Annotated in this window: 99 protein-coding genes, 2 tRNA genes and 1 riboswitch; of the genes, 52 read left to right on the top strand and 49 right to left on the bottom strand. The window is 61.3% G+C overall.

Features of this window, described 5'->3' with window-relative positions; translation table 11 throughout:
- Positions 1-402 precede the first annotated feature (402 nt).
- The 13 genes from mraZ to ftsZ all read left to right on the top strand — a co-directional run bounded on the left by mraZ (position 403) and on the right by ftsZ (position 17092).
- The gene (gene mraZ / locus BUE15_RS08170; RefSeq protein ID WP_073283036.1) at positions 403-876 is read left to right on the top strand and encodes a division/cell wall cluster transcriptional repressor MraZ; all 474 of its coding nucleotides are present in this window, start codon (positions 403-405) and stop codon (positions 874-876) included.
- Positions 873-1820 carry a 16S rRNA (cytosine(1402)-N(4))-methyltransferase RsmH gene (rsmH, locus tag BUE15_RS08175; protein ID WP_073283039.1) on the top strand — a complete coding sequence of 316 codons (948 nt, stop codon included), beginning with the start codon at positions 873-875 and terminating at the stop codon, positions 1818-1820. The genes mraZ and rsmH overlap by 4 nt, the downstream gene beginning before the upstream one ends.
- 44 nt (positions 1821-1864) lie before the next feature.
- Complete coding sequence (locus BUE15_RS22325; RefSeq protein WP_244535917.1) at positions 1865-2578, top strand: FtsL-like putative cell division protein; 714 nt, start codon at positions 1865-1867, stop codon at positions 2576-2578.
- A gap of 9 nt (positions 2579-2587) precedes the next feature.
- Positions 2588-4984, top strand: a complete 2397-nt coding sequence (locus BUE15_RS08185; protein WP_084548911.1) for a penicillin-binding protein — start codon at positions 2588-2590, stop codon at positions 4982-4984.
- Between the two features lie 63 nt (positions 4985-5047).
- A complete protein-coding gene (locus BUE15_RS08190; RefSeq protein WP_073283042.1) occupies positions 5048-6535 on the top strand; it encodes a UDP-N-acetylmuramoyl-L-alanyl-D-glutamate--2,6-diaminopimelate ligase in 1488 nt (495 codons plus the stop codon).
- Between the two features lie 129 nt (positions 6536-6664).
- Complete coding sequence (gene mraY, locus BUE15_RS08195) at positions 6665-7885, top strand: phospho-N-acetylmuramoyl-pentapeptide-transferase (RefSeq protein WP_073283045.1); 1221 nt, start codon at positions 6665-6667, stop codon at positions 7883-7885.
- 10 nt (positions 7886-7895) lie between these two features.
- Positions 7896-9257, top strand: coding sequence for a UDP-N-acetylmuramoyl-L-alanine--D-glutamate ligase (gene murD / locus BUE15_RS08200; RefSeq protein WP_073283048.1), 1362 nt, complete (start codon positions 7896-7898; stop codon positions 9255-9257).
- An 88-nt stretch (positions 9258-9345) separates the two neighbouring features.
- Positions 9346-10539: an FtsW/RodA/SpoVE family cell cycle protein gene (locus BUE15_RS08205; RefSeq protein WP_073283051.1), complete on the top strand. Its 1194-nt coding sequence runs from the start codon at positions 9346-9348 to the stop codon at positions 10537-10539.
- Between the two features lie 100 nt (positions 10540-10639).
- Positions 10640-11734, top strand: coding sequence for an undecaprenyldiphospho-muramoylpentapeptide beta-N-acetylglucosaminyltransferase (gene murG / locus BUE15_RS08210; protein ID WP_073283054.1), 1095 nt, complete (start codon positions 10640-10642; stop codon positions 11732-11734).
- Positions 11735-11798: 64 nt separating this feature from the next.
- Positions 11799-13235: a UDP-N-acetylmuramate--L-alanine ligase gene (gene murC / locus BUE15_RS08215; protein ID WP_262987460.1), complete on the top strand. Its 1437-nt coding sequence runs from the start codon at positions 11799-11801 to the stop codon at positions 13233-13235.
- Positions 13219-13983 (top strand): cell division protein FtsQ/DivIB, encoded by a 765-nt coding sequence (locus BUE15_RS08220; protein ID WP_073283060.1) that lies wholly within the window; start codon positions 13219-13221, stop codon positions 13981-13983. The genes murC and BUE15_RS08220 overlap by 17 nt, the downstream gene beginning before the upstream one ends.
- 96 nt (positions 13984-14079) lie before the next feature.
- A complete protein-coding gene (gene ftsA, locus BUE15_RS08225; RefSeq protein WP_073283063.1) occupies positions 14080-15465 on the top strand; it encodes a cell division protein FtsA in 1386 nt (461 codons plus the stop codon).
- A 124-nt stretch (positions 15466-15589) separates the two neighbouring features.
- Positions 15590-17092 (top strand): cell division protein FtsZ, encoded by a 1503-nt coding sequence (ftsZ, locus tag BUE15_RS08230; protein ID WP_073283066.1) that lies wholly within the window; start codon positions 15590-15592, stop codon positions 17090-17092.
- Positions 17093-17374: 282 nt separating this feature from the next.
- Here ftsZ and BUE15_RS08235 read toward each other — a convergent pair whose 3' ends face one another.
- From BUE15_RS08235 to BUE15_RS08275, 9 genes are all read right to left on the bottom strand, one after another.
- Entirely contained in the window at positions 17375-18493 is a 1119-nt protein-coding gene (locus BUE15_RS08235; RefSeq protein ID WP_073283069.1) for a cytochrome-c peroxidase, read from the bottom strand.
- Positions 18494-18644: 151 nt separating this feature from the next.
- Positions 18645-19643 carry a hypothetical protein gene (locus tag BUE15_RS08240; protein ID WP_073283072.1) on the bottom strand — a complete coding sequence of 333 codons (999 nt, stop codon included), beginning with the start codon at positions 19641-19643 and terminating at the stop codon, positions 18645-18647.
- A gap of 69 nt (positions 19644-19712) precedes the next feature.
- Entirely contained in the window at positions 19713-20771 is a 1059-nt protein-coding gene (locus BUE15_RS08245) for a cytochrome-c peroxidase (protein WP_073283075.1), read from the bottom strand.
- 21 nt (positions 20772-20792) lie between these two features.
- Positions 20793-21554: an MbnP family protein gene (locus BUE15_RS08250; protein WP_073283078.1), complete on the bottom strand. Its 762-nt coding sequence runs from the start codon at positions 21552-21554 to the stop codon at positions 20793-20795.
- A 113-nt stretch (positions 21555-21667) separates the two neighbouring features.
- On the bottom strand, positions 21668-22078 hold the full coding sequence (locus tag BUE15_RS08255) for a hypothetical protein (RefSeq protein ID WP_139252183.1): 411 nt from the start codon (positions 22076-22078) through the stop codon (positions 21668-21670).
- Positions 22079-22124: 46 nt separating this feature from the next.
- Entirely contained in the window at positions 22125-22652 is a 528-nt protein-coding gene (locus BUE15_RS08260) for an NADPH-dependent FMN reductase (protein WP_073283084.1), read from the bottom strand.
- 126 nt (positions 22653-22778) lie between these two features.
- Positions 22779-23534, bottom strand: a complete 756-nt coding sequence (locus BUE15_RS08265; protein WP_073283087.1) for a succinate dehydrogenase/fumarate reductase iron-sulfur subunit — start codon at positions 23532-23534, stop codon at positions 22779-22781.
- A gap of 130 nt (positions 23535-23664) precedes the next feature.
- Positions 23665-25599, bottom strand: coding sequence for a fumarate reductase/succinate dehydrogenase flavoprotein subunit (locus BUE15_RS08270; RefSeq protein WP_073283089.1), 1935 nt, complete (start codon positions 25597-25599; stop codon positions 23665-23667).
- 19 nt (positions 25600-25618) lie between these two features.
- The gene (locus tag BUE15_RS08275) at positions 25619-26290 is read right to left on the bottom strand and encodes a succinate dehydrogenase cytochrome b subunit (protein WP_073283092.1); all 672 of its coding nucleotides are present in this window, start codon (positions 26288-26290) and stop codon (positions 25619-25621) included.
- 255 nt (positions 26291-26545) lie between these two features.
- On the opposite strand from BUE15_RS08275, the gene BUE15_RS08280 reads away from it, so the two are divergent.
- A complete protein-coding gene (locus BUE15_RS08280) occupies positions 26546-29422 on the top strand; it encodes a T9SS type B sorting domain-containing protein (RefSeq protein WP_084548913.1) in 2877 nt (958 codons plus the stop codon).
- A gap of 116 nt (positions 29423-29538) precedes the next feature.
- The gene (gene fabD / locus BUE15_RS08285) at positions 29539-30426 is read left to right on the top strand and encodes an ACP S-malonyltransferase (protein WP_073283095.1); all 888 of its coding nucleotides are present in this window, start codon (positions 29539-29541) and stop codon (positions 30424-30426) included.
- 80 nt (positions 30427-30506) lie between these two features.
- On the opposite strand, the gene BUE15_RS08290 is transcribed toward fabD, so the two are convergent.
- The 3 genes from BUE15_RS08290 to BUE15_RS08300 form a co-directional block, all read right to left on the bottom strand.
- Entirely contained in the window at positions 30507-31352 is an 846-nt protein-coding gene (locus tag BUE15_RS08290; RefSeq protein WP_073283098.1) for a class I SAM-dependent methyltransferase, read from the bottom strand.
- 176 nt (positions 31353-31528) lie between these two features.
- A complete protein-coding gene (gene folK, locus BUE15_RS08295; RefSeq protein ID WP_073283100.1) occupies positions 31529-32011 on the bottom strand; it encodes a 2-amino-4-hydroxy-6-hydroxymethyldihydropteridine diphosphokinase in 483 nt (160 codons plus the stop codon).
- A 7-nt stretch (positions 32012-32018) separates the two neighbouring features.
- Complete coding sequence (locus tag BUE15_RS08300) at positions 32019-32885, bottom strand: alpha/beta hydrolase family protein (RefSeq protein WP_073283103.1); 867 nt, start codon at positions 32883-32885, stop codon at positions 32019-32021.
- Between the two features lie 137 nt (positions 32886-33022).
- Here BUE15_RS08300 and BUE15_RS08305 point away from each other — a divergent pair, with 137 nt between their 5' ends.
- Positions 33023-34003 carry a polyprenyl synthetase family protein gene (locus BUE15_RS08305; protein ID WP_073283106.1) on the top strand — a complete coding sequence of 327 codons (981 nt, stop codon included), beginning with the start codon at positions 33023-33025 and terminating at the stop codon, positions 34001-34003.
- Positions 34004-34108: 105 nt separating this feature from the next.
- Here BUE15_RS08305 and BUE15_RS08310 read toward each other — a convergent pair whose 3' ends face one another.
- Positions 34109-34408 (bottom strand): hypothetical protein, encoded by a 300-nt coding sequence (locus BUE15_RS08310; RefSeq protein WP_073283109.1) that lies wholly within the window; start codon positions 34406-34408, stop codon positions 34109-34111.
- Between the two features lie 152 nt (positions 34409-34560).
- On the opposite strand from BUE15_RS08310, the gene BUE15_RS08315 reads away from it, so the two are divergent.
- Positions 34561-35979 carry a cytochrome P450 gene (locus BUE15_RS08315; RefSeq protein ID WP_073283112.1) on the top strand — a complete coding sequence of 473 codons (1419 nt, stop codon included), beginning with the start codon at positions 34561-34563 and terminating at the stop codon, positions 35977-35979.
- A gap of 67 nt (positions 35980-36046) precedes the next feature.
- Entirely contained in the window at positions 36047-36616 is a 570-nt protein-coding gene (locus BUE15_RS08320; protein WP_073283115.1) for a GNAT family N-acetyltransferase, read from the top strand.
- Positions 36617-36792: 176 nt separating this feature from the next.
- On the opposite strand, the gene BUE15_RS08325 is transcribed toward BUE15_RS08320, so the two are convergent.
- Positions 36793-38124 carry a TlpA disulfide reductase family protein gene (locus BUE15_RS08325; RefSeq protein ID WP_084548914.1) on the bottom strand — a complete coding sequence of 444 codons (1332 nt, stop codon included), beginning with the start codon at positions 38122-38124 and terminating at the stop codon, positions 36793-36795.
- A gap of 255 nt (positions 38125-38379) precedes the next feature.
- Between BUE15_RS08325 and BUE15_RS08330 the strand changes: the two genes are divergently transcribed.
- From BUE15_RS08330 to BUE15_RS08340, 3 genes are all read left to right on the top strand, one after another.
- Entirely contained in the window at positions 38380-40674 is a 2295-nt protein-coding gene (locus tag BUE15_RS08330) for an aconitate hydratase (protein ID WP_073283118.1), read from the top strand.
- 210 nt (positions 40675-40884) lie between these two features.
- Entirely contained in the window at positions 40885-42798 is a 1914-nt protein-coding gene (locus BUE15_RS08335; RefSeq protein WP_244535918.1) for a TonB-dependent receptor, read from the top strand.
- Between the two features lie 9 nt (positions 42799-42807).
- The gene (locus BUE15_RS08340; protein ID WP_073283123.1) at positions 42808-43359 is read left to right on the top strand and encodes an AAA family ATPase; all 552 of its coding nucleotides are present in this window, start codon (positions 42808-42810) and stop codon (positions 43357-43359) included.
- Positions 43360-43442: 83 nt separating this feature from the next.
- Here BUE15_RS08340 and BUE15_RS08345 read toward each other — a convergent pair whose 3' ends face one another.
- Positions 43443-43853 carry a hypothetical protein gene (locus BUE15_RS08345; protein ID WP_211617608.1) on the bottom strand — a complete coding sequence of 137 codons (411 nt, stop codon included), beginning with the start codon at positions 43851-43853 and terminating at the stop codon, positions 43443-43445.
- Between the two features lie 95 nt (positions 43854-43948).
- On the opposite strand from BUE15_RS08345, the gene BUE15_RS08350 reads away from it, so the two are divergent.
- Together BUE15_RS08350 and BUE15_RS08355 are read left to right on the top strand one after the other, a co-directional pair.
- A complete protein-coding gene (locus BUE15_RS08350; protein ID WP_073283126.1) occupies positions 43949-44647 on the top strand; it encodes a TIGR02117 family protein in 699 nt (232 codons plus the stop codon).
- 63 nt (positions 44648-44710) lie between these two features.
- Positions 44711-45421: a carbonic anhydrase gene (locus BUE15_RS08355; RefSeq protein ID WP_084548915.1), complete on the top strand. Its 711-nt coding sequence runs from the start codon at positions 44711-44713 to the stop codon at positions 45419-45421.
- A gap of 78 nt (positions 45422-45499) precedes the next feature.
- On the opposite strand, the gene BUE15_RS08360 is transcribed toward BUE15_RS08355, so the two are convergent.
- On the bottom strand, positions 45500-45748 hold the full coding sequence (locus tag BUE15_RS08360; protein WP_073283129.1) for a hypothetical protein: 249 nt from the start codon (positions 45746-45748) through the stop codon (positions 45500-45502).
- Between the two features lie 218 nt (positions 45749-45966).
- On the opposite strand from BUE15_RS08360, the gene BUE15_RS08365 reads away from it, so the two are divergent.
- The 3 genes from BUE15_RS08365 (at position 45967) to BUE15_RS08375 (ending at position 47627) form a co-directional block, all read left to right on the top strand.
- On the top strand, positions 45967-46359 hold the full coding sequence (locus BUE15_RS08365; RefSeq protein ID WP_073283132.1) for a LexA family protein: 393 nt from the start codon (positions 45967-45969) through the stop codon (positions 46357-46359).
- A 93-nt stretch (positions 46360-46452) separates the two neighbouring features.
- Entirely contained in the window at positions 46453-46977 is a 525-nt protein-coding gene (locus BUE15_RS08370) for a Y-family DNA polymerase (protein ID WP_073283134.1), read from the top strand.
- Between the two features lie 23 nt (positions 46978-47000).
- Positions 47001-47627 carry a DinB/UmuC family translesion DNA polymerase gene (locus tag BUE15_RS08375; protein ID WP_073283137.1) on the top strand — a complete coding sequence of 209 codons (627 nt, stop codon included), beginning with the start codon at positions 47001-47003 and terminating at the stop codon, positions 47625-47627.
- A 59-nt stretch (positions 47628-47686) separates the two neighbouring features.
- Here the strand turns inward: BUE15_RS08375 and BUE15_RS08380 are convergent, their stop codons facing one another.
- Positions 47687-50500: a S8 family peptidase gene (locus tag BUE15_RS08380; RefSeq protein ID WP_073283140.1), complete on the bottom strand. Its 2814-nt coding sequence runs from the start codon at positions 50498-50500 to the stop codon at positions 47687-47689.
- Positions 50501-50747: 247 nt separating this feature from the next.
- On the opposite strand from BUE15_RS08380, the gene paaN reads away from it, so the two are divergent.
- Positions 50748-52415, top strand: a complete 1668-nt coding sequence (gene paaN, locus BUE15_RS08385; protein ID WP_073283144.1) for a phenylacetic acid degradation protein PaaN — start codon at positions 50748-50750, stop codon at positions 52413-52415.
- Positions 52416-52484: 69 nt separating this feature from the next.
- Here paaN and BUE15_RS08390 read toward each other — a convergent pair whose 3' ends face one another.
- The 5 genes from BUE15_RS08390 to BUE15_RS08410 all read right to left on the bottom strand — a co-directional run bounded on the left by BUE15_RS08390 (position 52485) and on the right by BUE15_RS08410 (position 56283).
- Positions 52485-52748: a hypothetical protein gene (locus BUE15_RS08390; RefSeq protein WP_073283147.1), complete on the bottom strand. Its 264-nt coding sequence runs from the start codon at positions 52746-52748 to the stop codon at positions 52485-52487.
- 79 nt (positions 52749-52827) lie between these two features.
- A complete protein-coding gene (locus BUE15_RS08395; RefSeq protein ID WP_073283150.1) occupies positions 52828-53583 on the bottom strand; it encodes a LytR/AlgR family response regulator transcription factor in 756 nt (251 codons plus the stop codon).
- A gap of 36 nt (positions 53584-53619) precedes the next feature.
- The gene (locus BUE15_RS08400) at positions 53620-54702 is read right to left on the bottom strand and encodes a sensor histidine kinase (protein ID WP_073283153.1); all 1083 of its coding nucleotides are present in this window, start codon (positions 54700-54702) and stop codon (positions 53620-53622) included.
- Between the two features lie 108 nt (positions 54703-54810).
- Entirely contained in the window at positions 54811-55758 is a 948-nt protein-coding gene (locus BUE15_RS08405) for an alpha/beta fold hydrolase (RefSeq protein WP_084548917.1), read from the bottom strand.
- Positions 55759-55962: 204 nt separating this feature from the next.
- Positions 55963-56283 (bottom strand): sll1863 family stress response protein, encoded by a 321-nt coding sequence (locus tag BUE15_RS08410; RefSeq protein ID WP_073283155.1) that lies wholly within the window; start codon positions 56281-56283, stop codon positions 55963-55965.
- Between the two features lie 169 nt (positions 56284-56452).
- Here BUE15_RS08410 and BUE15_RS08415 point away from each other — a divergent pair, with 169 nt between their 5' ends.
- Positions 56453-56905, top strand: coding sequence for an energy transducer TonB (locus BUE15_RS08415; protein ID WP_073283158.1), 453 nt, complete (start codon positions 56453-56455; stop codon positions 56903-56905).
- A gap of 49 nt (positions 56906-56954) precedes the next feature.
- Here BUE15_RS08415 and BUE15_RS08420 read toward each other — a convergent pair whose 3' ends face one another.
- Positions 56955-57509: a hypothetical protein gene (locus BUE15_RS08420; RefSeq protein ID WP_073283161.1), complete on the bottom strand. Its 555-nt coding sequence runs from the start codon at positions 57507-57509 to the stop codon at positions 56955-56957.
- A 128-nt stretch (positions 57510-57637) separates the two neighbouring features.
- Between BUE15_RS08420 and BUE15_RS08425 the strand changes: the two genes are divergently transcribed.
- Positions 57638-58195, top strand: coding sequence for an NUDIX hydrolase (locus tag BUE15_RS08425; protein WP_073283164.1), 558 nt, complete (start codon positions 57638-57640; stop codon positions 58193-58195).
- A 218-nt stretch (positions 58196-58413) separates the two neighbouring features.
- Here the strand turns inward: BUE15_RS08425 and dctA are convergent, their stop codons facing one another.
- From dctA to BUE15_RS08440, 3 genes are all read right to left on the bottom strand, one after another.
- Entirely contained in the window at positions 58414-59694 is a 1281-nt protein-coding gene (gene dctA, locus BUE15_RS08430; RefSeq protein ID WP_073283166.1) for a C4-dicarboxylate transporter DctA, read from the bottom strand.
- A gap of 169 nt (positions 59695-59863) precedes the next feature.
- A complete protein-coding gene (locus BUE15_RS08435) occupies positions 59864-61090 on the bottom strand; it encodes a PQQ-dependent sugar dehydrogenase (protein ID WP_073283169.1) in 1227 nt (408 codons plus the stop codon).
- Positions 61091-61584: 494 nt separating this feature from the next.
- Complete coding sequence (locus BUE15_RS08440) at positions 61585-61815, bottom strand: hypothetical protein (RefSeq protein ID WP_073283171.1); 231 nt, start codon at positions 61813-61815, stop codon at positions 61585-61587.
- Between the two features lie 341 nt (positions 61816-62156).
- Here BUE15_RS08440 and BUE15_RS08445 point away from each other — a divergent pair, with 341 nt between their 5' ends.
- Positions 62157-64301, top strand: a complete 2145-nt coding sequence (locus tag BUE15_RS08445) for a TonB-dependent receptor family protein (protein ID WP_073283174.1) — start codon at positions 62157-62159, stop codon at positions 64299-64301.
- Between the two features lie 108 nt (positions 64302-64409).
- A complete protein-coding gene (locus tag BUE15_RS08450; protein WP_084548918.1) occupies positions 64410-64934 on the top strand; it encodes a GNAT family N-acetyltransferase in 525 nt (174 codons plus the stop codon).
- 6 nt (positions 64935-64940) lie between these two features.
- Here BUE15_RS08450 and BUE15_RS08455 read toward each other — a convergent pair whose 3' ends face one another.
- The 3 genes from BUE15_RS08455 to BUE15_RS08465 all read right to left on the bottom strand — a co-directional run bounded on the left by BUE15_RS08455 (position 64941) and on the right by BUE15_RS08465 (position 66842).
- On the bottom strand, positions 64941-65762 hold the full coding sequence (locus BUE15_RS08455; RefSeq protein ID WP_170865218.1) for a universal stress protein: 822 nt from the start codon (positions 65760-65762) through the stop codon (positions 64941-64943).
- Positions 65763-65993: 231 nt separating this feature from the next.
- On the bottom strand, positions 65994-66275 hold the full coding sequence (locus BUE15_RS08460) for a hypothetical protein (protein ID WP_073283182.1): 282 nt from the start codon (positions 66273-66275) through the stop codon (positions 65994-65996).
- Between the two features lie 36 nt (positions 66276-66311).
- Positions 66312-66842 (bottom strand): hypothetical protein, encoded by a 531-nt coding sequence (locus tag BUE15_RS08465; RefSeq protein ID WP_073283185.1) that lies wholly within the window; start codon positions 66840-66842, stop codon positions 66312-66314.
- A 178-nt stretch (positions 66843-67020) separates the two neighbouring features.
- Between BUE15_RS08465 and BUE15_RS08470 the strand changes: the two genes are divergently transcribed.
- Positions 67021-67305: a GNAT family N-acetyltransferase gene (locus tag BUE15_RS08470; RefSeq protein WP_073283187.1), complete on the top strand. Its 285-nt coding sequence runs from the start codon at positions 67021-67023 to the stop codon at positions 67303-67305.
- 184 nt (positions 67306-67489) lie between these two features.
- Here BUE15_RS08470 and BUE15_RS08475 read toward each other — a convergent pair whose 3' ends face one another.
- From BUE15_RS08475 to BUE15_RS08485, 3 genes are all read right to left on the bottom strand, one after another.
- Positions 67490-69817: an endonuclease gene (locus tag BUE15_RS08475; protein WP_073283189.1), complete on the bottom strand. Its 2328-nt coding sequence runs from the start codon at positions 69815-69817 to the stop codon at positions 67490-67492.
- A gap of 212 nt (positions 69818-70029) precedes the next feature.
- Positions 70030-70536 carry a fasciclin domain-containing protein gene (locus tag BUE15_RS08480; RefSeq protein ID WP_244535921.1) on the bottom strand — a complete coding sequence of 169 codons (507 nt, stop codon included), beginning with the start codon at positions 70534-70536 and terminating at the stop codon, positions 70030-70032.
- Between the two features lie 481 nt (positions 70537-71017).
- A tRNA-Arg gene (locus tag BUE15_RS08485) sits at positions 71018-71089 on the bottom strand.
- A 145-nt stretch (positions 71090-71234) separates the two neighbouring features.
- Between BUE15_RS08485 and BUE15_RS08490 the strand changes: the two genes are divergently transcribed.
- Entirely contained in the window at positions 71235-71717 is a 483-nt protein-coding gene (locus BUE15_RS08490) for an Ohr family peroxiredoxin (RefSeq protein ID WP_073283191.1), read from the top strand.
- Between the two features lie 74 nt (positions 71718-71791).
- On the opposite strand, the gene sucC is transcribed toward BUE15_RS08490, so the two are convergent.
- Positions 71792-72994: an ADP-forming succinate--CoA ligase subunit beta gene (gene sucC / locus BUE15_RS08495; RefSeq protein ID WP_073283193.1), complete on the bottom strand. Its 1203-nt coding sequence runs from the start codon at positions 72992-72994 to the stop codon at positions 71792-71794.
- Positions 72995-73152: 158 nt separating this feature from the next.
- The gene (locus BUE15_RS08500; protein WP_073283195.1) at positions 73153-74286 is read right to left on the bottom strand and encodes a glycoside hydrolase family 113; all 1134 of its coding nucleotides are present in this window, start codon (positions 74284-74286) and stop codon (positions 73153-73155) included.
- Between the two features lie 167 nt (positions 74287-74453).
- Between BUE15_RS08500 and BUE15_RS08505 the strand changes: the two genes are divergently transcribed.
- The 4 genes from BUE15_RS08505 (at position 74454) to BUE15_RS08520 (ending at position 79039) form a co-directional block, all read left to right on the top strand.
- On the top strand, positions 74454-75116 hold the full coding sequence (locus tag BUE15_RS08505) for an ABC transporter ATP-binding protein (RefSeq protein WP_073283197.1): 663 nt from the start codon (positions 74454-74456) through the stop codon (positions 75114-75116).
- 395 nt (positions 75117-75511) lie between these two features.
- Entirely contained in the window at positions 75512-76306 is a 795-nt protein-coding gene (locus BUE15_RS08510) for a hypothetical protein (RefSeq protein ID WP_073283200.1), read from the top strand.
- A gap of 170 nt (positions 76307-76476) precedes the next feature.
- Positions 76477-78396, top strand: coding sequence for a RecQ family ATP-dependent DNA helicase (locus BUE15_RS08515; RefSeq protein WP_084548921.1), 1920 nt, complete (start codon positions 76477-76479; stop codon positions 78394-78396).
- Positions 78397-78424: 28 nt separating this feature from the next.
- Complete coding sequence (locus tag BUE15_RS08520) at positions 78425-79039, top strand: DUF4304 domain-containing protein (protein WP_073283202.1); 615 nt, start codon at positions 78425-78427, stop codon at positions 79037-79039.
- A 77-nt stretch (positions 79040-79116) separates the two neighbouring features.
- On the opposite strand, the gene BUE15_RS08525 is transcribed toward BUE15_RS08520, so the two are convergent.
- The 8 genes from BUE15_RS08525 to BUE15_RS08560 all read right to left on the bottom strand — a co-directional run bounded on the left by BUE15_RS08525 (position 79117) and on the right by BUE15_RS08560 (position 88138).
- Positions 79117-79797 (bottom strand): type 1 glutamine amidotransferase domain-containing protein, encoded by a 681-nt coding sequence (locus BUE15_RS08525; protein ID WP_073283205.1) that lies wholly within the window; start codon positions 79795-79797, stop codon positions 79117-79119.
- 36 nt (positions 79798-79833) lie between these two features.
- Entirely contained in the window at positions 79834-80829 is a 996-nt protein-coding gene (locus BUE15_RS08530; protein WP_073283207.1) for an NADP-dependent oxidoreductase, read from the bottom strand.
- Between the two features lie 140 nt (positions 80830-80969).
- Entirely contained in the window at positions 80970-81410 is a 441-nt protein-coding gene (locus tag BUE15_RS08535; RefSeq protein WP_073283210.1) for an organic hydroperoxide resistance protein, read from the bottom strand.
- Between the two features lie 35 nt (positions 81411-81445).
- Positions 81446-81892, bottom strand: a complete 447-nt coding sequence (locus tag BUE15_RS08540; RefSeq protein ID WP_073283213.1) for a MarR family winged helix-turn-helix transcriptional regulator — start codon at positions 81890-81892, stop codon at positions 81446-81448.
- Positions 81893-82045: 153 nt separating this feature from the next.
- Entirely contained in the window at positions 82046-82345 is a 300-nt protein-coding gene (locus BUE15_RS08545) for a rhodanese-like domain-containing protein (RefSeq protein WP_073283215.1), read from the bottom strand.
- 96 nt (positions 82346-82441) lie between these two features.
- On the bottom strand, positions 82442-84340 hold the full coding sequence (locus BUE15_RS08550) for a T9SS type A sorting domain-containing protein (protein ID WP_084548922.1): 1899 nt from the start codon (positions 84338-84340) through the stop codon (positions 82442-82444).
- 163 nt (positions 84341-84503) lie between these two features.
- On the bottom strand, positions 84504-85289 hold the full coding sequence (locus BUE15_RS08555) for a PASTA domain-containing protein (protein WP_073283219.1): 786 nt from the start codon (positions 85287-85289) through the stop codon (positions 84504-84506).
- 80 nt (positions 85290-85369) lie between these two features.
- Complete coding sequence (locus BUE15_RS08560) at positions 85370-88138, bottom strand: D-alanine--D-alanine ligase family protein (RefSeq protein WP_073283222.1); 2769 nt, start codon at positions 88136-88138, stop codon at positions 85370-85372.
- A gap of 296 nt (positions 88139-88434) precedes the next feature.
- Between BUE15_RS08560 and BUE15_RS08565 the strand changes: the two genes are divergently transcribed.
- Positions 88435-89625: a phosphoglycerate kinase gene (locus tag BUE15_RS08565; RefSeq protein ID WP_073283225.1), complete on the top strand. Its 1191-nt coding sequence runs from the start codon at positions 88435-88437 to the stop codon at positions 89623-89625.
- Between the two features lie 121 nt (positions 89626-89746).
- Here the strand turns inward: BUE15_RS08565 and BUE15_RS08570 are convergent, their stop codons facing one another.
- From BUE15_RS08570 to BUE15_RS08580, 3 genes are all read right to left on the bottom strand, one after another.
- Positions 89747-90388 (bottom strand): hypothetical protein, encoded by a 642-nt coding sequence (locus BUE15_RS08570; protein ID WP_073283227.1) that lies wholly within the window; start codon positions 90386-90388, stop codon positions 89747-89749.
- Between the two features lie 70 nt (positions 90389-90458).
- A complete protein-coding gene (locus tag BUE15_RS08575) occupies positions 90459-91682 on the bottom strand; it encodes a site-2 protease family protein (RefSeq protein ID WP_244535919.1) in 1224 nt (407 codons plus the stop codon).
- Positions 91639-92313 carry an HAD family hydrolase gene (locus BUE15_RS08580; protein WP_073283230.1) on the bottom strand — a complete coding sequence of 225 codons (675 nt, stop codon included), beginning with the start codon at positions 92311-92313 and terminating at the stop codon, positions 91639-91641. Before BUE15_RS08580 ends, BUE15_RS08575 begins: the two co-directional genes overlap by 44 nt.
- A 159-nt stretch (positions 92314-92472) precedes the next feature.
- On the opposite strand from BUE15_RS08580, the gene BUE15_RS08585 reads away from it, so the two are divergent.
- From BUE15_RS08585 to BUE15_RS08605, 5 genes are all read left to right on the top strand, one after another.
- Positions 92473-92546 (top strand) — tRNA-Ile (locus BUE15_RS08585).
- Between the two features lie 125 nt (positions 92547-92671).
- A riboswitch (Fluoride riboswitch) is annotated at positions 92672-92745 on the top strand.
- A 45-nt stretch (positions 92746-92790) separates the two neighbouring features.
- Entirely contained in the window at positions 92791-94086 is a 1296-nt protein-coding gene (locus tag BUE15_RS08590) for a chloride channel protein (RefSeq protein ID WP_073283232.1), read from the top strand.
- Between the two features lie 125 nt (positions 94087-94211).
- Positions 94212-96542, top strand: a complete 2331-nt coding sequence (locus BUE15_RS08595; RefSeq protein ID WP_073283235.1) for a heavy metal translocating P-type ATPase — start codon at positions 94212-94214, stop codon at positions 96540-96542.
- Positions 96543-96597: 55 nt separating this feature from the next.
- Positions 96598-96972, top strand: coding sequence for a cupredoxin domain-containing protein (locus tag BUE15_RS08600; RefSeq protein WP_073283238.1), 375 nt, complete (start codon positions 96598-96600; stop codon positions 96970-96972).
- A gap of 126 nt (positions 96973-97098) precedes the next feature.
- The gene (locus tag BUE15_RS08605) at positions 97099-98130 is read left to right on the top strand and encodes a LacI family DNA-binding transcriptional regulator (RefSeq protein ID WP_073283241.1); all 1032 of its coding nucleotides are present in this window, start codon (positions 97099-97101) and stop codon (positions 98128-98130) included.
- A 108-nt stretch (positions 98131-98238) separates the two neighbouring features.
- Here the strand turns inward: BUE15_RS08605 and BUE15_RS08610 are convergent, their stop codons facing one another.
- From BUE15_RS08610 to BUE15_RS08625, 4 genes are all read right to left on the bottom strand, one after another.
- Complete coding sequence (locus BUE15_RS08610) at positions 98239-99927, bottom strand: sodium/sugar symporter (protein ID WP_073283244.1); 1689 nt, start codon at positions 99925-99927, stop codon at positions 98239-98241.
- A 71-nt stretch (positions 99928-99998) separates the two neighbouring features.
- Complete coding sequence (xylA, locus tag BUE15_RS08615; RefSeq protein WP_073283246.1) at positions 99999-101327, bottom strand: xylose isomerase; 1329 nt, start codon at positions 101325-101327, stop codon at positions 99999-100001.
- Positions 101328-101369: 42 nt separating this feature from the next.
- Positions 101370-102896 (bottom strand): xylulokinase, encoded by a 1527-nt coding sequence (locus BUE15_RS08620; protein WP_073283249.1) that lies wholly within the window; start codon positions 102894-102896, stop codon positions 101370-101372.
- A gap of 45 nt (positions 102897-102941) precedes the next feature.
- Positions 102942-104531, bottom strand: coding sequence for a glycoside hydrolase family 43 protein (locus tag BUE15_RS08625; protein ID WP_073283432.1), 1590 nt, complete (start codon positions 104529-104531; stop codon positions 102942-102944).
- Between the two features lie 516 nt (positions 104532-105047).
- Between BUE15_RS08625 and BUE15_RS08630 the strand changes: the two genes are divergently transcribed.
- From BUE15_RS08630 to BUE15_RS08670, 9 genes are all read left to right on the top strand, one after another.
- Complete coding sequence (locus tag BUE15_RS08630; protein ID WP_084548923.1) at positions 105048-105353, top strand: DUF983 domain-containing protein; 306 nt, start codon at positions 105048-105050, stop codon at positions 105351-105353.
- Positions 105354-105485: 132 nt separating this feature from the next.
- Positions 105486-106349: an AraC family transcriptional regulator gene (locus tag BUE15_RS08635; RefSeq protein ID WP_073283255.1), complete on the top strand. Its 864-nt coding sequence runs from the start codon at positions 105486-105488 to the stop codon at positions 106347-106349.
- 384 nt (positions 106350-106733) lie between these two features.
- Positions 106734-108131 carry an undecaprenyl-phosphate glucose phosphotransferase gene (locus BUE15_RS08640; RefSeq protein WP_073283258.1) on the top strand — a complete coding sequence of 466 codons (1398 nt, stop codon included), beginning with the start codon at positions 106734-106736 and terminating at the stop codon, positions 108129-108131.
- Between the two features lie 52 nt (positions 108132-108183).
- Positions 108184-108966, top strand: a complete 783-nt coding sequence (locus BUE15_RS08645; RefSeq protein WP_073283261.1) for a WecB/TagA/CpsF family glycosyltransferase — start codon at positions 108184-108186, stop codon at positions 108964-108966.
- 148 nt (positions 108967-109114) lie between these two features.
- A complete protein-coding gene (gene rfbF, locus BUE15_RS08650) occupies positions 109115-110005 on the top strand; it encodes a glucose-1-phosphate cytidylyltransferase (RefSeq protein ID WP_084548924.1) in 891 nt (296 codons plus the stop codon).
- Between the two features lie 115 nt (positions 110006-110120).
- Positions 110121-111212: an NAD-dependent epimerase/dehydratase family protein gene (locus BUE15_RS08655; protein WP_073283264.1), complete on the top strand. Its 1092-nt coding sequence runs from the start codon at positions 110121-110123 to the stop codon at positions 111210-111212.
- Positions 111213-111267: 55 nt separating this feature from the next.
- Positions 111268-111825, top strand: coding sequence for a dTDP-4-dehydrorhamnose 3,5-epimerase (rfbC, locus tag BUE15_RS08660; protein ID WP_073283435.1), 558 nt, complete (start codon positions 111268-111270; stop codon positions 111823-111825).
- Between the two features lie 74 nt (positions 111826-111899).
- Positions 111900-113252, top strand: a complete 1353-nt coding sequence (locus tag BUE15_RS08665) for an NAD(P)H-dependent oxidoreductase (RefSeq protein ID WP_073283266.1) — start codon at positions 111900-111902, stop codon at positions 113250-113252.
- A 42-nt stretch (positions 113253-113294) separates the two neighbouring features.
- Positions 113295-114632, top strand: a complete 1338-nt coding sequence (locus tag BUE15_RS08670) for a class I SAM-dependent methyltransferase (RefSeq protein WP_084548925.1) — start codon at positions 113295-113297, stop codon at positions 114630-114632.
- Positions 114633-114694: the final 62 nt, after the last annotated feature.

Below are 114694 nucleotides of genomic sequence, written 5' to 3' on the forward strand. Positions count from 1 at the left end.
TGCCGGGGCCGCTCGCGTAAGGCACGGTAATCCATGCCCAAATCTACGGCTGCTCCTCGCGGATTAACTTAGCCACCTTTTCCGAATTAGGTCTACTATTTCAACCACTGTTCTGCTTTCTGCGGCGCCTGATAAACGAGCCGCTGGAACAAGCGCCTACCTTTTGGGGCGGCAGAATTCAGAGCAACACGGACCGTCTACTGGTACTACTGACATTCTGTCAAACCCTGCGGTGTTATCAAAATCGGAGAGTCTAATTGCGTTAGTATTTGCCCAAAAACTGCTTTTGCATCGCAGAAACGGCATTTTTGAATAGTGGTAGAAAATGGTAAATAGTGGTTGCCTTTTCTAAGGCATTGTGTACTTTTGCTATCATCCCTCTCCCGTGCCCTCCCCATATCCATGAACCTGCTCTCCGGCGAATACGAATGCAAGCTGGACCCGAAAGGGCGGCTGGTGCTGCCGGCCAAGGTGAAGGGCAGTCTGCCCCAGGCCTCGGCCGGGCAGCTCGTGCTGGTGCGTGGGTTTGAGCCCTGCCTCGTACTCTACCCGCTGGAGGCGTGGCGCGTGATTCATGACAAGGTGATGGCGCTGGATGAGTTCAATGAGGAATACCGGCAGTTTCAGCGCAACTTTTTCCGGGGTATGACGGAGGTAGAGCTCGACAGTATCGGGCGGTTTATGCTGCCCGGTTCCATGCGCCGCTATGCCGGCCTGGAGAAGGAGGCCATCATTGTAGGACTCGGCAACCGCTGCGAAATCTGGGACACGGCCCGCTACGACGAATACCTTATCAAGGACCAGCAGAGCTTCTCGAAGCTGGCCCAGAAATTCCTGACCAACGAAACCGGGCCTGGCGGCTCCCTTGCCGCATGAGCACGACCCCAAGCAACGACTACCAGAACGATACTGCCTACCACCGCCCCGTGATGCTACGCGAGTGCCTGGAGGCGCTGGACCTGCAGCCCGGCGGCCGCTACGTTGACGTGACCTTTGGTGGCGGCGGCCACTCGGCCCGGATTCTGGAGCACCTACGCGGCGAAGGCCACCTCTACAGCTTCGACCAGGACGCCGATGCCGAACAGGAGGCCGCCAAACTGGCCCGGCCGCAGTTCACGTTCATCCGGGCCAACTTCCGCGACCTGCACGCCGAGCTGCAGCACCACGGGGCCCTGCCCGTAGATGGCCTGCTGGCTGATCTGGGCGTGTCGTCGCACCAGTTTGATACGCCGGAGCGGGGCTTCAGCACCCGGTTTGATGGGCCGCTGGACATGCGCATGAACGCCGAAGACGGCCCCACGGCCGCCGACATCATCAATGAGTATCCGGAAGCCGACCTGCACCGCATCTTTGGCATGTACGGGGAAGTAACCAACGCCCGCACGCTGGCCCAGACCGTGGCCGCCGCGCGGCGCGGGCAAACCATCCATACCATTGCCGGCCTGAAAAAGGCCATTGCCGGCTGCACGCCGCGCGGCAAGGAAAACAAATACCTGGCCCAGGTATTTCAGGCCCTGCGCATCGAGGCCAACGACGAGATGAAGGCGTTGCAGGAAATGCTGGAGCAAACGGCGCAGGTGCTGCGTCCCGGCGGGCGGCTGGTGGTCATGAGCTACCATTCGCTGGAAGACCGGCTGGTGAAGAACTTCATGGCCAAAGGCAAATTCTACGGCGAAGCCGAGAAGGACCTGTTCGGCCGCACCAACACCCCTTTCGAGGTGCTGACCCGCAAGCCGGTGGAAGCTTCCGCCGACGAAGTAGCCCTGAACAGCCGCGCCCGCTCGGCCAAGCTGCGCGTGGCGATAAGACGACCGGAATAAACGCCGTTCGTCGCCCGATTATCACTCAGAAGAACTCCACGCCTGTGGCACTCAATACCATAAAACCCGTCGCCAGCCAGCCCCGCGCCAACGTGCCCCGTGCCGTGGAGCCGGAGCCCGTGGTGCTGCCCGAGGCCGATATGGCTCCGGAGCCCGCGCCCCGGCCGCCCAAGGCCCCGAAAGCAGCGCGTCCGGAACGGCCGGCTGCGCCGCGCAGCTCCTGGAGCGTGTTTTCGCTGCTGGAGCGCCTTACCCGCATGGACGGGCTGTTTCGGGAGGGCCTGCCGGTGCGCTACCTGCCGCACGTGCTGTTCGTGATGTTCCTGATTCTGGTTTACATCGGCAACACGCACTACGCCTCGCGCATGAACCGCAGCATCCAGAAGCTGAAAATCGAAACCGAAGACCTGCGCGCCGACTATACCACCCTGAAATCGGACTACATGGAGGCCAGCAAGCAAAGCGAAGTGGCCCGCAAGGTAGCCGCCTATGGGCTCGTGGAAAGCTCGTCGCCGCCGTTCCGGATTGAAGTGCCTGCAGGCCGCCTCGATGAAGCTGCGCTGGACCTGGTGCCTGTGCTGACCGCCGACTCTTTGGCCGCCCGCGCCCTGCGCGACTCCCTGCGCCGTGCCGGCCCTGTCGTGCCGCTCGACTCTACTACTATTGAGGTGGGCGCCCCGCCCGTACCCATCGGGACGGACGCCACCGGCGCCCCGGCCGAACCGGCGCCTCAGCCCGCTGCCACCCGTCGCCGTTGATCAGTGAAGATGAAAGGAAGCGTTAAAAAATCCATCGTTACCCGCGTACGGCTGGCGTTTTTGGGCGTCTGCCTGTTTTCGTGCGCAGTAGTCTGGAAGATTTCCAACATCCAGTTCAAGGAAGGGGAGCGGTGGCGCGCCCTGGAGCAGGAGCGCCGCGTGGTATACCAGCCGGTATTTGCCACGCGCGGCACCATTCTCGCCGACGACGGCCGCAGCATCATGGCCACTTCGCTGCCCTTTTTCCGGGTGGCCTGGGACCCGAGCGTAGTCGATTCGGAAACGTTTAACAAAGGCGTTGACTCTCTGGCCATTCAACTGGCGCATTTCTTCGGTGACCGGAGCATATCGGAGTACAAGCGCAAGCTCAAGAACGCCAAGCTGGCCAAACCCTCGGTGCGCTACATTCGTCTGAATTCCCGGCAGATCAACTACCAGGAGAAGAAGGAGCTGGCGCAGTGGCCCATTTTCCGGGAAGGCAAAAACAAGGGCGGCGTCATTTTCGAGAAAGTCGATAAGCGGTTCCGGCCGTTTGGCGGGCTGGCCCAGCGCACCATCGGCTTCGTGAACGAGGATAAGAACGGCGCGGGTCTGGAGTTTACCTTCAACCGACACCTGGCCGGCAAAGACGGCGAGGCGCTGTTTGAGCGGCTGCCCGGCGGCAACAAGCCCATCTACGACGGCACCGAGGTCAAGCCGATTCCGGGCTACGACGTGCAAACCACGCTCGATATCAACCTGCAGGACGTGGCCGAAAATGCGCTGTACAAGTCGCTGGTCGACAACAATGCCCAGTACGGCTGCGTGATTCTGATGGAAGTGCAGACCGGCGAAATCAAGGCCGTGGCCAACCTGGGCAAGGTAGCCGACGGCGTGTACCGCGAAGACTACAACTACGCCATTGCCGACCAGGGCCGGACCGAGCCGGGCTCCACGTTCAAGCTGGCCTCCATGATGGCGCTGTTCGAGGAAAATCCGAACGTCACGCTCGACGACATCGTGGACACCGGCAACGGCCGCATGTACATCGGCGGAGCCGTGAAAACCGACTCGCACGGTTACGGCAAAATCACGGTGAAGCAGGTGTTCGAGAAGTCGTCGAACATTGGTATTGCCGTGCTGGTCGATAAGCAGTTTGGCAAGAACCCCAGCCGCTACACCGACCATCTGAAAAAGTTCGGGCTGCACAAGCCGCTGGGCTTCCAGATGGCCGGCGAAGCCCGCCCGTACGTGAAAGACCCGCAGGACCGGTCCTGGAGCCGCACCTCCCTGACCACCATGAGCATCGGCTACGAGCTGAAGCTGGCTCCTTTGCAGACGCTGGCCTTCTACAATGCCATAGCGAATGGCGGCGTGAAAGTGCAGCCCATGATTGTGCGCGAAATCAAGCAGGCCGACAAAGTGCTGGAGCGGTTTGAGCCGGTTATTCTCAATCCCAAAATCTGCTCCGATGAGACGCTGGAAAAGGTGAAAGCCATGATGGAAGGCGTCGTGAGCCAGGGCACGGCCCGTAGTATCCGGTCCGAGGACTTCACGATGGCCGGCAAAACCGGTACCGCCTGGAAATTCAAGAACGGCGCCTACACGAAGGTGTATTCCACCAGCTTCTGCGGCTATTTCCCCGCCGACAAGCCCAAGTACAGCTGCATCGTGGTGGTCGATTCGCCGAAGAAAGGCCGCATTTACGGCGCCGACGTGGCCGCGCCGGTTTTCCGCGAAGTGGCCGACAAAGCCATGGCCCGCGACGCCGCGAGCCAGCGGCCGCTGCTGGCCCGCGCCTCGCTCAACAAGGCCAAAGTGCCCTTCGTGCAGGCCGGTATGCAGGACGAGCTGCGGCTGGTGTGCGAGCAGATTGGCGTGAAAAACGAAGCCCCTTCCCCCGACGAGGATTGGGTGCGGATAGATGCCAAAAAAGACAGCGGGGCCGAAGCACTGGCGCTGCAGCCGTTGCCGGTTCGGCCCGGCCGCGTGCCCAACGTCACGGGCCTCACCCTCCGCGACGCCCTGTTCCTGCTCGAAAACCGCGGCCTGCGCGTGCGCACTCAGGGCACGGGCCGCGTAAAGGCGCAGTCGGTGGCGGCGGGCACGGCCGTGCGGCGTGGCACGATGGTCACGTTGGCGCTGGCGCCCATCGGGCAGCGGCCCGGCGGCCCGGCGGCGCCGGTAGTGGCGCCGGCATCCAGCCAGCTGGAAGAAAACAAGCTGCTGACGCCCGTGGATACCGACCTCGACGCCAAAGCCCGGGCGCTGGCGGCCAAAGCCAAAGCCCGGCTGGCAGCTACCAGTCCGGCGCCCGCCGCACCTCAGCCGAAGAAAAAGCCTGAGCCCAAACCCAGCGCCAAGCCGGCCAAACCTGCCAAGCAGCTAAGCCAGCAGGCCACTGGCGCCAAGCCTAAAAAGGCCTAGAGCCATTCCGTCAACCGCCACGCACCTTTCTTAAGGCCTTCGCGAGAAACCTGCCCCCCGACCTTGTCTGAATCCAACGAAATAACGCTTCCGCTTTTTTCCCTGCTCGCCGATGTGCGCATAACGGCGCAGCATGGCCCCGCCGATGTGTCCGTGCGGGCGCTTACGCTCAACTCGCGGCAGGCCGCGCCCGGCTTTGTGTTTTTCGCATTGCGCGGTGCCGCCACCGACGGGCACCAGTTCATTGCGAAAGCCGTGGAACAGGGCGCATCTGTGGTGGTGTGTGAAGACCTGCCGGCCACGCTCAGCCCGGGCACGGCCTATGTGCAGGTGCCCGATTCGGCGGAGGCTATGGCGCATATGGCAGCGGCTTTCTACGGGCATCCGTCGCGGAGCCTGCAGTTGATTGGCGTGACGGGCACCAACGGCAAAACCACCTGCGCCACGCTGCTGCACAAGCTGCTGCGCGAGCTGGGCTACCATACCGGCCTGCTCAGCACGGTGCAGAACCAGATTGACGAGCTGGTGATTCCGGCCACGCATACCACGCCCGACGCCATCCGGCTGAATGAGCTGCTGGCCCGCATGGTGGAAGCCGGCTGCACGCACGCCTGCATGGAAGTGAGCAGCCACGCCGTCGTGCAGCACCGCACCACGGCGCTGCGCTTCGCGGGCGGCATCTTCACCAACCTCACCCACGACCACCTCGACTACCACGGCACGTTCGACAACTACCTGAAGGCCAAGAAAGGCTTCTTCGACCAGCTGCCCAAAACGGCCTTCGCCCTCTCCAACGCCGACGACAAGCGCGGCATGGTGATGCTGCAGAACACGCCCGCCCGCCGCGAAACCTACTCGCTGCGCAGTGCCGCCACGTTCCGGGCCAAGCTGATTGAAAATGCCGTGCATGGCCTGCACCTCGAAGTAGACGGCCACGACACGCAGTTCCGCCTGATTGGCGTCTTCAATGCCTACAACTTGCTGGCCGTGTATGGCGCGGCCGTGCTGCTGGGCGAGGAGCCGCTGGAAGTGCTGACCGTGCTGTCGGGGCTGCTGTCGGCGCCGGGGCGGTTTGAGCCGGTGGTGTCGGAGAAAAGCCGCGTGACGGGCATTGTGGACTACGCGCACACGCCCGACGCGCTGGAAAACGTGCTGCAAACTATTGCCGACATCCGCCAGCCCAGCCAGCAGGTTATTACGGTGGTGGGCTGCGGCGGCAACCGCGACGGGGCTAAACGCCCCATTATGGCCGGTCTCGCCTGCCAGGGCTCCGACCGGGTCGTGCTGACGTCCGACAACCCGCGTTTTGAAGACCCCAACGATATTCTGCAGCAGATGCAGGCCGGCGTGAAGGTGCAGGACCTGGCCAAAGTCCTGACCATTCCGGACCGGCGCGAAGCCATCAAAACCGCCGTGGCGCTGGCTGGCCCCGGCGACATTGTGCTGGTAGCCGGCAAAGGCCACGAAACCTACCAGGAAATCAAAGGCGTGAAAACTGACTTCGACGATAAAAAAGTACTGACCGACATGTTTGACCTGCTGGGTAAGTAAGACAGCCGCGCCGTGTGGGGCTTGGTTCTACACCAAAATCTGCACAAACGCAACGCTTGCCGAACCCTGAAAAACCCGAACCTTTGCAGCTTGCCTACCTTCTGACCGCAACCTGCTGAACCCGCGCCCATGCTGTATTACCTCTTTAACTACTTGTATAAAGTGCACCACCTGCCGGGAACCGGGGTGATGCAGTACAGCTCGTTCCGCGCGGCTCTGGCCATCGTCACTTCGCTCATCATTGCGCAGTTTTTCGGCGCGCCCCTGATCCGGGTGCTGCAGCGCCAGCAAATCGGGGAAACCATCCGAGACCTTGGCCTGCAGGGCCAGATGGAGAAGAAAGGTACCCCCACCATGGGCGGCCTCATCATTCTGCTGGCCATTCTGGTGCCGGTGCTGCTCTTCGCCAAGCTCGACAACATCTACATTGTACTCATGATTCTGAGCACCGTGTGGCTGGGCCTGATCGGCTTCGTGGATGACTATATTAAGGTAGTGAAGAAGGACAAGGAAGGGCTGGCCGGCCGCTTCAAGATTATGGGCCAGGTGGGCCTGGGGCTCACGGTAGGCTGGGTGCTGTTTTTCTCCAATGACGTGACCGTGCGCCAGTATCTGCTCAGCAACGGACAGTCGTCGGCGGTGGATGCCAGCACCATCTACCAGGACGTGAAGCTGATGATTACGACCATTCCCTTCGCTAAAAACAACGAGCTCAACTACGGCGACCTGTTTGCCACGGCCGGCGACTTTTTCAACGAGTACTACGCCTTCTTCTACATTCCCATCGTGATTCTCATCATCACGGCGGTGAGCAACGGTGCCAACATTACCGACGGCCTCGACGGACTGGCAGCGGGCACCTCGGCCATTATCGGCACTACGCTGGCCATTTTCGCTTTCGTGAGTGGCAACGCGCTGTTGGCTGACTACCTGGATATTATGTTCATTCCGAACTCCGGGGAGCTGGTAATCTTCTGTGCTGCCTTCGTGGGGGCCTGCGTGGGATTTCTGTGGTACAATAGCTACCCGGCGCAGGTGTTTATGGGCGACACCGGCTCGTTGGCCATCGGTGGCATCATTGCGGTGCTGGCCCTCATTGTGCGCAAAGAGCTGCTGATTCCGGTGCTGTGCGGGGTGTTCCTGGTTGAAAACCTGTCGGTGATGGTGCAGGTGAGCTACTTCAAGTACACGCGCCGCAAATACGGCGAAGGCCGCCGCCTGCTGCGCATGTCGCCGCTGCACCACCACTACCAGAAGCTCGGCTACCACGAGTCCAAAATCGTGTCGCGCTTCTGGATTGTGGGCATCATGCTGGCCGTTCTGACGCTGGTTACTCTGAAACTTCGCTAACACTCAAGCTATGCACTACGTCATCCTCGGAGCCGCAGAAAGTGGGGTAGGGGCCGCGCTGCTGGCGCAGGCCAAAGGCCACACGGTGTTCGTGTCCGACAAAAGCCCCATTCAGCCTGTCTATAAGCAGAAGCTGACGCAGGCCGGCATCCGGTTCGAGGAGGGCACGCACACGCTGCAGGAGGTGCTGCGCGCTGATGAAGTGGTGAAAAGCCCCGGAATCCCGGAAAAAGCGCCCGTCATTCAGGCCCTGCGGGAGAAGGGTATTTCCATCATTTCGGAGATTGAGCTGGCCGGCCGCCACACCAAAGCCAAATGCATCTGCATCACGGGCACCAACGGCAAAACCACCACCACGCTGCTCACCTATCACCTGCTGAAGGAGGCCGGCTACAGCGTGGGCCTTGCCGGGAACGTGGGCTACTCGCTGGCCGAGCAGGTGATAGAAGACCAGTTTGAGTACTACGTGGTGGAGCTGAGCAGCTTTCAGCTCGATGACACCTACGAGTTTCAGCCCTGGGTTTCGGTGCTGCTCAACATCACGCCCGACCACCTGGACCGCTACGGCTACTCCCTGAAAGAATACGCGCTGGCCAAGCTGCGCATCATGCGCAATCAGGACAGTTCGGGCTGGTTTATCTACAACGCCGACGACGAGAACATTCAGCGCTACTTCCAGGCGGCGCTGCGGCCCGTCAACCAGCTGCCCTTCAGCCTGCACCGCCGCCCCGATTACCAGCTAGCGGCCTACTACACGCAGGAAGAACGGCTGTGCTCCAACCTCAGCCCGGGCCTGAATCTGGCGGAGGAGGAAGTAAGCATCAGCGCCTCGCCGCTCATTGGCCAGCACAACCGTCAGAACATGCTGGCCGCCGTGCTCTGCGCGCGGGTGACCGGCCTGAGTACCGAGCAGATTGAAACCGCGCTGGGCACCTTCCGCAACGCCGACCACCGGCTGCAGCCGGTGGGTAGCATCAACGGGGCGCGCTTCATCAACGACTCCAAGGCCACCAACGTGGAGGCCGTGTGGTACGCGCTGGACGGCATCCGGCAGCCCATCATCTGGATTGCGGGCGGCACCGACAAAGGCAACGACTACTCGACGCTGGTGCCCCTGGCCAAGTCGCGCGTGAAGGCGCTCATCTGCCTGGGTGTTGATAATGAGAAGCTGAAAGCCAGTTTCGGGGGCGTGGTACCGCTGCTGGAGGAAACCCAAAGCGTGGAAACCGCCGTGCGGCGCGCCGCCGAACTGGCCGAAGCGGGCGACGTGGTGCTGCTCTCGCCCGCCTGCGCCAGCTTCGACCTGTTCAAAAACTACGAAGACCGGGGCCGGCAGTTTGCTGCCGCGGTGCAGAACGTAATGAGTGACTGAGTGACTGAGTGGATGAGCGAAATGCTCATCTGCCCTGCCAGAACGCTCAGTTACTTAGTCACTCATCCACTCATTCACTCACTCACCGATGGAACCCGTCAAACTCTGGCTACAGCGCAACCTCAAGGGTGACCCGGTACTATGGGGCATCGTGATTCTGTTTTCGCTTATCAGCATGGCCGTGGTGTATTCGGCTACCGGCACGCTGGCCTACAAAAACGAGCTGCGCGGCCGCTCCGGCACCACCGAAATGATTCTGTTCAAGCACACCAGCCTCATTTTCGTGGGGCTGGCGCTGATGTGGCTGGCCCACCGCATCGACTACCGCTACTACTCGCGCCTCTCGCTGTACGCGCTGCTGCTGTCGGTGCCGCTTTTGCTGTTCACGTTCTTTATGGGCGGCACTACCCTTAACGATGCTTCGCGCTGGCTTACTATCCCGGTCATCAATCAAACCTTTCAGCCGTCCGACTTAGCCAAGCTGGCCCTGATTTCGCACCTGGCTTCCATGCTCAGCCGCCGCCAGCAGCACGTGCAGGACTTCAAAACCACGCTGCTGCCCGTGATGCTGTGGGTGGGACTGATCTGCGGTATTATCATCATGAGTAATGCCTCCACGGCGCTGCTGCTGTTTGCTACCTGCCTGCTGCTGATGTTTATCGGGCGCGTGCCGCTCAAGCAGATGGCTGTGATGGTGGCCATTGGGCTGGTGGTGGGCGGCGTGGGACTGGCTTCGGGGCAGCGCTACAAAACGGTAGTGTCGCGCATTGAAAGCTTCACCGACAAAAGCAAGCCGGTGCCGTTTCAGCTGGAGCACTCCTACATTGCCATTGCCACGGGCGGTATTACGGGAAAAGGCCCCGGCAATAGCACCGAGCGTAACATTCTGCCCCACCCGTATTCCGACTTCATCTATGCCGTAATCATCGAAGAATACGGCATGGTAGGCGGCGTAACGGTGTTATTTCTCTACCTGGCTTTCCTGTATCGAGGGCTGCTGACGGTGGTGAACAGCCACGGGGCCTTCGGCGGGCTGCTGGCGGCCGGTCTTACGTTTAGTCTGGTGCTGCAGGCCATGGTGAATATGGGCGTGGCCGTGGGGCTGGGCCCGATTACGGGGCTGCCGCTGCCGCTGCTGAGTATGGGCGGCACCTCGCTCATTTTCACCGGTATCAGCGTGGGTATTATTCTGGCCGTGAGCCGGGGTGAGCGGGAAATCCGGCCCATGGTGGGCGAGCCCGCCGACACTGCCCGGATTCCCAAAAAAACGGCGTATGCCTAATGATGGCTACCTGCTGATAGTTGATTGATGCGCTATCGAAAGCGTAACTAACCAGCAATCAACACCTAACAGTCAGCCATCAATACTCAACAACCAGCACATGAAAGTTATCATCAGCGGCGGCGGTACGGGCGGGCACATCTTCCCGGCGGTGGCAATTGCCAATGAGCTGCGCCGCCGCCAGCCCGATGCCGAAATCCTGTTTGTGGGCGCCAACGGCCGCATGGAGATGACACGCGTGCCCGAAGCCGGCTACAAAATCGTGGGCCTCGACATCAGTGGGCTGCAGCGTCGCCTCACGCCGCAGAACCTGCTGTTCCCGATTAAGGTGATGCGCGCCGTACGCAAAGCCGGCAAGCTGCTGGAAAGCTTCCGCCCCGATGCCGTGGTGGGTGTGGGCGGCTACGCGTCGGCGCCGGTGTTGCTGGCGGCCACGTCGCACGGTATTCCGTCGCTCATTCAGGAGCAGAACTCCTACGCCGGTCTCGTAAACAAGCTGCTGGCCCGCCGCGTGAATAAAATCTGCGTGGCCTATGAGGGCATGAACAAGTTTTTTCCGGCGGAGAAGCTGGTGCTCACCGGCAACCCCGTGCGCACCGAAATAGCCACCGGCGACCGGGCTGCTGCCCTGGCCTTCTTCGGCCTCGATGCCAGCCGCCCGGTGCTGCTGGTAATCGGGGGGAGCCTCGGTGCCCGCACGCTCAACCAGGCCACCGCCGCCGCCCTGCCGCGCCTGCAGGCGGCCGGGGTGCAGGTGCTCTGGCAAACCGGCAAGCTCTACTACCCGCAGGCGCAGGAGCAGGCCGCCCCCTTTGCGGCCGCAGGATTGCACGCCCTGGAATTTGTGCAGCGCATGGATCTGGCCTACGCCGCCGCCGATGTGGTTGTCAGCCGGGCCGGGGCACTGTCGGTTTCGGAGCTGTGCCTGACCGGCAAGCCCAGCATTCTGGTGCCCTCGCCCAACGTGGCCGAAGACCATCAGACTAAAAACGCCATGGCCTTGGTGAAGCACGATGCCGCACTGTTGGTGAAGGACAGCGAAGCGGCCACACGCCTCTACGACGAGGCCCTGGCGCTGCTTCAGGACCCGGCCCGCCAGCAGCAGCTCAGCGCCAATGTGCGGCAGCTCGCTCATCCGGAGGCCACCAGCACGATTGTGGATGAGCTGCTGAAGCTCATAAAAACACGTTCCTGATTAAGTTCTGGCAGTAAAGTGGGCAGCAGGCCTACTAATCCCTACTCTGTAATTCCTCTTTCCTTTGAACCCAGTCGCCGCCTTTCCTTACGTCTACTTCCTCGGTATCGGAGGCATTGGTATGTCGGCGCTGGCGCGCTGGTTCCAGGCCAATGGCCACCAGGTATCCGGCTACGACAAAACCCGCACGCCGCTCACCGACGCGCTGGAAGCGGAAGGCATTGCGGTGCATTTCGATGATGCCGTAGACAGCATTCCGGCCGCAGTGCGCCAGCGCCGTGACCAGACACTTGTTGTGCTGACCCCGGCCATCCCCAAAGACCATCGGGAATGGGCGTGGCTGCGCGAAAACGGCTACGACATCCGCAAGCGCAGCCAGGTGCTGGGCGTACTCACGGCCGGCCACCGCACCATTGCCGTGGCCGGTACGCACGGCAAAACCACTACCAGCAGCATGGTGGCGCACCTTCTGCACCACGCCGGGGTGCCCTGCGCGGCATTTCTGGGCGGCCTCTCCGTCAATCTGGGTTCCAATCTGCTCCTGCCGCCGACCGGTGAAGCCCACGTGCCCATCGTGGTAGAAGCCGACGAATACGACCGGAGTTTCCTGACCCTGCACCCCGAAATTGCCATTGTTACGAGCACCGATGCCGACCACCTCGACATCTACGGTGACAAAGACGCGCTGGTAGAGTCGTTCCGGCAGTTTGTGGGCCAGATTCAGCCCGGCGGCACACTCATCATCAACCACACCGCCGACGCCAGCGTGGCAGCCGCCGTGCCGGCCGGCGTGCGGGTTATCCGCTACGGCCTCTCACCCGAGCAGGGCCCGGAACTCTACGCCGACCACATCACGGCGCAGGGCCACGAGTTCCGGTTCGACCTGCACGGGCCGCAGGGTACGGCAGCGGAACTCGCGCTGGCCGTGCCCGGCTACCACAACGTGGAAAACATGCTGGCCGCCGCCTGCGTGGCTCAGTTGGAAGGCGTGAGCCCGGAAAAGTTACAAACGGCTGTTGCGGCCTACCGGGGCGTGAAACGCCGCTTCGAGTTCATCCTGACAGCCGGAGCAGGAGACGGGCAGAAAGTTTATGTGGATGATTATGCCCATCATCCACGCGAAATTGAGGCTTTCCTTCGTTCCCTGCGCACATTGTATCCGGGCCGCCGGCTGCGGGTGGTTTTCCAGCCGCATCTGTTCACCCGCACCCGCGACTTTGCTCCCGGATTTGCTGAGAGTCTGAGTCTTGCTGATGAAGTGGTGCTGATGGATATCTATCCGGCGCGGGAGCTGCCGCTGCCTGGTGTGACGTCCGAATTGATTTTGTCCCAAATAACTGCCCCTCGAAAATCACTGCAGAGTCGGGAGGAAATTTTCGCTAATACCGAAACCCAATCGGATTTCGACGTATTAGCCACTGTCGGCGCCGGCGACATTGACCAGCTTGTACCGCGTTTAAAGAATATTTTACATCTTCGGTGGAATGGAACTCAAGCGTAAGGTAAATAATGTGCTGTTTGCCACCGGCTGCCTCGTGCTGCTGGGTGGGCTGGCCGTGTTTGCCGGCGTAAAGCAGGCCAGCCGGCCCGTCGGGCAGGTCATCGTCACCATCGGCAACGAGTTCAACAACTACTTTATCAGCGAGCGGGAAGTCACCAGCCTGCTTACCCGCAACGGCGAGCAGCGTCTGGAGGGCAGTACGCCCGAAGAGCTCAACCTGCCGGCCCTGGAAGCCCGCCTGAAGGCCCACAGCTTTGTGAAGGATGCGCAGGTCTACCGCGACCTGGCCGGCAACCTCCACGCCGATGTGCGCCAGAACCGTCCCATTGCCCGCCTCGTACACGCCGACACCCGCCAGGACTGCTACCTCGACGCCGACGGCAACAAGCTGCCGCTGTCCTCGCTGTTTACGGCACGCGTGGTGCCTGTGTCGCGTCCCGGCGGGCAGCCGCTGGCAGCTTCGTTCTTCCAGGATTCTACCGGCCTGCGGTATCTGGAGTTGCTGCGCTACATTGATGAGCACTCGTTCTGGCGGGCGCAGGTAGCAGAGGTCTTCATCGGGGCCAACGGCAAGGTTTCGTTCACCCAACAAATAGGAGACCAGCAGGTAGAATTTGGCTTTCCTGAGAATATTTCAGAAAAATTTGCGAAACTGATGGTATTTTACCGTCAAATACCTCCCGCCTTAGGCTGGGATACCTACCACCGCGTCAACGTTGAATTCAAAGATCAGATAATTTGCGAGTGAGATTTTCTCGCTCCATTGGCCTGAAAAGCCTATTTTTGCCCCTAATACACCGCCTCACACTGCCCTCGCCCGCCAGCTTAACCCGACAACCTCCCCATGCAACACGATAAGATTGTAGTCGGCCTCGACATTGGAACCACCAAAATCTGTGCCCTCGTAGGCCGTAAAAACGAATTTGGCAAGCTAGAAATTCTAGGCATGGGCAAAGCCGTGTCGGAAGGAGTAGTGCGAGGCATTGTGTCCAATATCGACAAGACGGTGGACGCCATTAAGCGGGCTATCCGGCAGGCGGAGGAACAGTCGGGCATCAATATCGGCGTGGTAAACGTGGGCATTGCCGGCCAGCACATCAAGAGCCTGCAGCACAACGGCAGCATCACGCGCGCTTCCGCCGACAGCGAAATCACGCAGGAAGACGTGGAGCGCCTCACCGGCGACATGTACCGCCTCGTGACGCCGCCCGGCTCCCAGATCATCCACGTAATGCCCCAGGACTATAAGGTGGACTACGAGGAAGGCATCATGGACCCGGTGGGTATGTCGGGCGTGCGGCTGGAAGGCAACTTCCACATCATCACGGCGCAAAGCACGGCCATCAACAACGTCAATAAGTGCGTCAACAAGGGCGGCCTCGAAATCGACAATCTGATTCTGGAGCCGCTGGCGTCCAGCCTGTCGGTGCTGTCGGATGAGGAGAAGGAGGCCGGCGTAGCCCTGATTGATATTGGGGGCGGCACCACCGACCTGGCTATCTTCAAGGATGGCATCATCCGGCACGCAGCGGTGCTGCCGTTTGGCGGCAACATCGTCACGTCCGACATCAAGCAGGGTTGCCAGGTGATGCAAAACCAGGCCGAGCAGCTCAAAGTGAAATTCGGCAAAGCCATTGCAGAGGAAGCTTCCGACTACGAAATCGTGAGCATCCCGGGCCTGCGCGACCGGGCTCCCAAGGAAATTTCTCTCAAGAATCTGGCTTACATTATTGAGGCCCGGATGGAGGAAATCATCGAGCTGGTGTACGCTGAGATTCAGCGCACGGGCCACGCCGACAAGCTGGCGGCCGGTATCGTGCTGACAGGCGGCGGCGCGCAGCTGCAGAACCTGGTGCAGCTCACGGAGTACGTGACGGGCCTCGACACCCGCATTGGCTACCCCAATGAGCACCTGGGCAAGAGCAAGATTGAGGCGGTGAAGTCGCCGATGTACGCTACTACGGTGGGCCTCGTGCTAGCCGGCTACCGTTCCCTGGATGAGCGCCTGAACCGCAACAACTACGAGCAGCAGGAAGAGCAGAAGCCCGCCGTAGCCCATCAGCACACGCCTGCGCCCATTGCGGCCTCTGCCGTGATAGTAACGCCCAAGGCAGAGCCAGCCAAAGCCCCGGAGCCCAAGAAACCCTCGTCTACCGGCGACTTTTTCCGCAACATCATCAGCAACACCAAAAAGCTGCTGATTGACGATTTTGATGACAAGCAGTACTAGTTGATTGGAGTCTTGGGGGCGCGGAAGCCCGGCCTGAGAGTTGCGCACAGCGGAACTTTACTGGGCCGGAACGCCTGTAGCAGAAACCAAGACCCGCAGTCCCCAAGTCCCAAGACCCCAACCAATGAATTATAAATTCGACATCCCGGCGCAGTCCAAGTCCATCATCAAGGTGATTGGCGTGGGTGGGGGCGGCTCCAACGCCGTGAACCACATGTTCAGCCAGGGCATCAAGGACGTAGAATTCGTCATTTGTAACACCGATAAGCAGGCATTGGCCTCTTCTACGGTGCCCAACCGCCTGCAGATCGGGCTGGACCTGACCGAAGGCCTCGGGGCCGGCGCCAACCCTGAGCGAGGCAAGCAGGCCGCCATCGAAAGCCGCGAACAAATCCGGGAACTCCTGAGCAACGGCACCAAAATGGTGTTTATCACGGCCGGTATGGGCGGTGGTACGGGCACGGGTGCGGCACCGGTTATTGCCAAAGTCGCCAAAGAACTCGGCATCCTCACGGTAGGTATCGTGACGGCGCCTTTCATGTTTGAAGGCAAGAAAAAGCGTCAGCAGGCTGAGCACGGCATCAAGGAGCTGAGCGAAAACTGCGACACCGTACTGGTGATTCTTAACGATAAGCTGCGCGAGATTTACGGCAACCTGCCTATCCGCTCGGCCTTCGCCAAAGCCGATAACGTGCTGAGCACCGCCGCCAAGTCCATTGCCGAAATTATTACGGTGACGGCCGACGTGAACGTGGACTTTGAAGACGTGAAAACGGTGATGAAGGACAGCGGTGCGGCCGTTATGGGCTCGAGCATCACGGAGGGCGAAAACCGCGCCCGCCGTGCGGCCGAAGAGGCACTGGCTTCTCCGCTGCTCAACAATACCGATATCCATGGGGCGCAGCGCATCCTGCTCAGCATCATGTCCGGCGACCAGGCCGAGCTGGAAATGGATGAGCTGACCGAAATTACGGAGTGCATCCAGGACAAAGCCGGCCAGAATGCGGAAGTAATCTTCGGCCACGGTATCGATTCTACTCTGGGCCAGAGCATCCGGGTGACGGTTATTGCCACTGGTTTCGCGCGGGAAGCACACACCATCACGGCTATTCCGGCGCGGGAAGAGGAGCCAGTAAGCCAGCCCGAAGCTCAGCTGAACGTCTTCAATAAGGAGCCGCTGGACGTAGCAACGGCCCCGGTAGTGCCTTCCTTCACGAGTGCACCGGTTCCGCAGCCCATGGCTCCGGCCCCGATGCCAGAGCCGCAGCCCGTGAAGTTTGACCTCGAAACTTCTCCGTATACCGGCCAGGTACCGCCCGTGGCGGCCCCATCGGCGCCGGCTCCTGAACCAGTGGTGTATCATGCTGCCCAGCCCGCCGCGCCTTTGCCTGGCCGCCCGGCTCTTGATGCCCGCGCCGAGGAGCGCCGCCGCCGCCTGCAGGAACTCAGCAACGGCCTCACCAACGACTCCATCAAGGATCAGCTGGAGACGCCTGCGTACCTGCGCCGGCAAGTGAAGCTGGAGAATGTAACGCCCTCTTCGGAGCGAAACATCAGCCGCTTCAACCTCTCCGACGACAACGAACTGCTGGGCGACAACCGTTTCCTGCACGACAACGTCGACTAGATTCAGGTAAAACCACCTAAAGCAAAGGCCGCTGCAGTATCTGCAGCGGCCTTTGCTTTAGGTAGAAACTGATGCTTGTCAGCGTGGCTGGCGCTGAGGCAGTTCAAGCGAATCAGAAGCAGCAGGCTGAGTGTACCGTGGGGAGCCCGGCTCCCGGTCGGGGCTGAGGGAACGGGTGGAAGAGAGCGAAGAACAGGCGGCTAAAGGCAAAATCAGTAGCACAGCTATCCACAAGAGCGGCTTCTGCATCACAGAAGGAAAGAACAGGAAAGCAGACTTCACTCAGAAAGGGTTGGAGAAGCGCTTATCCTGAATGAAAGTAGAATCTGTCAGGGTTTTCAGGAAGGCAACGAGCTGCCGCTTTTCGGTAGCGGTCAGGTTAAGCGTAGTGCTGTTGCTGCCGGCCGGGCCGGGGTTGGAGAGCAGCAGAATCGGGTTTACGTTGGGGCTGTTCCGCTGAATGTGCTCGTTGTAGTGGTCCACTACTTCTTCCAGGGTCTGGAAGCGGCCATCGTGCATGTAGGGAGCCGTGAGGGCAATATTGCGCAGAGTAGGCACCCGGAACAGCCCTTTGTCGCTGGGCCGGCCCGTGATGCCAAACCGGCCGGGGTCCGCAAAGGTCATATCCAGGCCATTGTTGACAAATTCTGCCGTGCCGCCGACCGTAGCAAACGTAGCGTTGGTAAAAGTAAAGTTGTTGCCGTTGTGGCAATGGTCGCAGGAGCCGCCGCGGGCGTTGCTGTTGCCACCTTCGCCGGGATGGTTGAAGAAAAGCAGCCGGCCGGCCCGCTCGTCATCATTCAGGCGAGTCTGGCCAAGCAGCGACTGTTCGTAGCGCGTGTTGGAGGAAATAAGGGTCCGCTGGAACTGAGCCAGGGCCTTAAGCACGTTTTCTTCGGTGATAGTGCTGGAGCCGAACGCCCGGGCAAACAGCGGCGGGTACATATCGGTCTGCTGCAGCTTGCTGACGCCGGTAGCCAGCGACTGGTGCAGCTCCACCGGGTTTTCGATGGGGGTGCGGGCCTGGGTTTCAAGCGTGGTGGCCGCGCCGTCCCAGTTCAGGGTGGGCTCCCACAGCAGGTTCACCAGCGACATGGTGTTGCGCTGATGAGCAATGCCATCGACGCCAACGGCCAGGGCCCGGCCGTCGGTGAAAGCCTTGCTTTGCTGGTGGCACGAGCCGCACGACATGGCATTGTTGCGGGAAAGCCGGGTTTCGTAGAACAGCTTACGGCCCAGGTCAATACCTTCCACCGTCAGCTGATTATTGGCCGGAATAACAACGCCTTTGGGCAGCTGCGACGGAATTTCTAACGTGTAAGGCGTCGGCAGTGGCACTTGCGGCTCAACGGGCTGCGGCTCTTCCCGGTGGCAGGCCGCCGCCGACAGCAGGGCAGCCATGGAAAGCAGAAGCCAGGAACGCAAACGGGTACCACGTAGCAACATAAACAAGGCGGAACTGAGACGGCTCAAGATACTATTTCCTGAGCCAACACGGAACAGGAGTAGTTCAGTTTCAACTACTCCTGTTCCGTGCCGGACGCATTGTGGCTTACCGGATCAGGTATTTCGTTTGGTTGAAGCTGTAGCCGACGGCCACTACCATCCGGCCGGCACTGGCCGGGTGCGCGGTGGCGGCAGTGTACACCGGAAGCTGCACACTAGCGTTCAGTGACAGGTTTTTGTAGTACACATCCAGGCCAGGGCCGAGCAGGGCATTGTTCATGGCGTGCTCACCGGTGAGCTGCCCTTCGAACAGTTCTCCCTTGGTTTTTTCGTAGAAAAACTGCGCCGATGGGTACAGCTGCCAATCGGAACCCAGCGCCACCCGGTAGAAGAGGTTGGCGAAAGCCGTTGTGCCGGGAGCAAGTCCTTCATCGAAGCGGTTGGCCATACCGCGGCGGTAGCTGGAGTTGAGGCTGAGCCCGACTCCGCGGTAGCTGCCGATGTAGTTGGCATACACAAACCCATCGGTGGTGCCGGTGCCGGGCTGCGTGAGGGTGGGGTAGCGGCGGCCGGCAGCTGTGTGGCGCCGGAAATCACCGGTAGGCAGTTTCGCGCCGCCGCCCACAATCAGGCGGCTTTGTATGCCGGCGGTTTCGATGCTGCGGATGAGGTGGTAGCCGGCAAACACCGTCACGTCGCCGAGGCCGCTCAGGTTAAGCTGCTGCCCATTGATCTGGGACGTGTTCATGACGTACGGCACGAAGGCGTTCAACTCCAGGCGCTTGGCCAGAAAGTACTTGCCGCGCAGCTCAACCACGCGAAACGCCTCAAAATCGGTCGGGTCGCCTTGGTGCGAGTGGCTGTAGCCAGGATCAGCGCCATTAAGGGGCCGGGCCAGCACAGGCCTAGCGCCGGTCGGGAAAAGCTGCGGCGACTGGCCCAGGGCGCGGTAGCCGTTGAAGATGCGGTAGCGGTGCATCAGCGAAAAGCTGCTTTGGTTGTCGTAGGGGGTGATACCCATGAAGCAGCCGCAGATGTCGCAGGCACTGGCAGCCTGGGCCACCAGCAGGGCCGGTAGCAGAAGCGCTAATTTGGAGAAAGACATAGGAAGCAGCGCCCGGAAGCGCTGAATTAGAGGGTGTTGCCCAAGCTGCCAGGACAGCAGCCCAGGACGCTATTGTTCGGCTAGCTGCGGGTTGCGCAGAAACTCCTCATCGGTGAGAGTGGCCAGAAATGACAGCAGATCCTGGCGCTCTTCCGGCGTGAGCGGAATGCCCAAACGGCCGTTGGGCTGCCGGAACTGTGGGTCGAGAGTAGGCGAGGCCACCATGCCCTGGGTGTAATGGTCGAGCACTTCTCCCAGCGTCTGGAAACGACCGTCGTGCATGTAGGGAGCCGTTAGAGCCACATTGCGCAGGCTGGGCACCTTAAACCGGCCGACATCGATGCCGCGGCTGGTGATATGGGCCCGCCCGGAATCCAGCGGGAAGCGGCGGTCCAGCCCGTTATTGCGAAACGACTCATCAGTGAACAATTCCCCGGCATGGCAGCTGCCACATTTCTGGCGCAGCACCTGCAGCCCCCGCTGCTCTGCTGCATCCAGCGTGCCGCCCGCTTCGTGGCGGGCATACTTGTCGTAGCGCGAGTTGGCGGAGGTGAGGGCGGCAGTGAATTGCGCCAGGGCCCGCAGAAACTGATAGGAGTCAATGGGGCCGGAGCCGCCAAACACCGCCGCAAAACGCCGCTGGTATTCCCGGTCAGCGTTCAGCTTGCGCACCACGTTGTCAATCGTTTCGTCCATCTCCACCGGATTGGTGATAGGAGCGAGGGGCATGGTTTCGATGTGGCTCGCGCCGCCATCCCAGAAGAAGGTAGGCTTCCAGCGCAGGTTCTGCAGAGCCGGCGCGTTGCGGGTTCCCAGGCGGTTCTCCACGCCGTGGCTTAGCTGGTGGCTGGCGTGCGCAAACGCCACAAACTGCTGGTGGCAGCTGCCGCACGAGACGTCGCCGGTGCGCGAAAGGCGCGGATCGTAGAAAAGCGTGCGCCCCAGCTCGAATGCAGCGCGCGTAGGCGGATTCTTCTCTACTCCGTATACCGGCGGCGGAAAATTGGCCGGCACCGATATGCCGGGCACTTCTTCCAGTGGGCGTACGTCGGCATCCGGCCGGCAACCTCCAGCGGCAAGCAGGGCCAGCAGCAGCCAGCCGTGCAAAAAAGGGAACAGCCCTTTCATCAGAGCCAGAGCATCCGCCGGCTAGTTGCCGTGAATGTGGTCTATGGTGAACATGCCAGCCGCCTGGTTATCAGCGATGCGAACTGCATTCGGACCACCCATCACGTTGTTGAGCTCGGAAAAGCGGATGGTGGATTTGCCGGTGAACATCTTTAGAATGTCGGCCTTCAGATGGACCTGCGGTGTGCGCCCTTCCCGCACCTGAATAGCCTTGTTGGCTATCGGCAGCGTCACCGTGCGAATAGTGTTGTTAGGCGACTTGAACCCGCCGATGTGAAACACAAGTGGGGGAGAGGTGCTGCGGTCCGGATTGTAGCGGCCTTCCAGCTTCGTGAAAATATAGCCGGTATTCCAGGTCCAGAACATATCCGATGGAGCCAACGCGCCGGTCTGGACGCCGCTTACGTTTCGGACACTATCTACGCCAATCGTGAAAGTGAGGCCGGTGTAGTCGCCGGCAGGTACACTGCTGATGGTGAAGGTTTTGGTGACCGGCAGGGCTTCGTCGAGCAGGTAGTAGCTTTCCGGCTGCGCATAAGAAGTGCCATCGGCCTTCTTGAACGTGATGTTTGAAATGTAGTAGCGCAGCGTAGAAACCGTGAATGTGTCGCCGGCGGCATTTTTGTAGCGCGTACTACCTAGTTGCAGCGGGGCGGTGCCCACCACATTTTCAAACTCCATAGTAACGTTGCCCTGCTCCGAATCTTCGTCTTTTTCGCAGGAAGAGAGGGAAACAGAGGCAAGCAGGGCCAGCAGGAAGGCGGCATAGTGTAGAACTTTCATCTTTCGGGAGCTTAAGCAGGAAGTACAAACGATGGTGCTGGGTGCCGCGCTTTGCGCGCACCTGGTAGCACTTGGTTGAAACCGAGCCTGCAGCAGGCCCGGCTAATCGAATGTCAGACCCGCCGCGACGGAGGATGAAAGATGCCCAGAGGCGGCGCAAAAGCGTAAAACACCGAAGCCGCCGGTGCAAAATGCAGCGGCAAAGCCCGAGCGTATAGTGGCGCGGTTACCGTGAAGCGGCAGGGCACTACCACATCGTATTTCACCTTAGCAAAGCCGGCGGCCGGTGCTTTGCTTTCTGAGTCGGTGGCTTTACGCAGTTGCTTAGCCAGATGGCACTTGCCGTTGCAGCGCAGCTCAGGCTTCGCCTTGTTAACGCAAAAGAGCCGTGTTATGCTCTCCTTGTGCATCTGGTAGTCAAGCACCAGCACCTCCCGACTGAATGTCTGAAGGAGCACCAGAGCAGCCAGAAACAGGGCCAGAAAGCGCGACAAAGTGGTGGAAAGGCTAGTGAGACCGGGCAAATATAAGGCGCCCGCTCAGCAATCCGGAGAATCTGGCGTTTTTCGCTTAGAACGCCACTAGTTGTGCGGCCTGTTCGCGGAGCAGCTGCTGATAAAATGCGTGCGTCAGGTCGCCCTCGGCCGTCAGGTGCTGGTCGATGAAGGGCAGGCGCACACGGGCGGGCAGCACAGCCGTTCCCAGGTACATCAGCACATCGGTGAGGTGGCTAAGAGCGAGCAGCCCGCCCTGCGCGCCCGTGCCCAGGCCAACCAATGCCGCCTTTTTGCCGCGGATGCCACCCGGGTAGGGCAGGCCGTCAATAAACGTTTTGAGCACTCCCGGATACGAGCAATTGTATTCCGGCACCACTAACACTAGTTTGTCAGCTTCGGCAGCCAGATCGGCCAGCCGGTTGAAGCCGTCGTGGCGGCCGGTGTTGTCGTACAGGGCCGATACGCTCACATCGGCGGGCAACTCGGCCAGATCCAGAATCTGATGCGTCGCCTGCAACTCGTGCAGAATGCCCGCATAGAGGTTGGCAATGCGCCGGGCGCGGGAGTCAGGCCGATTGGTGCCGGCAATAATGGTTATCATCAGTCAGGTAGCAAGTTAACGGTAGGAGGGCCGTATGGCAGCTTAAGCAGCTTAGATATAGGCATCAAAAAAGCGAAACGGCAGGCCGTTTCGCTTTTTGTACCTTGTATGCTATAACCGCAATACCTACACGAGGTTATTGGAAGTGGCTTTAGCCGCCAGGAATTCGCGGTTCAGGATGGCAATATTTTCGAGGGAAATACCCACCGGGCACTCTGCCGCGCAAGAACCAATGTTAGTGCAGGCGCCGAACCCTTCTTTGTCCATCTGAGCTACCATGTTTTCTACGCGCGTTTTGCGCTCCACATGGCCCTGGGGCAACAGCGCCAACTGGCTTACTTTCGCCGAAACGAAGAGCATGGCAGAGGCGTTTTTGCACGATGCCACGCAGGCGCCGCAGCCAATGCAGGTAGCAGCCTCAAATGCGCGGTCAGCAATTTCCTTCGGAATCGGAATTTCGTTGCCGTCGGGAGTGCCGCCGGTGTTCACGCTCACATAGCCGCCCGCCTGAATAATCCGGTCGAAGGCCGAGCGGTCCACGCTCAGGTCACGGTTTACGGGGAAGGCGTTGGCGCGCCAGGGCTCGATGACGATGGTGTCGCCGTCGGAGAACTTGCGCATGTGCAGCTGGCAGGTAGTCGTGCCGGTTTCAGGACCGTGAGCCCGGCCGTTGATGAACAGGTTGCACGAGCCGCAGATACCTTCGCGGCAGTCGTGGTCGAAGGCTACCGGCTCGTCGCCTTTGCGCAGCAGGTCTTCGTTGAGAACGTCCAGCATTTCCAGAAACGACATTTCGGGCGAAATGTCCTTAACCTGGTAATCCACGATTTTGCCTTCCGTGTTGCGGTTTTTCTGCCGCCACACTTTCAGCGTGAGATTCATTGGTTTGGCGTTGGGGTTGCTTCCAGCCATGGTTTTATAAAGTTCAAGCTCTCAGCCACAAGCCGCAAGCTTTCGTGTTAGATGAGGTGAAAGCCGGCCGTTGGGTGCCCAACGGCCGGCTGCTGGCCGCTTACTTGTAGCTCCGCTGCGTGAGCTTCACGTTTTCAAATGTCAGCTCTTCCTTGTTCAGGATTTCGGGCTGATTATCGGCTACGTACTGCCAGGCAGCCACGTAGGCGAAGTTGTCGTCGTCGCGGAGGGCTTCGCCTTCGGGCGTCTGGTATTCCTCACGGAAGTGGCCACCGCAGCTTTCGTTGCGGTGCAGCGCATCGTCTACCATCAGCTCGCCGAGTTCGAGGAAGTCCGCCACGCGGCCGGCTTTCTCCAGCGTCTGGTTGAGCTCCGCGTCGGTACCGGACAGCTTCAGGTCGCTCCAGAAACCCTGACGCAGCTTCTGAATTTCGCCTTTAGCGTACCGTAGGCCTTCGGCCGTACGGGCCATGCCACAGTACTCCCACATAATGTGGCCGAGCTGCTTATGGAAGTCGTCGGGCGTGCGCGTGCCGTTGATGCTCATCATCTTATTGATGCGGCCGCGTACTTCCGCTTCCGCCTCTTTGAAGGCCGGATGATTGATATCAACCGGCTTGGGAGGCGTTTGGGCCAGGTAATCCCCGATGGTATAGGGAATTACGAAGTAGCCATCGGCCAGACCCTGCATCAGGGCCGAAGCGCCAAGACGGTTGGCACCGTGGTCGGAGAAGTTGCACTCGCCGGTGGCGTAGAGGCCGGGCACAGTGGTTTGCAGGTTGTAATCTACCCACAGGCCGCCCATGGTATAGTGAACGGCCGGGTAAATGCGCATGGGCTGCTTGTACGGGTCCTCGTCGGTGATTTTCTCGTACATGGCAAACAGGTTGCCATATTTCTGGCTAACTGCTTCGGCACCAATTCGCTGAATGATTTCGCTGAAATCAAGGTACACGGCCAGGCCTGACTGGCCTACGCCACGGCCTTCGTCGCACATCATTTTAGCGTTGCGCGAAGCCACGTCGCGCGGCACCAGGTTGCCGAAGGCCGGATACTTGCGCTCTAGGAAGTAGTCGCGCTCATCTTCGGGCACCTGATTCACGTGAATCTCGCCTTTCTGGAGCTTCTGCGCCATTTCCACCGTCTTGGGCACCCACACGCGGCCGTCGTTACGCAACGATTCCGACATCAGCGTCAGCTTCGACTGGTAGTCGCCGGATACGGGAATGCAGGTCGGGTGAATCTGGGTGAAGCAGGGGTTGGCGAAGTAGGCACCCTTCTTGTGCGCCCGCCACGCGGCCGTGGCGTTGGAGTACATGGCGTTGGTGCTCAGGTAGAACACGTTGCCATAGCCACCGGTAGCCAGCACTACGGCGTGCGCCGCGTGCTGTTCAATTTCGCCCGTAATCAGGTTGCGGGTGATGATGCCGCGGGCTTGCCCGTCAATCACCACCAAGTCGAGCATTTCCGAGCGGGTATACATCTTCACCTTGCCGTAGGCAATCTGGCGCGACAGGGCCGAGTAGGCACCCAGCAGCAGCTGCTGTCCGGTCTGGCCACGGGCGTAGAACGTGCGGCTTACCTGCGCACCTCCGAATGAGCGGTTGGCCAGCAGCCCGCCGTATTCGCGGGCGAAAGGCACGCCCTGGGCCACGCACTGGTCGATGATGTTGACTGATACCTGAGCCAGGCGGTACACGTTGGCTTCGCGGGCACGGTAGTCACCGCCCTTAACGGTGTCGTAGAACAGACGGAAAATAGAGTCGCCGTCGTTCTGGTAGTTTTTGGCGGCGTTGATGCCACCCTGCGCAGCAATAGAGTGGGCGCGGCGCGGGGAATCGTGGAAGGTAAAGGCTTTCACGTTGTAGCCCAGTTCGGCCAGCGAGGCTGCGGCAGCGCCGCCAGCCAGGCCGGTGCCTACCACAATCACGTCGTACTTACGCTTGTTGGCAGGGTTAACGAGCTTAACGTTGAACTTATGCTTTTCCCACTTCTCGGCCAGCGGCCCTTCGGGAATTTTAGACTCCGGAAACATTGGCGGTAGAGGTTAGGGGTTATTTGAAAAAGTAGAAGTAGATGGGCATAGCGGCGAAGCCAGCGCACACCACAATAGAAAACACCACACCTACCAGTTTGATAACCGGAGTATACTTGCGGTGGTTGAGGCCCAGCGTCTGGAAGGCGCTCTGGAAGCCGTGCAGCAAGTGGTAGAGCAGCGCAAACTGCGCCAGCACGTACAGCACCACGTAGAAAATGTTGTGGAACGCATCTACAACCAGCGCGTAGGCGTTTTCGTTGCCCTGCGCATCCACCAGCGGGGTGCCGAAGCGGAGCGTGCCGAAGAAGTTGTAGAGGTGCACCACCAGGAAAAACAGGACAATGCTGCCCAGCACGGCCATATTGCGGGAATGCCAGGGGCTATTCTGCTCGATATGGTCGGAAACGTATTTGCTGCCGCGGGCGGCTTTGTTTTTGGTGGCTAGCAGCAGCCCCTCGTAGATGTGAAACCCGAAGCCCAGTACCAGCCCGATTTCCATAATCCGGATGATGGTATTGTGGCTCATGAACTCGGAGTAGGCATTAAACGCCAGACCACCGTCGTTCTTGAATAACTGGAGGTTGCCGACTAAGTGGACTACCAGAAAAGAGCACAAAAAGAGGCCTGTAACGGCCATAACTATTTTGCGGCCAATGCTGCTGGAAAACGTGTTACTAATCCAACTCATAGGAGCGAATGAAAGGTTTTGGTGGGTTCGGTGAATCGGCCAAAGGTAAGGGCGGCCCTGCTAGGAAACAATCCAAATAAACTATAGTACCGGAGCGTTGTCTTGCATGAATCAATCCGCTGCCAATCCCGTTACATAAACCGGCAGCTACGTCTGGGGTAGTAACCGGAGGGGTATGGTTTTTGTTGGCTTGCTTCACGTAATTGTCTGCCTGTCGGGCTGGGGTTTTTAGTTGTCCTCTTACACACGTTTTCTATGGTTCATTTCTTACTATCCCGGGTAGCACGGCGCGGGCCGCTGCTGTTGCTGCTTGCCATCCTCCTGAGTTGGTCGGGGCAGGTGCAGGCCACTCACCTGCGGGCCGGCGACATTCAGGCCAAGATTGATACCACTATCGGTCCGGGTTTCAACCCGCGGCGGGTATTTTTCAAGATGGTGCTTTATCAAAAAACGCCTGTTGGCGTTCCGGACGAAACGAGTGTGACGATTTTTTTTGGCGACTGCACCCCGCCACAGGTGATTCCGCGGGCATCGGCGGTGGCCGTCAATAGCGAAACGCAGCGCAACATCTACTACTTCGAGCACACCTATACCGCGGCGCAGCAGTACACCGTGCATTATATAGGAGAAAACCGCAACGCTGGTGTGCTGAACATGACGGCCTCCAGCGCCCAGTCGTTTTATATCTCCACCACCTTCACCATAGACCCCGGTTTGGGGCGCAACCGTACTCCCATCCTCACCCGGCCGTCTATCGACAACGCGGCTGTGGGGCAGGTGTTTCTGCACAACCCTTCCGCCTACGACCCCGACGGCGACTCACTGGTATTTAAGCTTCGGCCCAGCCTGCAGGTAGTGGGGGGCATCACAGGCCCTCAGCCGCCCTGCTTTCGGGTTGACTCTGTACGCGTGACCGGCTATGTGCGACCTAACCAACTAACCGGATCCAGCAATGGTACGCAGGTGCCGTACAGCGACCCGGGCAGTGGCAACCCGGATTGGGTGCCGGGCGCGGCTTCCATATTCCAGCAAAACCGGCGTACCGGCACTATCATCTGGAACTCGCCCGGCACGGTGGGCGAATATAACGTTGCGTTTGTAGTAGAGGAATGGCGCCGTACGCCTTTCGGTCCGCGCAAGATCGGGGAAGTAATCCGCGACATGCAGATCAACGTGAAGCCTACCACCAACAACCGGCCCAGCCTGACCATCCCGGCCGACATCTGTGTGGTAGCGGGTACGCTGGTAACGGGCACCGTAACGACTACAGACCAGGACAACAACCCGATCCGGCTGACGGCCAATAGCGGCATTCTGCCCCCGGCCACGTTTGTGCAATCCATTCAGGGGCCACCTACGGCCAGCGGCACGTTCCGCTGGACCCCGGACTGCTCTAATATTTCCGATCAGCCCATCCGGGTGAGCTTTACGGCCGAGGATGTGCCGAGTGGAACTAACCCAACGCCGCTCATTGACCAGCGTGTCTGGAACATTACGGTTCTTGGGCCGCCGCCGGAAAACGTGGTAGCCGCGCAGGCACCAGGCACGAACAACGCCATCCTGACCTGGAACCTGTATGCCTGCCAGAACGCCAGCCGCCTGCTGATTTTCCGACGGGAAAGCTCGTATAACTACACACCGGGCCCCTGCGACACCGGCCTGCCTGCCTCTGCCGGCTACACCCAGATTGCCGCCGTAACGCCCAACACCCAGTCTTACCTCGATACGAACAGCGGGGCGGGCCTGGAACGGGGCAAGTCGTACTACTACCGCATTTATGCCGAGTTCCCCCGGCCGGGTGGTGGCAAAAGCATAGTGTCGCGGGAGGTTTCCGTGACGCTGCCGGGCCGCGCTGCGCTGCTCACCAACGTAACCGTGGATGCTACTTCGGCCACAGCCGGCCGCATCACCGTGAAATGGACCAAGCCGGGCCCCATCAATACGTTCAATGCGCCGCTCGTTTACCGCCTGCTGCGTGCTACCAACCCGTCTACCACGTTCACGGAAGTAACCCGCATCACGGACCGCCCCAACGACACCACTTACGTGGATAATGCCCTCGACACGCAGAACCGCTCGTATGTCTACCGGCTGGAATTTATCCGCAACCAGACGGCGCAGCCCGGCTCCGCTACTGTTACTGAAACCGCGCCCACGGCTTCCAGCGTGCGGGTAGACGGTACGGCCGATGCCGTCAACAACCGGATCAGCCTGCGCTGGAGCTATGCCGTGCCCTGGGACAACACGCAGCGGCCTACCACTATCTACCGCCGCGTGGGCAACACGGGCACTTTCACGGCCATTGCTACTGTAACCGGCACTGCCACGGGCGGCACCTACGTCGACCAGGGTACCACTGCGGCGCCGCTGGTGAAGGGCCAGACGTACTGCTACTACGTGCAGACCAACGGCACCTACGGCAACCCCACTATCGTGGACCCGCTGCTCAACCTGAGCCAGCAGCAGTGCATTGCGCTCCGTACCATTCCCTGCGCGCCGGTTCTGAGCCTGAAGCGCACCAACTGCGACAGTCTGGCCAGCCGCCTCTTCGATTTGCCGACGACGCCGGTTTCGGGCCCGGTGTACACCAACCAGCTGAGCTGGAAGCTGGGCAACACGCCCGCCGACTGCAGCCGCGCTATTTCCTCCTACAACATCTACTACAGCCCCGTTGCTACCGATTCGCTGCGGTTCCTGACCTCGGTGCCGGCCAGCCAGACCAGCTACCAGCACCAGAACCTGAGCTCCGAAGCCGGCTGCTATGCCGTGGAAGCCGTGGACTCGAGCGGTACGCGTAGTGCCCGCAGCAACGTGGAGTGCAAAGAAGATTGCCAGCTGTTCCTGCTGCCGAACGTGTTTACGCCCAACGGCGACGGCCGCAACGACGTGTTCCGCCCGAAAGTGTTTACGCCCATCCGGCGCACGCGCTTCACGGTATTCAACCGCTGGGGCGTGAAAATCTACGAAAGCGACAAGGAGCCGCTCATTAAGTGGGACGGCGGCAGCCGCGCCGAAGGCGGCTCAGGCGCTCAGACGGTGGAAGGCGTGTACTACTACCAGGCCGAAGTAGAGTTTGCCGACGTCAATAACACGAAGCGCACCTACAAAGGCTGGGTCGAAATCAGCCGGTAACTCCGGGGGATATTCGCCCCTTGCAAGCCAGGAAAAGCCCGCTGCCATTCGGTAGCGGGCTTTTTATTTCGTTTATCTTGCCGCCCCATCCTTCGCCACTCTCTATTTTTTCTCTTATGAAAGCAGTTGTTTTTCCTGGCCAGGGTAGCCAGTTCAGCGGCATGGGCCGCGACCTGTACGAGCAGCACCCGGAAGCCAAGCGCCTGATGGACCAGGCCAACGAGTTGCTGGGCTTCTCGCTCACCGATATCATGTTCTCCGGCTCCGACGAGGACCTGCGCCGCACTGATGTCACGCAGCCGGCGATTTTTCTGCACTCGGTGGCGCTGGCCGCCGTGCTGCCCGACCTGAAGCCCGCTATGGTAGCCGGCCACTCGCTGGGGGAGTTTTCGGCGCTGGTGGCGGCCAAGGTGCTGCGCTTCGAGGATGCGCTGCTGCTGGTAGCCAAGCGTGCCCAGGCTATGCAGGCCGCCTGCCAGGAGCAGCCCGGCACCATGGCCGCCATCCTCGGCCTCGACGACGACACCACGGCCCGCATCTGCCAGGAAATCAGCGAAGCCGGCAACGTGGTAGTAGCGGCCAACTACAACTGCCCCGGCCAGCTGGTGGTGTCCGGCTCCCAGCGCGGCATCGAGCTGGCCTGCGAGCAGCTGAAAGCCGCCGGGGCCAAGCGCGCCCTGCCGCTGCCCGTAGGAGGCGCTTTCCACTCGCCCCTGATGCAGTCGGCGGAAGCGGCGCTGGCTGAGGCCATTGCCCGCACCACTTTCTCGGCCGGTATCTGCCCCGTATACCAGAACGTGGACGCCGCCCCCCACACCGACCCCGACGAAATCCGCGAAAACCTGGTGCGCCAGCTCACAGCCCCCGTCCGCTGGACCCAGAGCGTGCAGCGCATGGTGCAGGACGGCGCCACGGAGTTTGTGGAATGCGGCCCCGGCAAGGTGCTACAGGGCCTCGTGAAGAAGATTGCGCCGGAAGCAGCTGTCAGCTCCGCTACCGTATAGAAGGCAAGTCGCCTGACTACAAGAAGCGCCCTGCCGGGTTTTCGGCAGGGCGCTTTGGGGTTCTGTGCTAACCGTTTGGGCTATTTCGTGCCGCTCACCACCACTGTGCCATAGGGAAGGGAAGTAGTTTTGCCAGGGAGCTTCTCGTCCAGCAGCGCAAAAACTTCCTGCCGGATTTTCTCCCTCGTGGCTTCATCGGCCTTGCTCAGCGCGAATACAACCGGGGCGGCCACCTCATTCATAAACCTCCAGTAGTCTTCGTGGGTGCCGCAGTTCAGGGTGCCGGTTACTTCCTGCTCAGCCACATTGTGCAAGCCTGCCTGCCGGAACAACCCGGCCAGAAAGCCCGGGCTGCCACAGCGGAACATGCCCGGCGCGCCGGGCGGTGGTGCCGGCAGCTGCATGTGGTGGCTGATGGTGCTCATGATGGCCGTAATCCAGAAGTTTTTCTCGGGCACGCTCCATACGGCGGCCGCCAGTTTGCCGCCAGGCTTCAGCACGCGTACCATTTCCCGAGCGGCCAGCAGCATATCCGGAAAAAACATGAAGCCGAACCGGCAGCTCACGGCGTCGAACGAAGCATCCGCAAAAGGCAGCTCCGATACGTCGCAGACCAGGGTTTCGTAGTTGGTGATGCCCTTTTTGGCGGCGTTGTCGCGGGCTACCGCCAGCATCTGCTCCGCGAGGTCTGTGATGACTACTTTGCCGTTCGGCACCAGCCCGGCAATGGTGAGGCCCGGCTCGCCGGTTCCGGCCGCCACATCCAGCACCACATCAGTGGGTTGCAGGTCCAGGGCGCCGATTATTTCTTCGCCCATCGGCCGCAGCCAGTGCATCGTGAAGTCGTCCCACTTCCGCCAGCCGGCCGAAAATTTGTTCCAGGTTTCTTTTTGCTGTTCCCGAATCTGCTCCAGTTGTGCGTCCATGGAGGTAGCATGTAGGGTGACAAAATCTGATTAGCTCAATCAGGCCTGCTGGCCCACCTGGCTGCTTCCGGGGCAGCGCGCCCGGCAACTACGGCCGGGCATCTCCGTTCTGTGCGCCCCACTACCTCGGCGGCGTCTTCCCCATAGCAGACAGGGTGTTGTATATTCTAATATATCTATTTTAATCGGCTCACTGCAAGCTTATCCGGGCAGGAGGCCAGCAGCTCTGCCACCGTGCGGCCCAGCGCCGGATGCAGCACCTGGGCCGCAATTTCAGCCAGTGGTACCAGCACGAAGCGGCGTTCCGGCAGCCGCGGGTGCGGCACGGTCAGGCGTGGGGTGGCCAGCACATCGTCATCATAGAGCAGGATATCGACATCCAGCGTGCGGGCTCCCCAGCGCACCAGCCGCTCCCGGCCGGCTTGCTGCTCAGTGGCTTGGCAGGCGTCGAGTAGAGTCTCCGGCAACAGGGAGGTGCGCAACTGCACGGCCTGGTTGAGGAAAGCCGGCTGGTCTTCTAGGCCCCAGGCGGCGGTTTCGTATAGTCCGGAAACGGCTTCTACGGTACCGGCCATGCGCGCCAGATAGTCTACAGCTTCGCGCAGAATGAGGGCCCGGTCGCCGAGGTTAGAACCGAGCAGGAGGTAGGCGACAGGCATGATACGCTTACAAAACCCGCTGCAAAAACTCCATCGTTGCCGCCGCCGCCTGTTGCGCTTCGCCCGGCAGCTCTGCCTGGGGCCACGGGTGGCTGCCGCCGAAATTGTGCGTCACGCCGGGCAGGATAACCAGCTCTGCTTTGGGCTTCCAGCTTTTCAGCTCGTGGGCGCGCTCTACGGGCACGGTTTCGTCCTGGTCGCCATGCACGATGAGCAGTGGCTGCCGGAGCTTGCGGCGTACGTTGTGCGGAATATCGAGGCGCAGCCGGTTCTGGTGGTAGTCCTCCACAATCTGGTAGTAGAGCGGGAGCTGCTGTTTGGTACGGCTGTTTTCTACGTGGTACACCCCCTGCTGCTGCCAGTGCTGCATCAGGGCTTCGGTCCAGCCGGGGTTTACGTTGCTGATGGCGGCCCAAGTAGCTACGGCTTGCACGCGTGGGTCTTCGGCCGCTTTCAGCAGCACCAGCCCGCCGCCCCGGCTGTGCCCGATGAGTGCCAGTCTGGAAAAATCGGCTTCAGAAGCCGGCACCACAGCACCGGGCGCGGCCAGATAGTCGAGGAGCGTGCCAATATCATCCAGCTCCAGGCTGAAGTTGTTGCGGCCGAAGGCTTCCAGATCCTCCAGGTCGCCGGAGCCGCCCACCACCAGGCCGTTGTGCGAGAGGTTGAGCTTCACGAACACAAAACCCTGCTGCGCAAACCAGTCGGCCAGCACATTGAAGTGGCCCCAGTCCTTGAAGCCCTTGAAGCCGTGCACGAATACCACCACCGGCTTACGCCGGCCATCGGGCAGGTAGCGGGCATCGGCGGTGAAGGGCCGGGAATGCCGGGGACTGGTGAGCTGGAAATCGAGGCGAACAGGGGAGGCAGACATACAAAGGAAAAGCAACGGTGGCCGACTACGGGCGAATGTACACGGTGCCCGCCAACCGCTCAACTTCGGGCGCGGCAGCCGGCACGTTAGGAAACCCCCGCGCGGCCCCGTATCATTGCACCGCCCAAAATACCTGCATGACCGTTACGCTGGACCAGATACAGGCGCCTATTGCCGCCGAAATGGAGGAGTTCGAGAAGAAATTCCGGGCGTCCATGCAAACGCGGCAGCTCCTGCTCGATAAAATCATGGGCTATATCGTGAAGCGCAAGGGCAAGCAGATTCGGCCTATGTTTGTGTTCTTCACGGCCAAAATCAGCGGCGGCGACCCACTGCCCGAAGCCACGTTCCGCGGGGCGGCCCTCATCGAGCTGCTGCACACCGCCACCCTCGTGCACGACGACGTGGTGGACGAGAGCAACTACCGGCGCGGTTTCTTCAGCATCAATGCGCTCTGGAAAAACAAGATTGCCGTGCTCGTCGGCGACTATCTGCTGAGCAAGGGCCTGCTGCTGAGTTTGGAAAACGACGACTACGAGCTGCTCAAAATTGTGAGCAACGCCGTGAAGGAGCTGAGCGAAGGCGAGCTGCTGCAGATTGAAAAAGCCCGCCGCCTCGACATCACCGAGGACGTGTACTTCGACATCATCCGCCAGAAAACCGCGTCCCTGATTGCTTCCTGCTGCGCCGTAGGAGCCGCCTCGGCCGGCGCTGATAAGGAAACCATTGAGCGGGCCCGGCTTTTCGGCGAGAAAGTGGGCATGGCCTTCCAGATCAAAGACGACCTGTTCGACTTCGGCACGGCCGAAATTGGCAAGCCGGTGGGCATTGACATCAAGGAGAAGAAGATGACGCTGCCGCTGATTTATGCGCTGCAGCAGGCCGACTGGCTTACCAAGCGCCGCATCATCTACAACGTGAAAAACAACGACGGCCGCAAAGACCGGGTGCAGGCCGTTATTGAGTTCGTGAAAAAAACCGGCGGCCTCGAATACGCCATCGGGGTGATGAAGAAATACCGCGACGAAGCCCTGACCATTCTGCGCACCTTCCCCGAGTCGCCGTCGCGCGTGTCGCTGGAGCAGCTCATCAACTATACCATCGAGCGAAGCCACTAACGCTCAGTTCAAAACACACAGAAAGAGGCTTGCCGGACCATCCGGCAAGCCTCTTTCTGTGTATCAGCTCGGGAAGCAGTCAGGCGGTTGGCTGCTGCAGGCCGCTTAGTGGTTCAGCTGGTACGACACGCTTTCGGGCTGCACTTCCGATACATCGAACGTGACGCCCTCGAAGGTGCTCTTCACCGTAATTTCGTGGGTCATGTCGCAGCCGGGGCACTTGATTTCCTCTTTTTCGTACTGGCCGTCATCTTCCGTGGAGTTGGCCAGGTGGTCGGCGGCGGGCACGCCGATAGAGTCGGTAAATACTTCGGTATGGCATTGGTTGCACTCGAATTTGAGGCCGACGGTATGGCCCTGGAGTTCATCGAGCGGGGCGGGAGTGCTTTTTTGTTGAATCCACATAGGAAAAGGAAGTTGGTTTGGGAGAAAGAACGGCGGGCCGCAGGGGGCCGTTTGCTTCTGTACGGGCAGAAGTAGGGGCGGGGTTGTGTTGGCGGGTGGCAACCGAAGCTGCCGCCGCGTATCTTCCCGGTTGTATCTGCTATCCTGTTGCTATGTCTGCTTCCGCTTTGCCTCCCGTTGCTTCCGGCCTGAGCACGCTGCCCCGCGTGCCGCGCTGGCGGACTTTGCTGGGCTCCCTGGCCATGGCCCGCGAGCCTATCCGCAACCTCGACCGCGCCCTCACGCACCACGGCGACACGGTAGGCCTGCATCTGGGCGGCGTGCGCCCCTGCATCGTGACGCGCGACCCGGCCCTGGCCCAGCACATTCTGCAGAAAAACCACCGCCGCTACCTCAAGTCCGACCTTACGCACGGCCTCATCCGGTACCTGGGGCGCGGCCTGCTCACCAATGAGGGCGCCGACTGGCTCCGGCAGCGCCGCCTGATTCAGCCCGGCTTTCACCGGCAGCGCCTCACGGCCCTCACCCGCCTGATGCAGGCCGCCGCCGAGGAGTGGAGCGCTGAGCTGCGGGCCCGCCTGCGGGCTGAGCCAGGCGGCACGCTCACGGTGGATATTCACAGCGAGATGACGCGGGTGGCGTTCCACATCATCGCGCAGGCCACTTTTGGCACCAGCATGACCGATGCGGAGCGCAACCGCCTGTCCGACATCCTCACGCGCATTCAGGCCTTTTATGTGCGCACCATCCGGCAGCCTTACCTGCGGCCCTGGTTTATGGCCAGCGGCGCGTTCCGGCAGCACGATGCTCTGAGCCACGAGCTGCGGGAACTGGTACGCGGCTACATCCGGCGCCGGCAGGCCGCTGTTTCGGCTGGCCCACCACCCGACGACCTGCTGCAAATGCTGCTCGATGCGCGCTACGAGGACACCGAAGAGGGTATGAGCGAAGAGCAGCTGCTCGATGAAGCCAATATTCTGCTGCTGGCCGGCCACGAAACCAGCGCTAACGCCCTGAGCTGGCTGTTTTATTTGCTGGCCCGGCATCCGGAGGCTGTCCGGCAGGTGCGGCAGGAACGGGCCGGCGCGGGGCTGGCCAGACGGGCACCCGAATTTGCGGAGCTGCCGCGCCTGCCGTACTCTCAGCAGGTAGTGCAGGAAACCATGCGCCTCTATCCGCCCGCCTGGATTCTGGACCGGGTGGCGCTGGAAGATGACGAGTTCCGGGGCCTGCCCATCCCGAAAGGCACGCTGTTTTCTATCTACATCTACGGCATTCACCGCCACCCGGGCCTGTGGCCCGACCCCGATGCTTTCCGGCCTGAGCGGTTTGCGCCCGGGCAGGAGCCGCCCATTCCGGCGTATGCCTATCTGCCTTTCGGGGGCGGGCCGCGCCTGTGCGTTGGCAACCATTTTGCCCTCACCGAAATCCAGCTGGTGCTGCTGGAGGCCCTGCGCCACTTCAATTTTCAGCCTGCCGGCCCCGAAGCCCCCGGCACCGACCCGCTCGTGACACTGCGCCCTAAAGGCCCACTGTGGCTGCAGGTGACCGAGGCCACAACTGTGGCGTAGCTACCTATGCCGGCCTACGCTGCGCCTGCAGTTCCCGAAACTCCGGCATTTCGCTATACTTGCCCGCATGACCACTCTTCTCAGCCTGCTGAACGAACCCCACGAACTGGTGCCCCGGCTCGAAACGCCGGATTTGCTGGTGCGTGCCCCGCAGGTATCCGACCTGCCTGACTTCACGGCGCTGGCCAACGACCCGGCCTTTTACCGCTACCTCGGCAACAAGCCTCAGACGGAAGAGGAGGTGTGGCGCCGTATGCTGGGGCAGCTGGGGCACTGGGCACTGCTGGGTTATGGGGCATGGTCGGTGGAGGAAAAGGCCACCGGCCGGTTCATCGGTACCGTGGGCTTCTTCGATTTTCAGCGCGACCTGACGCCTTCCCTCAAAGGCACGCTGGAAGCCGGCTGGACTATTGCGCCCCACCTGCACGGCCGCGGCTATGCCAGCCAGGCTGTTCAGGCCGCATTAAGCTGGATTGAGCCCCGCTTTCCGGCCGCGCGCCTCACCTGCATTATCGACCCCGATAATGTGGCCTCACTGGCGGTAGCGCGCAAATTCGGCTTCCGGGAGTTTGCGCGCACCACCTACCACAACGACCCTATTGTGCTGCTGGAGCGAACCGCGGATTCATCCGGATGAGCCGGATTTCGTAGCCCCACATACAACCGGAAAGGCTTGCGTCAGCAAGCCTTTCCGGTTGTATGTGGGGTAGAGTTTGGGCCTTGGAGGTGCCTGGGAAATGCGGCGGAAATGCGCCGGAAGTGCACCGTCAACAAAATCCGACTCATCCGAAAAATCCGAATGAATCCGTGGTCCTATTCGGCCAGCAGCTGGTTGATGGTCTTGTTGAATTCGGCCACTTCCTGCTCGTAGTATTTGCCGGTGCCGGGGCCCGAGAAGCCGGTGTGAATCTTGCGCACCTCGCCTTTCTTATCCAGGAAGATGGTGGTGGGGAAGGCCAGCACCTTCTGAATCTGGGGCAACGACTGGCTGGCCGCGTCCTTGTTGGCTTCGCCGGCAATGGCCAAGTCGTAGCCCACATTCAGGCGCTCCTTCATCTTCAGCATCTTCTGGGCCGCCACTTTCTGGTCGGTAGTCCGCTCGTAACCCAGCCCGATGATTTCGACGCCGCGCTGCTTGTTCTTCTCGTACCAGGGCGCCAGGAAGTTGGTTTCGTCCATGCAGTTGGGGCACCACGAGCCCAGAATCTGCACTACCACCACTTTGCCCTTGTACTTGGGGTCGGTGGGGGAGATGCTGCCGCCTTCGTAGATGCTCGGAAATTTGAAGTCGAGGCGCTTCTGGCCGGGCTTCATGCCGGTCAGGGCGTTGGCGTCGGGCAGCTTGGCGTTGGGGTCCAGCACGGCGGTCCAGGTTTCGTGGCCGGCTTTGCCGCTGTAGAAGTGGCCGCTGATGTTGTTGATGTCGCCGGGCTTCGCCAGCTTGCCATCGAACAGAAAACCGTGGCTGCCATCGAAGGTGGAAAGCATAATGTGCTCCCCATCGGCCTTGGAAACCAGATTGCCGGCCAGATACCGGTAGTCGCCGGTAGAGGTCAGGAATGTGCCCGTGAGCCGCTTGGGGTTCACCGAGTCCTGCGTGATGATGCCTACGGCCGGCGTAGTGCCGCCATCAGCGCCCGTAAACACAGTGCGGAACGTAGCGCCTTTCTGCAGGTCGCCGAAAACGGAAGGCGTTTTTGCGTCGCCGGCAAACAGTTCCTGCTCGCCCTTCTGCGCCGCAAATGCCACGCGGTACGGTTCCGGGGCATCATACTTCACCCAGGTGCCCGTGAGCTTGTCGGCGCCATCAGCGCGCACCACCAAGGCGGCATCAAACACGCCCAGCCGGATGGTAGTGGAGTCGCCGGCCGAGCTGATTTCGTCGAGCTTGAGGCGCTCATCGCCGTTGCGCAGCGTCACGGTGGGCTTGCCGCCGTCCTGGGCTACATCAAACAGAAACGGAATTTCCTGGCCCTGGGCCGACAGCACACCGCGCCAGGTGCCGGCCGTGAGCGGCGAAGCGCCGGCCGTATCGGCAGCAGCACCTTGGTTTTCAGAAGTAGAGGAATTGGACTGGCAGGCAGCCGCGGCCAGCGCGAGTCCGGCCCCGGCTATGGCCTTACGAAAGGAGAAGGCAACGGGCATAGATGAAAAAGTAAAGTTGATTCGGGGCTAAACTACAACCGGAGGCAGTTAGTTTGAAGAGTATGGGCCGCGAGCAGCGCTACGCCAGCCTAGCTGAGCTGTAGCTGGCTGGCGTACTTGTTCGTAGAATGATTCTAAATCCTGAGTCGCAGCACGCTCAACGCCCGTAAAATTTGGGTCGCGCCCGACCCGACACCTATATTTGCGTACCTGTCTTTGATAGGCATGTACTCTCCACTTTTTCCCTTTCGCATTATGGCGTTTGACTTAGAAATGATCAAGGCCGTGTACGCTGGCATGGGCTCTCGCATTGAAGCCGCCCGTACCGCCGTTGGCCGTCCGCTTACCCTGACTGAAAAAATCCTGTACGCTCACCTGTACGGCGGCACTGTTTCGCAGGCGTATGAGCGGGGCGTTTCCTACGTCGATTTCGCCCCGGACCGCGTGGCCATGCAGGATGCTACCGCCCAGATGGCGCTGCTCCAGTTCATGCAGGCCGGCAAGCCTCAGGTCGCCGTGCCCAGCACCGTACACTGCGACCACCTGATTCAGGCCAAAGAAGGCGCTACCGAAGATTTGGCCATTGCCAACTCCGAAAACAAGGAAGTATATGACTTCCTGGCTTCGGTTTCCAATAAGTACGGCATCGGCTTCTGGAAGCCCGGCGCCGGTATCATTCACCAGGTAGTGCTCGAAAACTACGCCTTCCCCGGCGGCATGATGATCGGCACGGACTCGCACACGCCAAACGCGGGTGGCCTGGGCATGATTGCCATTGGTGTTGGCGGCGCCGATGCCGTGGACGTAATGGCCGGCATGGCCTGGGAACTGAAGTTCCCGAAAGTAATCGGCGTGAAGCTGACCGGCAAAATGAACGGCTGGACTTCGGCCAAAGACGTGATTCTGAAAGTAGCCGGCATCCTGACCGTAAAAGGCGGTACCGGTGCCATTGTAGAATACTTCGGTGAAGGCGCCAACAGCCTCTCGGCTACCGGCAAAGGCACCATCTGCAACATGGGCGCTGAAATCGGGGCTACCACTTCGGTGTTCAGCTACGACGAGAAGATGGGCGACTACCTGCGCTCCACCGAGCGCGCCGACATTGCCGAGCTGGCTAACGGCGTTGCCGAGCACCTGCGCGCCGACGACGAGGTATACGCCAACCCGGCTGCCTTCTACGACCAGCTCATCGAAATCAACCTCTCCGAGCTGGAGCCTTACGTGAACGGTCCATTCACGCCGGACGCTGCCTGGCCGATTTCGCAGTTTGCGGCAGCCGTAAAAGAGCACGGCTGGCCCGAGAAGCTGGAAGTAGGCCTCATCGGCTCCTGCACCAACTCTTCCTACGAAGACATCACCCGTGCCGCTTCCGTTGCGAAACAGGCCGTGGACAAAGGCATGACAGTAAACGCTGAATTCACGGTGACGCCCGGCTCGGAGCTGGTACGCTACACCGTGGAGCGCGACGGTTTGCTGGACACCTTCGCTCAGATGGGCGGCGTGGTGCTGGCTAACGCCTGCGGTCCGTGCATCGGGCAGTGGGCCCGCCACACCGACGACCCCAAGCGCCGGAACTCCATCATCACCTCGTTCAACCGCAACTTCGCCAAGCGCAACGACGGCAACCCGAACACGCACGCCTTCGTGGCTTCGCCCGAAATCGTGACGGCCTTCGCCATTGCCGGCGACCTGACCTTCAACCCCCTGGTTGATACGCTGACCACCAAAGACGGCCAGCAGGTGCGCTTCGACGAGCCCCAGGGCATTGAGCTGCCGCCGGCTGGTTTCGCCGTAGAGGATGCCGGTTTCCAGGCTCCCGCCGCCGATGGCTCCGGTGTGCAGGTGCTGGTAGCGCCTACTTCCGACCGTCTGCAGCTGCTGGAGCCCTTCAAGGCGTGGGAAGGCACCGACCTGAAAGGGTTGCGTCTGCTCATCAAAGCGCAGGGCAAGTGCACCACCGACCATATTTCGATGGCCGGCCCGTGGCTGAAATATCGTGGCCACCTCGACAACATCTCCAACAACATGCTCATCGGGGCCATCAACGCTTTCAATGGCGAGGCTAACGCCGTGAAGGACGGCCTGACGCAGGGCACGCCCTACTCGTCGGTGCCTTCAGTGGCCCGCAACTACAAGGCTCAGGGCATCGGGTCGATTGTAGTAGGCGACGAAAACTACGGTGAAGGCAGCTCGCGTGAGCATGCCGCCATGGAGCCCCGCCACCTGGGCGTGCGCGCTATTCTGGTGAAGAGCTTTGCTCGTATCCACGAAACCAACCTCAAGAAGCAGGGCATGCTGGCCCTGACCTTCGCCAACAAGGCCGACTACGACCTGGTGGAAGAGGACGACACGTTCGACATCCTCGGCCTGACGGAGTTTGCCCCCGGCAAGCCCCTGCAGATCCGTCTGCACCACGCCGACGGCGACACCGACCTCATCACGGTGAACCACACCTACAATGAAGGCCAGATTGAGTGGTTCAAAGCCGGCTCGGCCCTGAACCTGATTCGCCTGAAAGAGGCGGGCGAGGCTCAACTGTCGCAGAAGTAATTCCGGCTTCGGCTGCTAAGCAAAACGGCCGCTTCCCGCTTGGGAGGCGGCCGTTTTTTGTGTTCGGATGCCCGCGGCCACACCAGTTAAACCCCCATCTTTGCAGCACTATTGCATCCGTGATTTAAAAAGCTGATGAAGTACCTGTTACTCCCGTTTCCTATTCTGCTATTTAGTGCTGCTACTCATGCTCAAACCACTTCCGATACTGTGCGCGCATTGCCTGGCGTACTGGTAACGTACCAGGCTGAAAAGCTGACGCCCATTACGTTTCAGAACCTGAGCGGGGAAGCACTGCAGAAGCGCAGTGTGGGGCAGGAGCCGTCGTTTCTGCTGACGGAAATGACGCCGAACGTAACGGCTTATTCGGATGCTGGCTCCACGCAGGGCTACGCCTATTTCCGGCTGCGCGGCATCGACCAAACCCGCATCAACATCACGCTGGACGGCATGCCCCTGAACGAGCCCGAAGACCAGGGCGCGTACTTCTCCAACTACCCCGACCTGTTCAACTCGGTGAGCCGGGTGCAGGTGCAGCGCGGCGTGGGCACCAGCCAGAACGGGACGGCCAGCTACGGCGGCAGTGTGCAGCTGTTTTCGCCTGGGCTCCAGGATTCGGCCCGCACCACGCTGGGCGGCGGCTATGGGTCGTTTAACAGCTTCCGGCTGTTTGGAGAGTACGCCAGCGGTGTGCGCAACGGCAAGGCGCTGTACGTGCGAGCCTCGCAACTGCATTCGGATGGCTACCGAAGCCGCTCGTCCAATACCTCGCGCTCTGTGTTTCTAAGCGGCGGGCTAATGCGGGACAAAACCAGCTGGAAGCTGAACGTAGTCGCCGGGCAGCAGCGCAACCAACTGGCCTGGCTGGGCGTGCCCGACTCGGTGCTGCGCGAAAACCGCCGTGCCAACGTCAATGGCCCCGAAAACGACCAGTTCACGCAGGGCCTCGTGCAGCTGCAAAACATCTGGCAGCCCAGTGCTACCTCCACCATTACCAGCAGTGTGTATGGCTCCGGGCTGCGCGGTGGCTATGATTTCGACCTGAACGCCTTCATTGGGCTGCCTTCCACGGCGGAGCTGTACCGGTATGATTTCCGCTCGGGCTGGCTGGGCGCCTACACCACCTACGCGCGCCGCACCCAGCGCCTCACCTGGACCAGCGGCCTGCAAGCCAGCACCTACCGCCGCCGCCACCTGGGCAGCGAAAAAGCGTTGGGTGAGCTGTACCGCAACACCGGCCGCAAGCAGGAAGCCAGTGCGTTCAGCAAGCTCGAATACCGGCTCCGGCGCTTCACGTTGTTTGCCGATGCGCAGGTGCGCACCACCACCTTCGACTACAACGGCAGCGTGCCGTTTCCGGCTATCAACTGGCGGTTTTTCAACCCCAAAGCAGGCCTGAGCTTTGCCGCCGCCGACAACACCACACTATACTACAGCATCGGGCGCACCAGCCGGGAACCCACCCGCAACGACCTGTTCGGGGGCAATGACGACCTGCTGGCCGACGACCAAGGCCGGCCCGCTTTGGCCAGCCAAACGCCTGAGTCGGTGGTGGACCAGGAGCTGGGAGTGCGCCACCAGGCGGGGCCGCTGCAACTGGAGCTGAATGCCTACTACATGGATTTTCAGAACGAAATTGTGCTGAACGGCAACTTCGGCCCGAATGGCTTGGCGCTGACCAACAAGGCGGAAAGCAGCCTGCGAACCGGCCTGGAAGCTTCGGTGCGCTACCAGCTCACGCCGCGCCTGCTGCTCACCAACAATTCGGCCGTTAACTACAGCCGCATCCGGGAGCAGCGCGAGGAGTTCAAACCCGTCCTGACGCCCGCCCTGATTCTCAATCAGGAAGCAGCTTGCCAGGCCGGGCCCTGGCTGCTGGCGGTGCAGGGACGCTACCAAAGCCGCTCCTTCATTGATTTCGCCAACTCGGCGGCTGTAGGTGACTATGTGCTGCTGAATGCGCGCGTGCAATACGCCCGCCGCAACTGGCAGCTCACGCTGTTCGGCAACAACCTCACCAACGCCCGCTACTACACCAACGGCTACGTAGAGACCAACGGCACGCGCAAGCTCTTCGTGCAGGCTCCGGCCAATGTGTATGTTGATGTGCAGTACAGCTTTTAGGCAGCAGCCATGAGCCACACGCGCAAAGTAGTGCTGCTGGGAACCGAATCGACGGGCAAAACCACGCTGACGCAGCAATTAGCAGCGCATTTTGAGGCGCCCTGCGTGCTGGAAGCCGGCCGCGACCTGATAGCCCATTCCGGCAGCTTTACCCGCGCCGACCTGCTGGCCGTAGCTACCGAGCAGGCCCGCCGGATTGTGCAGGCGCTGAAAACCGCCGGGCCGCTGCTGCTGATTGATACCGACGTGCACATCACCCAGTCGTACGCCTGGTTTGCCTGGGGCGAAATGCTGGTTGTGCCCGCCGACGTGTACGCCCTGCACCGCGCCGACCTGTATCTGTACCTAACTGCTGACGTGCCCTACGTGCAGGACGGCACACGCCTTGCCGCCTCTGAGCGGCTGCGCCTCGACCTCTCGCACCGCCAGACGCTGGCTGCCGCTGGGGTGCCTTTCGTGGAGATTCGCGGTACCTGGGCCGAACGATTCCGGCAGGCAGCGCACTTGGTGGAAGCGCTAGGGGAGGGTGCTAATACCGAAAAGCCGCACCCAGAAGAATAGCTGAGCAGCCTGATATAGTGCTTGCTGGCACGGTAGTAAAGCCAAAACGGTCCGTCGGGAAGTAGCGGCGACGGTCCGAGCATTTATAGCGTAGCTACCGGCTCCGCCCGGTTTTCGCGGGGTTTCTGCACGAGGTAGTAGTAGAGCAACACTAGCAACCCCGCAAAAAACGGCAATAGCGCCAGGTGTTTGCCCGTGACGTTGCCCCACACCCGTACCGTATCAAACCCGATGAACTCACTGACCATCCAATAGGAGTTGGCAGAAATCCAGAGCACGATGGCCAGGTTGTGCGCCAGCTCGGCCTTGATGTCGCGGGTGCGCCACGTGATGATGAGCGCGATTATCAGGGTGGGCGCAATCATGCTCAGCCCCAATGGTTTCCACAGCATGCACCACCCGATATCCTTGAGCAGCCAGAACAGAATGTGCATGTTTTCCATGCGGCGGTACGACGCCGGAATGGTGTAAAGCTGGTCGGTTGGCTGGGGCATGAGTGCAGGCAAATCTGCCAAATATAGAACCCAAGCGGCTTTTTTCGAAGGCCTGCGTATGTAGCCCTGTACCTCAACCGCACCCAAGTTGCCTCATGCCCATCACACTCAAGAAAGTAGCTAAAGGCGCCGCCTACGTTGGGGGCAGCATAGTGGGCGCGCTGGTACTGTATGGTATAGCGGCCGTAGGACTTTCGGCGGTGCCGGTAGGCCAGCGCGGCCGCTCCGCACCCGATGCCATAGAAGCCTACATCCTGTCCAACGGCGTGCACACCGACATTGTAGTGCCTGTGCGTAGCACCCACATCGACTGGACCCAGCAAATCCGCTACGCCGATACCCCGGCCGCCGATTCCAGTATGCAGTACGTCGGCTTCGGCTGGGGCGACAAAGGCTTCTACCTCGATACGCCCACCTGGGCCGAGCTAAAGCCCAGCACCGCTTTCAAGGCTATGTTCTGGCTGGGCGAATCGGCCATCCATGCCACCTTCCACCACAAGCCCACCGAAGGGCCCGACTGCGTGCGGATTTACCTGTCGCCGGCTCAGTACGAGCAGCTGATAGACTTCATCAAAACGAGCTTCGACTACGATGCGAAGGGCCGCGTGGAGCACATCCGGGGGCACAGCTACGGGCAGTATGACGCCTTTTATGAAGCCAAGCGCACGTACAATCTCTTCTACACCTGCAACAGCTGGGCCAATGAAGCCCTGAAAGCGGCTGGCCAGCGGGCCGCCTTCTGGACGCCTTTTGACGCGGGCATCTTCTGGCACTACCGGGAGCGTAGGCAATAGCGGGTTGCGCAAAAACTGCCCGGGCAAGCATCATCTGGAGTAGATACCCCGTATCTAGCTGCTATGATAACGTACGACCAGATCTTCGAAAAAAACCGCCAGTGGGTAGCCAGCAACACGGCCAGCAACGCCAACTTCTTCGAGCAGCTCGCCGCTGATCAGAAGCCGGACTACCTCTACATCGGCTGCTCCGACTCGCGCGTGACGGCCGAGGAACTCATGGGTGTAGCGCCGGGGGAGGTCTTTGTGCATCGCAACATCGCCAACCTCGTCATCAACATCGACCTGAACGCCATGTCGGTGATTGAATACGCCGTGTTGCATTTGGGAGTGAAGCACATTGTGGTGTGCGGCCACTATGGCTGCGGAGGCGTGAAAGCCGCCATGCAGGCCAAGGACCTGGGCATCATGAACCCCTGGCTGCGTAACATTCGCGACGTATACCGCCTGCACCACACCGAATTGGATGCCATTGCCGATACGTCAGCGCGCTACGACCGGCTGGTGGAGCTGAACGTGCAGGAGCAGTGCGTTAATGTGATTAAAACCGCCGTCGTGCAGCAGCAATACCTGAAAAACGGCTTTCCCACCGTGCACGGTTGGGTCTTCGACCTCAAAACGGGCTTGTTGAAAGACCTCAACCTGGACTTCGAGCACATTCTACACGATATCCAGGAAATCTACAACCTGAGCGACCAACCCATATTCGGGGGCGACCCGGCAACGCCCGCGGAGGAAATCGGGGGCGCAGCCAACACCGACACGCAACGCTAGACGGCATACTCATTCCACAAAAAACGGCCTCTCCTGCAACGGGCAGGAGAGGCCAAGAATGAGCGAACAGGCAATAGGCTAATTAAGCCAGATCTGCGCCACGTTTTCAAAGCGGTGCCGGGCGAAGGCACCGTAGGGGCGTTCGGCATAGAAGCCCAGTACATGCACCTGAGGCTGGCCGGTGCGGGCATTGCGGCACAGCTGAATCGGGTACACGCGGCCGGCTTCAGGCCAGTCGCCTACGTGGTCGGAGGGGCGGCGCGAGGCGTCAATGCAGCGAGCGTACTGCTGCACGGGAGGCGGAACGGGAAGCTTGACTTTCGACATATCCAAAGATAAGCATATTTCCTGTTTTCCAAAAATATTAGTCTTGCAATTTGCACGGCAAAATCCTGCAGTACGGCTGCTTTAATCAGATTTTAATACGTAGGCAATGCGGCTGCTCGTTCAGCCTGTGCCAAGGCAAAACACCTGCTCAGGAAAACATTTGCTAATTATTTTAGTAAATAGCGGTGCCGGACGTTTCATCCCCGGCGCTTCCTGCCATGAGTACCGCCATTCTGTATCGTATTCCGGCGCAGCAGCTGTCGCCCGCCGTGCTGCCGCTATACGCCTGCCCCGTGCCCGCCGGATTTCCGTCGCCGGCCGATGACCAGCAGGACCCGCCGCTGGACCTGACTCAGCACCTGTTCCGCAATCCGGCTTCCACTTTTCTGGCCCGCATTGCAGGCGACTCCATGACCGGTGCCGGTATTCATCCCGGCGACCTGATTGCGGTAGACCGCGCCTTGACTGCCTGCGACGGCAGCATTGTGGTGGCGGTGATAGACGGCGAGCATACCGTGAAGCGGCTCCGGCTGCAGCGGGGCCGCGCCTGGCTGGAAGCCGAAAACGAGCGATATGCGCCCCTGGAGCTTCTGGCTAGCGCCCACTTGTAAATATGGGGCGTTGTGACCCACGTAATACATGCTCTGGAAGGCCGGCCGGCCGCTACTCCGCTGCTGCAGTGGCACCGCAAGCAAGCATAGCCAGTGGGACTGAAGATGGGCGAGCCGTACCACCTGGTGCGGCCTACGCTGGAGCAACACGAGGTAGCGGTGTTTTCCTCTAATTACGGCCTCTACGGCGACATGAGTCGCCGGGTAATGCAGGTGCTCAGCGGGTTTTCGCCGCAGGTCGAAGTGTACTCCATCGACGAAGCATTTCTGCACCTGCCGGGCCTGCGCTACACCGCGCCCGACCTGCGAGACTACGCGCTGCTGATTCGAGACACTGTGCAGCGCCACGTCGGCATCCCGACCTGCGTGGGTGTGGCGCCTACCAAAACGATGGCGAAGCTGGCCAACCGCCTGGCCCGCCGGCAGCCGATTGGGGAGCGGGCTGTGGTGCTGACCACTCCGGCAGAATGCGCAGTGGCTCTCTCGCAGACTGCGGTGCAGGACGTGTGGGGCATTGGACGGCGCTATGCGGCCAAGCTGCGGGAATCTGGCATCATGACGGCCGCTGACTTAGCCGCGCAGCCGGAAGGCTGGATTCGGCGGCAGCCGGGGGCATAACCGGTGTACGACTCTGGCACGAGTTGCACGGCCGCCCTTGCCTGGATTTCGACCCGCAGGCGCTGGACGAAGACGGGCACCTGCTGCCCGCTGACAGGCGCAGCCGCCGAAGTATAGTGTGCACCCGCTCGTTCGGGCAGCCGCAGCATGAGCTTGAGGTGTTGCAGGAAGCCATTGCCGCCTTCACCTGCCGGGCCGCCGAAAAGATGCGCCAGCAGCATCTGGCAGCGCACCTCATTACCGTGATACTGGGTACGAACCGGTTTAAGGCCCGCTCCGGCCCGGCTACGGCCAGCACCACGCTTACCCTGCCGGTGGCAACCACTGATACTGGTGAACTGCTGACTGCGGCCCGGAATGCCCTGCAGCGGCTCTGGCGCCCCGGCACTTCCTATACCCGCACCGGAGTGCTGCTTTGTGGGTTAGAGGCGGCCGATAATATCCAGGCAAGCTTGTTTGCGCAGGCACCTGAGCAGCGGAACAGAACCCAGCTTATGACCACAATAGACGCGCTGAATCGCCGGTTTGGCCGAGGGCGGGTGAGCTACGCAGCGGCCGGCGTGAACTCAGCAACGGCAGTATGGAAAGGGCGCAGCGCCATGCGGTCCGGCTTGTATACAACAAGCTGGGAAGAGCTTTGGCAAATATAGCAGGTGCCGAATGTGCGTGTTTCGCAAGGCACCGAGGCTGTGCTTCGGGTATGTAATGGCTACTGCGGCTGCACCAGCAACCGCCGCACCACCGTTCCGGCCGCACCCTGCACGCGCACCAGATACAGGCCGGCCGCCAGCCCGCTCACGTCTAATGAAGTGCCCGGGCCTGTAACGACAATCTGCTGAACCACTTGCCCCAGCGAATTCAGGAGCTGCAGCCGTTGGGCTCCGAGCCTGGCAGGAACTTCTACCCGGACCTGTCCGGATGCGGGGTTTGGGTACAGGTGCCAGTCGCCGGCTGCCAGGGGTGAGCGAGTTGGTAATACCTGATTGTAGTGTGTCTGGGCGGCATCAGCGGCAGCTTGGAGCTGCGCCAGAGTGGGAGCCGCCAGTACCGCAAACGCCACCACGGCTGAATCGGTGGGGGCGAGGTGGGGCAGGGCCGCGCCGAGCACATGCGCGATGTCGGTGCCGTTGGGCAGGCCGGTAGTGCTCTGGCGGGTGCCGCTGCTGAGGGTCAGGTATTTTTCGCTCCGGCTGAAACCGTTGGACAGCTGCACGGGGCTGCCGGCCGGGGCATTCACGTTGATGGCATAGCTGGTAGCCGTGCCACCGGCCAGCCACTTCAGTCCCACGTAAGTAGTTGGGCTGCCGGCATCGTAGGCATAGCTGAGGCGGCGCACCGAGTCCCAGTCCACTACGTTGCGGCTATATTCGGGCACCACATCCCAATCCATAAACAGGCCGGCGTAGAGCGGCTTCAGTGTGTCCGGCGTGGCGTTTTTGAGCTGATACTCCAGAATCACATAGTCGCGGTGCGGGGCCTGCGCCCAGGCAAAGCCTCGCTGCCGCACCTGCACGCCCACGGTGCGGCCACGCGTGGCACTCGGCAAGGAATCCTGCAGCAGGCCGCTGGCTTCCTGGTCGGCGCGCAGCGGCTGGCGGCGCATTGCCGTTTGGCTCAGGCTGAGAAAGTCGGCGTCGGCGGCGTTCCGGTCGTTGCGCAGGCGGCTGGAGACGCGGGTAGCTCCGGTGGCCAGCAGCAGCCCGCCCTCATACAACAGCGGCGCGCCGCCCCGGTAGCTGACACTTTCGCCCAGGTCGGAGCCCAGCCTATCGTAGCCGATGCTGCCGCGGCTCGTGAGCGTGAGGGCCAGGTCGCCGGCATTCAGCACCACATAGTCAGGATTCAGCAGAACGGTAGCGTACTGGTCTTCCTCGTAGCCGGTAGCAGCATCCGAGAAATGATAGCGCAGCACGGCCCGCGTATTCAGCGGCACACTGCCAGCTACCGCCATCCGGAACGGGGCCGCCGAGTTGGACGTGCGAGCCAGCGTGGCCAGCGCCCCCGCCGCAAACGAGCCCTGCCGCACCGTGAGGTACGGCGACAACGACGTGACGGTAAGCGTCAGGTTCTGGACCGGCAGCAGCAGATTCTCTACTTCTACGGCCAGCCGGATGGTATCGGCGGGCTGGTAGGCGCCTTTGGCCGGGGCGAAGGTGCGCTGCGTGATGCGGGCCGCCCGCTGGTTGTTAGCCAGCACGGCGCGGTACACGTTCAGGCGGCCCGTGCCAAGCTTGCCCTGATAGACCGCGTTGCCGGGCAGCTGGTCTATATTGTCGGTGGTGCGGCGCAGCTGGGCGCGCACCTGGGCGGCATTCAGCTGCGGAAAGCGCGCCCGGATCAGCCCCGCGGCCCCGGCTACCAGTGGTGCCGAAAAGGACGAGCCCGTGGCCCGGATATAGTCCGAGTCGTTGTCGCCCCAGATGGTCAGCACTCCGTCGCCGGGCGCTACCAGGTCGAGGCGGCTGCTGAAGGTGGCAAAGCCTGATTTTACGTCGGTGGCGCTGCTGGAGCCCACCGACAGCACATGGTCGTAGGAGGCGGGGTAGAAGTCCAGCTCGGCGTTGGTGTTGCCGGCCGAAGCTACCACCACGGCGTCGCGGTTCACGGCGGCGTAGGTAATGGCATCCTGCTCGAACTGTGACCGTCCTCCCGCCGCGCCCCAGCTCAGGTTGATAACCTGGCAGCCGTGGTCGGCGGCGTACACCACGGCCTCGAAACCGGCAAAGCTGCCGCTGGGCGTGCTGGGATATATTTTCAGGGGCAGAAATCGGCAGTTGAAGCCCACGCCCGCCAGGCCCCGGGCATTGTCGGGGCGGGCCGAGGAGCAGCCGCTGGTGTGCACCCCATGCCGGGGCTGCTGGTAGGAGTCGGAAGAAGGGTTGTTGTCGTCGTCGGCGAAGTCCCAGCCGCGAAAGTTGTCCACGAACCCGTCGTTGTCGTTGTCGATGCCGTCGGGCGGGTCTTGGCGGTTGCGCTGCCACTGCCCCTCAATGTCCTCGTGCGAGAGCCGGAAACCGGTATCCGTGATGCCGATGACTATCGTGGTGTCGCCTTTGGCCAGGTCCCAGGCCTGGTACGCCCGAATATTTTTCAGGTGAAGCTGGCCGTTGGCGTTGGTGGAGTCGGCGAGCGGGTCGTTGGGCAGGTAGAGCGGCGCGCGGTTGTAAAGCGGCTCCACGTAGGCCAGCAGGCCGGTTTGCTGCAGGGCCAGCCGGGCTTTCGGCAGCACAGCCGAGTTGTCGAACCACACCTGATACACCAGGCGCAGGTCTACGGCTTCCGGCTTTTTGGGGTCGGGCGGCAGGGCCCTCGGGAACTTCTGGCGCAGGCGCGTGGCCCCCAGGCGGCGCAGCGTGGCTTCGAGCCGGGGCACTGCCACTTTGGTGAGGCTGGCCTGGGCCAGGTATTCGGGCCGCAGCTTGAACACCAGCGTACCGGGCTGGGTAGTGGCCTCGGCAGTTTCCGACAGCAGCGGGCCGTAGGTAGCCTGCGCGTAACCCGGCGAAGTGGTACCCAGGGCCATTAGGGAGCCCAGTAAAGCAGTGAGAGACAGTGCGCGTAGCCGTAGGAGCATAGGAATAAGCGAAAAGGCAGATCAGATTCTGGATAAACGAATTGCCGCAGCGGTTGGATGCCGCAAAATCAGGGCAAACGCAGCAAGCCTGAATCCGTAAATTTAGCCACTTCGCCCGCTGTTCCGGCTACGCCGGCCCGCGGTTTTCGACCAACTCCCCGAAACCCTCCCCTAAATTCCCGCTGCCACTTTCCTTATGACCGAAGCTACCCGCAAGCACCAGCCCGCCATCGACGCGGCCATTCAGGCCCTGCACGGCCGCACATTCTTTGCCGCTTTCCCCGAAAATCCTTCCCCCGAAATCTATGGGGCCGACGCCGATGCCAACGGCCGCGCTGCCTTCGAGGCCCGCCGCCACCAGCGCTACACCGAGCTGCGGCAGGGCGAGCCCGCGGGCTGGGTAGGGCAGGAGGAGTCGCCGTACGAGCAGGAGCCGCTGGGCATTGAGTACCCGTATTACGAGCCCGCCACGCTGGTGCGCCACGCTGAAGCGGCCTTCGGGCCGTGGCGCAAGCTGAAGCCGGCGCAGCGGGCAGCGCTTCTGACAGAAAGCCTGGAAGGCATCCGGCAGCGGTTTTTCGAAATTGCCTACGCCACCATGCACACCACTGGTCAGTCGTTTATGATGTCGTTTCAGGCCAGCGGGCCGCACGCCGCCGACCGGGCGCTGGAGGCCATTGCGGCCGGCTACGAAGAGCAGACCCGCTTCCCGGAGGAAACCCGCTGGGAAAAACCCATGGGCAAATACAACCTCACGCTGCACAAAACCTGGCGCGCCGTGCCCAAGGGCGTGGGGCTGGTCATCGGCTGCTCCACGTTCCCGACCTGGAACTCGGTGCCGGGCATGTACGCCTCGCTCGTGACCGGCAACCCGGTGCTCGTGAAGCCGCACCCGAAAGCCGTATTGCCCATTGCCATTGTGGTAGCCGAAGTACAGAAAGTGCTGGCCGACTACGGCCTCGACCCGCGTATCTGCCAGCTGGCCGTGGACGCCGCCGACCACCTCATCGGGAAGGACCTGGCCGAAAACCCGGCCGTGAAGCTCATCGACTACACCGGCGGCGCGCAGTTTGGCGAGTACCTGGAAGGGCTGAAGGGCAAGACGGTCTTCACCGAAAAAACCGGCGTCAACAGCGTCATCCTGGACTCCTGCGACGACCTGGATAAGGTGGCGCAGAATCTGGCTTTCTCCGTGAGCTTATACTCGGGGCAGATGTGCACGGCGCCGCAGAACTTTTTTATTCCGGCCGGTGGCATGCGGGTTGGGGAGGAGCAGGTGCCCTACGAGGAAGTGGTGCAGAAGCTGGCCGCCGCCGTTACGGGGCTGGCCCAGAACCCCAAAGCCGGGCCGCACGTGCTGGGCGCCATTCAGAACCGGGATACGCACGAGCGGGTGCAGAAACTGGCCCTCGACGGGGGGCGCAGCGTGCTGGCTCACGGCTCCGTAGAACACCCCACATTCAAGAATGCGCGCACCTGCTCGCCCTGCATTCATGAAATCGGGGCCGACCGGATAGAGCAGTATAGTCAGGAGCTGTTTGGGCCCATTATGCTGGTTATCAAGACGCAGGATACGCAGGAAAGTATCCGGCTGGCGGCGCAGCTGGCCCGCGAGTACGGTGCCATTTCGTGCGGCGCCTACACCACCGACAGCGCCGTGAAGGAGCAGATAATGGACGAAATGAGCCTGGCCGGCACGCCTGTCAGCTTCAACCTGACCGGCAATATCTACGTGAACCAGGCCGCCGGCTTCTCCGACTTCCACGTGACGGGCGGCAACCCGGCCGGCAATGCCAGCTTCACCAACCCCGAATTCGTGATTAAACGCTTCACCTGGGTGGGTTTCCGGGAGCCGGCAGAATAGCACTACAGGTTCAGCCACGAAAAAGGGCTGCCGGAACTATTCCGGCAGCCCTTTTTCGTGGCTGGTAGGCTACCAGCCCACTTTGCTGTACTTGTATTTCTTGGGTGCTTTCACCGTTTCGTATTTGGTGGGGCTGCGCGGCGAAAGGTCGATGCCCAGGTCGATGGGGTTGCGCTCCTTGTAGTAGCGGGCCTTGTTGTTCTTGCGTTTTTCCGGCTTGACTTTCACGGTGCCGTAGCCGCGGGGGTTGGCATTTTGCGCTACCCGGTCCTGAGCGCAGGAACCGAGGCTGACAAGGGCGGCGAGGGCAAGTATGGATAGCAGATTTCTCATGGCTGCGGGGTGGTAAAGGTGAGGTAATACTCTGTGTACTACCCTCGCATGAAAAAAGATACACTGCCTCTATATTATCCTATAGGCTCATCAGCTCCCGGAACCGTACCGACTGCTGCCGCGAAACTTCCACCTCAGGCCCGCCCCGCAGCCGGATTTTAAGCGTATTGCTGAACCACGGCTCAATGCTCTCTATCCATTTCAGGTTGATAATCTGCTGGCGGTTTGCCCGGAAAAATACCTTGGGGTCGAGGCGCTGCTCCAGGTGCTGCAGGGTGCGCGGAATAAGCGGGCGGTGCTGCTCGAAGTAAATCCGGGTGTAGCTGCCGTTGATTTCAAACAGCCGGATATCCGAAAGCCGCACAAACCAGCACCGCTCGCCATCCTTCACAAACACCTGGTCGTGCTCGGTGAGCAGGGTGGGGGCCGGTTCATCGGGGACGGGCGAAACAGGCACGGCGGCGGTTTCGGCCAGCGCCGGGGCCAGGAGCTTGGCGCGGGCTTTTTCCAGGGCGGCGGCCAGGCGGGTTTCCTGCACCGGCTTGAGCAGGTAGTCCAGCGCATTTACCTCAAAAGCACGCAGCGCATATTCGTCGTAGGCGGTGGTGAAGATGACGTGCGGCGCGGCTTCCAGCGACGCCAGCAGCTCAAACCCGGTTTCGCCGGGCATATGAATATCGAGCAGCAGCAGGTCGGGGCGCAGCTCCTGCAGGCGGGTGCGGGCCTCGGCGGCGTGGCGGGCCTCGCCCACCACCGTCACATCGGGGAAGGCCTGCAACAGGTGGCGCAGCTCAGTACGGGCCAGGCGGGAATCATCAACAAGCAGAACGTTCACGGAAAAAGCAGTGTGAGTGAGGAAACAGGATGCCGGCTACGCGGCGGCCGAAGCAGCCCGCACCGGCAGGCGCAGCTGGGCCACCACCGTGTCGGATTCGGCGGGGTCGTTGTCGATGTGCAGGTGGGCTTCGGGCCCGAACAGCAGGGCCAGCCGCTCGCGGGCGTTGCGCACGCCTACGCCTTCGTGGTTTGGCCGGGGCTGGTAGCGGCCGGTGTTGCGCACCGCCACGTGCAGCTGGCCTGCTCCGTCGAGCTGGGCCGTGAGGCGGATGAAGCCACCTTCGGGCCGGGGGGCGAGGCCGTGCTTGATGGCGTTTTCCACGAGCAGCTGCAGCGTCATGGGCGGAATAAGCACGGGCAGCGCAGCCGGGTCCACATCAATGGAATAGTCCAGCCGCTCCTCCAGCTGCAGGGCTTCCAGCTGCAGGTAGTGCTCCACTATTTCCAGCTCCCGCCCCAGCGGCACCTGCTCAGCGGAGTTCAGCTGAATGGAATAGCGCAGCAAATCCGACAAATGCGTCATCATGTCGCGGGCGCGGGCCGGGTTTTCCGTCACCAGCGCCCGGATGTTGTTGAGGCCGTTGAAGAGGAAGTGCGGATTGATCTGGGCTTTGATGGTGCGCATTTCGGCTTCGCGTACGGCAGCGGCCAGCTTCCACTGATCCACTTCGGCCTGCTTGTAGCGGTGGAAAAAGTGCCAGCCGAAATAGAAGCCGGCCCACAGCCACAGCACAAAATTGACGTTGAGCGAATAGCCGATAAACTGTCCCCAGCCGTATGGCTTGCCATCGGGGCTGGGACGCACCACCCAAATCAGCAGAGCCCAGATAATCACCTGGCTCAGCACCGCCAGCAGCGCATTCGTGACCAGCAGACGGCCAACAAGCGGTACTGGCGCCAGCCGTTCCCAGCCGTTGGCCCGGATGTGGTAGCGCAATAAGTGCGTCAGGAACACCAAGGGCACTACGATGGCCGTCACAATCAGCAGCAGCTCTTCCGAAAACCGCCCGAAGCCGGAAAACAGCGCCACATTAAAGCAAAAGTACAGCGACCAGCCTATCAGCTGTGCGCGCCAGTAGAAGCGGCTGGGAGCGGGCACGGAGGCGTAGGAAAACATAGGCAGGCCGGTTGCGGCGGTTGTAGAACCCATCATGCAGGCCCGGCGCCGGTAGTGCCGGCCGGGCCCGAATGACAACGAGAGCAAGATAAGCGGGCAGTTGCCGAATTACTTCTTCGCCGCGTAATGCTGCTGCAGAAAGCCATCCGTCTGCTGGAAAAACCAGGCCGTGTCGTCGTACATGAGGAAGTGGCGGCCGGCCTCCGACATTTCGATGCGGTGCTGGGGCAGCTTGGCGTACTGCTGCTCGAAAATGGCGCGGGTGCTTTCCTTGGTGGAGCCAAACTGTTTGTAGGCCGCCCAGGCGCCCAGCACCAGCACCGGCTGCTGCACGCGGGCAATGTCCTGGCGCAGGTCCGTCGTGAACATATCATACATGGCCTGCGCTACGGCGGCGGGACTGGAAGCCACGCTCCAACGAGCCAGCTGCGTCATGCGGGCCGTGTCCGTGACCATGCCGGTGCTCATCTGGCGAGCCTGGGCCATTGTCATCTTGCCACCCGCTACTTGCTGGCGCATGCCTTCGGCCATGGGCCGGGCACCTTCCACGGTTTGGGCCGGGTTCTGCACGGCGGCCATAAACGGCAGCGAGTCCACGATAACCAGCGGGCCAACGGCCTCGGGTTGGGTGGAGCTCAGCCACAGGCCCATAAAGCCGCCCAGGCTGTGGCCTACCACTACGGGCTTATTCAGTTTCTGCGTTTTGATGTAGGTCAGCAGCTGGTCGCGCACGTTCTGCAGCAGCTTGTCGGTAGAAGCAGGAGCCGCATTGCCGCCGAACCCGGCCAGGCTGATGATGTGGCACTGGTACTGCTTCTGGTAGCGGGCCACCGTTTCGTCCCACACTTCGCCGGGGCAGGTCAGGCCCGGAATCAGCAGCATGGGCTTGCCCTTGCCCACTACCCGCACCGTGAAGTTGGGGTGCGCGGCCGGATTGTCGGCAGCGGCGCGGGCGGAGGCGGTGGTGGCAGCCAGCACCGGCGAAACGGTGGCAGCGGACGCAGCTGAGAGCAGCAAAGCGGCGCAGAAGGGGCGGAGGGTAGCAGTCAGGTTCATGGCGGAAAGGAAAGCTAGGGGTTGTTGGATGATTCAAACCTAGCCGCTGCCTTGCCCACCTGAAACTACTTTTCCGCGAACGGTAAATCGGGCAGCCGAATGGCGCAAAACCTCGCCCGACCAGCGGCCCCGCACTTCGCCGGAAAACAGAAAGGCACTCCCGCAGAAGTGCCTTTCCGTAGCCTGAAGCGGGAGCTTCGGCGCTTAGATGATGTTGCGCAAATCTTCGCGCAGATTCTCGATGCCGCGCCAGATTTCGTCCCAGGTGCTGCGCTCCGAGTCGTTGGCGGCCGTAGCGGTGTTGTTTTCGCGGGCCAGGCCCAGGCGCTCCTGCAGCTTGTGGCGCTTGGCTTCCAGGCTGGCAATGTGCTCGTGGTAGGTGTGCGTGGCCCCGGCCGTGGTGGCGTGGGCACGGTTTTGCAGCGTCCGGATTTTGCTGTCCAGCTCATCCAGCGCCTGGCGGAGCGAGGCGTCGGAGAGGTTCTGGGGCGGGCGCACGTTCTCAGGCGACGGGAGGTTCGACATAGTGGTAGAGTAGGGTGAGCGAAGTATGCCCTATAAGATACAGCTTTCGGCCACTAAAGGATACGCTTTGCGGCCCAACAGAAGCACAACGCAAGCATAACGCTGGCGTTACAGCCGGGCTTGGCGCAGCCGGTAGTTTTGCCGGGCCACCCGATACGTCTCTGCCGCCATGCTTCGCCTGTTGTTTCTGCTTATAGTGCTGGTTGTTGTGCTTGCGAGCCGCCCGGTAGCCGCCCAGCCCGGCAGTGCCGCCCTGCTCACGCCTGGCCCCGATACCAGCACCAGCCCGCCCGCCGCTACGCCGGCCGTGTACACCATAGCCGAGGAAATGCCCGCTTTTCCGGGCGGCGCGGCGGCTTTCCAGCGCTTCCTGCACGACAAAATCCGCTACCCCACCGAAGCGCTGCGCAAGGGCGTAGCCGGCAAAGTCTACGTCAGCTTCATCATCGACGAAGAAGGTCGTATCCGCGACGCCGCTATCCTGCGCGGCCTGGGTGCCGGCCTCGACGAAGAAGCCCTGCGCCTCGTGCGCATCATGCCCTGGTGGACGCCCGGCCGCGTGCAGGGCCAGCCCGTGCGCGTCGCCTACACGCTGCCCATCCAGTTTCGGGCGCTGAATTAAGCCCCAATACCAACCAGTAAGCTACCCCAGCAAAAACCCGTTTCGATTCTTAACTCATAATTGAAACAGGCACACCCAGCTCCCGGGCCAGCGGCGCAGCTGCCGATGCGTATAGTAGCGCCAGCAACTCATTGAGGCTGGTTTCCAGCTCCACCAAATAGTCAGGATGCAGTTTAGCAACCTGCTTGAGCACGTCGGCGGTGCGGCGGGCCAGGTGCTGCAGCAGCGGCTGCGTGGGGCCGTGCAGGCGCGCTACGGCCTCGGGCTGGTGCCGGAAAATGTTGGTGAGCAGGCGCAGGGTCAGCTCGATTTCGCCCTGCGTGTCGCCCGTGATTTTGGCGTGGTACGCAAGCCGCGCCTGCAGCTGCCGCACAATATGGAGCAGGTCGTTGGGCGTCTGGTGGTAGCCGCGTACCGGGTCGTCTACCTGCGTTTGCAGGCGCTGGCGCCGGATTTCCAGCGCCTCGTCGCCTTCCAGCAGCCGAAACGCCAGCTGCTCCGTCAGCACGGCGTCCTGCGCCACGAGGCGCGCCAGAAGCTGGTCTTTTTCTCTCTCAGGCAGGGCAAACAGGGCTTTGCGAAGGTCGGGCGGAAGGGCGGGCATAGCGCGAAGATAGCAGGGCAGGAGCCAGGCAAAACTGAGGAACAAGGACGCAACAGCGTCGCGCCTTGGCTCTAAACCTACGCAGTAACGGCCGCCGCCGACTACCTTGCGTCTTTCTGCCCTACGCCATGACCAAGAAAATCGAGCCCTGGAAAACGCTGAAATCGGAGCTGGTGTTTGAGCATCCGTGGTACAAGCTGCGCCGCGACCATGTGCAGCTGCCCAGCAGCCAGCAGCTCAACGACTACTTCGTGAGCGTGCGGCCCCACGTGGTTCTGGTGTTCCCACTCACGGGCGACAACCACGTCATTTTCGTGCGCCAGTACAAGCACGCCGCCGGTCAGATTCTGCTGGAGCTGCCCGGCGGTGTGGTAGACGAAGGCGAAACATCGGTGCTGGAAGCCGCCCGCCGCGAGCTGCTGGAAGAAACCGGCTACGCCTCCGACGCCGTGGAGCCGCTGCTGGAAGTCTTCGACAACCCCACCAAAGACACCAACTCCCTCTCGTTCTTTCTGGCCCGCGACGTGCGCCGGATAGCCGAGCAGGACCTCGACGAAACCGAAAACATCGAAGTGGTGCCCTTGCCGCTGTCCGAAGTAGAAGGCATGGTGCTGCGCGGCGAAATCCGGGTTTCCGGCTCCGTGGCGCTGTGCCTGTTGGCCCTGCGGCGGCTACAGGTGGAGTAATGGGTTGGTGGAGTGGTGGGTTGGTGAATGATGGAATATCCGTCATCCTGAGCAGCGCGAAGGACCTTATCACGAAAGGCCGTCATTCCGAGCTTGTCGAGGAATCTCGCTAGTGTAGTAACTGACTTGGTAACGTCAGCACGCGAGGTTCCTCGGCTGCGGCTCCGCCTTTGCCCGGAATGACGGGTTGATGGTGTTCTGAGGCCAGCTCCACTCGCTCACCCCACCGTATCCGATTCGGGCAGCACCAGCCCGGCCAGCGCGGCGCGGTTTTTCTCCTCGTCAAACGCGTTTTCGCTCTTGGCAATGACCACCGTGGCCACCGCGTTACCGATAATGTTGGTGATGGCGCGGGCCTCCGACATAAACCGGTCCACGCCCAGCAGCAGCGCCATGCCTTCAATGGGAATGACTTTGGTAGCGGCCAGCGTGGAAGCCAGCACCACGAAGCCCGAGCCCGTCACGCCGGCAGCGCCTTTGCTGGTGAGCATCAGAATGCCAATAATAGTGAGCTGCTGGGCCAGCGTGAGCGGTACGTTGAAGGCCTGCGCCAGAAAAATACTGGCCATCGACAGATAAATCGTGGTGCCATCGAGGTTGAAGGAGTAGCCCGTGGGCACCACCAGCCCTACCACCGGCCGCGCGCAGCCGTAGGCTTCCAGCTTGTCCATCAGGCGCGGCAGCGCCGATTCCGACGACGACGTGCCCAGCACAATCAGCAGCTCTTCCTTGATGAAGCCCAGCAGCCGCCACAAACTGAACTTGTAGTAGCGCGCAATGCCGCCCAGCACCCCGAAAATGAACAGCAGCATGGTCAGGTACACCGTGCCCATGAGCTTGGCCAGCGGCAGCAGCGTGTCGAGGCCATAGGTGCCGATGGTGTAGACCATACCGCCAAACGCCCCGATGGGTGCCAGCTTCATCACCATGCCCAGCACCCCGAAAAACACGTGGCTCAGCCGCTCAAACGTGGCAATCAGCGGGGCACTCACCTTTGGGCCCACCTTCGTCAGGGCCAGCCCGAACAGCACCGCCACCAGCAGCACCTGCAGCACGTCGCCTTCGGCAAACGCCCCCACGAAGCTCTCCGGCACGATATGCGTGAAGAAACGCACCCAATCCATGTGGGCGGCCTGGTCGGCGTATTTTTGAGTTTCCCCGGCTTTGGCCGCCACGCCGCTCGTATCGATGCCCGCGCCGGGCTTGGTGAGGTTGGCCGCCGCCACGCCAATTACCAGCGCCAGCGTCGTCACGATTTCGAAGTACAGCAGCGCCTTGCCGCCCACGCGCCCCACCTTTTTCAGGTCGCCGATACTACCGATGCCCAGCACCACCGTCAGGAAAATGACGGGCCCAATGAGCATCTTAATAAGGTTGATAAACACCTTGCCCAGCGGCTCCAGCGCCTTGCCCACCCCGGGAAAAAACGTGCCCACCAGCACCCCCAGCACAATGGCCGTCAGCACCTGGAAGGTCAGATTACGCGAAAGTTTTTTCATGCCGCAGCAAGATAGGGGAGAAGGACAGTAGACAATTATAGCCTGCACTGTCCATACCCGTCATCCTGAGCGAAGCGAAGGACCTTACCACGTCAGAACGACTCCGCTCAACGTGGTAAGGTCCTTCGCTTCGCTCAGGATGACAGCCAAAAATGAGGAATCAGGCGAATTAGCCTCGCTTTTTCTCCTTCTTCACCGCCTTACCGCCACCCGTATACGCCACCCGGTAAATGACCCCATTATCATCGTCCGATACCAGCAGCGAGCCATCTGGTGCCTGCACGATGGCACAGGGCCGCCCAAACTCCGACTTGTCGTTTTCCACCAGCCAGCCCGTCACGAAGTCCTCGAATTGCTGCGGCTGGCCCTGCTCGTTGAAGCGCACCCGCACAATCTTGTACCCCGAAGGCTGCGCCCGATTCCAGGAGCCGTGCATGGTCACGAAGGCCGTGTTCTGGTACTCAGCGGGCAGCTGCTTGCTACGGTTGAACACCAGCCCCAGCGGCGCCGAATGCGCCTTATACAGCAACAGCGGCCGCACCGCCTTGGCATCAAACTGCTCGTAAGATTCGCCGCTCTTGGGCTTGTTGGCCGGGTAGGGTTTGCCGTCAGCAATGATGGATGGCCAGCCGTAGTGGCCGCCCTGCTTCAGCTGGTTCAACTCCTCCTGCTGGTCCTCATCCCCGAGCCAGTCAATGCCGTGGTCCATCCCGAACAGCGCCTTAGTAGTCGGGTGCCAGTCGAAGCCGATGGTGTTGCGCAGGCCCGTGGCATACACCGTGCGGCCCGAGCCATCGGTATTCACCTGCAGCAGCGTGGCGTTTTCGGGGTTGTCTTCGTCGCAGGCATTGCAGGTGCTGCCCACCGAGAGGTACAGCTTGCCATCGGGCCCGAACTGCAGCGTGCGGTTGGCGTGCTGGCCGGCGTCGGGCAGGTCTTTGTAGAGTAGTTTCGGCTCGCTGAGGCTGCCATCGGCCTGCACGTCGGCCACGTACAACTCGCGCACCGCCGCCATGTACAGCTTGCCATCCTTCAGCGCCAGGCCGTGCAGATGCGGCTTCTGGGCCACCTGCTTCGTCAGCTCCACCTTGCCATCCTTGTTGGCATCGCGCAGCAAAATCACGGTGCCTTTCACGCGGTTCGATACGTACAGGTCGCCGTTGGGAGCCAGCGCCAGCATACGCGGCATGTCCAGCCCCTCGGCGTAGGCACTCACCGTGAAGCCGGCCGGTGCTTTCAGGCTGGCAATCCGCTCGGGCGTAGCGGGCAGTTTCTTGGGCAGGTAGATGTTGCCCTGCATCTGAAACGGCGTGGCTTCCGGCGGTACATTCTGAGCAGTGGCCGAGAAGCCAGCCAGCAGCGCAGTGGCAAGCAGGAGAGAAGTAGTGTTGGTCATAAAAGTCGAACGAAGTATCGGTTCCGTTCAACTCGTATTGCCGAGTTCAGGTTATGGCCCAGCTTTCACCCCATGCGCCACCGCCGCCCCAGCCGCACGGCGGAAACCACCCCAATCAGCAATAGCAGCAGCGTGGAGTTGCGCCAGTCAGGCTGGAAAAACTCATTTAGTGAGCGAGGAGCGGTGGGTTCTGGTAGTTGCGTTAGGATTAAGTCACTACTGCCACAAAATTGACTGGTATCAGGCTTCGTTGTAAACGCGTACAGTGTTGTCGGTTGGTGTTGAATATCAAGCCACCATGTAGTAATGCTATTCTTATTCAACAAATCAATTGCTGCAACCAGACTCGTATAAGTCGCACCAGAATCAAATGATATTTTGAGTCCTGATCGGTAAGTTGAATCCGCGCGTAACCGTTCTGCATACAGGTTGCTTTGCTGATAACCGGCATAATCAACTAGTGGGTTTCCGGAAAACCCAGTTGATTGCCACTGTCAAAACTGTGCCAGTTGCAGCTCTGAAGAATAAACAGGAGGAAAGAACTGCCAGTACTCGGATGTATGAAGTGGACGCATCGTCACCTGCATAATCACTTGCGGCTTCTCCATCCCCCGCATCTGCGGCAGCGCCACGCACCCCAGCCACAGCAGCCACGCCAGCGCCAGCAACCCCGGCGGAAACAGCAGCGGCCGACGGCGGCGGGGCAGGTGGAGCGGTAGCAGCATAGCAGGGAGCGGAATAGAGTTGCTCTAAAATAGCACTAATTTCCGCTGCCTCGCCACGCTTATCCGCTGCCTCGCCACGCTTATCCGCTGCCTCGCCACAGGTTTCCGCGCCCTCGCCACCGCTTTCCGCTGCACCGCCCCGATGGTTCGCGGCCCCGCCACGCTTGTTAGCGGCCCCGCCTCACTTGTCCGCTGCCCGGCCGCGCCTCTCCGAAGTCCGGTGTTAGTTGTTCGCGGCCCCGCCTCACCACCGCAAGGGGTGTCTGCCTCGCTTCTTTGCCCGCCGCCCCAACCCTGATGCCGCTTTTCAGGTTAGCCACATCGACACTTATAATTACCCGATGCTCCTCCGCTACGCCGCGCCGCTCCTGCTGCTGCCCGCTTCTCTCTGCGCCCAAACCATCCCCGCGCCCGATACTACCCGTACCGTGGCCCTGCCCGAAGCCACCGTCACCGGCTACGGCCAGCAGCTGCCCCTGCGCCGCACCGCCGCCGCCGTGGGCGTGGTAGACGCCGCCACCTTCGAGCGGTTTCCCCAAAACGCCCTTACCCAGGCCGTCAACACCCTTCCCGGCGTGCGCCTCGAAGAGCGCGCCACCGCCAGCTACCGCCTCAGCGTGCGCGGCAGCACGCTCCGCTCGCCCTTCGGCGTGCGCAACGTCAAAGTCTACTACGAAGGCATCCCCTTCACCGAAGCCAGCGGCAGCACCCCCCTCAACCTCCTCGACCCCGCTCAGCTCGGCGCCCTCGAAGTCGTGAAAGGTCCGGCCGCCAGCGTCTACGGGGCCGGCACGGGCGGCGCGGTACTGCTGCGCAACCGCCGACCCGTAGCCGGTCAGGCGCGGGCCCAGGTCGGGTTTTCGGCCGGCAGCTATGGCCTCCGCCGCTACACCGTAGCCGCCGAAACGGGCAGCGCTACCGGCTACTTCCGCGCCCAGTACGCCCGCCAGACCCTCGACGGCTACCGCCAGAACAGCGCCCTCCGCCGCGACGTGCTAACCCTCGATGGCGAGCTGCAGGCTTCCGAAAAAGGCACCATCAGCCTCCACGCCCTCTATTCCGACCTCGACTATCAGCTACCCGGCAGCCTCACCCGCGCCCAGTTCGGGCAGGACCCGCGCCAGGCCCGCCCCGGCACGGCCACTGCCGCCGGCACCGTGGCCCAGCGCGCCGCCTACGCCTCGCGCACCGTGCTGCTGGGCGGCACCTACGAGCACCGCTTCTCCGACCGACTCAGCAGCCGCACCACGCTCTATGGCACCGCCAGCGCCATCAAAACTCCGTTTCTGATTGATTTCGAGCGCAACACCCAGCTCGGCACCGGCGGCCGCACCACGCTCAACTACCGCACCGCGCTGGCCGGCCGCACGCTGCGCCTGCAGGGTGGGGGCGAGCTGCAAACCAGCTTCGAAAACTCGCGCAACTACCAGAACCGCGCCGGCCAGCCCGGCCCCCTGCGCTACGACGACGAAATCCGCACCCTCACCGGCTTTGCCTTCGCCCAGGCCGACTACGAGCTGCCGGCCGGCTTTCTGCTCACGGCCGGCGCCAGCTACAACCGCCTGCGCTACCGCATCAACCGCCTCACCGAAGCCGTAACGGCCCCCTTCGAGGCCTACCAGGTCACGCGTGATTTCCGGCCGCAGGTGTCGCCGCGGCTGGCGCTGCTCAAGGAAATAACCCCGCTGATTTCCGTGTACGGCAGCGTGAGCAGCGGTTTCTCGCCGCCCACCGAAGAGGAAATCCGACCCTCCGATGGTTCCCTGAACACGGCGTTGCAGGCCGAGCGCGGCACCAGCTATGAGGTGGGCGCCCGCGGCACCCTCCTCAACCAGCGCCTCACCTTCGATGTAGCCGCCTACGATTTCCGCCTGCGCCAGACCATCGTCACGCGCACCGACGACCAGGGCACGCAGCTGTTCGCCAACTCCGGCAACACCCGCCAGCGCGGCCTGGAAGCGGCCCTCAGCGGCTGGCTGTGGCGCATGGCCAGCCTTGAAAACGTGGAAGTCCCGACCCCGGCCGGCCCTGCGTACGAGATGCGAAACGTGCCCGGCAACGTGGGCCTGCGGGCCTTCGCCAGCTACACCTACAACCACTACCGTTTCGGGCGCTACGAAAGCAACGGCACCAACTACAGTGGCAACCGCCTCACCGGCACCGCGCCCCACACCCTCACCGCCGGCCTCGATTTCAGCGAAGCGCACGGTTTCTACCTGAGTCCTACCGTCAACCACCAGGCCCGCATCTTCGTGAATGATGCCAACACCGAGGCCGCCCCCGGCTACTGGACGTTTGGAGCGCGCGGCGGCTGGCGCAAGGCCCTGAAAAACAAGCTGGAACTCGACCTCTACGCCGGCGCCGAAAACCTCACCGACCGCCGCTACAGCCTCGGCAACGACCTGAATGCCTTCGGAAACCGCTACTTCCAGCCCGCTCCCGGCCGCAACTACTACGGCGGCGTGCAGGCCGGCTGGCGCTGGTAAACGATGCTGCGCGGGTAGGCGCCGCTAGCACAACACAGCCTCGCAGGCACCGGATTCCCCGTTATCTTCGCTGCTGCTTTTTTACGCGTGCTTCAACCTGCTTCCCCGATGTCTGCGCCAAGCATCAGCCCAACCCGCTGCCATTCCCTCGCGTCGTTGCAGCCGGCCCACTATCCGGCTGTGGCGGCCATTTACGCCGAAGGCATGGCCACCGGCTACGCCACCCTGACCACCGAAGTACCGACCTGGGATGCCTGGAATACGGCCCATCTGGCGCACAGCCGCCTTGTGGCGCTGGACGCGGCCGGTACCGTGCTGGGCTGGGCCGCCCTCACGCCGGTTTCCGGCCGGTGTGTGTATAGCGGCGTGGCCGAGGTAAGTGTATACATAGCTGCGGCTGCCCGTGGGCAGGGCGTGGGGCTACGGCTGCTGCAGGAGTTGGTGGCCGACTCAGAAAAGCACGGCATCTGGACGCTGCAGGCCGGCATCATCCGGGAAAATGTGGGCAGCCTGGCCCTCCATCATCGGGCCGGCTTCCGCACGGTAGGCATCCGCGAAAAGCTGGGCCAGCTGCACGGCCAGTGGCGCGACGTGTATCTGCTGGAACGCCGCAGCACCGTAACGGGCCTCTAGCGGCCTCTATTCGCTGGCAGGCAGCAAAAGCACGGGCAACTCGCTGTGCAGAATCACCTGCGTCGATACGCTGCGGTTGAACAGCAGCCCCAGAAAACTGCGCCGCCGCGCTACCACTACCACCAGGTCGGCCTGGGTTTCGGTGGCTGCCTGCAAAATGCCCCGGGAGGGTGTCCGGTGGCGTATGCCGCAGGTATTGATGTGGGGCAAATCGGTGCCCAGGCCGCTGTGCAGCACGCTGGCCCGCGCCAGAGTGGCGTCGTCGCTGTCTTCGGGTTCCGCCACGTAGGTCACCGTAAGTTCCGGATGCAGCCGCTGGAGCAGCTTCTGCACCGAAACAACAACCGGCTCCGACAGGCGAAACGGCTGCCCATCGGCGGCCAGCGTGATACGGGCCGGCGGCGACGGCGCTTCCGTCCCGACGGGCACCACCAGCAGCGGTACCTGCGTAGCGCGCAGCAGCTGCAGTGACGTGCTGGCTACCAACTCGTCGGGAATCTCCTCGGTTTCAGGCTTGCCCAGGATAATCAGGGCTGAGCGGTGCCGCGCTATAGCCGACTTCACGCCGGCGGCTATGCCTTCCCCGGTGCTTTCCACCGTGATGGGCACCTGTACGGTAGCGGCCCGCTCAGCCAATGCGGCGGCCACCTCGTCCTCGCTCATATGCCGGATTTTGCCCGTAAACGTGTCGGGGTCCAGCAGAGACTCGCGGCGGATGTGCAGCAGCACGATGCTGGCTTGCATAGGGGCGGCCAGCGCGGCCGCATATTCCAAGGCACGGTCGGCGTCGGGGGTGAAGTCGGTCAGAACGAGGAAGTGGGCGGGCATAGGCAGTACAAAATAGAGGCGGAATATATCATTATCCGAAGCTTGCCGCCGCAAGGTTGCAAACCCACGGCTACCAGCCGCCGCCAGGGCCTTTCCGCGCAGCATATTTGCTTTAGCCTGAGGATGACTTTCCGGGCTCTTCCGACAAGTCTGCACCGGGGTAGGCCAAGGCATAAAAAAAGCCCTCCACAAAATGCAGAGGGCTTTTCGGGCCGTTAAGCTGACGTAAGCCTAGCGGTTGTTGTCGTCGATGGGGTTGTTGAAATCGGGGTAGAGCTGCTCGTCCGGCAGCGGCGACTCCGGGTCGGGGCCAGTCGTGACGCTGCCGGTCGGGATGCCTACCGTTTCGTCTTCCAGCCGCGCCGAGGTGTCGAGCGTGCCTTCTTCGTCGCGCTTGTAGCCGTACACTTCTTCCCGGTGCTTGCGCTGCTCTTCGGTCAGGTTGGCGCCGGCGCCCGGGTTTAGGGCGTCTGCCGGGTTTTGGTTGGCAGGATCTTGGTTCTTGGAAGCCATGGGAGCTATAAAATCGGTGAGAAAAATGCCGGCGCGCTACTTGCCGGGAATGCCGCGGCCGTTGTCGGGGCGCAAGGAGCTGAACTCGTCGGGGTTGTCGTTGCTGCCGTCGTTGCTGGCTTTGCGGCCGCTGTCATCGGCGGGAGCCGTGGTAGGGTTAGCCGGTTCTTCGGTTTCCCAGTTGCGGGTGCCGCTGCCGTAGCGTGGGTCGTCTTTGGCCCAGCCGGCCCGCTGCTCATCGTATTCGGCGTTTTCCACGTTCTGTACCGTGCCCGGTGCCAGGTTCTGCGGCACGCTGCCGCGCTGGTCGGGCTCGGTGTAGGAAGGAGCGGCCGTACCGCCGGGGTTGTTGCCGGCCGGCCTCGACTCTATTCTGGGAGCTGCGGCTTCCGGTGCGTGGCCAAAGTCGCCGTATTGGGGCGTAGAGGTAGCGCCGGGCATGCCGGCTGCCTGCGGAGCCGTGCCGGCCCGCTGCGTGCCGTCCTGAATGTTTTCCGGTGCCTGGTTTTGCTCAAATTCGTTGTCGGCGCGGCTTGGGTTGTCTCGGTCGGGATGGTTGGTTTGCATCGTCGTAGAAGGGTTGAGGTGGGAAGAGAGGCTGAACGGAGAGAGCCGTAAGCTGTCGGGAGGTCATACGCAGGGCACCCCGCCCATGGATACACGGGCATCAAAAAAATCCGGGTTCCGTACCTAACCAATCGGCTGCCCTGAGTTGCGGCGGCCTTGTTTCATCTTACATCACTCCATGGCCATCACCGTTCAGCATCAGCCCGAAAACCAGGAATTCACTACTACGCTCGAGGGCCACACCGGCGAGCTGGCCTACAGCCTGCCGGCCGAGGGTGTCATCGACTTCACGCATACTTTCGTGGATAAGGAGCTGCGCGGCAAGGGCGTGGCGGAGGCACTGGCCCGCAAGGCGCTGGACTACGCCCGCCAGCAGAAGCTGCAGGTGCAAACCAGCTGCGAGTACATGCAGGGATTCGTGCAGCAGCACCCCGAGTATCAGGATCTGCAGCAGAAGCAGTAGTGCCTTGTGCCGCGTATGCGCACCACACGGTCAGCCGGAATAGCCGCGCAGCGGCGGCTGGCCGCAAGCCTGAAGTGCAGACAGCCTAGCAGCCCAAGACGCCCAAAAACGAAAAAGCCGTGGCTCCCGGTCGGGGGCCACGGCTTTTTTACGTCTGCCGTCTTTGGTGAGCAGCAGCGGGCGGTTACAGCTTCACGGCTACGCGGCTGGTGTAGCGCACGCCGTTTACTACTACGCGCACCGAGTAGAGGCCGGCCGGCAGCTGCTGCACGTCGAGCTTGGCAGCATCGGCGCCGCTGAGCGTGCGCTCCTGGCGGAGCACCTGCTGGCCGAGGGCGTTGTAGAGCTGAATGTCGGCATCAAAGCGGCCCCGCAGGCCCGGTACCTGCACCTGCACGGTTGTGGCAGCCGGGTTCGGGAATACGGAAATACCGGTGTTGAGCGGTGCGTTTTTCACCGTCGAGTTCACCACGCAGGCCGAGCTGGCGTGGCTGCCTACGTTGGTGTATACGTCGGTGCCCAGTGCCTCCCAGGTGGCAGCACCCACGGCCCAGTTTGTCTCACCACGGGCCACCGTAGACTTGCGGACCAGCGTGTTGTCGGTGGTAGAGCCGCCGCCGGGAATAGTCCAGGTGGTGCCGGGGTCTACCCCGATTACGCCGATAACGTCGAGCGTGTCGGTGCCGTCAATCAGGGCAATGGCGTCGTCGCCGTTGAAGAAGCCAACAGATGACTGCAGGTCGGCCTGCGCCAGAACCAGGGGAGATACTACGCCCGTATTGGCTATCACGTACACGTCGCCGGGGTCAATGGTGCCGGTCAGGGCCTGAGTAGAAGTAGGCGTGGCAGAGCCATTGGCATACAGCTCAATCCGCACACCGGTCAGGTTGATAGGGGCAGAAGTCGGGTTGAAAATCTCCAGCGCTTTGGTGTTGCTGGCGGCTCCTTCCACGTACTCCGAGAAGTACAGGTCGGTGCAGGGCGAGCCGGCCGGAGCCTGGTCGTCGTTGAGGATGGTGAGCGTGTGGGCGGCCGGCGCAATGACCAGTACCGAGGCATTGGTAGGCGTGCCCAGGCGCAGGCGCACCGTTTCGTTGGGCTCAGGCGTCAGGTCGCCGTTTACGGTCATCGTAACAGCCTGCGAGGTCTGGCCGGCAGCGAAAGTAAGGGTGCTGGTGTTCAGCACGTAGTCGGTGGCATCGGCGGTAGAGCCCGCAGCGTCTACGGTCACAGGAACCGAGAAGCCGCCGGCCGGTACGCTGGCCGCCGTTACGTTTACGGTGTAGGTGCTCGTGCCGCTGTTGCCTTCCGTGATGGTGCCGGTAGCTGCCGCAAAGCGGACAGAAGGAGGCGTGCCGTCGTCGTTGGTGATGGTCAGTTCCAGCGAAGCCGGGCCGCCAATGGCGCCGTCGTTGCTGCCCGGGCCTACGTTCTGCAGGCTCAGGACTACCGTTTCATCGGCTTCAGGCGTCGTATCGCCGTTCACGGTCACCGTTACGGTTTGCGTGGTCTGGCCGGCCGCGAAAGTCAGCGTCTGGGGCGAGGTGAACGTGAAGTCGGTGCCGTTGGTAGCCGTGGAGGTGGCGGCGTCCAGTGCTACCTGTACCGTGAGGGTAGCGGTAGGAGCGGGCGTTACGCTAATGGTAGCCGTGTAGGTAGTGGAGCCGGTGTTGCCTTCCACGATGCTGGCCGTGGCCGTAGCGAAGGAGAAGGTAGGCACCACCTGGAAGCCCCAGGCGCGGGCCACGAGGTCAGGGTAAGCAATGTAGGGGTTGAAGTTGCCCTGGCTTTTGGCCGTACGGCGGTTCCGCTCCCGCTCCCGGGCGTCTACCGGGTCGGCGAGGTGCCACTGATACAGCGTGTTGATGTCGGCCAGGGCAGCAATGGTGCCTTTGCCCGGATCAAACGTCTGATTCTGGTGCATGGTGTAGAAGTAGAACGCCGCGCGGGCCAGGTTGCCCTTGTGGTCTTCGCGGGGCTCAAAGAAGGCGCTGTTGTCTTCGCTGTACTCGTCGATGTTGGACGTCGGGATGGTGCTTTGGCCCACCGTGCCGCGCATCCAGAGGTTGGTCTGCGAATCCGGAATTTCAGCAAACGGGTCGGAGCCGCGGTTGGAGTTCCAGGTGTCGTAGGTCGGGAAGAGGTGGTGGATGTCGGAGCGCATCCGCACCGCTTCGTTGAACCACGACTGCGGAATGCTGTGCTCACAGTTGATGCGGTTCACGACGCCCGTGCCGGTGGCCGACGAGTCGAGGCGCACGGTTTCCTGGTAGCCGGAGTATACGCACGTCACGCGGCCCTGGAAGTTGTCGATGTAGTTGTACATCTTGCCGCGGGCCGTGTTGTAGCTCAGCTCCACGCGCTTGCCATCGTACCAGTTCTGGCGCAGCCAGTCTTTCAGAGGCTGGCCCTGCAGGGTAGTAGGCGGGGCTGCGGGCATCACCTGCGCCGAAGCGGCCAGGCTGCCTGCCGTCAGTACTGCTGCCAGTATCCGAGCGAAAAAGTGTTTCATTCTAAAAAAAGAAGATTGAGGGGAAAACGCCGGCAAAGGTCGGGATTTTGTCCAGAATCAGCGAGTTGCCAAATCGTTAAATTATGGCGTAGGGCCGGAAAGTGGCCGCCACGCCAGCTGTATAAGATACACAAAAACAGCCGCCCTTTCGCAAAGGCGGCTGTCTGAAAAGCAGGGGTACGCCGGCATTTTCTGCCCGGCAGCGCCGATACTTATTTGGTCGGCATCAGTACGCCGTCGATGACGTGCGTTACACCGTTGCTCGATACCACGTTGGGAATCGTCACGTTGGCTGAGCCACCTTTGGCGTCGTGCAGCATCACGGTGTTGCCTTTGCGGTGCACCATCAGCGTTTCGCCTTCCACGGTGGTCAGTGTCTGGCCGTCTTTCAGGTCGGCGGCCATCAGGCGGCCCGGCACTACGTGGTACGTCAGGATGGTGGCCAGCTTCTGCTTGTTTTCGGGCATCACCAGCGTGTTCACCGTGCCGGCGGGCAGCTTGTTGAAGGCAGCGTTGGTGGGCGCAAATACCGTGAAGGGGCCAGTGCCTTTCAGCGTTTCTACAAGGCCGCCGGCTTTCACGGCAGCTACCAGCGTGGTATGGTCCGAAGAGCCCACCGCGTTGTCCACGATGTCTTTGTCAGGCGTCATCATCGCGCCGCCTACCATCACGCCTGCGCCGGCATCAGGAGCCATTTCGCTCATCTGCATGTTTTTCATGTCGGCGCCTTTACGGGGCTTGGTGGTGGCTTTCATCTTGGAGCCGTCGGCAGCCTCGCCCTTCACCTTCATCTTGCCATCATCGGCCACCTTGGTTTTGGTGGTCATTTCGGCGTCTTTGACTTTGGTTTTCTCGTCGTCCGACTTGGTTTTGGTCTGGGCCAGCGAGGTAGAAGAAGCGCCTACGGAAAGGGCCAGGGCCAACGCAGTAACAGAAAAGAGTTGCTTGAACATGAGAGTAGAGGTTGGGGATGAAAAGTTGTTGGCCGCTATACGAGGCATCCCGCGCAATGGATACCTCAACAGCACACCAGCAGCCCGTTGCTATTCCCTATGGCTCTACTGCTTGCTAAGTAGGTTCTGCATCTGGCGGAGGCGAGGCATGGCGGCACCCGTTTGTTCCGGTTGCTTTTCCAGCGCAGATGGTGCGCCCCAAATGCGAAAAGGCCCGTTCTGCATGCTGCAGAACGGGCCTTTGGTGTGGTCGCGCTAGGAATCGAACCTAGATCTAGAGCTTCGGAGGCTCCCATACTATCCGTTGTACTACGCAACCCGGTAGTGAGGCGCAAAACTAGAGAGAAAATGCCGCTGTGCAAAACAGCACACGCCATTTTCTGCAAAATGATGTTCAGCGCAGCCATAACCTTCCGGCCCGTAAAGCAGTTAGCTACACCACACAACCCGAACTTTTCTTTTTTATGGCAACCAACGAAAAAAAGAACCTATATACCGCCGACGCAACGGCAGTGGGCGGCCGTAGCGGCCACGTGCGCTCGGCCACAGGCGTCATCGATATGGATATGTCGGTGCCGGAAGGGCTGGGCGGCAAAAAAGGTGCTACCAACCCCGAGGAATTATTTGCGGCCGGCTATGCTTCCTGCTTCCAGCAGGCCCTGCTCGTTATTGCCCAGCGCGCCGGCGACAAGCTCGATCCGCAAACCGAAGTAAAATGCTCCGTGACCTTGTTTCAGGAGGGCGAAGGCTACGGCCTCTCGGCGGTGCTTGATGTAGACCTGAAGTCGTTTGATCAGCAGAAAACAATGGATATGGTGCGCCAGGCCCACAAAATCTGCCCGTACTCGGTCGGCACCCGCGGCAACATGCAAGTAGATCTGCGCGTGAAAGGGGAGACGCTGCCCGTAGAGGCCGAAGACAACGCCGGAGTAGCAGCCAAAGGCTAACGCTTGGTGTATTTCACTAAAAAAGGCCCGTCCGGATATCCGGACGGGCCTTTTTGTATGCAGGCTTGGCAGAGTTAGATGCCCTGAGCCGCCAGCACTTCTTTCACACGCTCGGCGGCGTCTTTCAGCAGCACGGCTGAGTAGACCTTCAGGCCGCTTTCGTCGATGATGCGGGCGCCTTCTTCGGCGTTGGTACCCTGCAGACGCACGATGATAGGCACTTTGATGTCGCCGATGTTCTTGTAGGCTTCCACCACGCCATTCGCCACCCGGTCACAGCGTACGATGCCCCCGAAGATGTTGATGAGAATGGCTTTCACGTTCGGATCCTTCAGGATGATGCGGAAGCCGGCTTCTACGGTCTGGGCGTTGGCTCCACCCCCTACGTCGAGGAAGTTGGCCGGCTCGCCGCCGCTCAGCTTGATGATGTCCATGGTGGCCATGGCCAGGCCGGCGCCGTTTACCATGCAGCCCACGTTGCCGTCGAGCTTCACGTAGTTCAGGTGAGAGGCCGAAGCTTCTACCTCCAGCGGATCTTCCTCGTTGGTGTCGCGCAGCTCCACGAAGTCCTTGTGGCGGTAGAGGGCGTTTTCGTCGAGGGTTACTTTGGCGTCAACGGCCAGAATCTTGTCGTCCGACGTTTTCAGAACGGGGTTGATTTCGAACATGGCCGAGTCCGTTTCGTCGTAGGCCTTGTACAGCGCCTGCACGAACTTCACCATCTCCTTCTGCGCCGCGCCGGTCAGGCCCAGGTTGAAGGCAATTTTAGCGGCCTGGAACGGACGCAGACCTACGCGCGGGTCTACATGCTCGCGGTGGATTTTCTCGGGATGCGCCTCGGCTACTTCCTCGATGTCCATGCCACCCTCGGTGGTGTAGATGATAACGTTTTTGCCGGTCGCACGGTCCAGCAGCACGCTCATGTAGTATTCCTTGGTTTCCGAAGCGCCGGGGTAGTAGACGTCCTGCGCAATCAGCACCTTGTGCACCTTACGGCCTTCGGCGCCGGTTTGCTTGGTTACCAGCTGCATGCCGATGATCTGGCCGGCAATTTCTTTTACCTGCTCCAGGTTTTTGGCGAGTTTCACCCCACCCCCTTTGCCACGGCCGCCCGCATGAATCTGGGCTTTGATAACGTACCAGCTGGTGCCGGTTTCTTCGGTCAGCTTCTTAGCCGCTTCCACAGCCTGCTCAGGCGTGTCGGCAGTAATGCCTTCCTGCACGCGCACGCCATAGCGCTTCAGAATTTCTTTGCCCTGATACTCGTGAATGTTCATAGAGGTCGGTTAAGAGGGGTTCGGGGTGGTTAACTAGCCGCGAAAGTAGGCAGAAATGAGTTGTCAGTTGTCAGGTACGTGCCGTAAGTTGTCGGTTGTGGCCGGATACGCCGCCTCAGCCCACAATATTCAACCGCTGAAAAACCACAGCCAACAACCTACTTCCCGTACCATGTGGCCATTACCTGGCCCGCCGGCTTGTGCTGGGGCGTGAAGTCGAGGTGGCGGCGGGCCGGGCCATCGGGCTGCAAACCAGGATACCACTTCCAGATAAAGATGCCGCGAAACCACGGCTGCGGCCAGAACGTCTCGAACAGGGCCTCATAGCATAGGCGCTGGGTGGTTTCGTCGGGCTGCGCTGGGGCGGCCTTGCGGTCGGGCCAGGCCCAGGGCTGGATGGCGGCGTCGGGCGTGGTTTTGTAGCCGGCTTCCGTAAATAGCACGGGCTTCCGGTAGCGTTTCTGCACGGCCCGGATGCGGCGCAGCGGCTCCTGCCACGCTTTCAGCAGCTCGGCTTTGGCCGGGCGCTCCTGCTGGCTGAGCGGGAAGTAGGCCTGAATACCAATGTAGTCCAGCGCATCCCAGAACCGGATCTGCTCGAACTCATCGCTCCAGTTGGCCGCGTACGTGAGCGGGCCCCGGTACACCTGCCGCACCTGCCGGATCAGGGTGCGCCACTCGGTTTCGTGCCCGGTAGAAGCGTGCTGCAGCTCCGTCCCGATGCAGAGCGCCTCCATGCCGTTTTCCTCGGCCAGGCGGGCGTAGTGCAGCATAAACACAGTGTACGACGCAAACCACGCCTGCCACTCAGCTTCGGAAGCCATGTTCACGTCGCCGGGCCAGGTGCCGCCGCTGCGCAGCCACAGGTGCGGCTTCAGCATGGTCCGGATGCCGCGCTGCCGTGCCAGCAGTGCCGTCCGGACAAGGCCCCGGTCACTTTCGCCCCAGTACTGACGGCTGACCACGCCGGTATGCAGGCGTATTTCGGGCCGCGCCGCATCGGGCTGCCAGCCAAACGGCGTCTGGGCTATCCAGGTCACGTGGGCCTGCACCAGCGGCTCCATATCCTGGCTCGAAGCCGAGTCAACGGCCACCCAGTTGACACCCAGCAGGCGGCCTGATGCAGTAGGGGTAACCGCCGGCACAGCACCAGCCGGCACCAGTGGCAGGGGAGCCGGCTGCCGCAAGGCAGCTGCTCCGGCCCAGAGTAGTGCCAGCATGCCGGCCACAACCCAGGCGAAGCGGTAAAAAGCAGGAAACGGGACAGCCATCATGGAATCGGCGAAGCGCAAAAGCGGAAACCCAAATTGCGCAAAACCGCCCGTATCTCCCTTCCGTTAGCCTCTGCACCGTGCTACCGCGGGCCGGAAGGCCGATGAAATCTGACCGGGCTGCGTAATCTGCGCGGCAAACTGTAGATTTGTTTCCCGTATTCCGGCTCACTTCACCTGGTTCCGTTTTGCTGCAAGCCATAAACGTTCGTAAAAGCTACAACACGCTGGAAGTCCTCAAGGGCATCGATCTGACCATTGAAAAGGCGGAAATCGTGTCTATTGTGGGCTCATCGGGAGCAGGCAAAAGCACGCTGCTGCACATTCTGGGCACGCTCGACAATCCGGATTCCGGCGAAATTCTCTTTGATGGCGAATCGGTCAGCTCGCTGAAACGCTCGGAGCTGGCGCGCTTCCGCAACCGGCATATCGGTTTCATCTTCCAGTTTCATAATCTGCTGCCCGAATTCACGGCTCTGGAAAACGTGTGCCTGCCGGCCTATCTGGCGGGCCGCTCGGAGAAGGAAACCCGGGTGCGGGCCCGCGAATTGCTCGGGATGCTGAACCTGGAGCGCCGCGCCGACCATAAGCCCTCAGAAATGAGCGGCGGCGAGCAGCAGCGCACGGCCGTAGCGCGGGCCCTCATCAACTCGCCCGAAATCATCTTCGCCGATGAGCCCAGCGGCAACCTCGACTCGCAGAACGCGCAGGAGCTGCACCAGATATTCTTTCTGCTGCGCAAGGAGCTGGGCCAGACCTTCGTCATCGTAACGCACAACGACCAGCTGGCCGAAATGGCGGACCGCAAGATTACAATGAAGGACGGCTACATCTGGGAAGGCCCCAACTAACCTGCCTCTACCGCTATACTGCATAATACAAAAAAAAGCCGCTGGCAGCACGCCAGCGGCTTTTTCGTGCGCCTATAGGAGCCTGATGGCAGGAACCGAAGGCGTGCCGGCAACGTTCATGATAGTGGCGCTAAAGTGCTGCCTCAGCGGCTTTTATCATGGTAGCTGCTGTGCATGCGGAACGTGACGTGAGGCAGAAAACAGACGCAGATTGTATGGAGTGGAATCTAAAGTTGTTAGTTGGCTAACCTTGTTGGAAATATTATTTACAAGTAACTGATAATCAAGATAAAAAAATGATAAAAAATATTCTATTTAGTGCACCTTTTCAGGCGTAGATAAGTTATATACTCAGAACACACAACGGTATTACAGGACATAAAAGGAAAGACGCCATGAGCGAAGCAACCAAGAACATCAAAGAGCCGGTTCGCAAGACCAAAATCGAGAGCTACGACATCTCGCGCTCCGACGAGACGCTGCATCTGGCGACGGACCTTGCTAAGTTTATCAAGGAAAACAAGCTCACTACCACGGTGCAGGGCAAGGAGTTTGTGAACGTGGAAGGCTGGCAGTACGCCGGCTCGCGCCTGGGCATCGTGCCCATCGTCGAGCACGTCATCAACGTCTCGAACGACCAGGAAATCAAGTACCAGGCCAAGGTGACGCTGTTCGATATGCGTAGCGGCCACACGGTAGGGGCGGGCTTTGCAATCTGCTCCAGTAAAGAGCAGGGCAAGAAGTTCTACCAGGAGTTTGCCATCATGAGCATGGCCCAGACCCGGGCTATCGGCAAGGCATACCGTAACATTCTGGCCTGGATTATTCGGGCTGCCGGTTACGAGCCGACGCCTGCCGAGGAAATGGAGTATGGCGGCAACACGCCTGCTGCCAGCCAGCCAGCTATGGCGGTGGTGCCTACCGCTACTCCGGCGGCCGTAGCTGCTGAGGCTCCGGCACCCATGAAGGCAGTGGCTGCAGAGCCGGCTGCCCCGGCCGTAGCCTATGCATCGGCGGCGAAGAAGGAGGAGATTATCCGCCTGCTGAATCACCCGGTGATTACTCGTCCGGAAAAGACCAAGATGTTGCTCAACATCAACCGTCTGGACGATGAGCGGGCCACGCAGGCTATTGCCAAGCTGAAGAAGGCCATCGAAGACCGTGAAAACGGTCAGGCCGCAGCCGCATAAGCTGCCAATATCAATACCGAAAGCCCGGTTCCGCTTGGAGCCGGGCTTTTTGCTTGTAGAGGCATGCACAGTGCCGAAAGCCGATTTGTTGGTGGTCGTATGTAGCACGCCGGTTTCCGTTTCCAGCCTCTCGGCGCTACCTTCGTAGTCCGCCAATTCCTTTAACTCAGTTGCTACCCGAAACCGACGATATTCTGCACGTGCTGCGCCAGACCTGGGGCCACACCCGGTTTCGGCCGCTGCAGGAAGACATTATCCGGTCGGTGCTGGCGGGGCAGGACACGCTGGCGCTGCTGCCCACGGGCGGCGGCAAAAGCATTTGCTTTCAGGTGCCGGCGCTGGCCCGGCCGGGGCTGTGCCTGGTGGTGTCGCCGCTGATTGCGCTGATGAAGGACCAGGTGGAAAACCTGCGTAAGCGTGGCATCAAAGCCGAAGCCGTGTATGCCGGCATGAGCCACCAGGAAATCGACCAAACGCTGGATAACTGCGTGTATGGGCCGGTGAAGTTCCTGTACGTGAGCCCCGAGCGGCTGCTGACGGACATGTTTCGGGCGCGGGTAGGCAAGATGAAGGTGAGCCTACTGGCCATCGACGAAGCGCACTGCCTTTCGCAATGGGGCTACGACTTTCGGCCGCCCTACCTGCGGATTCAGGAGTTGCGCGAGTTGCTGCCCGGTGTGCCGTGCATTGCCCTCACGGCTACTGCCACCGAGAAAGTGCGGCAGGATATTATAGAAAAACTGCGGTTTGGGGCCTCACACCGGGTGTTCCAGCAGAGCTTTGCCCGGCCCAATCTGTCGTATTCGGTGCTGAGCACGGAAGACAAGCTCAAGCGCATGCTGGAAGTGGTGCGCGGGGTAGGGGCCGACAAAACCAGCATTGTGTATGCCCGCACGCGCCGCCAGACTGAGGAAGCGGCCAATTATCTGCGCCAACAGAACGTGGCGGCGGCGCCCTACCACGCCGGCCTGCCCAGCGAGCAGCGCACCCGCACCCAGCAGGACTGGATGCAGAACAAAACCCGTTGCATTGTGGCTACTAATGCCTTCGGGATGGGCATCGATAAGCCCGACGTGCGGCTGGTAGTACACCTTGATGCGCCCGACAACCTGGAGGCCTACTACCAGGAAGCGGGCCGCGCCGGCCGCGACGAGAAGTACGCTTTTGCCGTGCTGCTGCAGGGCCCCAACGATGCCGACGAGTTGCGCCGCCGCACCCAGCAGGCCTACCCGCCGCTGGACACGGTGCGCCGCGTGTATCAGGCGCTGGCTAATTTCTCGCGCACGGCTGTGGGTGGCGGTGAGCTGGTGGCGTTTGACTTCGATATTCAGCAGTTTGCGGAAACCTACCGCATCAAGGCGCTGGACGCGCACAACAGCCTGCGCACGCTGGAACGGGAGGGATTTGTGCAGCTGAATGAGGCCGTCAACAATCCGGCCCGCGTGCATATCCCCATCGACCACACCGACCTGTACCGGTTTCAGGTGGCCAACCAGCAGCACGACCAGCTTATCAAGAGCCTGCTGCGCTTTAATGGGGGCGAGCTGTTTGCAGGTTTCCAGCGGATTTCCGAGAACAGCCTGGCCCAGCACCTGCGCCTGAGCGTGGTGGATGTGCGCAAGATGCTGGTGTTTCTGCACCGCTCCGGCATCATTCAGTACCAGCCCAAGCACGAGTCGCCGCAGGCCCTGTTCACCACCCCGCGCTTCGATGCCGACAAGCTGCCGCTGGACCAGAAACGCCTGAACCAGGCCCGCGAGCTGGCCCGCCACAAAACCGAATCCGTGATTCGCTATGCCGGCGGTGGGCGCTGCCGCCAGCAGCTGCTGCTGGAGTATTTCGGCGAGCTGGACGCGCCTGCCTGCCAGGTCTGCGACTTTTGCCTGGCCCGGAAGAAAGCACGCCAGGACGCAGCGCCGGCTCCTGAGTTGCGGGAACAACTGGTGGCTTTGGTGAAAGCAACGCCCCAGACGCCCCGCGAAATCCTCACGCACTTCGCGCCGGGCCAGGCCACGGCCGTTACGCAACTGCTGCGGGAGCTGGTGGAGCTGGGCGAGCTGGCGTACGCGCCGGATGGGCGGCTGGGGTAGGTATTTAGATCCTTAGCCGGACAGTGTTATGCTAGATAAATTCGATGTCCAAGCTCAATTCACCCGGTTGCTGTCCGGTAAACTATGGCCGGAATTCAAGAAGCGCGGCTACAAGAGACACTGCGGCAACTTCCGGTACTACGATGCTGCTGGCTGGGGAAAGATCGTAAATGTGCAGAAAAGCGCGTTTTCTACTAAAGGCAATATCAGCTTCACGATAAACACGGGTTTATATCTGCGAGAAGCCGAGAGGTACCTAATGGGCCGGGCCAACGAAGAAAAGTTTCTAGAGCCGGACTGCTTGATACGAAAACGAATAGGCAGCCTAGCTGGCAACGACTTAGATCTGTGGTACAACCTAGATGGCCAGACAGTCTGGTCTGACGTCGAAGCAGTAGTTACTCAGGATGTCCATCAGGTTGTGCTTCCGTACCTAGACGGTATTAGGTCAGTAGAAGATATTATGCATCAGCTGTTTAGGGAGCGAGGCCCTGGTGTATTCGCTGGTATTAGGGCGCTATTCGTATATGGCCGAAAAGCCGAAGCACGGCAATGGTTGGCGGACGAGCAGAATAGCACAGTGTATACCTACCGCAAGAAACAGCTGCAAGAACTAAGCAGAGAGCTGGATGCAACGGAATAAGCTACACCCAAAAAGCCGCCCCGGCCGCGCCTGAAACAGGCACAGCCGGGGCGGCTTTTTCTTGAGAAAGCTCGAAGTTATTTCTTCAGCAGTTTCAGCAGCTCCTCAGCGGCCGGCTCCGACGAAGCGGGGTTCTGGCCGGTAATGAGGTTGCCGGCTTTTACCACGTACGGAGCCCAGTCGGCACCTTTGGAGTAGGTGCCGCCGTTTTGCTTCAGCATGTCTTCCACCAGGAATGGCACCACGTTGGTCAGCTGCACGGCTTCTTCCTCGGTGTTGGTGAAGCCGGTAACGGACTTGCCTTTCACCAGCAGCTCGCCGTTGGTGTCTTTCACGTGGCGCAGCACACCGGGAGCGTGGCACACGGCCGCCACGGGCTTGCCGGCGGCGTAGAAGCTCTCAATCAGCTCGATGGACTTCTTGTCTTCGGCCAAGTCCCAGAGCGGACCGTGGCCGCCGGGGTAGAACACGGCGTCGTAGTCAGCGGCCGAAACCGAGGCAAGCGGCACAGTGCCGGCTAGGGACTTCTGCGCCTCAGGGTCCTGCTTAAAGCGCTTGGTGGCGTCGGTTTGGGCGTCGGGGTCGTCGCTCTTGGGGTCGAGGGGCGGCTGCCCGCCCGCGGGCGAGGCCAGCGTGAGCGTGGCACCGGCATCCTGGAACACGTAGTAAGGTGCGGCAAATTCTTCGAGCCAGAAACCGGTTTTCTTGCCTGTGTCGCCGAGCTGGTCGTGCGAGGTCAGCACCATCAATATCTTCATGGGAGTAGGGAATAAGAGTGAAAATGGAATCGGTAGCTAGGCTACCTTCACAATGGCTTTACCGGTGTTTTCGCCTTTGAACAACCCCAGGAATGCCGCCGGAATCTGGTCGAAGCCTTCCGTCACGGTTTCTTCGGCCCGCAGCTTGCCCTGCTGGTACCACTCGGTCAGTTGCTTCACGCCCTCGGGCCAGCGCTGGTAGTAGTTGCTCACGATGAATCCCTGCAGCTTGGTGCTGGTTTTGAGCAGCTTGGCTTCCGGGCGTGGACCCATGGGGGCTTCGGCCTCGTTGTAGCTCGAAATCTGGCCGCAGAGGGCAATGCGGGCGTGGTTGTTGAGCAGGTCGTAGACGGCATCCGTAATGGGGCCGCCCACGTTGTCGAAGTAGCAGTCTACGCCGTTGGGCGCCGCAACGGCCAGGGCTTCCGGAATATTGGCCGTTTTGTAGTTGATGGCCTCATCGAAGCCCAGCTCCTTCAGGTACGCCACTTTCTCATCGGAACCAGCCGTGCCCACCACGCGGGCTCCTTTGATTTTGGCAATCTGGCCCACAAGCAGGCCCACTGCGCCGGCCGCCCCCGATACCACTACCGTTTCGCCGGGTTGCGGCTGGCAGATATCGAGCAGCCCGAAATAGGCCGTGAGGCCCGGCATACCCAGCAGCCCCAGGTAGTAGCTGGCCGGCGCCTGGCCGTCGGCAATAGGCTGCAGGCCCTTACCATCCGACACGCTATACTGCTGCCAGGGCAGATTGCCGGTAACCAGCGTGCCTACCGGCAGGCTAGCAAGCTGGCTTTCCACTACTTCAGCCACGGCCCCGCCCGCAATGGGCTGGTTGAGCTCAAACGGTGGGATATAGGATTTGCCCTCGTTCATGCGGCCGCGCATATACGGGTCCACGGAAACGTAGCGCGTTTTCTGCAGTACCTGGCCCGGTGAAAGGGCCGGCAGGTCGTGGGTTTCGAAGCGGAAATTATCGGCTGTGGGCGCACCTTTGGGGCGGCTGGCAAGCAGGATGGCTTGGGTTTGCATGACGGAAACAATCTGGTAAAACAAAGCTCCCATTCTGCGCGGGTGAAAGAGCCTGCCGCGCCGGACGGTAGAAGCCGCCCCAACGGGAGAAGGTCCGGTGCCCGGCGCAGAATGGCAGCACCTGGAAGCGCTGGGGCAGGCTAAGCCGCCTCAGTCGTGGTAGTCAGGCGTACTTCGATGTTGCCTTTGGTGGCGCGCGAGTAAGGGCAGATGCCGTGGGCGGCTTCCACCAGCTGCTCGGCCTGGCCCTGCTCTACGCCGGGAATGTTTATGTGCAGGTCGGCCGAAATGCCGTAGCCGCCATCTTCTGCCTTCCCAAAACCGATGAAAGCCTCCACCGTAACCCCGTCCAGCTTCACGCTGGCCTGGCGGGCAGCTACGCCCAGCGCACCTTCGAAGCAGGCCGCGTAGCCAGCCGCAAACAGCTGCTCGGGGTTGGTAGCGCCGGCTTTGCCGGGGCCGCCCATTTCCTTCGGCGTGCTCAGCGACACTGCCAACGCGTTGTTTTCGGTGGTTACCTGGCCGTCGCGGCCTCCTTTGGCTTTGGCTTGTGCGGTGAAGAATTTTTCAACGATTTTCATAGGAAACAAAGAAGTGAGAAAGTAAAAAAGCCAGCTTACGCCAGTTGTTTTAGTAAGGTGTTCAGTTGGTTGCGGAGGGCCTCGGCCTCAGCCCGCGTCATATTGAGCCGCGCAAATACCGCTTCCGGCACCTGGCAGGCTCGCACCTGTAGCTCCTGGCCGGCCGGCAGCAGCCCGATAATCACGGAACGCTCATCGCGCGGGTCGCGGCGGCGGCTGATGAGCTGCTTCTGCTCCAGGCGCTTAAGCAGCGGCGTAAGCGTGCCCGAATCCAGAAGCAGCTTGTCGCCGAGCTCCTTCACCGACAATTCCCGGTGCTCCCACAGCAGCAGAAACACCAGATACTGCGGGTACGTCAGGTCCAGCTCCTGTAGCAGTGGCTGGTAGGCTTTGGTAACCATCCGCGAAAGGGCATACAACGGAAAGCACAGTTGGTTGTCCAGCTGCAGCAAAGGATTGGCGACGATGGGAGTGTTGCTCATATGTTCTGCTAAGTAAACGAATAAGAGTTGTATAATGTTTAATTGTGCGCAATTAAAAAGTCCTTGTCGTAGGCTGTACTTCTGTAGTACAGACGCGAAAAAGCCGCGTCCTGGGTGGGAGAAGCGGCTTTTTGTCGCAATAAGGAAATGTGCCTAGCTTTTCTGGTACGCCTGAAAACCGCCCAGCAGGTTGCGCACTCGCGTGAAGCCCTGCTGATTGAGGAAAGCCTGCGCCGTAGACGAGCGTCCGCCGCCTTTGCAGTGCACAATGATTTCCTGCTCTTTCAGGTCTTCGAGGTCGGCTACCTTATCGGGCAGGGTACCCAGCGGAATGTTCTGGCTGCCTTCGATGCGGCCTTCTTCGTTTTCCCAGGGCTCACGGACATCAATGATGGTCGGTTTCTCGCCAGCGGCCTGGCGTTGCTTTAGCTCGGCAGGGGTGATGTCGGGCATAATATGAGGAGTAGACTAGTGGAAGGAAGAAAAAACGAACTGTAAAGGTGGTAAAAACTGCGGAAAACCATTCTTAAGCAGCACAGTCACTTATGGTTATTTGGCCAGAACCACACGCTTCGTGACCGTCAGCCCATCGGCCAGCGTGAGTTGCACCAGATAGAGGCCTGCCGGCAAGGCGCGCAGATCCAGCGTGGGCTGGCCCTGCTGAGCTGCCGGCTGCTGCCAGGCCACCCGCCCCAGCGCGTCCAGCACCAGCGCCCGGGCGTAGCGGCCCTGCACCTGTACCAGCCCATCGGAAGAAGGGTTCGGGTACAGGCTGTAGCCCGCTGCCACTGCCGCCGGAGCCACTGCCAGCACGTAGTTGGTCATCACGGGGCGCAACATCAGGGCATAGCCTTGGTAAAGTGGAGGCGTGGCTGGCGAAACGGTCGGCTTTACTTCCCAGAAACCTCTGGTGAACTGCCACATAGCATCGGCTGCCGGCACCGTGTTCATATCCACGTTGATGCTGAGGGGCGTACTGACAATGCCGTGGCCGTAGCCGGCAAAAAAGACGCCGCTCACTGCCACCGGCGCCGGCAGCGGTACTTCGATGAAGGTCTGGCCGGCGGGCATAGAGTCGGGCAGCACAATGCTCTGGGTCGATTTGGGCAGACGGGTAGGGGCGTTGCCATTAGCCGGGTCGGCGTCCCAGATATTGACGGTTATTGTGCGGTTGGCAGCGCTCGGAAACGAAGGCGAAATACGGATGCTGCGCACCTGGTCGGGCTTGTTCAGCTCAAACCGCAAGGCGTAGTAGTTGGAAGCCAGGCCGGGCGGCGGCACACTCACGGTTGCCTCGGCCGTGCCGTCGTCAAAAGCATAATAGTCGCTCAACTCCGTCAGACGCGTGATGTTGTCGTTGGGCAGTGTGAGCGGATTGGTGCCGCCTTCATTGGTAATGAGCTGCAACCGGTGGCGAATTACTTTCGGGTCGGCCGTGACGGGGATAGGAGTGGTGCGCAGGTCGCCTTCTATTTTGGCCTGGTACTGCGGGCTGATGAGCGAAAAAGGCGCGGTAGTCGTGAACGTGGCGACCGGGCCGCTGGGCAATACTTCCAGCGTGCCTATCCAGCGGCCCGGCACCGGAATATTGGTGGTAGCCAGGTTGTTGATGGTGGTGTAGGTGGCCGGATTCAGCTGGCTGGCCGGATTGGCGGCCGCATTGTACTGCCACACCGGCATAGACGAGCCGCGCGCCAGCAGGCTGGTCAGGGGCATGCTGGTAGCCACATCCTGATAGGTGGAGTCGGCCACGGATTGCACGGGAGCCAGCTTTACGTAATCGACGCTCCAGGAATCGGTGTTTTCGGAAAGGCTGCCGCGGGTCCGGAAGCGGAACTGAAAGTTGGCGTGCAGAAACCGCGTTTGCTCAACGGCTACAAACTTGCGCCGGAAGGCTTCCCGGCTGTCAGCCGTTTGCGGCTTCACCCACACCGGCACCCAGATCCCATTGGCGTCCTTAAACTCCAGCTGCAACGACCGGTTGCGGGAGCTGGTGCTCACCTCCGGGATGCGCAGCAGGTTGCCGGCCTGCCAGTAAAAACCCAGGTACAGCTTGTCGGCGGCTGTGCGGCCACTCAGGTCAATGGGCAGCGACGTCAGCGTGTCGATGTAGCTGTTGCCACTGCCGTAGGGGCGGCCGTCGGCTTTCAGGCCATCGAGAAAGGCGGTGCCGCGGGTGGGTGGGCCTACCGCAAACCGGTTGTTGACGAGCGCGCCGCCGCCAGCCAGCCAGAGCTGAGGATCAGGCTGGCCATCGAGCGGCGTGGTGAAGTCATCGAAGAAGGGCAGCGACAACGCCTGGCCGCGCTGGGCCGTGGCAGCAGGTTTCGCCGCCTGCACAGCCCGCGCCGGGTCGGAAGTGAGGGGCGCAAGCTGCGCCCGGCCCGCCAGCGGCAAAGCACTCAGGAATAAGAAAACAGGAAGGCGTAAAGGTTTCAGACACATCATCGGGACTAAGTTAAGATACCTGCTGCAAACGTGTCGGCTGTGCAGAAAATTTCAGGCCTCCCCCGAAAACCAGCCCTTAAACCGTTCTGCAGCGAAAAGCCCTCATCAGGACAGCCGCCGCGCAGCTGTCCTGATGAGGGCTCATCGTAAAACAGGCTTTGTGCTAGTTTACGCCTTTCACGGGTTCGTCGCCGGCCACCCAGATATCAACCAGCTGGCCCATGCGAATGGTAGCGCCGGGCGAGGCCACGGGGCGCTGCTTTACCACGGTGCCGTCGGTTTCGCCGTTCTGGGCGGGCTGATAGAATACTTCGCCCAGTTGCAGGCCCTGGCCTACCAGCAGCGTAGTAGCTTCGTCGGCGGGCATGTTGATGAGGTTGGGAACCGGGAATTCCTGGTTGCCGAGGCCGTCGCCTACTTCCAAGTCTACTTTGGTGCCTTTGGCAATAGCCGCGCCGGGCGCAATGTCTTTGCCGTTCACCAGCTGCCGCAGCACCGCGTTCTGCTGAATGTTGGGCACCAGCTTAATCTGGCCTACCACCAGGTCGTAGCTGCTCAGAATCATCTGCGCGTTTTTCACCGAGCCGTCGGTCAGCTTGGGCATTTTGATGACGGGCGGGCTCTTCATGGCCACCGTAATGTAGATTTTACGGTCTTCCTTCACCTTCTCGCCGGGCGCGGGGTCCTGGTTCAGCACCGTGAAAGGCCGGGTGCCGGGGTTGTAGGAGCTGTCGTCGACGTAGTAGCGCAGGTTTCGCTCGTCGAGGTAGTCTTCGAGGTCGGCCTGGTTCATGCCCGTGATTTTGGGCACCACGATGGTTTCGCCGTGGTTGGTGGTGAGCGGCAGATACACGAAAAAGAACCCGAACACCAGCGCCGCCGTGGCCAGGCCAATCACCAGCAGGTGCTTTACAAGGTCGAGCGGCGTATCAGATTTGAGAAAGGACATCTGGGGGAGAGCTGAGATATGAGAACGTAGAACTTAGCGAAGTTCTGGCCCGAAAAGCAACATAAGGTAATGACATGATTCTAAGCTCTAAGCTCTAACTTCTCGGCTCTCTTTTTCCCGAATTCCAGAATCTGGTCGATGAACTGGTAGGGCGTGTAGCCGGCCAGCGCGGTCTGGTGGAAGATACAGGTGGCGGGCGTCATGCCGGGCAGCGAGTTTACCTCGATGATCAGCACTTCCACCGCCCCGTTGTCGCGCACCCGCACAAACGCGTCGATGCGGGCGTAACCCTGAATGTCGAGCACCTCGGCCACGCGCTTCAGCTCGGCTTTCACTTCCTCCGAAATGCGCTGGCGCTCCTGCGGCTCCGGGGCATAGCGGGCCGGCGTGATGTTCTGGCCTTCGCCGGCCAGAAACTTCTCTTCCAGGCTCAGCACTTCGCCCGTCGCCAGGGCTTCGGAGGCTTCAAATACCTCAATCTGCAGCTCGCCGTTGGGCCCGAAATGCGTGAGCAGGCCGCCCGTCACTTCCAGGAAATGCGCCGCGCCGTCGCGCGAAATCAGGGTTTCCACCAGGAAGGCGTCCTTCTGCGGAAACTCCTCCTTGAAGCCCAGGCTGAGCGTGGTGGCGTCCTCGGGCATCAGGTCTTCCTGGTCGCGGAAGATGAGGCGGGTGAAGGCCTCCAGCTCGGCGCGGGTCTTGATTTTCTTCACGGCCGAAGAGCAGCCGTCGTCGGCGGGCTTGGCGATGAAAGGGTAGGGGAACTGCGTTTCGAGGCTGCGGTAGAAGCCTTCCGCATCGGCTTGCCATTCCAGGCGGCTGGCCATGCGGTGCTCGGCCACGCGCAGCCCGGCTTCGCGCAGGCGGCGGTTGGTTTCAAACTTATTGATGGTGACGGAGCTGGAATCGGCGCCTGAGCCGTTATAAGGCAGCCCGAACTTTTCCAGCTCGCGCTGCAGGGCGCCATCCTCGCCGGGGCGGCCGTGCAGCGCAATAAACACCTCGTCGACCATGTCGGCCAGCTCCGCGAACGAAACACGGCGTGGCTGGGCCGTAGCCTGGCCGGCGTAAGTGCTGGTAATGGCCTCGGCCTCACGGCGGATGCGGGCCAGCACCGGATGCAGCTCGTGGCCGGCTTCGGCGTACTCGATTTTCTCCCGGATGTCGTCGGCGTTGTCCTTCAGCATCACGTTGATGGGCAGCACATACAGGCGGAATTCCTGGCTGTTGCCGGCCAGAAACACCGGCACTGGCTCATACTTCACGCTGGAGCTGAGCTTCTCGTAGATATTCCGGCCGCTCTCCACCGAAATGTGACGCTCCGACGAGTAGCCGCCCATAATTACGGCCACTTTGGTGCGGGTGCGCTCCTCGTGGGCCCGCGACGCCACGGCCGTATCGAGGCGCTGCAGCAGGGCCGCCAGCCGCACCGGCTGCATGCCGCCGCGCCGCCGCGCCGCCACGGACGTACGAATCAGGAACGTGAGAAACTGCGACGGATTGAGCCCGATTTCGGCCGCCTGATGGAAAAAGAACGACGCCGGCAGCATACCCGACGTGGTGTTCGGGTCGTTGAGGAAAATCTGGGGGGATGAGGTGATGGAGTGATGAGGTAATAAAGAATGGCTCTCACCTTTCACTCCATCACTTTTCACCTCATTACTAGCCAAAAATCCGTCGAGACGCGCGTATACCTGGAAGCCGAACGTGGTGAACATTTCCTCGCAGGCTTCCCGGATACGCTGGATTTCCGCTTCGGGCAGGTCGATGGGGGTGATTTTGCGCGACAGGCCAGGCAGGTACTTCGAGCGGTAGTCGAACATTTCCTCGCCCTTCACAATCTCCGTGGGCGGCAGCGCCAGCGGCTTGCCGCTCGGGTCTTCCACCACGATACACGAAAACTCGCGGCCCTGCACAAAGCTTTCCACCAGCACCTGCGACTCACCATCCACGTTGGTCAGGCGGACTGCTTCAGCGGTTTGCAGCCGCTCGGTGAGCGTAGTGAGCAGCGCTTCGGGATGATAAATGACGGTCGGCTCGTCGTCTAGCACCACCGGCAGCCCGATACCGTCGCGGATATCGGTGAGGTGCTGCACCCAGGCCAGCTTGTCGCGCTCCGAAAGGCGCTGCCAGTCGTCGCGGGTCACGGTTTTGCGGAACAGGCTGCGGTCAATGGCCGCCTGAAACCTGGTCACGTCGGCTTCGCGCAGGATGCTGATGCCGATGCTGCTGCCCTGGCGCGGGGCCTTGAACACCAGCGGCAAACCAAGCTCCCGCACGAGGTAGTCGAGGGTAGCTTGCGGGTCGGCGGCGTCCCACTCTTCGGCCGTCACGACGCGGAAGGCAGGCGTGGGCCGGCCCAGCGCGTGCAGCAGCTTTTTCTGCGCAATCTTATCAATGCCGAAGGCCGAAGGCAGGATGCCGGAGCCCGAATACGGAATGCCATACCACTCCAGCAGGCCCTGAATAGCGCCATCTTCGCCGGCCGGGCCGTGCAAAGCCAGGAAGGCAAAATCCATCAGCTCGCGCAACTCATGCGGCTGCACGCGGCGGCCTACTTCGACGATAATCTGGTCCTGCTCGGCCTGCGCCAGCTCGCCCAGGCTTTCCAGGTAGACCTGCAGCTTGTGCTCGGAAGCGGGCAGCGCCGAAACCGGCGGATAGAAGTCCCGGATGGTGCCCTTATAAATGTAGTGCCAGTCGAGCAAAATGAAGTTGCCGCGGCTGTCCACAAACACCGGCACGGCCTCAAACAGGGCCTTGTCGAGGTTGTCGTATACGGTGCGGCCGCCCGCGAAGCTGATTTCCCGCTCACGCGACGGGCCGCCGAAGAAGATGCCAATTTTCATAGGTAGCGCAAAGATAGGTAATGAGGTGATGGGGTGAATGGTGATGAGGTGACAGGTAGATGGTGAGGTGTGATGGGGAATGATGGTGAGGGAGGAAAAGGCGGTCATTTCGAGCTTGCCGAGGAATCTCGCGTGCTGACTCCCGCGTGGTAATTACCACACTAGCGAGATTCCTCGGCAAGCTCGAAATGACGTTCTGCATTTCACCTCATCACCATTCACCTCATCACCTGTTACGTGTAACCTCATCACCTCAACCCCTATCTTCGCCCATCCCTCACCCCAATTCCTATTCCATGCAAACCCTCGACCAGTACAACTTTGCCGGGAAGCGCGCCGTGGTGCGTGTTGACTTCAACGTGCCGCTCGACAAAAGCTTCGCCATCACCGACGATACTCGTATTCGGGCGGCTACGCCTACCATCAAAAAGATTCTGGCCGATGGCGGCTCAGTAGTGCTGCTTTCCCACCTGGGCCGGCCCAAAGGCGGCCCCGAGGATAAATATTCGCTGCGACACATTGTGGCTCGCCTGAGCCAGGAGTACGGCCAGCAGGTGCAGTTTGCCGATGACGTGCTGAAGGCCCAGGAGCAGGCCCAGGCGCTGCAGCCCGGCCAGATTCTGCTGGTAGAAAACGTGCGCTTCTATGGCGAGGAAGAGAAAGGCGACGCGGCGTTTGCCGAAAAGCTGGCCCCGCTCGGCGACGTGTACGTGAACGACGCCTTCGGTGCTGCTCACCGCAAGCACGCCTCCACGGCCGTAATGGCCAGCCACTTCGCACCCGCTGACCGGGTGGCCGGCTACCTGCTGCAAAGCGAGCTGGACAACGCCAAAAAAGTGCTGGAGCACGCCGAACGGCCCTTCACGGCTATCATGGGCGGTGCCAAAATCTCGGACAAGATCATGCTGATTGAGAAGCTGCTCGACAAGGTGGATAACCTGCTGATCGGGGGCGGCATGGCCTACACGTTTGCCAAAGCGCAGGGCGGGCACATCGGCAGTTCGCTGCTGGAAGCCGACAAGATGGATCTGGCGCTGAGCCTGATTGAGAAGGCCAAGGCCAAAGGCGTAAACCTGATGCTACCCACCGACAGCCTCATTGCCGACAAATTCGCCAACGACGCCCAGACGAAGGTGGCCTCGAACAGCGAAATTCCCGATGGCTGGATGGGCCTCGACCTGGGCCCCGAGTCCAGCAAGGCGTTTGCCGAAGTGGTGCGTCAGTCGAAAACCATTCTCTGGAACGGCCCGATGGGCGTGTTTGAGATGAGCAACTTCGCCAAAGGCACCAGGGCCGTAGCCAAAGCCATTGCCGAGGCCACCGAAGCCGGCGCGTTCAGCCTCATTGGGGGCGGCGACTCGGCGGCGGCTGTCAACCAGATGGGCTTTTCGGAGCAGGTGAGCTACATCAGCACCGGCGGCGGCGCGCTGCTGGAGTACATGGAAGGCAAAGAGCTGCCCGGCGTAGCGGCGCTGGAAGGACGGTAGATAGTATAGAAGTCAGATACAAGAAATGAGAGGTGAGACTTTCGTTCTGTTAGCCCAACCGGGTTCTTAGAACGAAAGTCTCACCTCTCATTTCTTGTATCTGACTTCTGTTAGATAAAATCTAATTCACGTAGGGCATTTCCAGGTCCTGGCCCATGCTGCGTAGCGTGTCGGTGGAAAGGCGGCCGGTGAGGCGGGTGGCGCGGGTGCGGGCTTCGGTAGCGGACAGCACGTCGAGGCTGTGGAGCCAGTCGAGGCGGCTGAGCTGCATCTCAATGGGTGCCAGTGGGTTGATCTGCCCGTACTCGTGGCGGAGGTAGTTTTTGGTGCGGTGTTCCAGCGCCCGCGCGAAACCCTCCAGGGCATCCTGCTCGGCGGCACGGTCGGCCAGGATGACGCTGGAACGGGACGTCAGGAGCACAAACTCGCGCCACTGATGCTGCCAGCCATACCAGACGTATGCGCCCAGGCCGCCACCCAAACCCAGAAACCACAGCCAGAAATCCACGACAAATGAAGCGTCCTGGTGGTGGTCGAGGGTGAAGGTGAAGAGCAGCCAGCAGACAATGCCCAGCAGGCTCAGCAGCTTGTTGCGCGGCACGCTGCGGCGGCGCTCTACGCGCACCGGCAGAATTTCTTCGTAGGGCAGCTCTACTTCCAGCACCGCCCGGCCCGAGGCCTGACGCTGGCAGATGTAGAAGCCGTGCTGGCGCAGGGCTAGCTGAGTACTGCCGGCCCACAGCCGGCGTTGTTCAAGGTGCATCAATCAGGCAGGAAAGCAGCGGCACAGGCCGCCACGGAGTTAAAACAAGCCAGCCCCCGCATAGCGCGAGCTAGCTGAACGTGAAGGGACTGGGCGTGAAGCACAGCACAAAAATAGCCAGCATCAGCCAGCCCAGCACCTTGCGGCCGGGGGAAAGCGGCGTTTCATCGAGGGCCGGCGGGTGAAAAATGCCCATCACCCGGCTCAGGAGCAACCCGAATACCAGCCAGCCCGGGTTGCCGAGAATGCCCGGCCAGGCTACCGCACACGCCAACTGCGCGGCCCACACGCCCACACTCAGGTGCAGCGCGCGGCGCGGCGTAGGCACCACCCGCCGCAGCACCAGAAACAGGTAGCCGAAGTAAGGCAGGCCCCAGTAGAGCCACTCCCGGCCGGTGGTTTGCAGCGAAAATAGCCCCAATCCGGCATAAAAGATAAAGCCGATGAACAGCACCGCCGACAGCCGGTTGAAGCGCTGCGCCCCCAGCAGCCCGTACAGAATATGCCCTCCATCAAGCTGGCCGATAGGCAACAGGTTGAGCGCCGTGAAGAACAATGCCAGCGCCCCGGCCAGCAGCACCGGGTAATGGGTTAATTCGTTGGGGTGGGGCAGTCGGGCCGGGTCCGCAAACAGGTATTCGAGGCCCTGATAAAGCAGCGGCTTGGCCAGTGTCAGGCCCTGGCCGCCCTGGTACACGTAGCGGGCATAGTCGGCGCCATATTGCTGATATTCCGGGTGAACCTGAAAGACGTACTCAGCAGGCGGCAGACTCAGAAAGCCGTAAATCAGCACCGGCACGGCCACCAGAAATCCGGCCAGCGGCCCCGCCAGTCCAATATCGAAAAACTCGCGCCGCGAGAAAATCCGGTCCTTGATGCGGATGACAGCCCCGAACGTGCCGATGGTGCTGAACAGGCCCGTGAAAAACGGAATGAAAAAGGGCAGCGAAGCCCGCACACTGTTGCGCCGCGCCGTGAAGTAGTGCCCGAACTCATGCACCGCCAGCACCCCCAGAAACGGCACGGAAAACCACAGCCCCCGCAAAATTTCAGCCTGCGTAAGTGTTGGCGAGCCGAACGTGAAGTTGCCCGTCATCCACTCGGCGCCGGCCAGCGTAGTCGTGAGCAGCGTCAGCAGGAACAGGCCCAGGTGCAGCGCATAGCGGCGCCAGCGCGGTGGCTCGGGCTTCTCGTAGCGGGTAAAGGCGGCCTCAATGTCCTCCAGGGGCGGCAGAGGGCGCGAGGGCGCGTCAGGAAAGGGGAGGGGCGGAGTATTCTCGGTCGGGGAAGGCACGGAGGGCAGCGGGCAGAGCGTCGGTGAGAGTGAGCGGCGGAGCCAGGAACAGCGTGTGCAGCCCCAGCCGGCGGGCCGTTTCTATGTGTTGAAAACTGTCCTCGATGAAAAGAGTTTCTTCGGCTTTCCAGTTCATCTCGCGGAGCGCGTGCCGGAAAATCTCCTCGCCGGGCTTGCGCAGCCCTACCTGCTGCGAGTAGAAGACTCGGTCCAGGCAGTCGGCAATACCGTGCTCGAAGCCGTATTGCGTGCGCAGCACCTGGTTGATCTGCTCAATATGAATCTGGTTGGTGTTGGAAAGTAGCGCCGTCTGGTAGCCCTCGGCGCGCAGCCCGGCAATCAGGGCCAGCCGGTCGGCGGGCACGTCCAGCAGCAGCGCGTTCCATGCAGCGTCCAGCTCCTCGTCGGTGGCGTCGAGCTCGTAGGCCGTGCGCAGCCCGTCGCGGAACTCCTGCGGCGTCAGGCGCCCGGTTTCCATCAGATCAAACAGCTCCGACTGGGCCGCCTGTGTAAACTCGATGGTGCTGCCGTGCCGGTTGAGGCGGCGCATGGCCTCCAGCGTGCGTTGGTAGTCGATGTTGATGATGACGCCGCCGAAGTCGAAGAGCAGATGGGGAAGTTTTCCGGGCATGAAAAGTGAAAAAGGGAGCTGCCGAGCCAGCGAAAGGCAGCGCCTGCTACCGTAGCCGACACTCATTTCACTATTTACTGCGCTCCAATTGCAAATACGGCCACAAACTTCGAAGTTTGCACCGTCGAAATCAATGAAACAAGTAATTGGTTTGGCACCGGGCCTATAGCTCAATCGGTTAGAGCAACTGACTCATAATCAGTAGGTCACTGGTTCGATTCCAGTTGGGCCCACAGTCAAAAACCCGCTTTATACGTGTGTAGGGCGGGTTTTTACATTTTGCCGGTAGCGGGAAAATGTGTTTGGCTGAGTTGATTTGTGGGCGGGGCAACACAACCAGGCCTTCCTATATTCGCCCTGCGCATACGGTGATGGATTTCCACCGCGAACCGCCGAAGCTTCGTGCTTTGCGCTGATGATTCCTACTGAGCGGACAGCCAAGGCGGCTGCCCGGGTAGTTTGTCATATAGTTCGATTATGCTTCACCGTTCCGATTGGTTTCGCCAGCTTCCTGACCCTTTGCGCCGCCTGCAGGCCGTAGCTGCCCTCGTCTTTCTGCTGCGCTGGCTGCTGATTAGTGGGCTGGTTGGGGGCCTGGCCGGGTCGGCTTCGGCGCTGTTTCTGGTGGCGCTTGACTACATGACGGACTGGCGCGAGCTGCAGCCGTGGGTGCTGTGGCTGCTGCCGCTGGCCGGCCTGGGTATCGGGCTGACTTATCACTATGTCGGTGGGCAGGCGGCGCGCGGCAACAACCTTTTACTGGAGCAGATTCACGCACCCCAGGCCCCGATTCCGCTGCGCATGGTGCCGCTGGTGCTGGGCGGTACGCTGCTCACGCACCTCGTGGGCGGCTCGGCGGGCCGCGAAGGAACCGCCGTACAGATGGGCGGCGCGCTGGCCGATCAGCTCACGCGGCTGTTTCGCCTGCGCCCGCGCGACCGGCGCCTGCTGCTGCTGGCGGGCATGAGTGCGGGGTTTGCGTCGGTATTCGGCACGCCGCTGGCCGGCGCGGTGTTCGGGCTGGAAGTGGTGCGGCTGGGCGCTATCCGCTACGACGCCGTGCTGCCTGCCTTTCTGGCCGCCATCAGCGCCGACTTCGTGACGCGGGCCTGGGGCGTGGGACATACCGCGTATCCGCAGCTGGCGGCATTGCCGCTCACGCCGCTGGCGTTTGGCTGCGCGCTGCTGGCCGGGGCGTTGTTTGGAGTGGTGGCCCGGAGCTTCGCTACGCTCACGCACTGGCTGAGCCGGCAGTTCGGGCGTATTTCCTATGCGCTGCTGCGGCCTGTGCTGGGCGGCCTGCTGCTGCTGGCGGTAGTAGGGGCGCTGGGCACCACCCGCTACCTGGGCCTGGGCGTGCCGGTTATCGTGGCCGCGTTTCAGGAGCCGCTGGGCCCTTCGGACTTCATCTGGAAGCTGCTCCTCACAGCCCTGACCCTAAGCTGCGGCTTCAAAGGTGGGGAAGTGACGCCGCTATTTTTCATCGGGGCTACGCTGGGCTCGGCGCTAGCGGTGGTGCTGCCGCTGCCGGTGGCGCTGCTGGCGGCCATGGGGTTTGTGGGCGTGTTTGCGGGGGCGGCCAATACGCCGCTGGCCTGCCTGCTGATGGGCCTGGAGCTGTTTGGGGTGCAGGGAGCCGCGTATCTGGCGCTGGCCTGCGTGGTGTCGTATCTGTTTTCGGGGCACACGGGCATCTACGGCGCGCAGCGCATTGGGCAGGCCAAGCACCTGCGCTTCGGGCGGCAGCAAGACCGGCGCCTGGAAGATCTGTAGCAGCGCAGTGGCGGCCGCAAGCACAAAGCTGTAGGTCGTAAAAGGAATTCTGTACATCCTTTCGGGGCCCGAGTTGGTTATTTGCAGATGAACCGCCGTGTGGCGTCCTCCTGTTTTTCCTTGCCATGAATACCTTGCCTATAACGCCTTCCGCCCCCGGTAGCGGCCCGGTTCCGCCGCTGGCCGCCGGGCCGGGCACCCAAACCGCCACCCTCGACATTGAGGGTATGACCTGCGCCTCGTGCGTGAACGTGGTGGAGCGGGCCCTGAGCCGTACGCCCGGCGTGCAGCGCGCCACCGTGAACCTGGCCACCGAGAAAGCCACCGTCGAGTTTGAGCCGGCCCTCACCAGCCGCGCCGGCCTGCGGGCGGTAGTGGAGCAGGCTGGCTACACCGTACACGAGCCGGCTGCCCAGGCGCAGCCCAGCCCGCTGGCCTCCGACGAAGAACTGGCCCAGCGCAAAGCCGACGCCTATGCCCGCCTCAAGCGCCGCTTTCAGGTGGCCGTGGTGCTGGCCGTGGTTATCATGCCCCTGAGCATGCTCATGCTGTGGCCGGCCCTGATGAGCCACATTTCTATGCCGGTGCTCAACTACGTGCTGCTGCTGCTGACGCTGCCCGTGCTGCTCTATAGTGGCCGCGAATTCTACGTGTCGGCGTGGAACAGCCTGCGCCACCGCACCGCCAGCATGGATACGCTGATTGCCGTGGGCACGGGCGCAGCGTTTCTGTACAGTGTGGCCGCTACCGTGGCGCCCCGCTTCTTCATGGCCCGCGGCCTGATGCCCGACGTGTACTACGATACTACCGCCACCATCATTGCTCTGATTCTGCTGGGCAAGGTGCTGGAAAGCCGCGCCAAGCTCAAAACGTCGGCCGCCATCAAAGCCCTGATGGGCCTGCAGGCCAAAACGGCCCGCGTAATGCGTGGTGGGCAGGAAGTCGATATTCCGATTGAGCAGGTGCTGCCCGGCGACGAAGTGCTGGTGCGGCCCGGCGAGAAGGTAGCCACCGACGGCGTCATGATCAGCGGCCACTCTGCCCTCGACGAGTCGATGCTGACCGGGGAAAGCCTGCCCGTGGAGAAAACGGCCGGCGACGCCGTGTTTGGGGCTACGCTCAACAAAACCGGCGCCTTCCGCTTCCGGGTCACGAAAGTAGGCGCTGAAACCATGCTGGCCCAGATTGTGAAGCTGGTGGAAGAAGCCCAGGGCAGCCGCGCGCCCATTCAGCGCCTCGCCGACAAAGTAAGCGCGGTATTTGTGCCGGTGGTTATCATTCTAGCCATCATCACCTTCGTGGCATGGTTTAATCTGGCCGAACCCGGGCATCGCCTGCCCTTGGCGCTGGTCAATTTCGTGGCCGTGCTCATCATTGCGTGTCCCTGCGCGTTGGGGCTGGCCACGCCCACGGCCATCATGGTCGGGACGGGAAAAGGAGCGGAGAAAGGCGTGCTGATTCGCAACGCTGAGGCGCTGGAAAAGGCCCACGAGGTAGATACCGTGCTGCTCGACAAAACCGGCACTATCACCCGCGGGGAGCCGGCCGTTACGGATTTCGTGCCCGCTGCCGGTGCGTCTGATCCGGGGCTGGTGCTGCAGCAACTGGCCGCCGTGGAGCGGCAGTCGGAGCACCCACTGGCGGAGGCCGTGGTGCAGTACGCCGGACAGCAGGGCGCGGAAATACTGTCGGCTACGGGCTTTCGGGCGCACGAAGGCCGTGGCGCGGAAGCCATGGTAGACGGGCAGGCCGTGCTGATTGGCAACCGTCGGCTGCTCACCGAAAACAATATCCAGCTGACCCCGGAGCTGGAGCAGGCCGCCGCACAGCTGCTCGATCAGGCCAAAACCGTCCTCTACGCGGCGCTCAACGGCCAGGCCGTAGCCCTCTTCGGCGTAGCCGATACCGTGCGCGACTCATCGGCGCAGGCCATCCGACGGCTGCAGAGCGCCGGTATTGAGGTGGTGATGATGACCGGCGACAACCAGCAAACGGCCGCCAAAGTAGCCGGGCAAGTGGGCATCCGGCGCTTTTATGCCGAAGTGCTGCCGCAGGACAAGGCCGGGAAAGTGAAGGAGCTGCAGGCCGAAGGCCGCACGGTGGCCATGGTCGGCGACGGTATAAACGATGCACCCGCGCTGGCCCAGGCAGATATCGGCCTGGCCATCGGCTCGGGCGCTGATGTGGCCATGGAAGCGGCCGGCATCACGCTTATGCGCTCCGATCTGCAGGGCGTGGTCACGGCCATCGAACTGTCGCGGAAAACCATGCGCACCATCCGGCAGAACCTGTTTTTCGCCTTCATCTACAACACGCTGGGCATTCCGGTAGCGGCGGGGCTGCTGTATCCGGTTACGGGCTGGCTGCTCTCGCCCATGCTGGCCGCCGCCGCCATGGCGCTTAGCTCGGTTTCCGTGCTCACCAACTCGCTCCGGCTGCGCGCCGCCCGCGTCTGACCAGTAGCCACATGCTGCTGCCCTTGCGGCGGCTCACCTTCCGTATTTCTTACTTATGGATGCTTCCCAGATTCTCGTCACGCTGGCCGGTAGCGGCCTGATTGGCTTTGTGGTGTGGTTTTTCTTTTTCGCCCCGCACCAGCGCGTAGCGGCTGCCACCAGTGGCGGCATGCAGCAGGTAGACATTCGCGTGAAAGGCGGCTACTCGCCCGATGTAATTGAGGTGGAGCGGGGCCAGCCCGTGCAGCTCCACTTCTACCGCGACGAAGACAACAGCTGTTCCGAAGAGCTGCTGCTGCCCGATTTCAACATCCGCCGGGAGCTGCCGCCCTTCCAGACCACCACCATAGAGCTGCTGCCCCGGCAGGCCGGCACCTACGAATTCAGCTGCGGCATGCACATGCTGCGCGGTCGTCTCGTCGTCAACTAGTAGCTTAGGGCAAGGAAGTCAGGCTGCCTGCGTCCGGGCTTGCGCCGGGCTGATAAGAACCTGCTGATTTTCAGCGCAAGCCCCGCACGAGCTGGGCGGCAGCCGTCTTACTTCCCTGTTAGTTGCATGGCCAAAGGAAACAAGCGCATTTCCATTTCCGACTTAGCGGAGCAGCTGGGGCTGTCTATTTCCACTATTTCCAGGGCCCTGAACAATGCTTCCGACGTCAGTGAAGCTACCAAGCAGCAGGTGTGGGCGCTGGCCGAAAAGCTGAACTATCGGCCCAATACCCTGGCTGCCGCCCTGCGCAAGGGCCGCAGCAACATGCTGGGCGTAATTGTGCCGCACATCAACGGCGCATTTTTTCCGGCCGTAGTGCATGGCATCGAGGAAGTGGCCAGCAAGGCGGGCTTCAGCGTCATGATCTGCCAGTCGAACGAGGAGGAGGCGCAGGAAAAAAAGCACGTGGAAGCCCTGCTAAACGCGCAGGTAGACGGCGTGCTGGTGTCTATGTCGAACACCACGCGCGAGATGAGCCACTTCGAGAAGGTGCGCCATCAGGCCACGCCGCTGGTGTTTTTCGACCGGATGCCGGACCTGCCCAACGCCTGCGGCGTAGTCGTGGACGATTACCGGGGCGCTTATCAGGCTGTGGAGCACCTTATTCGGCAGGGATGCCGCCGGATAGCGCACCTGGCCGGGCCGCAAAGCATCAATACCACCTTCAACCGCCACCGCGCCTACCACGATGCGCTGCTGGCCCACAACCTGCCCTACGACGAGCAGCTGGTGCTGCCGCTGAGCGGCTCCGGCACGGCGGCCGGCGCGGCGGCCATGCAAGAGCTGCTCACCCGCCGCCCACTGCCCGACGCCGTGTTTTCGGCCTACGATTTTGCGGCGGCCGGGGCGCTGCAGGCCCTGGAAGCCCACGGCCTGCAGGTGCCGCACGATGTGGCGCTGGTAGGGTTCAGCAACGAGCCGTTCACGACCATGATCAAGCCGCAGCTGACCTCTATTGACCAGCGCGGGCAATTGATGGGGGAGGTGGCCGTGCAGCTGTTTCTGCAGATCCTGAAGCGCACGGAGTATTTCACCGGGCAGCGCATCGTGCTCAAGCCCACGCTGGTTGTGCGGGGTTCCTCTGTGCGGCAGAAGTAGCGCCCGGCGGCATTCTAACTGATTTTCTGACCCAAAAAAGCGGCCCGGCCGGCTCCTGATGAGCCAGACCGGACCGCCTGTTGCTGCTGGGCGAGGCGCTCGACGGGCCTACCAGTAGAAAGTGTAGAGGCCGGTGAGCAGCGTCACGATGACCAGCGCGCCGATGATGAAGCTGCGCTGCGGCCGGAACATGCTGGCGTCTACTTCCAGGCCGTTGGTTTTCACGCCCCGGCTGGTTTCCACGAGGCTGATAACCACCATGAAAGCCACGCAGATCAGGAACACGAAGCCCATCCGGTCGAGGAAGGGAATTTCGTACAGCCCTTCGGCATTCTTCACCGCAAAGCCCATCGGCGCGAGGAACGACAGGTCGGCGAAGCCAGGCAGCAGCTTCAGAATCACGGACAGCACAAAGCCGCCGATGGTGGCGAAAAGAGCGGCCGAGGAAGTGGTTTTTTTCCAGAAGAAGCCCAGGATGAACATGGCAAAAATACCCGGCGACACAAAGCCCGTGTACTCCTGAATAAACTCGAAACCGCCTTTCTTGTCGATGCCCAGGTGAGGCGCAATCAGTACGCCCAGCACCATGGCCACGACTACGGCAATCTTGCCTACGTTCACCAGCCGCTTCTCCGAAGCCTCCGGGTTGAAGACCTTCTTGTAGATGTCGAGGGTGAAAATGGTGGCAATGGAGTTGGCTTTGCCGGCCAGTGAGGCCACTACGGCCGCCGTGAGGGCCGCAAAGGACAGGCCTTTGAGGCCGCTGGGCAGAATGTTGAGCAGCACGGGGTAGGCACGGTCGGGGTTCAGGTCGGCGCCCGCACCAAACTCGGCCGGGCCGAATACCCCCTGCTTGTAGAGCACGTAGGCCGCAATGCCCGGCAGCACCACAATCACCGGCATCAGCAGCTTGAGGAAAGCGGCGAACAGCAGGCCGGAGCGGGCAGTAGGCAGGTCGGCACCGAGGGCGCGCTGCGTGATGTACTGGTTGCAGCCCCAGTAGTTGAGGTTCACAATCCACATGCCGCCAAGCAGGACCGTGAGGCCCGGCAGCGCGCTGTAGCTGGGGTTTTCCTCATGCAGAATCATGTGGAAGTGGTCGTTGGCCTGCTCACTCATGAGGCGGAAGCCGGAAACCACACCCGACTCGCCGAAGTGGTCGGCTACCAGGTTCAGGGCCAGATAAGTGGTAGCCAGGCCGCCCAGAATCAGGAAAAACACCTGAATCACGTCGGTGAAGCCGATAACCTTCATGCCGCCGAGGGTGATGATGATGGCAAACGCTGCCAGGGCGTAGAGGCAGAAATCAAGGTTGAGGCCCGAAATGCTGCTCACGGCAATGGCCCCGAGGTAGAGAATGGACGTCAGGTTGACCACCACGTAGAGCATCAGCCAGAAAATGGCCATAATCATGGCCACAGTGCCGTTGTAGCGCTGGTGCAGGAACTGCGGCATCGTGAAGATCTTGTTCTTCAGGTACACCGGAATGAAGAAGATGGCCACGATGATGAGCGTCAGGGCCGCCATCCATTCATAGGTGGCAATGGCCAGGCCCATCTTGAAGCCCGAGCCGGACATGCCCACAAACTGCTCGGCCGAGATGTTGGAGGCAATCAGCGACGAGCCGATGGCCCACCACGTCAGGGAGCCTTCGGCCAGGAAATAGTCTTTCGAATCCCCTTCCGCTGTGCCGTCGTGGCCGGTTTTGCGGCGGTAGATCCAGATGCCGTAGCCGGCCACAATCAGAAAGTAGATGAAGAAGACGACGTAGTCGAAGGTAGAGAGCTGGTGCTGCATAGCGGACGTACGGGGAGAAGTAGACACAAACAGGGCGAGGCCGCAGCCTCGCCCTGATGCATGGAAAGCGCCTAAATATAGCGGTTAATCAGGTTCTCCAGGTACTCCTGCTTGCCGCTGCGTACTTCCGGCTCGCCATTCTCGGCGGCATAGTCGCGCAGCTGCTCCAGCGTGAGCTGGCCCTGCTCAAACGCCTGCCCGGCGCCCGAGTCGAACGAGGCGTAGCGCTCCTGCCGGATCTTGCGGTAGTCCGACTTCTGCAGAATGTTGTCGGCAGTGATGAGGGCGCGGGCGAAGATGTCCATGCCGCCCACGTGGGCGTGGAACAGGTCGACCGGGTCGGTGGAGTTGCGGCGGATTTTGGCGTCGAAGTTGATGCCGCCGCCCTGCAGTCCGCCGGCTTCCAGAATCACGAGCATGGATTCGGTCAGCTCGTAGATGTCGTTCGGGAACTGGTCGGTGTCCCAGCCGTTCTGGTAGTCGCCGCGGTTAGCGTCAATGCTGCCCAGCAGGCCCGCGTCAGCGGCTACCTGCAGCTCGTGCTGGAACGTGTGGCCGGCCAGCGTGGCGTGGTTCACTTCCAGGTTCAGCTTGAAGTCGTCGAGCAAATCGTACTGGCGCAGGAACCCGATGACGGTGGCCGCGTCGTAGTCGTACTGGTGCTTGGTGGGCTCCATCGGCTTGGGCTCGATGAAGAACGTGCCGGTGAAGCCGTTGCGGCGGGCGTAGTCTTTGGCCGTGTGCAGGAACTTGGCGAAGTGCTCCTGCTCGCGCTGCATGTTGGTGTTGAGCAGGGTCATGTAGCCTTCGCGGCCCCCCCAGAATACGTAGTTCTCGCCGCCCAGCTCAATGGTAGCATCAATAGCGGCTTTCACCTGCGCCGCGCCGTGGGCCAGCACGTGGAAATCGGGGTTGGTGCTGGCGCCGTTCATGTAGCGGCGGTGCGAGAAGAGGTTGGCCGTGCCCCACAGCAGCTTGAGGCCGGTTTCCTGCTGCTTCTGCTTGGCATACTGCACCATGGTCTGCAGCCGCCGCTCATTTTCGGCAATGTCGTTGCCGTAGTCCACCACGTCCACGTCGTGGAAGCAGTAGTAGGGCAGGTTCAGCTTGGTCAGGAACTCGAAGGCGGCATCCATCTTGGCTTTGGCGCGCGCAATCGGGTCGGAGTTGGTGTCCCAGGGGAAGAGGTGGGTGGCTTCGCCGAAGGGGTCGGCGCCGGAGCCGTTGAACGAGTGCCAGTAGGCCCCGGCGAAGCGCAGCCACTCTTTCATGGGCTTGCCGGCCACTACGCGCTGCTCATCATACCAGCGGAACGCCAGCGGGTTATCGGATTCCAGCCCTTCGAACTGAATCTGCGGGATAGAGGAAAACAGGGAATTCTTTTCAAGCACGGAGCTCATGGCACGAAGTGGTTAGAAGAGTGAAAGGTGTAGTAGGCCCGGCTAGCGGGCAACGGAATCGGGGAGGAGGGCCGGGGCAGCCGGCGGGTGCAGATGGCGCAGCAGCAGCTCTTTCCAGCGCTGATAGCCGGCTTCATAGGCGGCCGTCTGGTGGTCGTCGGGCCGGATGGTGCGCAGCGGCTGCATGTGGTGAAAGGCTTCGGCGGGAGTAGCGTACACGCCCGCCCCGATGCCGGCCCCCAGCGCCGCGCCCACGCTGCCATCGGTCTGGTGTAGCTCCACGGCCAGACCGGTGCTGTTCACGAAAGCCTGCGTGAAAACGTCGCTCAGGAACATGTTGGTGTAGCCGGCTTTCACCACGGTAGGGTGGAGGCCGCCTTCCCTCATCAGATCCAGGCCGTAGCGAAACGCAAACGCCACGCCTTCCTGCGAGGCCCGCAGCATGTGCGCCGGGCCGTGCTGGTTGAGGTCGAGGCCGTGGAAATGCGCGCCAACGGGCTGGTTGGCCAGCATCCGCTCCACGCCGTTGCCGAAGGGCAGGCACAGCAGGCCTTCGGAGCCGGGCGCAATGGCCGCGGCCCGCTCGTTGGCTTCCGGATAGGTTAGCTCGCGGGCCACGGTCTGCCTGGCCCAGCGGTTCATGCTGCCGGTGCCGTTGATGCAGAGCAGCACGCCCAGGCGTTGCTGCTCCCGCGTATGATTAACGTGCGCAAACGGATTCACGCGCGACTGCGCATCCACAAACAGCTGGTCCGTAACGGCGTAAATCACGCCCGAGGTGCCGGCCGTAGCCGCTACTTCGCCGGGCCGCAGCACGTTCAGGGACAGGGCGTTGTTGGGCTGGTCGCCGGCTTTGTAGGTTACCGGAATGCCGGCCCGCAGGCCCAGCTCCTCGGCTACCGTTTCGCGCACGTAGCCGTGCGGCGCAAATACGTCGTGCACCGGCGGAATCAGGCTCTTGTCGAAACCGAAGAAGCCGAACACCTCCTCCGACAGCGCATGGCGCTCAAAATCCCAGAAAATACCTTCCGACAGCGCCGAAATGCTGGTCGTGGACTCGCCCGTGAGCTGCAGCGCCAGAAAGTCGCCGGGCAGCATAATCCTGTCGATGCGGGCGTAGGTGTCGGGCTCGTGCTCTTTCACCCAGGCCAGCTTGGCCGCCGTGAAGTTGCCGGGCGAGTTCAGCAGATGGCGCTGGCAATACTCGGCCCCAATGCCCTGCTGGGCGGCCTCACCGTAGGGCACGGCCCGGCTGTCGCACCAGATAATGGCGTCGCGCAGCGGGTGATGCTCCTTGTCGACTACTACCAGGCCGTGCATCTGGTAGGCAATGCCGATGGCGCCGATGTCCTGCGGGTTGTAGCGCTGCGTGGCGTGGGCGTTGAGAATGGCCTGCCGGGCATCGAGCCACCACTGGCGCGGGTCCTGCTCGGCCCAGCCCGGCTGCCGCGTCAGAATCTCACGCTCCGTCTCGGGGTAGCTCACCGACGCCAGACACTGCTGGGTCTGGGCATCTACCACCGATACTTTAATGGACGAAGTGCCGAGGTCTATTCCGAGGAGAAGCATGGGAAATTGCGGGTAGAAGTAGGAGGGAAGCGGTGGCTGTGGTCGTTACTCGATGCGAAACCAGTCGATGTCGGCGTTGCCGGAGTCGTTGAACCTGGCGGCGCGGGTGCAGAACAGGCCCACTTTGGCCCCAATCCATTTGCCCTCCACAGCCTGAAACTCGGTGCCCAGCGGCTGGAACTGCTGCCCGTCGGAGCTGTAGCTGAACTGGCACTTGGCCCCCGGCTTCACGGCCACGCGCAGGTATATTGGTTGGTTGGGCTGCGGCACGGCTACCGGCGCCGTGGTGGTTTCGGGGCTGCCTTTATCGGCTTTGCGGCACACGCTCTGGCTGAGCTGCAGCTTGCCGCCCACGTTGGTCAGCGAGATATAGGCGTAGTCGAGGCCCATCATCACCAGTCCCAGCTTCTCGCCCCCGGCCCGCGACTGAAACGTGAGCTTGGTGGTGGCGGTGAAAGTTTCGGCGGGGAGCTTTTGCAGCAGCAGGTTGGGCAGCTGCCACAGGTTTTTGTAGTTCTCGGGCAGCGGCATGGCGTACAGGCGCAGGTAGCCCAGCGGCCCGTTCAGAAACGCCCAGTAGTCCTGCGGATTGGCGTGCCACTGCCACTGCAGGCCCAGTTGGTTGCTGCTAAACTCATCGGAAGTGGCGGGCGTGGCCAGCGGCTGGGCTTTGCCTTTGATGCGAGGTTTCCGATACGTCAGCACGGGCTGGCCTTTGCCGTCGCCGTCCGCGTCTTCGCCAATCACCGGCCAGTCGTTTTTCCAGACCATCGGCTGCAGATGCACGACGCGGCCGTAGGGGCCCTGGTCCTGGAAGTGCAGAAACCAGTCCTCGCCGGTGTTGGTATCGACCCAGGCGCCCTGGTGCGGGCCGTTGATGGGCGTTTTGCCCTGGTCCATCACAATCCGCTCTTCGTAGGGGCCATACACGCTTTTGGAGCGCAGCACCAGCTGCCAGCCGGTAGGTACGCCGCCGGCCGGCGCGAAAATGTAGTAGTAGCCGTTGCGCTTGTAGAACTTGGGACCTTCCAGCGTCGGATGCGCCGCGTGCCCGTCATACACCAGCGCATCGGGGCCGTGCTGGCTCAGGCCGTCGGCTGCCATCGGCGAAACTGCCAAGATGGTTTTGATGCCGGCCCGGGAACCCGCGAAACCGTGCACGAGGTAAGCTTTGCCATCCGTGTCCCAAAGCGGGCAGGGGTCAATCCAGCCGCTGGCCTCCTTGATGCAGACCGGCGTCGACCAGGGCCCGGCCGGGTTCTTCGCCTTGGTCACGAAGATGCCTAGGTCGGGGTCGGGGTAATAGATGTAGAATTCCTTGTTGTGGTAGCGCAGTGCCGGGGCCCAGACGCCGTTGCCGTGCTGCGGCTCGCGGTAGCGCAGTTTCGGCAGCTGCTCCTGAAAAGCCGCGCCAATAAGCGTCCAGTTCACCAGGTCGCGGGAGTGGAGAATCTGCAGGCCCGGGGCGGAGTTGAAACTGGAGGAAGTCAGGTAGAAGTCATCGCCTACCCGAATGGCATCGGGGTCAGAATAGTCGGCGTACAGCACGGGATTTTTGTAGCTGCCGTTGCCTAAGTCCGGCACCCACACTTTCGATAGGCTTGTCTGGGCCTGGCTTGCAGCAGGGGAAAGCATAGCCACTACCAGCCAGCAAAGACAGATGGCCGAAATAGAGAGAAGGCGCTGAAAGGGTGATTTGAACGTCATAGAGGTGGTAGGTGGAAGTCGGCAGCAAGGTCCGAAACGCAACCCACGTCTTAGGCTGAAGCAAATATAAAGTTTTCGGAAACGTTTCCGCTATGACGCGTGATTTTTTGTAAAAAAGCATCTTGAGTGGGTCGCACGCGTCCGGAAACGTTTCCGAATTAGTTTAAAAGTAAAGTCTGGATAGAAGAACCCTATCGGATCCAGCAGAGCTGTTGGCTTACTTGTACTGAGTAATTCATAAGGTAGAATCGTTGATTTGTGCGATATATGCCGCGTTTAGTGTCTGCTACCTTTACAATAACGTATGTTTCTTTGTAGGAATAAATGCTTGCACGTATGAAACCAATAGAATCGTCTGCTTTGGCTCTTCTGGATCTGCGGTGTCCCCGCTGCCACCAGGGCAACCTATTCTCAGCGCGGGCTTACTCTACCAGATTTGCGGAAATGCCGGCTCACTGCCCCGTCTGTAATGTCGCCTACGAACCCGAGCCCGGATTCTACTGGGGGGCCATGTTCGTGAGCTACGCGTTTTCAGTGGCCATTTTTGCGCTCGGCGGTGTCATCTGCTATTATCTGCTCAACGACCCCGATGTGTGGGTATATGTGCTCACCGTTGCTCTTATTGTTGTAACTACAATGCCTTTGGTGCTGCGCTACTCGCGTGCTCTTATGCTGTATCTGTTCGGTGGCATCCGCTACAATCCGCGCTACGGCAGCACTGCCCGCAACGACTCCGCCCCGCCCCGCTAGCCCAGCACAAGCAAGTCAGCTACAGAAAGGCCGCCATGCCCCGATTACCCTTCCAGGTAGCGGCGTGGCGGCCTTTCTGTAGCTTGCGCAGGAAACCAAGTGGTAGCTGCACGCCACTGGAAATGCCTCCGTATGAAAACGCCTGCTTTGCCGGTTCTGGCGCTGGACACTTTTCCGCACAAGCACAGCGCCCGGCAATACTACATAGAGCGGCTGGAGGTGCACGTGGGCCGGTTCCCGATAGTGCACGAGCCGCATGCCCACGACTTCTACCTGTTGCTTTATGTTACGCACGGCCAAGGCAGCCATACCATCGACCTGATAACGTATGACTTGCAGCCGGGAAGCCTGTTCTTTGTGGTGCCCGGTCAGGTGCATTCCTGGCAGCTGCCCGCCGATGCGCAAGGCTATATTCTGTTCTTCTCCGCCGGGTTCTACTTGCAGCAATACGCCGCAACCCGGCTAACCGAGTACCCGTTTTTCAATCCGGCCCACCAGCCAGTGCTATATCTGCCGCCCGATGAAGCCGATATTCTGACGCTTTTTCGGCGCATCTATACCGAAGAAGAGGCGCAGGCCCCCAACCACGCGGTGGTAGTAAGGGCCTACCTGTTTCTGATACTGGAGCTGGCCTCCCGCTCGTATGCCGGCGCTTTGCAGGCCCAGACTACGTACGGGCTGCTGCAGGTGCGCGAGTTTGGCCTGCTGCTCAACCAGTACTTTCGCGCCGAGAAAACGGTGCGCTACTACGCCGGGCGGCTGCACCTCACGCCCAATCATCTGAATGCTATTTGCCGGCGCATTCTCAACAAAACAGCCAGCCAGCTCATCCACGAGAGAGTAGTGATAGAGGCCAAACGGCTGCTGAGCCACTCGGCACAGACGGTAACGCAGGTTGCAGACGCACTGGGCTTCGACGATGCATCGTATTTCGCGCGCTACTTCCGCAAGTACACAGGCTCGGCGCCGGAAGCCTTCCGCCAGCAACTGCCTTAGCTGAGCAAGACCGGCCCATGTAAGGGGGCGTGTCTATCGGTCTGAGCCCTTTACTGTAGTATAGCACTATTCTAAGCGCGTATGATTCCGAAACTGAGAGGAAGAATGTGCCGGCTGCTTGTATAGGAAGGCCGCGGCTCTAAGTGGTTATATTGTTTTCGGGAATAGTTCAGTATATCAGCTAGTTGTATCGTGGTGATTGACTGTTTACACCACACGGTATTGCTGAATCATTTGTAGAATATTTTATCTCAAAATGTAAATTTGTTATATTTATTATTGTTTAAAGAATAAAAAATTGTTTATTTGTCCTGTAACCGCTCCTCTTCTCTCTACCGTTCCCGCTTCTTGCCTGGTAGTAACCTCTACTTATGCCGCACCCACATGGAACGCTACAGACACTACACGGATTCCTCACGCGTTGCCCTGCTACTGGCTGACGTACTGCTCATTTATGGCGCCTTTCGTCTGGCTGGCCGTATCTGCCTCGACAATTGGTCTTTCGCCAATTACTACCCGTACTTCTTCGTCATTTTCGTGCTGCTCTGGTGGATTTTGTCCGGGCAGTACGCCAATATCTACCGCGTCGACCGGCTCATCACGTATCCGGAGAAGCTGCTGTATCTGATCCGGACTTTTCTGCTGCACGCTGCCATTGTATTGCTGGCCGTAGTAGCTGGCCAAATGAAGTGGCCACCGGCGCAGTATCTGTTTTCGGTGTACAGCCTCTCAATGATTGGAGTAGTGTCGGGGCGCTTCCTGATTACGTTTCTCAACCGTGCTTACTACCAGCATGTTGCGAAGGCCAGCAGCCGCTTCGTGATTGTGGGTACCAGTGAAAGCAGCCAGGAACTTTACCATTTTCTGGCTTCCCACGACCCGGTTGGCAACAGGTTTATGGGCTTCTTCTCCGACGAGCCGGCTTCCCCCGGCCTGAAGCCGATGCTGCGCGGAAGAATAGCTGAGCTGCAGGACTATTGCCTGCGCGAGGAAGTAAACGACATCTATTTCACGCTGCCGCTGGACCGCCGGCAGCTTATCGAAGAAATATCTCAATTCGCCGACGAGCATTTTCTGGCATTTCGCATTGTGCCGGACTTCAAGGGCACTATGCGCAAAGACGTGAACGTGTATTTCTATGACCACCTGCCCATCCTGACCATCCGGCACGAGCCTTTGGGTATCCGTACCAATCAGGTGCTCAAGCGCCTCTTCGATATTGCGTTTGCCGGGCTGGTGATTACGCTGGCTTTCCCAGTGATTATGCCGCTGCTGGCCCTTATCATCAAGCTGGATTCGCCAGGGCCGGTGTTTTTCAAGCAGATGCGCCCTGGCAAGCGCAACCAGTTGTTTCCGTGCTACAAGCTGCGCACCATGCGCACCGACCACGGCCGCACCGAGCTGCAGGCCACCAAAAACGACGTGCGCGTGACCCGGGTGGGCCAGTATCTGCGCAAGTACAACCTCGACGAGCTGCCGCAGTTTTTCAATGTGCTGCTCGGCCATATGTCGGTGGTAGGGCCGCGCCCCAACATGATTTCGCAGCTGGAAGAATACAGCAAGCACATCCGCACCTATCAGTTGCGCCACGCCGTCACGCCCGGCATCACGGGCTACGCGCAGGTGAACGGCTACCGCGGCGAAACCCGGGAGGCCGGCACCATGGAAAAGCGCGTGGAATACGACCTGAAATACGTGGAAAACTGGTCGTTTGGGCTGGATCTGAAAATTATCGGGCAAACCGTCTGGAACATGGTGCGCGGCGAGAAAAACGCCTACTAAACGTCGCCTGGTCCGGTAGTTACGCTACTTCTCCTTTATAGAGTGCATCAGAATGCTTCCTAAACGCTACGTGCTGGACTCGCGCATCTCTACCGGCACGGCCCCGGAGTTTGTGGATGCCATTCTGCGGCTGGGAGAAGCGCGCTGTTCGGCGTACGTCTGCTTTACCAACGTGCACATGCTGGTGGAAGCTCACTCAAATCCCGGCTTCCAGCAGGTGCTGAACCATGCCGCCATTGCAGCCCCGGATGGCAGTCCGGTGGCGGCGGCGGTTGGCTGGTTCAACCGGGGGCAGCGGCAGGAGCGGGTAGCCGGTATGGACCTGCTGCCCGCCCTGCTCGCCGAAGCCGCCCGGCGGCAGCAGTCGGTGTATTTCTACGGCACTACCGAGCAGGTGCTGGAGGCTATTGTGGCCCGGGCCCGGCACGAGCTGCCCGGCCTGCGCGTAGCCGGCACCTACGCCCCGCCGTTTCGGCCTCTCTCGCCCGAAGAAGACGAGGCCGCAGTAGCAGCTATCAACGCCGCCGACCCTGATCTGCTGTTTGTAGCCCTGGGGTGTCCGCGCCAGGAAAACTGGATGGCCAGCCATCGGGGGCGCATCCGGGCCTGTATGCTGGGAGTGGGCCAGGCCTTTCACGTATATGCCGGGCTGGAGCGCCGCCTGCCGGTGTGGGCGCGGCGCTTATGGCTGGAGTGGGCCTACCGGCTTTGGCTGGAACCCCAGCGGCTCTGGCGCCGCTACCTCACCACCAATACTCGCTTCGTGTATTTCGTGCTGCGCCGCGCTATAGCCCAATACGCGGGCCGACCCCATCACCAGCGAATAGTAGTATAGTTTTTAAAATAAATAATAATTTTTATTGATATTATTATAGTAATTGCTATCTTTCGTTAGCCCAAAGTAAAAGGGCCGCCAATAGCACAGCCTCTGATCAGGAAGTAGAGTTTTCTTCGGTCTTGTTCCCCTCAATTTTTTTGTACGTATGAAAGCGGTAATTCTGGCGGGGGGCTATGGCACCCGCATAAGCGAAGAAAGCGGCGTGCGGCCCAAGCCCATGGTAGAAATAGGCGGCAAGCCTATTCTGTGGCACATCATGAAAATCTATGCCCACCACGGCATCCGCGACTTTGTGATTTGCTGCGGATATAAGGGGCACATGATCAAACAGTACTTTTCCGATTACTTCCTGCACAACGCCGACGTCACGTTTCGGATGGACCGCAACGAGATGCAGGTGCACCGCAACAACACCGAGCCCTGGAACGTGACGCTGGTAGATACCGGCCAGGAAACAATGACCGGCGGCCGCCTGCGCCGCGTGCGCGAGTACCTCGACGACAGCACGTTCTGCCTGACCTATGGCGATGGAGTAGGGGACGTAAATATCCGGGAGGCCATCCGCTACCACCGGCAGCAGGGCACATTGGCCACCCTCACGGCCGTGCGCCAGCCCGGCCGGTTCGGGGTGTTCAACCTGCACGACCATTCCGGGCAGGTTGAAAGCTTCACCGAGAAGCCCGAAGGCACCGAAACGCCCTGGATTAACGGCGGCTTCTTCGTGCTGGAGCCGGCGGTGCTGGACTACATCGACAGCGACGACACCATGTGGGAAAAAGCGCCGCTGGAGCGCCTCGCTACAGAAGGGCAGCTGGCCGCCTTCCGGCATACCGGCTTCTGGCAGCCCATGGATACCCTGCGCGACCGAAACATGCTGGAAGAGCTCTGGCAGAAAGGCCAGGCGCAGTGGAAAGTATGGGGCACTGCCCCCGAGAGTACCGCGCCCGACCCCGTGCTGGCCGAAATTCTGGCCACGCCCGTGCTGGCACCCGCCGGCCAGCGGGTGGCCGCGCCCACCATTATGCCGGCCGGCTAAATCCACTCTTTTCCTGCTGTAAGAAGTCCGGCTCAGCCCCGCAACGGAGGCTGCTGGGGCAGTCCATGTTCTTTCCGGTAGCAGGCGCTACCCACAATCTACTTCCCGAAGTCTTATGAACCGCATCCTCATTACTGGCAACATGGGCTACGTCGGGCCCGGCGTTGTGCGGCACCTGCGCCAGCAGTTTCCTCAGGCCGAGCTGATTGGCTACGACATGGGTTTTTTCGCGCACTGCCTGACCGGCGCCGCACGGCTGCCGGAGTCGCGGCTGGACCGGCAGATTTTCGGGGATGTACGCCACCTGCCCACCGACATGCTGCAGGGCGTGGATGCCATTGTGCACCTCTCGGCCATCAGCAACGACCCCATGGGCCAGACCTACGAGGACGTAACGATGGAAGTAAACCACCGGGCCGGCATCTGGCTGGCGCGCCGGGCCAAAGCCGCGGGCGTGCGGACCTTTGTGTTTGCCAGCTCCTGCAGCATCTACGGCGCCGGCGGCGAAGGTGCCAAAACCGAAACGTCGCAGGTGAACCCGCTTACGGCCTATGCCCGCTCCAAAGTGATGAGCGAGCAGGACCTCAGCACACTCGCCGACAACGACTTCTGCGTGACCTGCCTGCGCTTTGCTACGGCCTGCGGCTGGAGCGACCGGCTGCGCCTGGACCTGGTGGTGAATGATTTTGTGGCGGGCGCCGTAGCATCCGGCAACATCACCATTCTGAGCGACGGCACTCCCTGGCGGCCGCTGATTCATGTGCAGGACATGGCCCGTGCCATAGAATGGGCCCTGCACCGCCCTGCCAGCCACGGCGGCGCGTTCCTGGCCATCAATACCGGCTGCGACGCCTGGAACTACCAGGTGCGCGACTTAGCCCACGCCATTGCTGAAATCATTCCGGGAACTGAGGTGAGCCTGAACGCCGCCGCGCCGCCCGACAAACGCTCCTACCGCGTCGATTTCAGCCTGTACCGCGACCTGGCTCCGGAGCATCAGCCGCTGCGCACCCTGCGCGACACTATCAGCGAGCTGCGCGACGGCCTGCTGGCTATGAACTTCCGCGACGCCTCGTTCCGCTCGTCGCAGCTGATGCGCCTGCGCGTGCTGACCAGCCTGCGCGAGTCCGGCGAGCTGACCGATGACCTGACCTGGGCGCAACCGGCTACCGTGCCGGCCGCAGTGCCCGCCGCCGTGCTCGTCTAGCCGTTTCTGCCTCTCTTCTCTCCACCGTACGCCTACCTGCTTAATGACCTCCCGTATGATTTTCACCGAAACCGAACTGCCCGGCGCCTTCATCATTGATGTAGAACGCATGTCTGATGAGCGGGGATTTTTCGCCCGTTCCTGGTGCGAAGATGAGTTTGCGGCTCACGGCATTCTGATGCCCCCTTTGCAGGCCAACGTTTCTTCCAATCCGAAGAAGGGCACGTTGCGCGGCATGCACTTTCAGCTGGCACCCCACGAGGAAACCAAGCTGGTGCGCTGCACCCGCGGCGCTGTCTACGATGTAATTGTGGACCTGCGCGAAGAGTCGCCGACCTATGGGCAGTGGCTGGGCGTGGAGTTGACGGCCGACTCGTTCCGGATGCTGTTCGTGCCGGCGCGCTTCGCCCACGGCTTCCTGACCCTCACCGACGACTCCGACGTGTGCTACCAGGTGTCGGCCAAATATGCGCCCGGTTCGGAGCGGGGGCTGCGCTGGGACGATCCGGCCATTGGCATCAAGTGGCCCATGAAGCCGGTGCTGATATCGGAGAAGGACCGCAGCCACCCGGAATTTCGCCTCCGGGTGCCAGCCGAGCAGGTCGAGAGCTGAGGCGCTGCTGACTGCTGTAGTGCGCGGGGCGGCCTTGCCTCGTGGCTGGTTCCACTTCCCAACTAACGCAACGTATGATTCTCATTGATAAAGCACTGGAAAAGCGGCAGCGCGACGGCAACCCCATTCGGGTAGGCATGATTGGCGCGGGGTTTATGGCCCGGGGCGTAGCCCGCCAGATCTGCTGCTATGTGCCCGGCATGGAGCTGGTGGCCATTGCCAACCGCACGCCCGAGCGCGCCCGGGCCATCTATGCCGAAGCCGGCGTGACGGCAGTGCACGAAGTAGCCTCGGTAGCGCAGCTGGAAACCTGCATTGCGCTGGGCCAGCCGGCCATCACCGACGATGCGCTGCTGCTGAGCCGCGCCGCCGGAATCGACGCCATTATTGAAGTAACCGGCGCCGTGGAGCACGGTGCCCATGTAGTGCTGGAAGCCATCCGGCACGGCAAGCACATTATTCTGCTCAATGCCGAACTGGACGGCACGGTAGGCCCTATTCTGAAAGTGTACGCCGACCAGGCCGGCGTGGTCTACTCCGTGGCCGATGGCGACCAGCCGGGCGTAACGCTCAATCTGGCGCGTTTCGTGAAGGGGCTGGGCGTAACGCCGGTGCTGTGCGGCAACATCAAAGGCCTGCACGACCCGTACCGCAACCCCACCACGCAGGAAGGCTTTGCGCGGCAATGGGGCCAGAACCCGAGCATGGTAACCAGCTTCGCCGATGGCAGCAAAATCAGCTTTGAGCAGGCCGTAATTGCGAATGCGCTGGACATGCGCGTGGCGCGGCGCGGTATGCTGGGGCCCACTGTAGAGCCGGGTACGCCCATCAGCAAAGCTGCCGAGTGGTACCCGCAGGAGCTGCTGCTGAGTGGCGGCCCTGGCATTGTCGATTACGTAGTGGGCGCCGAGCCCGGCCCCGGCGTGTTTGTGCTGGGCACCATCGATGACGCGGTGCAGCAACACTACCTCAAGCTCTATAAGCTGGGGCCCGGGCCACTCTACTGCTTCTACACGCCCTATCACCTCTGCCACTTCGAAACGCCGACTACCGTAGCCCGCGCCGTGCTGTTTCAGGATGCGGCGCTGGCCCCGGCCGGCCCCATGCGCGTGGAAGTCGTGACGGCCGCCAAAATACCGCTCTTCGCCGGGCAGGTGCTCGATGGTATCGGGCACTACCACACCTACGGGCTGGCCGAGAATGCCGACGTTACGCAGCGCGAAAACCTGCTTCCTATCGGGGTGGCCGAAGGCTGCACGCTCCGCCACGATGTGGAGCGCGACCAGGTGCTAACCTACGACGACGTTATGCTACCCGAAGGCCGCCTCATCGACCGGCTGCGCGCCGAGCAGGCAGCGCACTTCCAAACTCCGCTCTTCACTTTCCCCGTTCCCTTGCTTGCCGAACCTCCTACTTTGCTGCGTTGAGGAATCTGCGCTGCAGTTTCGTCCCGTTTTCTACCCAACCACATGTACGCCCTGTCCGCTCCCAGTACGGCTGCCCTCTCTGAGGGAACGGCCGTAGAATGTACTCCCGCGCCCCGCGCCAGCCGGCCTAAGCCAGTTGAGCCCCCGGCCAGCCCCTGCCGCTTCTGCGGTGCCCCCCTCGACGTGACATTTGTGAACCTGGGGACCTCGCCGCTGTGCCAGCACCATGTGCGGCCCCACCAATACAACCACGCCGAAGCCTTCTATCCGCTGCATGCGCGTGTATGCCGGGCGTGCTTCCTGGTGCAACTGGATAAGTTCGTTACCTCAGAGCAGATTTTCCAGGACGACTACGCCTATTTCTCTTCGTATTCGGCCTCCTGGCTCCGCCATGCCAGCCGCTACACCGACATGGCAACTGCCCGCTTCGAGCTTGATGCCGACAGCCAGGTTGTGGAAGTAGCGTCCAATGACGGGTACCTGCTGCAGTATTTCGTGGCAAAAGGCATTCCGGTGCTGGGAATAGAGCCCGCCCGAAATGTGGCCGAAGTGGCCCGGGGCAAGGGCATCGATACGCTGGGGCGGTTCTTTGGGTGCGAAACGGCGCAATATGTAGCCGCTACCACCGGCCAGGCCGATTTGCTGCTCGGCAACAACGTGCTGGCTCACGTGCCCGATATCAACGACTTTGTGGCGGGTATGAAGCTGCTGCTCAAGCCTGAGGGTGTGATAACCATGGAGTTTCCGCATCTGCTGCGCCTGATGGAAGGCAACCAGTTCGACACCATCTACCACGAGCATTTCAGCTACCTGTCGTTCTACACCGTGGAGCTCATTTTTGCCCATCACGGCCTCACGCTCTTTGATGTCGAAGAACTTTCTACGCATGGCGGCTCGCTCCGCATCTTCGCCCGCCACACCGGCGCGGCAGGCTGGCCCGTGAGCGAGCGGGTAATGGAGCTGCGCGCACGGGAGGTGCAGGACGGTATCACAAGCCTGGCTTCCTATGCTGACTTCGAGGAGAAGGCCAAGGAAACCAAGCGCAAGCTGCTGGAATTTCTGATAGACGCTAAGCGCCGGGGCAAAACGGTGGTGGGGTACGGGGCTCCCGGCAAAGGCAATACCCTGCTCAATTATTGCGGTATTCACACTGATTTCCTGGACTATACGGTAGATGTAAGCCCGCACAAGCAGGGCAATTTCCTGCCCGGTACCCGCATTCCTATCTGCCACCCCGACCTGATCTTCGAAACCCGGCCCGACTACGTGCTCATTCTGCCCTGGAACCTGCGGGAGGAAATAATGGAGCAGATGGCCGGCATTCGGAAATGGGGCGGCCGGTTTGTGGTGCCCATTCCGGAAGTGCTCATCTACGCCTGAACCCGAGTTAGGCTGCTACTCCGGCACACGCAAGCACCCCAATTCTTCCTCTGAACTGCCTC

The organism is Hymenobacter psychrotolerans DSM 18569, from assembly GCF_900142395.1.
GTDB classification, from domain to species: Bacteria; Bacteroidota; Bacteroidia; order Cytophagales; family Hymenobacteraceae; genus Hymenobacter; species Hymenobacter psychrotolerans.

Excerpts from the sequence above, each read along its gene's own strand:
- mraZ (WP_073283036.1), top strand. The coding sequence starts at position 403 with ATGAACCTGCTCTCCGGCGAATACGAATGCAAGCTGGACCCGAAAGGG.
- rsmH (WP_073283039.1), top strand. The coding sequence starts at position 873 with ATGAGCACGACCCCAAGCAACGACTACCAGAACGATACTGCCTACCAC.
- BUE15_RS08185 (WP_084548911.1), top strand. The coding sequence starts at position 2,588 with ATGAAAGGAAGCGTTAAAAAATCCATCGTTACCCGCGTACGGCTGGCG.
- mraY (WP_073283045.1), top strand. The coding sequence starts at position 6,665 with ATGCTGTATTACCTCTTTAACTACTTGTATAAAGTGCACCACCTGCCG.
- murD (WP_073283048.1), top strand. The coding sequence starts at position 7,896 with ATGCACTACGTCATCCTCGGAGCCGCAGAAAGTGGGGTAGGGGCCGCG.
- BUE15_RS08205 (WP_073283051.1), top strand. The coding sequence starts at position 9,346 with ATGGAACCCGTCAAACTCTGGCTACAGCGCAACCTCAAGGGTGACCCG.
- murG (WP_073283054.1), top strand. The coding sequence starts at position 10,640 with ATGAAAGTTATCATCAGCGGCGGCGGTACGGGCGGGCACATCTTCCCG.
- BUE15_RS08220 (WP_073283060.1), top strand. The coding sequence starts at position 13,219 with ATGGAACTCAAGCGTAAGGTAAATAATGTGCTGTTTGCCACCGGCTGC.
- ftsA (WP_073283063.1), top strand. The coding sequence starts at position 14,080 with ATGCAACACGATAAGATTGTAGTCGGCCTCGACATTGGAACCACCAAA.
- ftsZ (WP_073283066.1), top strand. The coding sequence starts at position 15,590 with ATGAATTATAAATTCGACATCCCGGCGCAGTCCAAGTCCATCATCAAG.
- BUE15_RS08235 (WP_073283069.1), bottom strand. The coding sequence starts at position 18,493 with ATGGCTGCCCTGCTGTCGGCGGCGGCCTGCCACCGGGAAGAGCCGCAG.
- BUE15_RS08240 (WP_073283072.1), bottom strand. The coding sequence starts at position 19,643 with ATGTCTTTCTCCAAATTAGCGCTTCTGCTACCGGCCCTGCTGGTGGCC.
- BUE15_RS08245 (WP_073283075.1), bottom strand. The coding sequence starts at position 20,771 with ATGAAAGGGCTGTTCCCTTTTTTGCACGGCTGGCTGCTGCTGGCCCTG.
- BUE15_RS08250 (WP_073283078.1), bottom strand. The coding sequence starts at position 21,554 with ATGAAAGTTCTACACTATGCCGCCTTCCTGCTGGCCCTGCTTGCCTCT.
- BUE15_RS08260 (WP_073283084.1), bottom strand. The coding sequence starts at position 22,652 with ATGATAACCATTATTGCCGGCACCAATCGGCCTGACTCCCGCGCCCGG.
- BUE15_RS08265 (WP_073283087.1), bottom strand. The coding sequence starts at position 23,534 with ATGAATCTCACGCTGAAAGTGTGGCGGCAGAAAAACCGCAACACGGAA.
- BUE15_RS08270 (WP_073283089.1), bottom strand. The coding sequence starts at position 25,599 with ATGTTTCCGGAGTCTAAAATTCCCGAAGGGCCGCTGGCCGAGAAGTGG.
- BUE15_RS08275 (WP_073283092.1), bottom strand. The coding sequence starts at position 26,290 with ATGAGTTGGATTAGTAACACGTTTTCCAGCAGCATTGGCCGCAAAATA.
- BUE15_RS08280 (WP_084548913.1), top strand. The coding sequence starts at position 26,546 with ATGGTTCATTTCTTACTATCCCGGGTAGCACGGCGCGGGCCGCTGCTG.
- fabD (WP_073283095.1), top strand. The coding sequence starts at position 29,539 with ATGAAAGCAGTTGTTTTTCCTGGCCAGGGTAGCCAGTTCAGCGGCATG.
- BUE15_RS08290 (WP_073283098.1), bottom strand. The coding sequence starts at position 31,352 with ATGGACGCACAACTGGAGCAGATTCGGGAACAGCAAAAAGAAACCTGG.
- folK (WP_073283100.1), bottom strand. The coding sequence starts at position 32,011 with ATGCCTGTCGCCTACCTCCTGCTCGGTTCTAACCTCGGCGACCGGGCC.
- BUE15_RS08300 (WP_073283103.1), bottom strand. The coding sequence starts at position 32,885 with ATGTCTGCCTCCCCTGTTCGCCTCGATTTCCAGCTCACCAGTCCCCGG.
- BUE15_RS08305 (WP_073283106.1), top strand. The coding sequence starts at position 33,023 with ATGACCGTTACGCTGGACCAGATACAGGCGCCTATTGCCGCCGAAATG.
- BUE15_RS08310 (WP_073283109.1), bottom strand. The coding sequence starts at position 34,408 with ATGTGGATTCAACAAAAAAGCACTCCCGCCCCGCTCGATGAACTCCAG.
- BUE15_RS08315 (WP_073283112.1), top strand. The coding sequence starts at position 34,561 with ATGTCTGCTTCCGCTTTGCCTCCCGTTGCTTCCGGCCTGAGCACGCTG.
- BUE15_RS08320 (WP_073283115.1), top strand. The coding sequence starts at position 36,047 with ATGACCACTCTTCTCAGCCTGCTGAACGAACCCCACGAACTGGTGCCC.
- BUE15_RS08325 (WP_084548914.1), bottom strand. The coding sequence starts at position 38,124 with ATGCCCGTTGCCTTCTCCTTTCGTAAGGCCATAGCCGGGGCCGGACTC.
- BUE15_RS08330 (WP_073283118.1), top strand. The coding sequence starts at position 38,380 with ATGGCGTTTGACTTAGAAATGATCAAGGCCGTGTACGCTGGCATGGGC.
- BUE15_RS08340 (WP_073283123.1), top strand. The coding sequence starts at position 42,808 with ATGAGCCACACGCGCAAAGTAGTGCTGCTGGGAACCGAATCGACGGGC.
- BUE15_RS08345 (WP_211617608.1), bottom strand. The coding sequence starts at position 43,853 with ATGCCCCAGCCAACCGACCAGCTTTACACCATTCCGGCGTCGTACCGC.
- BUE15_RS08350 (WP_073283126.1), top strand. The coding sequence starts at position 43,949 with ATGCCCATCACACTCAAGAAAGTAGCTAAAGGCGCCGCCTACGTTGGG.
- BUE15_RS08355 (WP_084548915.1), top strand. The coding sequence starts at position 44,711 with ATGATAACGTACGACCAGATCTTCGAAAAAAACCGCCAGTGGGTAGCC.
- BUE15_RS08360 (WP_073283129.1), bottom strand. The coding sequence starts at position 45,748 with ATGTCGAAAGTCAAGCTTCCCGTTCCGCCTCCCGTGCAGCAGTACGCT.
- BUE15_RS08365 (WP_073283132.1), top strand. The coding sequence starts at position 45,967 with ATGAGTACCGCCATTCTGTATCGTATTCCGGCGCAGCAGCTGTCGCCC.
- BUE15_RS08380 (WP_073283140.1), bottom strand. The coding sequence starts at position 50,500 with ATGGCCCTGGGTACCACTTCGCCGGGTTACGCGCAGGCTACCTACGGC.
- paaN (WP_073283144.1), top strand. The coding sequence starts at position 50,748 with ATGACCGAAGCTACCCGCAAGCACCAGCCCGCCATCGACGCGGCCATT.
- BUE15_RS08390 (WP_073283147.1), bottom strand. The coding sequence starts at position 52,748 with ATGAGAAATCTGCTATCCATACTTGCCCTCGCCGCCCTTGTCAGCCTC.
- BUE15_RS08400 (WP_073283153.1), bottom strand. The coding sequence starts at position 54,702 with ATGTTTTCCTACGCCTCCGTGCCCGCTCCCAGCCGCTTCTACTGGCGC.
- BUE15_RS08405 (WP_084548917.1), bottom strand. The coding sequence starts at position 55,758 with ATGAACCTGACTGCTACCCTCCGCCCCTTCTGCGCCGCTTTGCTGCTC.
- BUE15_RS08410 (WP_073283155.1), bottom strand. The coding sequence starts at position 56,283 with ATGTCGAACCTCCCGTCGCCTGAGAACGTGCGCCCGCCCCAGAACCTC.
- BUE15_RS08415 (WP_073283158.1), top strand. The coding sequence starts at position 56,453 with ATGCTTCGCCTGTTGTTTCTGCTTATAGTGCTGGTTGTTGTGCTTGCG.
- BUE15_RS08420 (WP_073283161.1), bottom strand. The coding sequence starts at position 57,509 with ATGCCCGCCCTTCCGCCCGACCTTCGCAAAGCCCTGTTTGCCCTGCCT.
- BUE15_RS08425 (WP_073283164.1), top strand. The coding sequence starts at position 57,638 with ATGACCAAGAAAATCGAGCCCTGGAAAACGCTGAAATCGGAGCTGGTG.
- dctA (WP_073283166.1), bottom strand. The coding sequence starts at position 59,694 with ATGAAAAAACTTTCGCGTAATCTGACCTTCCAGGTGCTGACGGCCATT.
- BUE15_RS08435 (WP_073283169.1), bottom strand. The coding sequence starts at position 61,090 with ATGACCAACACTACTTCTCTCCTGCTTGCCACTGCGCTGCTGGCTGGC.
- BUE15_RS08440 (WP_073283171.1), bottom strand. The coding sequence starts at position 61,815 with ATGCTGCTACCGCTCCACCTGCCCCGCCGCCGTCGGCCGCTGCTGTTT.
- BUE15_RS08445 (WP_073283174.1), top strand. The coding sequence starts at position 62,157 with ATGCTCCTCCGCTACGCCGCGCCGCTCCTGCTGCTGCCCGCTTCTCTC.
- BUE15_RS08450 (WP_084548918.1), top strand. The coding sequence starts at position 64,410 with ATGTCTGCGCCAAGCATCAGCCCAACCCGCTGCCATTCCCTCGCGTCG.
- BUE15_RS08455 (WP_170865218.1), bottom strand. The coding sequence starts at position 65,762 with ATGCCCGCCCACTTCCTCGTTCTGACCGACTTCACCCCCGACGCCGAC.
- BUE15_RS08460 (WP_073283182.1), bottom strand. The coding sequence starts at position 66,275 with ATGGCTTCCAAGAACCAAGATCCTGCCAACCAAAACCCGGCAGACGCC.
- BUE15_RS08465 (WP_073283185.1), bottom strand. The coding sequence starts at position 66,842 with ATGCAAACCAACCATCCCGACCGAGACAACCCAAGCCGCGCCGACAAC.
- BUE15_RS08470 (WP_073283187.1), top strand. The coding sequence starts at position 67,021 with ATGGCCATCACCGTTCAGCATCAGCCCGAAAACCAGGAATTCACTACT.
- BUE15_RS08475 (WP_073283189.1), bottom strand. The coding sequence starts at position 69,817 with ATGAAACACTTTTTCGCTCGGATACTGGCAGCAGTACTGACGGCAGGC.
- BUE15_RS08480 (WP_244535921.1), bottom strand. The coding sequence starts at position 70,536 with ATGAAAAACATGCAGATGAGCGAAATGGCTCCTGATGCCGGCGCAGGC.
- BUE15_RS08490 (WP_073283191.1), top strand. The coding sequence starts at position 71,235 with ATGGCAACCAACGAAAAAAAGAACCTATATACCGCCGACGCAACGGCA.
- sucC (WP_073283193.1), bottom strand. The coding sequence starts at position 72,994 with ATGAACATTCACGAGTATCAGGGCAAAGAAATTCTGAAGCGCTATGGC.
- BUE15_RS08510 (WP_073283200.1), top strand. The coding sequence starts at position 75,512 with ATGAGCGAAGCAACCAAGAACATCAAAGAGCCGGTTCGCAAGACCAAA.
- BUE15_RS08520 (WP_073283202.1), top strand. The coding sequence starts at position 78,425 with ATGCTAGATAAATTCGATGTCCAAGCTCAATTCACCCGGTTGCTGTCC.
- BUE15_RS08525 (WP_073283205.1), bottom strand. The coding sequence starts at position 79,797 with ATGAAGATATTGATGGTGCTGACCTCGCACGACCAGCTCGGCGACACA.
- BUE15_RS08530 (WP_073283207.1), bottom strand. The coding sequence starts at position 80,829 with ATGCAAACCCAAGCCATCCTGCTTGCCAGCCGCCCCAAAGGTGCGCCC.
- BUE15_RS08535 (WP_073283210.1), bottom strand. The coding sequence starts at position 81,410 with ATGAAAATCGTTGAAAAATTCTTCACCGCACAAGCCAAAGCCAAAGGA.
- BUE15_RS08540 (WP_073283213.1), bottom strand. The coding sequence starts at position 81,892 with ATGAGCAACACTCCCATCGTCGCCAATCCTTTGCTGCAGCTGGACAAC.
- BUE15_RS08545 (WP_073283215.1), bottom strand. The coding sequence starts at position 82,345 with ATGCCCGACATCACCCCTGCCGAGCTAAAGCAACGCCAGGCCGCTGGC.
- BUE15_RS08550 (WP_084548922.1), bottom strand. The coding sequence starts at position 84,340 with ATGATGTGTCTGAAACCTTTACGCCTTCCTGTTTTCTTATTCCTGAGT.
- BUE15_RS08555 (WP_073283219.1), bottom strand. The coding sequence starts at position 85,289 with ATGTCCTTTCTCAAATCTGATACGCCGCTCGACCTTGTAAAGCACCTG.
- BUE15_RS08560 (WP_073283222.1), bottom strand. The coding sequence starts at position 88,138 with ATGAAAATTGGCATCTTCTTCGGCGGCCCGTCGCGTGAGCGGGAAATC.
- BUE15_RS08565 (WP_073283225.1), top strand. The coding sequence starts at position 88,435 with ATGCAAACCCTCGACCAGTACAACTTTGCCGGGAAGCGCGCCGTGGTG.
- BUE15_RS08570 (WP_073283227.1), bottom strand. The coding sequence starts at position 90,388 with ATGCACCTTGAACAACGCCGGCTGTGGGCCGGCAGTACTCAGCTAGCC.
- BUE15_RS08580 (WP_073283230.1), bottom strand. The coding sequence starts at position 92,313 with ATGCCCGGAAAACTTCCCCATCTGCTCTTCGACTTCGGCGGCGTCATC.
- BUE15_RS08590 (WP_073283232.1), top strand. The coding sequence starts at position 92,791 with ATGCTTCACCGTTCCGATTGGTTTCGCCAGCTTCCTGACCCTTTGCGC.
- BUE15_RS08595 (WP_073283235.1), top strand. The coding sequence starts at position 94,212 with ATGAATACCTTGCCTATAACGCCTTCCGCCCCCGGTAGCGGCCCGGTT.
- BUE15_RS08600 (WP_073283238.1), top strand. The coding sequence starts at position 96,598 with ATGGATGCTTCCCAGATTCTCGTCACGCTGGCCGGTAGCGGCCTGATT.
- BUE15_RS08605 (WP_073283241.1), top strand. The coding sequence starts at position 97,099 with ATGGCCAAAGGAAACAAGCGCATTTCCATTTCCGACTTAGCGGAGCAG.
- BUE15_RS08610 (WP_073283244.1), bottom strand. The coding sequence starts at position 99,927 with ATGCAGCACCAGCTCTCTACCTTCGACTACGTCGTCTTCTTCATCTAC.
- xylA (WP_073283246.1), bottom strand. The coding sequence starts at position 101,327 with ATGAGCTCCGTGCTTGAAAAGAATTCCCTGTTTTCCTCTATCCCGCAG.
- BUE15_RS08620 (WP_073283249.1), bottom strand. The coding sequence starts at position 102,896 with ATGCTTCTCCTCGGAATAGACCTCGGCACTTCGTCCATTAAAGTATCG.
- BUE15_RS08625 (WP_073283432.1), bottom strand. The coding sequence starts at position 104,531 with ATGCTTTCCCCTGCTGCAAGCCAGGCCCAGACAAGCCTATCGAAAGTG.
- BUE15_RS08630 (WP_084548923.1), top strand. The coding sequence starts at position 105,048 with ATGCCGGCTCACTGCCCCGTCTGTAATGTCGCCTACGAACCCGAGCCC.
- BUE15_RS08635 (WP_073283255.1), top strand. The coding sequence starts at position 105,486 with ATGAAAACGCCTGCTTTGCCGGTTCTGGCGCTGGACACTTTTCCGCAC.
- BUE15_RS08640 (WP_073283258.1), top strand. The coding sequence starts at position 106,734 with ATGGAACGCTACAGACACTACACGGATTCCTCACGCGTTGCCCTGCTA.
- BUE15_RS08645 (WP_073283261.1), top strand. The coding sequence starts at position 108,184 with ATGCTTCCTAAACGCTACGTGCTGGACTCGCGCATCTCTACCGGCACG.
- rfbF (WP_084548924.1), top strand. The coding sequence starts at position 109,115 with ATGAAAGCGGTAATTCTGGCGGGGGGCTATGGCACCCGCATAAGCGAA.
- BUE15_RS08655 (WP_073283264.1), top strand. The coding sequence starts at position 110,121 with ATGAACCGCATCCTCATTACTGGCAACATGGGCTACGTCGGGCCCGGC.
- rfbC (WP_073283435.1), top strand. The coding sequence starts at position 111,268 with ATGATTTTCACCGAAACCGAACTGCCCGGCGCCTTCATCATTGATGTA.
- BUE15_RS08665 (WP_073283266.1), top strand. The coding sequence starts at position 111,900 with ATGATTCTCATTGATAAAGCACTGGAAAAGCGGCAGCGCGACGGCAAC.
- BUE15_RS08670 (WP_084548925.1), top strand. The coding sequence starts at position 113,295 with ATGTACGCCCTGTCCGCTCCCAGTACGGCTGCCCTCTCTGAGGGAACG.